Below are 115,343 nucleotides of genomic sequence, written 5' to 3' on the forward strand. Positions count from 1 at the left end.
TATGAGGGAAAACTTTAAAAAACTTTTTGTCGAGCAATTTGGAATTTGCCATCATCAACGCATATCTTACCGATAATAAAGTCGCACTTAGAGCGACGGTCAGAAGATGAAAATGCTTTAATCCTTCGTACATGTTGTTTCTCTTATTTCTTTTTCGGCCACAATCCGATGGTTACTCGGTCGTTGTTACCGTAATCCTTGAATGTTTCCACCTGGTCATAACCAAGCGATGCTAATAGATCTCGAACGGCGATTCCCTGATCATAGCCATGTTCAAACATCAGCCAACCGCCCGGCTGTAAATGAGACCGGGCAACCTCAGAGATGTATTTGATATCGGCTAATCCGTTGTCCTCTGCCACCAGTGCGCTCAACGGTTCGAATCGAACATCACCTTGGGAAAGGTGAGGGTCACTTTTCTCAATATAAGGTGGATTCGATACGATCAAAGCAAACTGCGTACCAGATTCAATCGGGTCAAACCAACTACCTGAACGAAACTCACAGTTTGGAATATTGAGCTTCTTAGCGTTGGATGAGGCAAGCTGCCGAGCGTCTTCTTTTAAATCAACGCCCCACACCCTGCGATTAGGTAACTCAGAAGCCAAAGCTAAAGCTATTGCCCCTGTGCCTGTCCCCAAATCAAGGATGTCCCCTTCACTGTCGGACGCTTTATCCAGCGCAATCTCAACCAGTCTTTCCGTGTCGGGACGCGGAATTAACGTGCTGGGTGCCACATCAAGCGGCAACGACCAAAATTCGCGCTCTCCCACGATATAGGCGACAGGCTCACCGCCAAGACGACGTTCCAACAATGAAGCAAACTGCGCAAGTTGTTCTGCGTCTAGAAGTTTGTCGGGCCAGGTGAGTAAAAAGGAGCGTGGTTTGTCGAGGGCATGGCAAAGTAACACCGCAGCGTCAAGAGAGGGCGAATCACTGCCGCTCTCTTGAAGCCTAACAACGGCGTTTTTTAGTGTGTTTTCAACACTGTTTTCCGTCGACATCGATCAGTTGTTCTCTGCAAGTGCCGCTAGTTGATCCGCTTGGTGCTCTTGGATAACAGGGTCGACCAAACTTGCCAGATCACCTTCCATTACTTCGTTAAGACGGTAGATAGTCAGGTTGATGCGATGGTCTGAAACACGGCCTTGTGGATAGTTATAGGTACGAATACGGTCACTACGGTCACCCGAGCCTAGTAGGTTACGACGCGTGTCCGACTCTTCCGCCGCACGTTTCGCTTCTTCCGCCTGAATGATACGTGCAGCAAGGACCGCCATCGCTTTCGCTTTGTTCTTATGCTGTGAACGCTCGTCCTGACACTCAACCACAGTACCGGTTGGTAAGTGAGTAATGCGGATTGCTGAGTCAGTGGTGTTAACGTGCTGACCACCCGCGCCAGACGCACGGAAGGTGTCGATCTTAAGATCAGCCGCTTTGATTTCTGGAATTTCCGCTTCTGGAATTTCCGCCATCACAGCAACGGTACACGCAGAGGTATGAACACGGCCTTGAGATTCAGTAGCCGGAACACGCTGTACTCGGTGGCCGCCTGACTCAAACTTAAGCACGCCGTAAGCACCATCGCCAGATACTTTTGCGATCATCTCTTTGTAACCGCCGTGTTCTGATTCGTTTGAAGACATCACTTCAACGCGCCAACCTTGTTTTTCAGCGAACTTGCTGTACATGCGGAACAGGTCACCTGCAAAGATGCCCGCTTCATCACCGCCTGCACCCGCACGAATCTCTAGGAAACAGTTGCGGTCATCGTTTGGATCTTTTGGTAGTAGAAGAATTTGAAGTTCGTCGGTCAAGCGTTCGATAGTTTCTTTCGCTTCTTTGATCTCTTCTTGCGCCATTTCGCGCATCTCTTCATCGTCTTCTTTCGCCATCTCTTCAGCGGCAACAAGATCCTCTTGAGCTTGTTGGTAAGCTTGGAAACACTTGGTCACTTCCTCTAGCTGAGAGTACTCTTTTGACAAGGCACGGAATTTATCTTGGTCACCGATAATATCGGGATCACCAAGCAGGTGTTGAACTTCTTCGTAACGTTCAACCAGTGTTTCTAGCTTACTTAGAATCGAGGCTTTCATAGTTTTATTTAACTCAGGTTCGTAATGAATAGTCTTGGGGAGATTAACAATCTTCCAGACCTAAACTTTGTCTAATGATAGCGAGCTTTGCTGGCTCGCCGCGCTCTGCTGCGCTTTGCAACGCACGTGTAGGTGCGTGAATGAGCTTGTTGGTGAGCTTATTGCTCAACTCCAGAAGGACTTTCTCTGGATCAGCTCCGGCAGCAAGAGACTGCATACTTTTGTTTAATAGCTCTGTTCGAATGTCGTTGGCGCTGCGGCGATAATCGCGAATACTATCGACTGCTTGTAATGAACGAAGCCACGACATAAACGCCGCGCTCTCTTCACTAACAATCGCCTCCGCTTGAATGGCTTCGACTTTGCGTTGTTCGATGTTGTTGTCGACGATCGACTGTAGATCATCAACGGTATACAGATAGGCATCGTTTAACTCCCCCACCTGTGACTCGATATCACGTGGGACCGCGATATCGACCAATAACATCGGTTGGTAACGGCGAGATTTAAGCGCGCTCTCCACCATACCTTTACCAATGATAGGCAATGGACTTGCCGTAGAGCTGATCACAATATCAGCTTGCGATAGATAGTCAGGGATTTCCGGTAAACCTATAATCTGCGCACCAAACTCTTCGGCAAGCGGCATAGCGCGCTCCTTGGTTCGGTTGGCGACGATCATTTTCCGACAGCCATTGGCTGACAAATGCTTGGCAACCAGCTCGATCGTCTCACCAGCACCAACAAGCAATACCGTTGAATCTTCTAACGATTCAAAAATGTGTTTTGCTAGCGTACAAGCGGCATAAGCAACTGATACCGCATTGCCGCCGATGTCAGTCTCAGTGCGCACTCGCTTCGCCACGGAGAATGTCTTTTGGAACAACTTCTCCATCGCCGAGTCAACGGCTTTGCCATCGCGCGCGTCGGAATAGGCTTGTTTAACTTGGCCAAGAATCTGCGGTTCACCAAGAACCAGAGAATCCAATCCACATGAGACACGCATCAAATGGCGAATAGCCGCTTGCTCTTCATGCGTATAAATACTCGGCTTCAATGCTTCTGGGCTGACCTCATGGAACTGAGACAGCCAGTCGATGAGCTTACTCTTTCCCGCACCTTTGACATCGCAATAAATCTCAGTGCGGTTACAGGTCGATAAAATGACACTGCCGTTCACAGCAGGGTTATCACTGAGCTGTTTGAGTGCTTCAGGTAACTTCTCCGGCCCAAAAGCAACTTTTTCACGCAGTTCTACCGAGGCCGTGTTGTGATTGATACCTATAGCAAGCAAAGACATGTATCGCGAGTTCTCTGAATCAGATGTGGACAAATAAGGACGGAATTTTACTTGATGGCCCAATTTAATTAAAGGGTATTAGGGATATGTTTTCATTAGTTCGTGATTTCAGTGATATAGTGGCGCCCAACGCAAGGCTTAAATTGGACAAAAGACCCGCATGATGACGAAATTTCGCCCTCTTTGGATTTGTTTGCTGAGCGCTGTCGTATTATCCGGCTGTGCCAGTATTGAAACCAGCAGTACCAATGTTGAATGGCAAACTCACCAGCAACGACTCGCAGCCATCGAACAATACCAATCCAGTGGGAAACTGGGCTATATCTCTCCAGAGCAACGTCAATCGCTCAATTTTCAATGGCAACACGCCGCTCAATCCAGCCAATTGCGATTGACCACCTTCCTTGGTCAAACAGCCTTAAACTTAACAATTACGCCCTCCGGTGCGTTTGTCGAAACCTACGATGATCAGAGTTTTTCCTCTCCGAGTGCAGAAGCCTTGATCTATCAACTGACTGGCTTAACGCTTCCTGTTGAGCAATTAAATGATTGGCTTTTGGGCAAACCCACCGCGGCAGACCACTACCAACTCAGCGACACCAACACCGTGTTATCACTGACGAAAAAAATCAACGGCCAACAATGGCAACTTTCTTACTTAAACTATCGTGATGTACAAGTAGACGGCGTTCCATTGCCACTGCCACAAAAACTCAAACTGACTCAAAATGACACCTCGATCAATATTGTGATATCTAAGTGGAAAATAAACGAATGATCACGGAAACGACACATTGGCCTTCACCGGCTAAATTGAATCTTTTTCTCTACATCACCGGCCGCCGTGAGAATGGCTACCACGAATTGCAGACTCTATTTCAGTTTCTCGACCATGGTGACAGCTTAAGCATCACTGCAAACTCCAGTGGCGAAATCACATTGACACCTGGTATTCCAGGAGTTGCTTTAGAAGATAACCTCATTTGGAAAGCCGCTCGGGCACTGCAAGAAGCTGCCGATTGTACATTTGGCGCGGATATTCAATTAAATAAAATCTTACCGATGGGCGGTGGTATCGGTGGAGGCTCTTCCAACGCAGCAACCGTGCTCGTCGCACTGAACCATTTGTGGCAAACCGGATTGTCCGATGAAGAACTGGCGAGCATCGGACTTCACCTCGGAGCCGATGTCCCTGTATTTGTGCGCGGCTTTGCCGCCTTTGCTGAGGGAGTTGGTGAGCAACTGACTCAAGCCTCTCCGAGCGAGAAATGGTACTTGGTCGTGAAGCCAAATGTGAGCATTGCAACCGTAGACATATTTACTCATCCGAAATTGACTCGAAATACGCCGAAACGAGACCTGACAACGCTTCTTAACCATGATTACGGAAACGATTGCGAAAAAATTGTTCGAATGCTGTACCAAGAGGTTGATAAGCAACTTTCATGGCTGCTACAATACGCGCCGTCAAGATTGACGGGGACCGGATCGTGCGTTTTTGCTGAATTTTCCAGCGAAAACGAAGCGAAAGCCATCTACCAAAGACTTCCTGACAACGTCTCTGCTTTCGTAGCTAAAGGGCGAAACATCTCCCCTCTACATGAGACGCTGGCTAAGTACCGCTTGGCCCACACACAATCTATCTAAAAACTGGACGCAACCCTGAGGTTTCCACCGTGCCTGATATGAAGCTATTTGCTGGTAACGCTACACCTGAACTAGCCCAACGTATTGCTGATCGTCTATACATCTCTCTTGGTGATGCAACTGTTTCTCGTTTTTCTGACGGCGAAGTCGCTGTGCAAATCAACGAAAACGTTCGTGGTAGTGATGTTTTCATCATCCAATCAACGTGTGCACCAACTAACGACAACCTAATGGAACTTGTAGTGATGATTGACGCAATGCGCCGCGCTTCAGCGGGCCGTATTACAGCAGTTATCCCTTATTTTGGTTACGCTCGCCAAGACCGTCGCGTACGCTCTGCTCGTGTACCAATCACTGCTAAAGTTGTTGCAGATTTCCTTTCAAACGTTGGCGTTGACCGCGTTCTAACTATCGACCTTCACGCAGAACAAATCCAAGGCTTCTTCGATGTTCCTGTAGACAACATCTTCGGTACACCTGTACTGCTTGAAGATATGCAGGCTCGCGGCCTAGAGAACCCTGTTGTGGTTTCTCCAGACCTTGGTGGTGTTGTTCGTGCTCGCGCAACAGCAAAAGCACTTGGTGATATCGATATCGCAATCGTTGACAAGCGTCGTCCACGCGCAAACGTCTCTGAAGTTATGAACCTCATCGGTGACGTTGAAGGACGTGATTGTGTCATCGTTGATGACATGATCGATACAGGTGGCACACTATGTAAGGCAGCAGAAGCGCTAAAAGAGCGCGGTGCTAAACGAGTGTTTGCTTACGCGACTCACGCTGTATTCTCAGGCAACGCAGCGCAAAACATTGGCAACTCTGTTCTAGACCAAGTGATCGTAACCGATTCAATCACGCTACCAAAAGAGATGGAAGCAACAGGTAAAGTCACTTGCCTAAGCCTATCTCGCATGCTGGCAGAAGCGATCCGTCGTATCAGCAACGAAGAGTCAATCTCTGCGATGTTCAACTAATTTAGTTCAAGTTAGTCAAACATTTAAAAACACCCCTTTTTGGGGTGTTTTTTATTTGCCGCAATGAAAGTATCCGTATCTCGCCCGTTGAGAGATATCTGTGCTATCATACGGCGCTTTTTGAGATTCCAAGAGAGATCCTAACCTTGAGTCAACAGATCAAACTTCTTGTCGGCCTGGCAAATCCGGGGCCAGAATACGCTAGAACCCGCCATAATGCAGGGGCTTGGGTAGTAGAAGAACTGGCGCGCGTCCACAACATTACTCTAAAGAATGAAGCAAAGTTTTTTGGGCTAACTGGACGCATCATGATGAACGGTCAGGACCTTCGCCTGCTTATCCCAACCACGTTTATGAACCTTTCTGGAAAATCGATCGCAGCCATCGCGAAGTTTTACCAAATCAAACCAGAAGAGATCATGGTTGCCCACGATGAGCTGGATTTACCTCCTGGTGTTGCTAAATTCAAGAAAGGCGGTGGTCACGGTGGTCACAACGGCCTTCGCGATACCATAAGTAAACTTGGCAATTGCAAAGATTTTTATCGTTTAAGGATTGGTATCGGCCATCCTGGACACAAAGATAAAGTAGCAGGTTTTGTGTTAGGTAAAGCACCTGCGAAAGAACAAGAGCTTCTTGATGCGGCCGCTGACGAATCCGTCCGTTGCCTCGACATCCTAATTAAGGATGGCTTATCAAAAGCACAAAATCGTCTACACACGTTCAAAGCTGAATAAGGTTATTATCATGGGTTTTAAATGTGGCATCGTTGGTCTACCAAACGTTGGTAAATCAACTCTGTTCAACGCACTAACTAAAGCGGGCATCGAAGCAGCTAACTTCCCGTTCTGTACTATCGAGCCAAACACTGGCGTTGTGCCTGTGCCAGATCTCCGTCTGGACGCGCTAGCGAAAATCGTTAACCCACAAAAAATTCTACCAACAACAATGGAATTCGTTGACATTGCTGGTCTGGTAGCGGGTGCATCTCGCGGTGAAGGCCTAGGGAACAAGTTCCTAGCAAACATCCGTGAAACAGACGCGATTGGTCACGTTGTTCGTTGTTTTGAAAACGAAAACATCGTCCACGTTGCGGGTAAAGTTTCGCCAATCGAAGACATCGAGGTTATCAACCTTGAGCTTGCAATGGCCGACCTAGACTCTTGTGAGCGTGCCATTCAGCGTAATGCGAAGAAAGCAAAAGGTGGCGATAAAGACGCCAAGTTTGAACTGACTGTGTTGGAGAAACTGCTACCTGTATTAACAGAAGGTGGCATGGCTCGTACGGTTGAACTAGCGAAAGAAGAGCTGGCGGCGATTGGTTACCTAAACTTCCTAACGCTGAAACCAACTATGTACATCGCAAACGTGAATGAAGATGGTTTTGAAAACAACCCTTACCTAGATGCGGTTCGCGAATACGCAGAAAAAGAAAACAACGTGGTTGTAGCAGTTTGTGCTGCAATCGAATCTGAGCTGTCTGAACTCGATGATGAAGACCGCGAAGAATTCTTGGCGGATATGGGGATTGAAGAACCTGGCCTAAACCGAGTAATCCGCTCAGGTTACGATCTGCTTACTCTTCAAACTTACTTCACTGCAGGTGTAAAAGAAGTACGTGCATGGACGATCCCAGTAGGCGCGACAGCACCACAAGCGGCGGGTAAGATCCACACAGACTTTGAAAAAGGCTTCATTCGTGCGGAAGTTGTTGGCTACGATGACTTTATCCAGTTTAACGGTGAAAGCGGCGCGAAAGACGCAGGTAAATGGCGTTTGGAAGGTAAAGAATACATCGTAAAAGACGGTGATGTGATTCACTTCCGTTTCAACGTATAATATTCGCTCAAGTCATTGAGTTTAAAAGCCAGCACTTATGCTGGCTTTTTTTATTCCTTCAGATATTCCATCAATAAAGTGTTCGTTCTGCTGTCATTTTGTTATCAGTTTTCGATGATTAACGCGCCTCTTTGTTTAAAAAGAAATCGAACAGTCCGTTTATCTCGATTTATTCAAAAAAACTATTGACGTGATTGGTTCAACTTCGCATAATGCGCCCCGTTCCCAACAAGACGACTACGGATTGAAAGGAACCACAACATGGTATGGCTACGTAGCTCAGCTGGTTAGAGCACATCACTCATAATGATGGGGTCACAGGTTCGAATCCCGTCGTAGCCACCATTCCTAAACATTTTCACGAAAATGATTAGGAATAGATGCGGAAGTGGCGGAATTGGTAGACGCACCAGATTTAGGTTCTGGCGCCGCAAGGTGTGAGAGTTCAAGTCTCTCCTTCCGCACCATGTTTTATAGTCTCGATGACTATGCTGCAGGTCTATCGCCAAGCGGTAAGGCAGCGGCTTTTGATGCCGCCATTCCCTGGTTCGAATCCAGGTAGACCTGCCATTATTGATAGTGTTAAGCCTATTATAAAAATGGCTTGTCACTACGAGCGCAACAGTTTATATTGTCTCGCTCACGAGTGGCTACGTAGCTCAGCTGGTTAGAGCACATCACTCATAATGATGGGGTCACAGGTTCGAATCCCGTCGTAGCCACCATTTACAATTTCATACTGCTTTTACCAATTAGCACTATGAATACAAATTTGTTGCGGAAGTGGCGGAATTGGTAGACGCACCAGATTTAGGTTCTGGCGCCGCAAGGTGTGAGAGTTCAAGTCTCTCCTTCCGCACCATTATTTTGATTCGTTAGAATCTTGTAGGGCTATCGCCAAGCGGTAAGGCAGCGGCTTTTGATGCCGCCATTCCCTGGTTCGAATCCAGGTAGCCCTGCCATATACAACGTCTTATTGATTTTCCAATTATCAGTAATGACTATAAATTGATGCGGAAGTGGCGGAATTGGTAGACGCACCAGATTTAGGTTCTGGCGCCGCAAGGTGTGAGAGTTCAAGTCTCTCCTTCCGCACCATTATTAAGCCTCTAGAAATAGAGCACTGCAGGTCTATCGCCAAGCGGTAAGGCAGCGGCTTTTGATGCCGCCATTCCCTGGTTCGAATCCAGGTAGACCTGCCATTATTTATAGGTTCAGTGGATAACATCTTTTGATGCCTCCTCCATTGTCCCTGGTTCGGCTCTAAGTAGCCTACCATTACAACTTCATAGCGCTTTTACCAATTAGCGATATGAATACAAATTTGTGCGGAAGTGGCGGAATTGGTAGACGCACCAGATTTAGGTTCTGGCGCCGCAAGGTGTGAGAGTTCAAGTCTCTCCTTCCGCACCATTATTAAGTCTCTAGAAATAGAGCACTGCAGGTCTATCGCCAAGCGGTAAGGCAGCGGCTTTTGATGCCGCCATTCCCTGGTTCGAATCCAGGTAGACCTGCCATATACAACGTCTTATTGATTTTCCAATTATCAGTAATGACTATAAATTGATGCGGAAGTGGCGGAATTGGTAGACGCACCAGATTTAGGTTCTGGCGCCGCAAGGTGTGAGAGTTCAAGTCTCTCCTTCCGCACCATTATTTTGATTCGTTAGAATCTTGTAGGGCTATCGCCAAGCGGTAAGGCAGCGGCTTTTGATGCCGCCATTCCCTGGTTCGAATCCAGGTAGCCCTGCCATATACAACGTCTTATTGATTTTCCAATTATCAGTAATGACTATAAGTTGATGCGGAAGTGGCGGAATTGGTAGACGCACCAGATTTAGGTTCTGGCGCCGCAAGGTGTGAGAGTTCAAGTCTCTCCTTCCGCACCATTATTTTGATTCGTTAGAATCTTGTAGGGCTATCGCCAAGCGGTAAGGCAGCGGCTTTTGATGCCGCCATTCCCTGGTTCGAATCCAGGTAGCCCTGCCATTATTTATAGGTTCAGTGGACAACATCTTTTGATGTCTCCTCCATTGTCCCTGGTTCGGCTCTAAGTAGCCTGCCATTACAACTTCATAGCGCTTTTACCAATTAGCGATATGAATACAAATTGATGCGGAAGTGGCGGAATTGGTAGACGCACCAGATTTAGGTTCTGGCGCCGCAAGGTGTGAGAGTTCAAGTCTCTCCTTCCGCACCATTGGCTACGTAGCTCAGCTGGTTAGAGCACATCACTCATAATGATGGGGTCACAGGTTCGAATCCCGTCGTAGCCACCATTAATTTCGGTTTTTAGCTTTTTGCTGATCACCAAGTAGTTTCAAGATGCGGAAGTGGCGGAATTGGTAGACGCACCAGATTTAGGTTCTGGCGCCGCAAGGTGTGAGAGTTCAAGTCTCTCCTTCCGCACCATCTTGAATACTAATAGACAACTTCATGCTGCTTTTACCAATTAGCATTATGAATACAAATTTGTGCGGAAGTGGCGGAATTGGTAGACGCACCAGATTTAGGTTCTGGCGCCGCAAGGTGTGAGAGTTCAAGTCTCTCCTTCCGCACCATTGGCTACGTAGCTCAGCTGGTTAGAGCACATCACTCATAATGATGGGGTCACAGGTTCGAATCCCGTCGTAGCCACCATTTACAATTTCATACTGCTTTTACCAATTAGCACTATGAATACAAATTTGTTGCGGAAGTGGCGGAATTGGTAGACGCACCAGATTTAGGTTCTGGCGCCGCAAGGTGTGAGAGTTCAAGTCTCTCCTTCCGCACCATTATTCAGAAAACCCAGCTTTTTAGCTGGGTTTTCGCTTATTTGAGCTTTGGGAATTACTCTATATCAAAAAAAACCAGCCGAAGCTGGTTTTTTATTTTAGAGTCATGACTTTAGATTGCTAACGATTATTTCCTTAGCCTAAAAGCCCCAACGCTGAGTTGGGCGCTTGCTTTGCTTGAGCTAACACTGAACTTGATGCTTGAGTCAAGATCTGAGACTTGGTCAGTGCCGTTGTCTCTTTAGCAAAATCGGTATCTTTGATTCGGCTCTTAGACGCGTTCACATTTTCGTTAATGTTATCTAAGTTATTGATCGCATGATTAAATCGGTTTTGGAAAGCACCGAGCTCTGCGCGATGGCTATCAACAAATTTAAGTGCTGCATCAACAATCGCCACAGACTGCTGAGCGCCACCAACGCTTCTCACATCAATGGTATCCACGGTGACTGCCTGTGCCGCACCAATGTCAAGATCGCCCGCTAAGCTGCCTCCAAACGTCGCAGCACCCTCTACTTTGTTGTTATCGGTAAACAACTGCAGTTGGCCATCTTCATCAACAGACGCTTTCACAAAGTCGGTTTGACCGTTGATATAAGTAGCAAGCTCTTCAATATCATCACCCGCTTTTGCATTGATCTCGATATTTTGCTCTTCACCAAATTTGTCCGTTAACGTGATGGTCAAGTCGTTAGCACCACTTTGAACGGCCCAGTCGGCATCTTGTCCATTTGCGGCAACATAACTATTGCCGCCCATCATGGTGTTGTCGCTACGCATGTTTTTCATTGTCAACATCACGGCTTCACCATTGTCCGCACCAATCTGGAACGATTTGGTTGCGAAGGTACCGTTAAGCAATTTATTGCCACCAAACGACGTGGTTTCAGCAATACGATTGAGCTCATCATTCAGAGCAGTGATCTCTTCTTGGATCGCGACACGTTCAGACTTGGAGTTTGAGCCGTTAGCAGATTGAAGTGACAAGTCACGCATACGTTGAAGAATGTTCGTTGTCTCGTTCATCGCACCTTCCGCTGTTTGCGCCATCGAAATACCATCATTAGCATTTCGAACGGCAACATCCAAACCTCGGCTTTGAACGTTCAATCGATTGGAGATCTGTAGACCTGCAGCATCATCTTTTGCGCTGTTGATCTTAAATCCAGAAGATAGTCTTTCCATTGAAGTTTGTTGAGCATTGGACGCGGCATTCAAGTGTCTTTGTGCTGTCATCGCTGCAACGTTGGTATTTACATTAACCGCCATAGTGGTCTCTCCTATTGATTTTCCGTTACCGGAACTTCGGTCAAGCTTTCCGACGTCTCGGAAAACCAATGAGTTCTCTCAAAGTAACTTCTATAGCGACAATTAATTGCTCAACTTTAGAGCAAAAAGCGGATTAAATAGGCAGTTTCGGTCTATATCATTGAAAGTATGATCGAATAAATAAATATGAAATTTGATGCTAAAGTTTTGCCCAAATTGGTCGGGTGACATTATCGAACAAGACTGGATGGAGATGACCGCAACAGATCTCGGTGTTGGTGCGAAAGTGATGGAAACAGCACTAGGAACGTAGATTACAGGTAAAGAAAAGCCCCTTTTCCTTTGAGAGAACCGGGGCTAGAGGGTAGCCATGCAATGTGGAGATCGAGAGAAATGATCATAGCTTGGCTATTTGTCACATAGGCATCACGATTGAGAGACAGGGTGTGAGAGAGAGCCTCTTAAACGCTAACCTATGCTTGCCGCAATTTCCTCACTAGCCCCACGTCTGGGATTACGCTAGTGAAGCATATTGCTACTACTGCAATAGTGACATTGCAGAGTTCGGCAACTGTTTTGCTTGAGCCAATATCGAAGTACCAGCTTGTTGCAGAATTTGTGCTTTGGTCATCGCCGTTGTTTCTTTCGCGAAGTCTGTATCGCGAATTCGGCTGTTTGATGCCTCTACGTTTTCCTGGATGTTAGCCAGGTTGTTGATACTGTGGCTTAGTCGGTTTTGTTTCGCACCCAGGTCAGCACGCTGAGAATCAACATACTGTAGCGCCGAGTCGATAATACCAACCGCATTTTGTGCACCACCCACACTTCTTACATCAATACTCTGAACGGTAGTTTGAACACCAGGACCACCATTGAGACCCAGCTCACCCGCTAGACCACCAGAGATACTTAGGTCACTCTTAAGCTCAGCTTGAGATGCGAAGAGTTGCAGTTTGCCTTCCTCATCGACAGACGCTTTTACCAGATCAGTCTGACCGTTGATGTAAGTGGCCAACTCCTCGATATCGTCACCGTCTTTCGCCAAGATATCGATAGTAACCAGATCACCATCTTTACCTGTGAACTCAAGCTTTAGGTCTCGCGCATTTGCCGGTACGCCCCAGTCTTTGCCTTTCCCTTGCTCAGAGATAAAGCTTTGACCGCCCATACGGAAGTCATCAGCACGGATGCTTGTTAAGCCCATGATGATAGCCTCACCAGAACTCGCACCGATTTGGAATGACGCCTCACCAAACGTACCGTTGAGTAGCTTACGACCACCGAAAGATGTGGTTTCCGCGATACGGTTTAGCTCGTCTTGTAGCGCCGACACCTCTTCATTGATCGCAGTACGTTCAGAATCTGAGTTAGTACCGTTGGCAGATTGTAGCGAAAGGTCACGCATACGTTGCAGAATGGCTGTCGATTCGTTCATCGCACCTTCAGCCGTTTGCGCAATCGAGATACCATCGTTGGCGTTACGCATCGCAACATCCAGACCACGAGACTGTGCTGTTAAGCGGTTGGAGATTTGCAGACCCGCCGCATCATCTTTCGCACTGTTGATCTGTTGGCCTGACGACAAGCGTTCCATTGAAGTATTCAAGTCACCTGTCGCTTTGTTCAAATAACGCTGTGCGGTCATTGCCGATACGTTAGTATTTACTGTTATGGTCATAATTTGCTCTCCTAGTGAGTTCGCAAGTGCTTGCGAAGCGGCCAGCTTAATCTCATTTGGAAGCACTGACCGTAAATGCCTTGCTAAGCAGACAACTGCTTAAAACGTGTTTTTCACTCTACTCAGAACAATTCAAGTTGTGTGCCAAGTTTAGAAAAACATCGATAAATTTATTTAATTACGTTTAATCAACAACTTAAAGCAACTCAAATACGACTAGTTCTTTAGTTTGTTTTTTATCCATTCTGAACGGCAATGGTTTTGCCGCTCACTTGCCACCTGATTGCCGTAGCGAACGCTCCGTACTCCTCAGGGTTGGCTATTGCGCTTAAGGCATTGCACTTAAGGCGCTCAACCACACTAGATGTAGTTGAACAAGGTTAGGTCTTTTGTTTTACCAAACGCTTGTTGTGACGCTTGCAAAGCTCGCGAGTTCTCATTGAACTCGATAATCGCCGCCGCATAGTCCAAGTCTTCAAAGTTACTTTTCGACTTGGCCAGCGTCATTTCAAAGTCCGCGTGTTGCTCTTCTTGAATATCAAGCGTATTCAATCGAGCACCCACATCGGTTCTCGCTTTGTTCAAATGAATGAACGCCGCGTGGAATTCTTGAGTCACTTGATGAAGCTGCGCTGTGTTCGATGAGTCAGAGACCGAACCAGACGACAAGTCCATCGCCTCTTTGAAGGTTTCAAAAATACTGTAGGTACGACGCGGCTCTAACTCGATCGCATCCCCTTTCGTAATCTGACCTTTCACTTGAATCGTGACATCTTCATATTTGATCCCCTTACTCGGGTCAAACGTGTCGGCTTGTACAACCGAGCCATCACGCTCAAGCTGATACCCATACTTGCCATTGGGCATATCAACGAACGTCACTTTGTAACTAGACTGATCATCGGGATTCAAATTAATCGCGCGCTCTAGCAATAGTTCAGAGGCTTCTTGTAAGTCGTACTTTGGAGAGAAATCACCAAAGGGATTATCGATCTCCATGAACAGCTTGCTGCCTGGGTCATTGATTGGCATTTCAAGACTGTTTGAAATCTTCATTTTGCGCTGATAGTCATCACCGGCGTAAACCACTTCCGCATCTTTGTCGCGGAAAAATGGCTGATTCTTTGGCTTAGTCCCGGCAAAAATGTAGTTACCCGACTCATCTTGAACATTCACCAAATTGAGGAAGTTGTTTGCTATCTCTTCAATCTCACGACGTTTAGCAAAGCGGTCTTCCGGAGATAAGGCACCGTTGATCATTTCCATGACCGTACGCTTAGCTTCATCCGCAAACTCTTCTGCGTTAGAGATGATCACTTCATGGTGTTCAAGGCGATTACGAGTTAACACAATGGCGTCACTGTATTGGCGAAGCTGCTCTTTTTGTTGGCCAATATTTTGAATGTAATGCGTCGCAAGCGGATCATCGCTCGCTTTCATTAACTTTTTACCCGATGCTAGCTGCGCTTGATTGTGATGCACCTTACCTTCTTGGCGGCGCAAATCGTTTTGCACGGATTGGTAGTTATGAAAACTGGAAATACGATTCAACATTTACCCCTCCTATCTCAACGCCAAAATGGTATTAAAGGTGTCGTTTGCCGCCTGCATGATGCGTGAAGAAGCCATATAAGCTTGTTGGAACTTCATCATGTTTGCCGCTTCTTCATCTAGGTTTACGCCAGAGATTGATGCGACACGCTCCTGCGCAGCCTCTTTCTCCAAGCGTGATACGTCCGTTAGTCGTGATGCCGTCGACATCTGCAAGCCCACATCGGTATTTAAGTTGTGGTAAATGTCCAGAATGGTCGACTCGCCATCGTTGAGCTTTTTCTCTGTCTGGATATTTTGCATTTTTAGCAAGTTGCCGTTGTCACCCTCAGATGGGACAAGGTTTGCCGTAAACTTATCGTTCGGCAACGCGCCACCGGTGAGTTCAAAGGTGGTGTTTTGAACCGTCACAGGGCCAGAAGGCGGATAGTCTTGCGGCTGCATGAGAATTTTGCCTTTCGTGTCAGTAACGGCAAACTGCTTCCCATCGGGTGAAACGATAACCTCGAACTCACGCAAGTCCCCCACCTCGTCAATACGAAACTTCGCGCTACCTTGAGCGAACGTTGTCGAGGCTTCATAGCTTTGGGCGGCAATATGCGATGGGTCGTTGGTTTCCATTTTGATTTGCGCCGCTGAGTTACGGGTAGGACGAATCAGTACGCGTTCCCCCGCAGCCAGGTCTTGACGAATATCAATCCGAATCCCATCTAAAGTGATGGCATCATCGACGACTGGAACCACAAACTGCTCACCACTTGGTCGAGTTATGTAGTAGTCACCACCGCTGTACTGCAGTGAATATTCACCCGCCACAAGCTGACTGGTATCTTCGATGTACACCGCAAGGTCAGCCTGCGATTTTGACGATGTCACGACACGAGACTCAGCAATAATATCTGAGTTCACATCAGTAAAAATGAGGCCACCAATGTCACCGCGAAGATCTAAACCTTGCGACTGTAGTTTGTTGATGTCGTATGAAAACGCGGCGGCCATCTTGCCGAGCTCATCCATTAGCTGAGGAATTTTTTCATCCCTCATGGTTAGCATCGCGCCCAGTTTTCCATCAATGTCTTTTGAGGTAATGGCCTTGATACCTTTACCTTCAATCATTGCTAGGCGGTGTTCGTGAACATCAGGATAACCATCAATCATGGTTAACTTACTGGCTTCCGTTCCCGAAACGAGCGTGTGACCATTGCCAATGTGGACATTGAACCCCTCTGCATTTTTACGAGGTGTGACCGTGACTTTGGTGTATTCAGAAAGCTCGTTGATGAGCTTTTCATGTTGATCCATAAAGTCGTTATGAGGCCCAGGAGTACGCATCATTAAGCGGTGGATATCACGAATCTCAAGCGCAAGCTGGTTGATTCGCTCAATACCCAAATCAAGCTTTTTATTCGTTACGTCTGATTGGCGGCGAACGGTTTCGTGGAAGTCATTGAGGTTTTGGGTGATCAGCGTTGATTTCTCAAGCACCACTTTACGTGCACCCACATCGTTCGGTGAATCGGCCAATGACTTAACCGCATCAAACCACTCATTGATGTTTTCAGGAATCTTTTTCGAAGAAACGGAAGAGAGCATGTTTGACAGCATCTCTAGATTAGCTTCATCATCCAGTTTGTGGGCATGGTTCGTGGTGGACATATTGAGTTCGTTAACGGCAAACTGATCCCATGAGCGGCGAACTTTTTCCACGTGGACACCCATACCGTAGGTTTCCCCACCGTATTGACGCGGTATATTTGTCCCCTGCACCACAGACTGACGGCTGTAACCCTCTGTATTTGCATTAGAGATGTTATGGCCAGTAGTGTTGAGTTGTCTCTGAGCCGTAAGGACACTTTGTGAACCTAAACTCAGTAGATCAGACGCCATATTGCCCCCAAGAAACCTTTAAAAATCAGTGTTAACTGAACATCTAATGATTTAAAAGCAATATATGTGCCATTTTGAGATTGTAGATAATAGAGATTAAAAAGCTCACCCGAAGGTGAGCTGTTTACATTTGGTCGATTTTCGCTTTTACCCTCAAGACTTTATCTGCGTAGTAAGGGTCTGTGGCGTAGCCAGCTTGATGAATCCCACGAATAAACTGTTCATCATTGCCGCCATGGCGCAAAGCGGTGGTATAGCGTGGGTTTTGATTGAGGAAGCGAACGTAGTCGTTAAAGCTTTCTTCAAAACTGTTGTAAGAACGGAAAGCCGCGTTCTCTTTAACCGGCACACCTTGATGGTATTCCAGCGTCTGAGTGGCCACTTTATCACCGCCCCAACTTTTATCTGCTTTGATATTGAAGAGGTTGTTACTGCTGCCGCGGCTGTTGCTCACTAGCTTCTGTCCCCAACCTGTTTCCAGAGCAGCTTGAGCAAGTAACAGTGACGAATCAACGCCCAATGCACGTGCCGCTTTTTCAGCGTATGGTCGCATTGAATCAACAAACGATTCAGGACTATCAAATGAATGCTTAGGCTGAGCACGTGTAACTGATACGGTTGTCATTGCATCGTTGGCACGTGACTCTCTGACCTGATCCACTTTTTGCATCATAGCTTCAAAATCAACGTGTTTGTTCGCTGCCGTCTGGTTTTCAACACTACCCGACGACAGCTGAGCAACGATCATGTCCGCAAGACCTAGCGAGCCTGATGAGCTCAACTCACTCGACATCTGCTCATCCATCATTTGGCGATAAAACTGCTGATTTTGGCTGTCCATTAGACCAGATTCAAAACTCGCGTTTGCATCACGCATGGATTTGAAGAGCATCGAAGTAAAGATCGCTTCAAACTGTTTCGCCGCGGCGGTCAATGCGGCTTTTTCGCCGCCTTCATCCCCTTCAACCGCTTGTTTACGAAGCTTATCCAGCCCTGCGATGTCGTGAATGAAGCCAATGTCATTGCCGTTATTAATCATGCTCAGCTCCTTAGATAATGATCAGCTGGCCTTCAATGGCTCCGGCTTGCTTAAGTGCTTGCAAAATGGCCATAAGATCCGATGGTGCTGCGCCGACTTCATTAACCGCTCGAACGAGATCATCCAACGTCAGACCTGGCTCAAACTTAAACATTTTGCCTTGCTCTTCCGTCACTTGAATATCGGTATCGGGAACCACGACCGTTTCACCACCGCCGAATGCGTTCGGTTGACTGACGTTTAAGTTTTCTTTGATCGCCACCGTCATTCCACCATGCGTCACTGCAGCAGGCTTTAAACGAACATGCTTACCGACAACGATCGTACCAGTACGCGAGTTAACAATAATTTTTGCGGAACCTTCAGCTGGGTTGAACTCTAGGTTTTCAATTGCCGATAGGAATGCCACTCGTTGCGAGATGTCACGAGGGGCACGGACTTTAACCGAGGTCGCATCCACAGGAGAAGCCATTTGAGGGCCCAAGAAATTGTTGACCGCATCCGCCATGCGTTGGGCCGTAGTAAAGTCCGATTCTAGTAAGTTAAAGGTGATGTAATCGCCACGACCAAAGGGGGTTGGGATTTCTCGCTCAACCATCGCACCATTTGAAATCATCCCCGCGGTTGGGTTGTTACCGACGATTTTCGACCCATCGGCACCCGTTGCGCTAAAGCCACTCACTACAAGGTTACCTTGCGCCACCGCATACACCTGACCATCAAGACCTTTCATCATGGTCTGCATCAGTGTGCCGCCTCTAAGGCTTTTTGCCGAGCCGATAGAAGATACCGTCACATCAATGGTTTGACCTTGCTTCGAGAAAGCCGGCAATTCAGCCGTTACAATCACGGCTGCGACATTTTTGGTTTTAGGCTTTGTGCCAGGTGGCAACTGAATGCCAAAACTTTGCAGCATCGCATTAAAACTTTGATCGGTAAAAGGCGTAGATTCACCTGTACCCGGCAGACCTGTGACTAAGCCATAGCCTACCAATTGGTTGCTTCGAACACCGGCAACTTGCGCGACGTCTTTGATACGCGCTGCATAAGCCTGCGTTGATAGCAACGTTAAGCTGGTGATAAGTAGAATCAACGTCTTCATGGGATACCTTTACCTTAACTCGGGTTACGCTCTTGTCGATGCCAGAAAAGCGTCGTTAAGCGAGATTAAAGTGATACATTGAAGAATCGTGCCAAAAAGCCAGGTTCTTGCATGTCTTGTTGTGTGCCAGTGCCTGAATACTGGATTCTAGCGTTGGAAACACGGTTAGAGGCAATGGTGTTATCAAACGAAATATCATCAGGTCGGATGGTTCCGCTAAGACGAATGTATTCATCACCGGTGTTGAGAGTTAGCCATTTTTCACCACGAATCACCAAGTTACCGTTGCCCAATACTTCAATCACTTCCACCGTAATTGAACCCGATAGGCTATTGCTTTGGTTGGCACTGGCATCACCCGCAAAGGTATTGGTGTTGTTTAGGTCATATGAAAAATTGTAGTCGCCGCCAACTTTCAGCTCCTGGCCACCGACAAATAGAGGCTCCATAGAGGAATCATTCGTTTTCGACATGTCCGCATTGGCACTTTTTGCCGCTTTGGTTTTTTCATCGAGCGTGACGGTAATGATGTCACCTACGCCGCGCGGCTTTGAATCATCATACAAACTGCTTGTACTTGCGGAGTTAAACAGCGAACCTGTCTCTGCAGCGTAATGTTCACGTTTGTGTTTAGGGTGGATTGGTGCCCACGCAGGGTCTCCGGCAACCGGATCATTTCTGCCACGCAGAGTATCCACAATGCCGCTTTGGTCATCACCAGATTTGTCACCCTCAACAGCATCTACGGTCGTTGTACCACCAATCACATCCGGTGTTTCAACAGGTGGCTCTAACATCGTACAACCAGACATCACAGTCACAACGAACAAAGCAAATAAACGGTTCATGCTAATTACCTCTCGCGTCAAAGATTAAAGTTGTTGGTTCACAAAGCTCATCATCTTGTCGACTGCCGAGATAACTTTTGAGTTCATCTCGTAGACACGTTGAGCTTCAATCATGTTGACCAACTCTTCTGTCACATTGACGTTTGATGTTTCAAGCATCGATTGACGAATGTCACCAAATCCATCAAACCCAGGAACGCCTTCTTGTGGATCACCACTTGCACCCGTCGGTAAGTAAAGGTTCTGACCTACTGGCTCAAGGCCGCCTGGGTTAATAAAATCAACCGTGGTAATCTGCCCAACCACCACGTTGTTTTGCTCACCACGAACACGCACTGAGACTTCACCGTCTGTGCCCACCGTAATACTGATGGCATCTTCTGGAATCACAATTTCAGGCTGCAAATTGTAGCCCGAGCCTGAAGTCACGATGGCACCTTCGTCATTGACGGTAAACTGACCATTACGTGTATAACCAATGTTTCCATCAGGCATGAGGATTTGGAAAAAGCCATCCCCTTCGATCATCATGTCTAGGCTGTTATTGGTTGTTTGCGTGTTACCTTGAGTGTGCACTTTTTGTGTCGCGACAACTTTCGAACCTGCGCCTAGCATCAAACCCGATGGCAGTTCGGTATTTTGCGATGACTGGCCACCCGGTTGATTGATGTTTTGGTAGAACAGATCTTCAAACACCGCACGGCTTTTCTTGTAACCAACGGTTGAGGCGTTTGCTAGGTTGTTCGAAATGGTTGAAATGTTGGTTTGCTGAGCATCTAAGCCCGTTTTACTTACCCATAATGCCGGATGCATAATCTTCTCCTAAATCTCTATTAGCTCATACGAAGCAGAGAATCTGACGATTTGTCCATCTCTTCTGCTGTGCTCATCATCTTCACTTGCATTTCGAACTGGCGTTGCAAGTCAATCAGGCTGGTCATTTCACCGATAGCATTCACGTTACTACCTTCAATTGCGCCTGTGAGCAGTTTTACACCGGCATCCGCTTCGTATGCCGCATTAGGATCTTTAGCTCGGAATAAGCCATTAACATCTTTGAATAGTGATTGATTGTCGGTATTTGTCAGCTTGATGCGATCGACAACTTCGATGGCATCCGCTGGTGCACCTTGGGGTACGACCGAAATCGTGCCATCTGTGCCGATCTCAACTTTACTAAGAGGAATAGGCAGGGTGATTGGAGCGCCTGTTTCCCCTAGCACTAAGTTGCCATTACCACTGACAAGTAAGCCGTTCACATCAATCTTTAGGTTGCCATCACGAGTCAGGCCCTCTTTGCCCGTTTTATCGAGCACCGATATCCAGCCATTGCCTTCAATCGTTACATCGAGATCTCGTCCTGTCGTAATAACACTGCCTTGTTGGAAATTATGCCCAGGGCGCTCTGTCATGCTAAATACTCGAGTCGGTAGTCCTTCTCCGTATGCTTGCATCGAACGAGCTTGCGCCAAATCAGCACGGAAACCCGTGGTACTGACGTTTGCCAAGTTGTTTGCTCTAAGCTGCAAAGCCTGCATATTTTGCTTGGCTCCGCTCATAGCAAGATAGAGTGCGCGATCCATAATTTGCTCCAAAAATCACAATTCGGATCAACAAATGCAATTGCAATGCCAACTTTAATTTTAATTTAAAGTCAATAACTTGCATGGACAACAAGGAGGAAGGAGGCAAAAAAAGAGAGGGATGGCGGTATGCGGCAATAATAACAAGCTGATGATTGCCACCAGCTTGCCATTCAGATTATTGCACGATGCAGCCTTGTTAGATTCGCTGAAATTATCGAATCTGCAGGATGTTTTGTTGCGTTTGGTTATGCACTTCAAGTGAACGAGAGTTCGCTTGGAAGTTACGTTGAGCTGTAATGAGATCCACTAGCTCTTGGGTCATATCAATGTTGGATTGCTCCAACGTACCACTGTTGATAGAACCGAAAGAGCCTTTGTTAGACTCACCCCAGATCTTGTCACCAGAGAACTGAGTAGAATCCCACTGAGTGCCACCTTTCTTATCAAGACCTTGCTCATTCGCAACGCGAACCATAGCGACACGACCCAAGGTGATATTTTCACCATTCGAGTATGTGCCAAGGACGCTACCATTTTCATCAAAATCCACTTTGGTTAAGAAACCCGTGGTTGCACCATCTTCATCAAACTTGGTTAGCTCGAAAGGAGCGGCAAATTGTGTCGCACTATCAAGGCCGAAGGACAACGTTTGACTAACATCAGCACCATTTAGGTTAATCGCATTTGGATCATCAGGACCTGTACCTCCTAATGGACCAGAAACGATATTATTGCCGCTGTTAAGGCTGGCTAATGTACCATCGTTGTTGAACTTCATTGTGTGACCCACATGGCCTGTTGGCGTTGTCGCATCACCACCAAGAATGTTAACAGGCTTTTCACCCGCACTGTCGGTCACGGTGTAGTAGGTTTGCCACGTGTTCGCTTGTGTTTGATCCTTCAAGTAGTAGGTTGTCAACTTATACGACTGACCCATAGAGTCGTAAATTGTCGATGAAGTTGAACGGTTGTACGTTTCAGGATCGGAGTAGTCAAACAGAGCTGGATCTTTTAGATCGCCACCCGCTGGCAAGTTTACACCGACTTCAATATTGGACGTTTGCTTTGGTTTGCCGAATTCTTTTGGAATGTTAATAGGCGAAGGCTCATATGAGAGAACGTCACCCGTATCGCCATTAACTTGATAACCTAACAGGTATTCATCGTTCGCTGTTACCATGTAGTTATCTTTGTTCAGGTGAAACGCACCGTTTCGCGTTAACTCATTAGTCGTCGGTGTTAAACGATCTTTTGCTACCGCAAAGAAACCTGTACCGCTGATACGCAAATCCATTGGGTTGTTCGTGTAAACGCTCGACCCTTCGTGGAATTGCTGAGCTACTTTTTGCGCTTGGACACCACCACCTGGTGTTGTTTTAGCGTTTGTAAACAGTGAGTTAGAGTAAACATCACCAAACTCTGCACGCGACTCTTTAAAGCCGAATGTGTTCGCGTTTGCGATGTTGTTACTGGTTGTATTCAAATCTAATTGAGCAGCGGAAATACCGCTTAATGCAACATAAGACATTCCAAATTCTCCTATCTAGCTAGCATAGTCGCTTTTACAAGCGTTACTTACGCTTTACCAACTTCTAGTACTTCAGCAAGTCGAACTGGCGACTCAAAGCCAGCCAGATTGAGCAGTACGTTACCATCACCTTTACCCAGAAGAACGCTGTTGACGTTTGCATAAGTCGAAACTTCAAACTCTTTGCTTTCTCCATCAAGTAAGCCCGCAGCTCTCACTTTGTACTTACCTGCCGGCAATGGATTACCGTTTGAATCTTTGCCGTCCCATTCGACGCGGCTATCACCCGAAGGCTTAGACCCCGCATCAAAGGTACGAACGAGCTGCCCCATTTGGTCTTCTATTCGAACCATCAAGTTATCAACGGCTTGAGGTAGCTTAACCATGGCAGCCATACTGCCGTCATCTTTTTTCACACCAGCAGCACCCGGAATCAACACATCACGTCCAACCAAGGAAGAGGCTTGAAGCGCTTGATTTGAAGTCATCGAAGCATTCAAACTTTCAAACTGGTTATTCATTTTGCCGATGCCGTCTACTGTCGCGAATGACGCCATTTGTGCAATCATCTGGTCATTGCTGACCGGCTTAAACGGATCCTGTTGAGAAAGTTGCTTCGTGAGCAAAGATAAGAAGTCTTCTTGTTTAAGATCCTGCTTACCCGTGGTCTCATTTGGCTTATTCTTGTCCTGAAGCTGTTTAAGCTGGTCGATATAGGACAAGCTGCTTTGACCAACATTGTTAATGCCATCGGCCATATGTTACCCCCTTATCCCTATTGACCCATCTGCAGCGTACGCAGCAGCATTTGTTTACTTGCATCTGCCACTTGCACGTTCGTTTGGTACGAGCGAGAGGCAGAAATCATGTTTGCCATTTCTTCCATCACATTGACATTAGGCTTGTAGATATAGCCTTCATCATTTGCAAGCGGGTGATCTGGGTTGTACTCCGCACTGAGCGGTTTATCGCTTTCCACGATACCCATAACCTTGACTGGCACAGTATGATCGTTGCCATACTTAGCCTTACTTAACTCTGCACCAAATACAGCGTGGCGCGCTTTGTAAGTATCTTTGGCCGAGCTAGACACGCTGTCCGCGTTGGCTAAGTTACTTGAAGTCGTATTTAGACGAACAGACTCAGCGCTCATGGCAGAGCCAGTAACATTGAAGACGTTGAATAAGCTCATCTAGTTACTCCCTTTTAAAGCTTTCGTTAAGTTCTTGAATTTACTTCCTAGGAAGTCAAGTGAGGCTTGGTGTCTTATTTGGTTTTGCATAAATAGATTACGCTCCAAATCAACATCCACAGTATTGCCATCACCAGTGTCAGGTTGGGTTGGAAGACGATACATCACTTCCCCTGTCACGCGAGTAGAGGCAGGAATATGCCGACTATCAGTACGGCTAAGACCAATGCTTGCCTCTGATGTTGCCGCCTGCAAAGCCCTTTGGAAGTCCATTCCTTTCGACTTATACCCAGGCGTATTCGCTTGAGCAATATTGGTTGAAATAACCTCAGCATTGCGCTCACGAAGCCCAACAGTGTGTTGGTGAATACCTAAAGCATTGTCGAATGAAATAGCCATGTTAACCTCTACATAAAGAACTGACCGTTACTAATGAAATACAAAGCAAGTAGCGTACCAACTTTAAGGAACAAGATACTTCACTTCGATCTCGACAAGTAATCCAGCAAAAAATAAGCCAAGTTTAGATTGCTAAAAGATTGGAATGTCATCATTGAGTATACAAGTTATTTATCGACAGCAACAAAAAAGCCCAGCACGTGAGGCTGGGCTTAATAATTTTGCATGTCGGTTTATTTGAGCTTGTAAATGATACCTGGGTTACAGCGAACCATTTCAAAACGATCAGTCAACCCGGTCAATGACTCAGAAGCACCAAGCAACAAGTAACCACCTGGGTTGAGGCTATTAGCCATCTGATTGAGAACCTTAGACTTCATGTCTGGCGAAAAGTAAATCAACACGTTTCGACAAAAGATAATATCGAACTTGCCAAGCAAAGCGTAACTGTCCATCAGGTTTTGAGGACGGAAGTTCACCAAACGCTTGACGTTATCTTTTACTTTCATTCGACCATCGCCTGCGTCTTCAAAGAAGTTGCGACGGCGCTCAGGTGAAAGGCCGCGACCTAGTGCAAGGTTGTCGTAGATCCCCGCTCGACACATGTCCAACATACTGGCAGAGATGTCGGTTGCCGTTATCGACGTGCTCGGCAACATGCCAGGTTTACGCTGTTGGGTCTCCAAAATAGTCATCGCCATTGAGTACGGCTCTTGACCAGAAGAACTTGCCGCTGACCAGATTTTGATTGGGCGCTTATTAGCCGCAACTTCCGGTAATAGCTTATTCGCAAGCACTTCAAAAGGGTAAGTATCACGGAACCAAAGCGTCTCGTTAGTCGTCATTGCGTCAACGGCAGCAACGCGTAACTCTCGATTACGTCCCGTCACGACATCTCGCAACAAATCAGACAATGAGCCCAATTTGAACTTAGTCACTAACGGGCTCAAACGACTTCTCACTAGGTACTGTTTGCTGTCACCTAATACGATGCCACATTGAGACTCTAAAAAACGGCTGAAATCACGATATTCTTGATCGCTTATAGTTATCGCTGTCATTAATTTCTCTTTATTCTGTCAGCGCAGTTTTCACTGCATTACCAAGCTCATCCGGGTTAAATTTGGCGATGAAAGAGTTCGCGCCTACCCGCTCGACCATCGCTTGGTTAAATACACCACTCAATGATGAGTGCAGGATAACATATAGATTTTTTAAATCCGCATGGCGACGAATTTCTGCAGTCAATGTGTAACCATCCATCTCTGGCATCTCAATATCAGAAATCACCAAAGAGATTTGATCGTAAATGCTGCCTTCAGCGGCCATCTCGACCAATTTTTCGTACGCTTCTTTGCCATCTTTCACGGCAACAACTTCAAAACCTAACGAGGTAATAGCACGCTCAACTTGTTTTCTTGCTACCGTTGAGTCATCCGCAATAAGAATACGACGAACAATCTCTTTCTCGGTTTCAACTTGAGCAATTTCTTCGCTGATCGCTGAATCCATGGTCTCGTCAACTGGTGCGATTTCTGCAAGGATTTTTTCAACGTCAAGAATTTCGACAAGTTCGTTGTCAATATTGGTCACTGCCGTTAGGTAGTTGGCTTTACCCGCACCATCAGGCGGTGGAAGAATCGCTTCCCAGTGCATGTTGATGATACGTTCAACAGAGGTCACAAGAAACGCTTGGATGGTACGGTTAAACTCGGCAATAACGACAAATGCTTTGTCTACGTCTGTTGTAGGACGACCGCCAATGGCTAAACTTAAATCAATAACTGATACCGTATGGCCACGTATATGAGCAACACCTTTTACAAGAGGGTGTAAGTTTGGCATTGAAGTAAGCTTAGGGCACTGAAGTACCTCTTTTACTTTAAATACGTTAATACCGTAACGCTGACGCCCCATTAGACGAAACGTTAGCAGTTCCAATCGGTTTTGACCGACGAGTTGTGTACGCTGATTCACGGAATCAAGAATACCCGTCATAAGCTCATCTCCATCTCAAACTTTCATGCTAAAAAAATGGTAGTCTACTGAAGACCATGAAAAAAACCAGAGAAACAGAATGATGTATTCAAAATCACACTTGTGCTCTTTTTCCATAACTAATTGTAGAGCTTTCTATAAAAAGTTTTATAAGTCTATCGGCTTTTTATTCTTTTTCTTGAGTTTTTCAGCGACATCAGCAACAGAAAGTCAAATTTCTCTCATTAAACAAGCCGCCGAGCAACATATCTTGGATAACATAGAGAGCCCGGTTGGCGGCAATCTAAATGCAAAAGCCGCCTCTATAGATAGTAGGATCTTTGCCACAGATTGCCCGACTGGTTTGCAAACCTCTTCTACATCGACAAATCCAAATGCCAGCAATATTACGGTTTTGGTCGAATGCCAAAACGATAACTGGCGAGTCTATGTGCCAGTGCGCCTCACAAGAACTGGGCCGCAAGTAACCTTGACCACGCCACTCTCAAGGGGGCAAATCATTGCTTCCACTGATGTCACTATTAGTATGGTAGACTTGCAACGCTATAGGCGGCAAGGCTTTTCCACTCTAGATGCCGTAATTGGTGCAAAAACAAAAAAAAATCTGCGTAGCGGCGAAGTAATTGAAGAAAATGATATTTGTGTCGTCTGCCGAAATGAAACGGTCACCATCAAAGCGGTCAAGTCAGGAATGGTGATCACGACAAAAGGGGTCGCACTGACAGATGGATCTCATGGCGAACAGATTAGAGTGAAAAACAGCAAATCAAATCGTATAATAGAAGGACGCGTAACCGGAATATCTGAAGTCACTGTTGTATTCTAGCGTTATTTCCCTAACATCCTTAAAAAAACGCTAAAGTTATTTCCCGTAAAGTCGATATGGACGGTACAGGTTTTTAATATTGAAAAGGCTCAAATATGGCAGGCATAGATAATATTCGTTCTGGTCAAACGATGACAACGTCGACAAGTCGAAGTGCAGTACGAAATGACAAACCCACTTCAGATACCGAATCGGCAAAAAAATCCACCGTTGCCCAAGACTCTGTTTCATTAAGTACACAGGGCAAAGCAGTCGGAGAGATGCACTCACAAATGGCCAGCCAGCCTAGCTTTGATAAAGCGAAGGTAGCGGCAATTAAAGAAGCGATTGCAAATGGGTCTTACACAGTTGATCCTGAAAAACTCGCTGACAATATGATGAAGTTCGAAAAAGAACTCGGTGGTTTGTAATCTAGAGATTTTCTTTTATGGCAGCACTGCAAGGATTAGTTGAATTTCAACTCAAAAACGCGGAAGAGCTTTCTCAACTTCTTGGGAAGGAGAAAGTCGCCATTACCAATAGAATCTCTAAAGATATTGAACGGATTGCCAAGCAGAAAATTACTTTGATCGAGCAGCTACGCTCGACTGATGAGCGAATCGCAAAGCACCCAGACGTTGAAAGCCTGTCGACCAATCCAGAGTTGAGCCCTCTGGTAGAAAAAATCCGTCAGACAATCACTGAGTGTCAGCAAGCCAATGCCATTAATGGTGAAGCGCTACAACGAGCGCAGCTTAGCTTCAACAAACTCAATAATTTGATGCAGCAATCGCAGGGAAAACTTGGGATGACGTACACAGCGGAAGGTCAAACGAGAAATGTATCGACGCTGGGTACCAATATTAAAGCCTGATTTCCACACAGCTTCCAAACATTAAAAGTAAAAGCGGCAAAAATTGCCGCTTTTTTGATCGGAGAGGTAGAGAGTTTTAGAACAAGGTTTGCTGCCTTTTTTCTGGAACTTGTTGGACTTCGCCGTAATCGCGCAGTTTATTCATTTTTTGGATATCCAAACGAAGCTCTGTTACATAGCTGTCTCCAACTTTATAGCTTCGCACAACCTCTGCACCACGGATAACGCCATCAACCGCTCCCGAAGTAAGTTCAGTACCTAATCGTTGATCTTTAAGATCAGCACGCCCGCTAACGCGCATTCCATAGACTTGCTCAGCTAACTCTCGGTAAGCATCAATTTTGGATGCCCGCATAGCACGCACTTGCTTCTCTTCTTCGTTACGCCCTTTTTGCTCACTAATGCTGGCATAACCGACCGCCGTAAGCCAATCTTCAGCTCGCATGGTGCCCAACGGCTGGCAACCAACCATCATCATCACAATCGCGAGTAGAAATACCTTCTTCATATTAGCTCCTATGGACGTAGAATTACGGTGTATGGTTGAGTAATGGTTGGATCGGAGCGGATAAGCACCCCATCTTGCGTACGGATGCTATTAAGCGTATCCAAATCGCGACCAATGCGATCAGCAGGTAAGAACCCTTGCGCTGTTGCCACAACCACTCGTGACTGCATTCCCACAACTCGGGCATTCACGAGAACACCACCTTCTTGGCGGAGCATAGTGCCTGTCAAAACATACTGAATGTCTTGCTCTTGAGCCAAATCTTTCCAATCGCGACTAAAGGCAAAATCACCTTGATGAGTCACTTGAATCGACCCTGTCGTTTTAAAATCAACGACTTTGAATCCACGTCTCTGAAACTGATGGATAAAACCTTCGGATACAGAGTTTCCTAGCCAGTTCGTCGCGTCCATATTTTGCAAGTCAACAAATGAGGTGACCGCAATAGGCGTGCGGGCAGACACACTGGTATTCGAAATCATTAAGTCTTCCGTCATACTTTCAATAAAAAAGTCAAGAGTATGACGCGGACTCTCCATCAACATAAACTGGGAACCTGGATAAGGTTCTTTACCGTTGTATATTGGCGCATAGGCACATGCGGTCAAAAACACCACCGGCACTAACATTAACCATCTTTTCATTCTCTAATCTCCGATACATTATGGCTCGAGCGAGTGATCTTTTAGCTCTCTTCTAAAAGTGGAACGCTCTTTGCTTTCCTCAACTGTGCAACGATTAAGAAAAGCGTCACCAAAATTAGCTAAATATTAACAAGCAAAAAATGAACCAACTTGGTACACAGATATGAAAAGAACATTTCTCCTAGCTATAGTTAGCCTATTTATGAGTACTTTCACTCATATTGCCTCTGCTGGCTGGTACGAAGTAACGGGGACGGCAACGGTGGTTTCTTCGGAGGAAGTCGCCCGTGTACACGCTTTAGAAGATGCTCTGTATAAAGCGTTCAAATATTCTGGGGCAGACATTGGCAGCATTTCAAACCTGCGTCCTATGCTGGAAAGCGATCGCAAGGAGTATCAATTTAGCAACAGTGAAGTCCGTTATATCTTGGTCGATGAACAGAAGATTCGACGCGGCGTCATGGTAGTAAAAGCAAGAATCGACATTTATCCTTCGGCAACAGGTTGCCACGTCGATCAATACAAAAAAACCTTCCTGGTCGGCAATATTGATCTTCTTTCTCCTCAACAAGCCGTAATGGGACAGGTCTATAACATCGGTGACGACTTCGCCAATGTGATTAACCGCCAGTTAGACCAAGAATCGGAAAGCTTCGTATCCGTTGGTACCACTGACTATGAGATTGATAAACGTCACCCAGAGCGTTTGAAAATGATTGCCGAGGATACTGGGGCTCAATACATTATTGGCGGAAAGATTTCGGATCTGACAGCGACAATCGAGCAAAACCTATTGAAAGATGATGTCATTAATCGCCAGTTTGCTTTAGAAATGACCATCTTTGACGGTAAGACCGGCAATGAGGTCTATAACCGTAACTATCGTGAAGTCGCCCGTTGGCCGTTCCCGAAAACCAGTCAGGTCGATACCAAGAGCGCGCGCTTTTGGGCATCAACCTACGGCGATATGATGCTAAGAATCAGCCGTAATATCATGCTGGATCTCGAGTCAGAAGTTTCATGCAAAATCACTCTGCCAGAAGTGGTCGCGAAATGGGGGAATACCATTACTATGGATTTAGGGCGTATACACGGCGTTGAGATGGGCGATAAGCTGCAGCTTTGGCATACGGGCTCGTTCATTGATCAACGTGGTTTGCCGCGCAACAAGGTTACAGAAACGGATATTACGCTGACCGTATCACGTGTTTACGAAAATGAAGCTGAGCTTATTGTTGACCAACCAGAAATGGCCACCAGCATACAAATTGGCGATGTCATGCATAAATTACTGTAAATCAAAACCTTATTTGTAAAACGAGCGCATTTTTTATTAGAATGAACGCATGCTCCCGTGGCACAGCTGGATAGCGCGATCCCCTCCTAAGGGATAGGTCACAGGTTCGAATCCTGTCGGGAGCGCCATATTTAGGGCAGAAAGCTATTTTTCTTTCTGCCCTTTTTCATATCTGAACTTCAACAACTCTCTCCTTTCATCTAGAATGACTATTAACAAAGTTATCGATAATAGCAGATGAAAAAGAGCAATCTAATCACCAATACGGGTCACCGCTTTATTTCAAAAGCCAAAACCGCGTTTAAGATTCACATTCATACGCCCGATGATAAAGTGCTCCATCGCTCTGTGGGCTACATTCGAATTGGTGAAAAAAAGGGACTTAAAAAAGCAATCAAGCTTCGCAATGAACTTGGCGCCGAGATGTGGGGCAAGTTTTGGCGAAGAATCCTCAAAGACCCTTATTTGATGACGCGTCTTCCCCACTCATTAGAGCCCAAAATTATTTTTAAGCCGCGCCCAACGAAGGCACATCCAGATGCCAAAGACGAATGCTATATCGCGGCTTGGCGAAACTATGATGAAAACGGCAAATTGATCTATCAGAGTGTTGTTTGCTCCATCAAAAAGCATGGACGTTTGGCGGCATACACTAAAACCAAAAAGGCTTTACTCGAAGCGAACAAAGAGAATCTTGAAATACTGGAATATATGGGACGCTTAAATAGCATTGACTTGAAGTAAAAAAGCCTTGGTGGGTACCAAGGCTTTTTCATTATGAAGAAGAGTTTATTGCTTATTTCTCTTCGTACTCGAAACCTGGAACTGTCATTTCTACACGACGGTTCATCATACGGCCTTCTTTGGTCTCGTTTGAAGCCACAGGATTGTTTTCACCTTGGCCACTAACCGTGATACGTGAAGCATCAATGCCCTGCGCTTCTAGCTCATTAGCGACTGCTTGAGCGCGCTTCTCAGAAAGCTTCTGGTTGTATGCTGCTGCACCTGTTGAGTCAGTGTAACCAACCACCTCTACTGTCGATTGTGGGTATTGGTTCATGAACGCAACAAGCTCGTTCAATTTCTGAGTGCTTTCTGGTTTTAGCTTAGAGCTGTTCAACTCAAAGTTACCTGAGCCTACAAGTTGAGTATTGAATGATTTCATCACAGGCGCTGCGACAACCACTTCTTCTACCACTGTTTCTTCAACAACCATCACCTCTTGTACTGGCTCTGGTGTTGGCTCTGAGCTACCACCAAACTTAGTACGGAAACCAAGAGTGAATGAGTTCGCGTGGAAAGAAGATACATCGATATCGATGTCGTTGATGTGTTGGTACTCTGCTTGAATGTCGATGTTTTCAAACAGGCTGTAGTTCAAACCAACAGCACCAAATAGATTTTCATCATCTTTGTTGCCGTACTTAACGAACGCCGCACCTGCTTTTACAAACAGATCAATGTCTTCGTTCATTGGGAATGAAAGTCGTGGTGCAATCGTGTATGCCGTAAGACCTGCGTCTTTGTAGCCTGCACCCGTTGTTTCACCAAGCGTTTCCAGTCCACCTTCAATGGCAACGTACTCATCCACTTCGTAGCCTAGGAATGAACCTAGTGCCCATGAATCTTCATCACATGAGCTAGAAGAAGAAGTACATAAGTTGTTCAACCAAGACACACCCGCTTTTGCGCCTAGGTAGAATTGAGCATTCGCCGACGCCGAAGCTACAAGAAGAGTTGTTGATATTACCGCTGCTAACTTTTTCATTATTATTTCCTTATTGATACGCAAAATATACATTACGTAATTTATCTCACACTCAATAACAAACTGTTACGGTATGAACAGTTAATAAGATATACCTTATCTCATTATTAGTACAAATCGAATGACAACATAATTAACGTTTATCGACAATCCTGTACACATTCTCACTTTTGAAACACAAAACTAGACCAAGTTGGGAGGTTATTAACTGTTGTATTTTCAATGATGTACTAAATCTGATCTCAACCAAGTAGCCCTTCTCGTTGCTCAACGAAACAATCATGCAAATACGCTGGTGACAGAAACCTCCTTAACACAGCAAATAAAATTGCGCGCAAAAAAAAGCCGCAGTATTTACACTGCGGCTCAACCTTATCGGTGTTGTTATGCGTTTGCTTCACGCTCAGCGATGAATTCAAGCGCCATCTTGATACGAGCAATACAACGCTCTTTACCAATCTGCTCCATAACAGCATCAACAGATGGAGACTGACCACCACCCGTTACTGCTACGCGCAATGGCATACCAATTTTACCCATGCCGATTTCTAGCTCTTCACAAACAGCGGCAATAACCCCTTCTTTAATGTTTGCCGTTGTCCACTCTGCTAACGCTTCCGCTTTAGCAAGAGCAAGCTCTAGAGGCTCTTTAGCAACGCCGCGTAGGTGCTTCTTCGCCGCACCGGCTTCAAACTCAGCAAAATCTTCGTAGAAGTAACGAATTTGCTCAGCCAACTCAACAAGAGTGTTACAACGCTCACCAACCAGTTTGATCACTTCTGTAATTGCAGGACCGTTTTCAATATTTAGGTTCTGATTATCTAAATGCCACTGCAAATGCTCTGCAACATATTCTGGTTCAGAGGTCTTGATGTAGTGGTTGTTCAACCAAAGCAACTTGTCGGTGTTAAACGCCGATGCAGATTTAGAAATAGCATTGAGCGTAAACAGATTGATCATTTCTTCACGAGAGAAGATTTCTTGGTCGCCATGAGACCAACCCAGACGCACCAAGTAGTTATTAAGTGCATTTGGTAGGTAACCTTCATCGCGGTATTGCATCACTGAAACAGCGCCATGGCGCTTAGATAGCTTGGCACCATCATCACCCAAGATCATTGCACAGTGAGCGAAAGTTGGAACCGGAGCACCCAGAGCTTCATAGATGTTGATTTGACGAGGCGTGTTGTTGATGTGGTCTTCACCGCGAACAACATGCGTGATGCCCATATCCCAGTCATCGACAACAACAACAAAGTTGTAAGTTGGCGCACCGTCGGTACGACGAATGATTAAATCGTCCAGCTGGCTGTTAGATATTTCGATACGACCGCGAATTTGATCATCAAACACTACGCTGCCTTCTTTCGGGTTACGGAAACGAACCACAAATGCGTCGCCTTCTTTCGCCGCAGCATTTGCCGCCACGACTTTAGGGTGATTAGCATCGTAACGTGGCATTTCTTTCGCCGCTTCTTGCTCTGCGCGGATTTCTTCAAGCAGCTCTTTAGACGCATAACACTTGTATGCTTTGTCTTCAGCGAGCAGCTTGTCAATCATTTCGTTGTAACGGTCAAAACGCTTTGATTGGAAGTAAGGACCTTCATCCCACTCAAGTCCCATCCACTGCATACCTTCAAGGATCGCATCAACCGCTTCCTGAGAGTTACGTTCTAAGTCAGTGTCTTCGATACGTAGAACGAATTCACCGCCTTGAGCTTTAGCGTATAGCCATGAGTAAAGTGCAGTACGCGCACCACCAACGTGAAGGTAGCCTGTTGGGCTAGGAGCAAAACGAGTTTTAACCGTCATGTATAAATACCTTGATTGTCTAGATGACCGCACGCCCTAACTTATCGAGGGCAGTGCCAAAATTGCGCGTTATTTTAGCACCGATATGCAAATCTACAATCAATCGTTGATATGTTTTACCGCCCAAGCGATAAACTCTTGGCGCTGTTGTGGCGACATGGACAAGAAATCACTTTGAAGCGCGCTGGTGGATGCTAACTTGGTCGAACTCGTGTCTGAGTTTAGCGGTTTATCCAACACCACTTGATTTCGAACCGTATTCTCTTGAATCGCCGCTTTGCCACCAGCTTGATTGTAACCAGCGAGCATTTCGTCATAGTCTTTTATCAGCGCGAAAGTCTGATCAAAAATGATGTCCGTTGTGACATCCACCTGTTGACCGTTACGAGTCACTTTTACACTGGGTTGTTTTTCAAAGTTACGAACCGCTCGCTCATCACGAATCGCAAAGGGCGTTTCAAACTTCAACGTTTCGTCATTGGCAGTAAACTTCACTACCATTGGCAATGAATTGAACTTGCTTTTACCCCCATTGCCATCGACGAGCGCAGTAACTCTTAGTAGTAACTGGTTCTCTCCGCTGGCAATTTTCAAATCACCTTTACCACGATTCGGTATCTGGTTAATGTTCTGATTGACCGCCAAAATCTCAACGCGATTATCCGTTTGAATCGTAACTTGAGCGTTGGCCAAACTGGTTACAAAAGCCATCAATACAACAGCTAAACTCTTCTTCATCATTATTTATCTCTCTAGCACAAACGGAAAAAGGCGGACAACATTGCCCGCCAAGTCTTAATCAAATGATTAGAATGTCCACTCAGTACCCACACGGATCATAAGATCATCGTACTCTTTACCCGCTAGTTCAGTGTCGCTGCGGTATGTGCCGCTATGCTGTGCGATACGAACGAAGGTGTAAACAGAATTCATTGAGTAGCCAACTTCACCCGTTACTGTTGTAAAATCAAGTTCTTTATCAGACTTGCTATCTGTGTCACCAGTTTGGTTTGCGTAACCTAAACGGAAGTTGAAATCACCCATAAAGTAGTTGGTTTGCAAAGAGAATGCGTCGATTTCACGTTCTTCATAAGCGCCACCTTTCTTGTCAGCTTCAAAACCAGCCGTTTTGTATGCACCAGCAACGTTCCAGTTATCCATCAGATTGAATTGGAAGCCACCGAAGAATGCGCTTGTATCACCAATTAGATCAGTATCAAACTCAGTTTCATTTGCCGCTTCGAATGCCGCATGAACTGTGAGTCGGTCGATAGGCGTAACAGAAACAGAGCCACCAACAAACATTGAGTCAGCAGAGTTTGAGCTACCGTTACCACCCGCTAAGCTAAACTTCACCATGTCACCAAACATTGGTGAATCGTAACGTCCCATTTGGCTCTTACGGTCAAAGTTAAAACGCTCGCCAGCTCTCCAACCACGGTCAAATGTTGTCCCCATGTTCGACGCTGAGTACGGCCAATCGACTAGCTCATACATTGGCGTTAACATGCGACCAAAGCGCACTGAACCCCAATCGTCACCACGGAAACCAACGAACGTATCACGGTTACCAAGCTTAGCACCGTCATCCAATACCCAGCCCGATTCAATTTGCATGAATGCTTCTAAATTATCATTCATGGTTTTTGCTGCGCGGAAACCTACTCGAGATTCGTTCTCCAGTACCATTCCGTCGCCATCAACTTCTTTACCGGCAGCGTCGAATTTTTTCGCGTTGTAATCCACTGCTGAAATAGACACTACACCATACACTTCTACGTTTGCGTCGTTTGGATCACCAATCATATATGCATGCGCAGTACCAGCGGCCATGGTAGTTGCTGCAATCACTGCGCCTAGTAGAGTCTTTTTGAAATGAGACATAAGATTTAACCCCTATTTAAAAATTTTAATTTCCTTTCCCTTGTAAAACCGCTAACTCACTGATTTTGCAGGGGGACTATTTATGGACGGGGAGAATGTTGGCAAACTTTTTTCGCGTTAAGAAATCAAAGCAAAAATAGTCTGCTCTAGTTCAAAATCAAAAAAGAACAACAAACAAAAAACCTTTAGATACAGATAGTTAGGATGATTTATTTTTTAAACAAAAACGTCAATTTAGATTACTAGCGATTAAACAAGCACGCAGTCAGACGAATTCGTTATGGCGATCACGCAACTTTTTTGTTGTTTTACGGAACTTTAGAAAACACAGAATAAATCTTTGAAATTGCTCGCATAAAAATAGGTCAACTCTTTCACAGCTTGAAGCAAAATTGACGTTTTTAATGGAGGAACTGAATACTTGACCTTCCCCTTGCGGTAAGGTTTATTCTCAGTAAACGTTGATGGTTTAGAGAATAAAATTATGCTTCGATTTGATATTCCGCTGCATGGGCTCAACTGTATGGGCTGCGCCAGAAAAGTAGAGAAGGCTTTGGTTGAACAACATAAAGCAGTGATCACCGATCTCTCCCCTCATCGAGTCGAGTTTAAAAGTGACAGCTCGTTTGATGAGGTGAATCAATCGATTGAAGCCCTATCCTATCGTTCTGGCTATCACCACCACCTTTCTTTAAGTGGCCTCAACTGCGGTAAGTGTGTTGCCAAGCTTGAGGCAGCGCTCTGTGAACACCCGCTCGTGGCTACATTCTCTGCAAACAAAACGGAGCTGACCCTTCACACCGCCTTGACTCAATCAGATGTCATTGAGTTGGTTAAACAGTTAGGCTATCAGGCACAGCAATGGGAAGAGACTATAGAGGAAGAACAACACGTCGCGATCGATTCCTCTTCTTCTACCTATTCTGAAGAGACCTCACCGGAAGCACAGAACATATTCACAACCCATCTGCTTATCAATGGGATGACCTGCGCTAGTTGTGTCGCATCAGTCGAAAAAGCATTGCTGTCCGTAGACGGTGTGACCAAAGCGCAGATAAACCTCGCAGAGCAAAGTGCTTTGGTAATGGCAACTCGTCGCAGTGAGGAACTGAACGCGCAGTTGATCACCTCAGTGACACTCGCCGGCTATCAAGCCGAAATCATTGAAGACCTAGATGTACAGCAGCAAAAGCAGATAGAACAGCAAGAAGCGTTAAAAACCCACCACAAAAAGAATGCCTGGCATGGCATGCTGATCGGCGCCCCACTGATGCTATGGGGAGTTTTCGGTGGCAATATGATGATCCGCAATAGTCAGGATCAATTCGCTTGGGCAATCGTCGGGGTTGTTTGCCTATGGTTGCTGGCAACGGCAGGACGTAGCTTTTTTACTAACGCTTGGCAAGCACTGACCCACAAGCGCGCAACGATGGACACTCTGGTTGCATTGGGTACTGGAGCAGCTTGGCTATTTTCTATGTTGGTCGTGCTCGTCCCAAGTTGGTTCCCAGCATCATCACGCCATGTCTATTTTGAAGCCAGTGCGATGATCGTTGGTCTCATCTCTCTAGGCCACTATATTGAAGCGAAAGCAAAAGCGAAAACCACGCAGTCATTGCAAGCGCTGATTAACCTTCAACCTAATGAAGCGACAGTCGTCACCGAAAACGGAGATGCTGTCATTTCGATCAAAAATATTACCGCAGGAATGATGTTGCGCATTAAGCCCGGCGAGAAAGTGCCTGTCGATGGCACAGTTGTGTCTGGCGAGTCATACGTTGATGAATCGATGCTGACGGGAGAACCGATTCCTTGCCATAAAGACAAAGGACAGTTTGTCTCTGCGGGAACCATAAACCAAGATGGAACACTACTTATAGAAGCAAACAGTGTCGGTAGTAGCACCATGCTATCTCGAATCATTTCAATGGTGAGAGAAGCACAAAGCAGTAAACCTGCCATCGCTAAGCTCGCAGACCAAATCTCTTCAATCTTTGTGCCTGTCGTCGTTGCCATCGCCTTGATATCAGCGGCCATTTGGTATTTTGTCGGTCCAGATCCGAAAGCCAGCTATATGCTTGTCGTCGCGACAACCGTATTGATCATCGCGTGTCCATGTGCGCTAGGATTGGCAACACCACTGTCGGTGACCGTCGGTGTGGGCAAAGCGGCCGAGCTAGGAATTTTAATCAAAGATGCTGATGTCCTTCAGTCCGCAAGCCAAATCAATACTGTGGTATTCGATAAAACAGGGACATTGACGCAAGGAAAGCCGACGGTTCAACATGTCTTTGCTACCAACAATGACAGTGAGTGGTTACTCTCACTCGCGGGCTCACTGGAAAGACACTCCGAGCACCCTCTTGCGAAAGCGATCGTCCACGAAGCAACGAGTAGAAACCTTCAATTTGAGGAGGTCGATAACTTTCAAAACCTGCGCGGTAAAGGCGTTACGGCTCAACTAAAAGGTCAGAAATTGTCGGCGGTATCTTTGCCGGTGGCACAGCAACAGGGTTGGGATTTAACTCAATGTGAGACATCCATTGTCGAGTGCAACTCGAAAGCCTGGACACCAATCATTGTTTCCCTAGATGAGCAGGTTCTTGGATTGATCGCAATTTCAGATCCAATCAAAGAGGACGCAGCAGCTGCAATCCAAGCATTGAAAAGCATCCAGATAACGCCTGTTATGCTGACAGGCGACAATCACCACGTTGCTTCCGCGATAGCCAACCAGTTAGGGATTGAGCAAGTGATCTCGCAAGTATTACCTGATGAGAAAGCGCAGCATATCGCTGATTTACAAGCACAAGGTAAGCGTGTTGCTATGATCGGCGACGGTGTCAATGATGCACCAGCCTTGGCTTTGGCCGATATCGGTATCGCAATGGGAAGCGGAAGTGACGTCGCCATTGAAAGCGCACAGATGACTCTGCTCAACTCTTCACCATTTGCTGTGGTCAATGCGATTGAATTATCAAAGGCCACGGTGAAAAACATGAAACAAAACTTGTTTGGCGCCTTTGTTTATAACTCCCTTGGCATCCCTGTCGCTGCAGGTGTGCTTTACCCAGCGTTTGGCTTTTTACTTAGCCCCGTTGTCGCTGGAGTGGCCATGGCGATGTCTTCGATTACCGTTGTCAGCAATGCAAATCGTCTAAGATTATTTAAAGCGTCTTCTCGCTTGTAGAGGTTACTATGAAAAGAAAACTAATTGCTCTTACCACTCTTACTCTAATGTCAGGCCACGTTCTCGCGGCCGATGTGCTCAACCATAAGTCCCCGTACTGCGGTTGCTGTACGGAGTGGACAAAACATATGCAAGAAGCTGGGTTTAATGTCGAAGAAAAACTGCATGAAAACATGAACCCTATTAAGCAGAAGTTAGGGGTAAAACCGGAACTGGCGTCTTGCCATACAGCAGAAATTAATGGCTTTGTGTTTGAAGGCCATATTCCAGCAGACGATATCAAAGCTTTCCTCGACAACCCGCCGAAAAATGCAAAAGGCTTGGCGGTACCCGGAATGCCAATGGGATCGCCGGGTATGGAGTACGGAGACAAGAAAGACGAGTACTCTGTCTACGCATTCAATGAAAAAGGCCAAGTCTTTGAGTATCGCCACTACAAAGGGAACTAACAGCAAAGCCCAGCGTGACTGCTGGGCTTTTTGTTAAAGGACAGTATTAAAGTTCTTTAGAAGCCGTATGAAGCACCGAAAACAAAAGCATTGTTCTCATTGTCTGCTTGATTGCGGTACTCAAAATACGGTTGGACACCTTTACGCGTCCATGTTGCGCGAAGCTCGTGGTCCATAACGGACGCATCAATCATGTAAACGTTATTGTAGCTAAGCGCCAGCTCTTCATTCACCGTGTAAGCAATGCGGTTGTCCATGCGGAAATCAGTATCGTTATCCGCATCCGTTGCATCGATATGAGCACGGGTACGGTTGCTGATCGATAGACCGTTGTCAAAGTTGTAGCCAATTTTAACTAGCGGGCGGTATTGAACACTCTCACCTTCAGACAAGAGATGTTGGTAACCTGCTGCGACCCACAAGTTATCGGTAATCTTGTACGACTGCTCACCACCAATGGTGACATATGCACTCGAAGAGCTACCGTTGGTGTAAATTGGGTTGTCGGCTGTGCCCACATTTTCACGTTCAGTTGATAAGTCCCCCAACTGAATGCCATCGAACTCTGTGTAAACCGTAAAGCCACCAATCGAGTTATCAAACGTATGACCTGCTTCTAATGTAGATGTCACATCTGAGCCATGAAGATTATCGGAATGAAATTGTACGTTACCTGTTACATATGAAGAACCCGCGAATGCAGTAGAAGCGAAAGCAAGAGAAAGCGCACTTAAAGTAAATAGTTTTTTCATGAAAATCTGCCTTAATCATTAAAGTTAGCCGCGGTTCTTATTTGGGTAATTCATCACCTCAGACCGCAAAGAAGAGTTGCCTCCCTGGCTTGATGGGTATCTTGGCGGATTAAATTTACGATAAAAAATAAATCAAAACTTTGTGCGATCTGCTTCACTGTCAAAAAGAAAAAACTAATTTAACACCTATAATTCAGTCACTTAAAAACTCCTAAATAAACCTATAGTGATTCGAGTCACGCATTTAGGTGGTTAGTGACCAAAATTCGTTATCTGCGGCACACCGAATTTAGCTTTCACTTAATTTTCAATAATAATAATTCGATCTCGATCACTGAATAATCACGTCTATCAATAGCTGATTTGGCGCGTTAATTTGGACTTGGACAGACATTTCAACGTATCTAGACGGCTCAATAACAAAAAAAAGCTGCCTTTTAGGCAGCTTCTCGTTGATAACAATAGAATTAGCGTGAGACTAAATCTGACATCATCTCAATATGTCGATCATCATCGTTCAGACATGGAATATAAGTAAAGCGCTCACCACCATGTTCGGTAAAAATCTCCAAACATTGTTCCGAAATCTCTTCTAGCGTTTCTAGGCAGTCCGAAGAAAATGCTGGCGCCATGATATCGAGCTTCTTAACACCTTTGGCAGGAAGCTTCTCCAATGTTTTATCGGTATAAGGCTGCAACCACTCTTCTCGCCCAAAACGTGACTGGTAGGTCATACCAATTTGCTCACTGCTTAGACCTAGCTCTTTCCCGAGTAGCTCTGTCGTGCGCTCACAATGCTGAGGGTAAATATCACCGTTGTCAGCATAGCGCTTCGGAATGCCGTGATAAGAGCACAGCAAGTAATCCCCTTGGCCATTTTTCTCCCACGAGCGCTTTACGCTCTCCGCCAGTGCCTTGATGTATAAAGGATGGTCATGATAATCACGAACAAAACGGTATTGAGGCATAACCGGAATGGCCTTGAACGCTTTGGTTAAGCCATCGGAAACCGCAGCCGTGGTTGTTCCAGAATATTGCGGGTAAAGTGGTAATACCGTGATTTCCTCTACGCCGCGCGCAAGCAAAGCTTCAACGCCAGTATGCAAACTTGGACTTCCGTAAGTCATCCCAAGCTCCACTGGCATATCGAGTTGCTTTTCTAGCTTACTAGCCTGACGTTGGGAATAAACCATCAAAGGAGAACCCTCGTCCATCCAAACCGTTTGGTACAGTTTCGCAACTTTTGGCGAGCGTATTGGCAATATCACACCGTGCAGAATCGGACACCACAACCAACGAGTCATATCAACCACACGATGGTCATGCAAAAACTGACTTAAAAAGCGTTTCACTGCAGGAGCTGTAGGTTCATCTGGCGTGCCTAAATTGACCAACAGCACACCTTGTTTTTTATTGTTCTGCATAACTTCCTATCTACACTTAAATGGTTCTTTACGGAAAGAAGATCGTTAAAGATCAACCTAATAAGCAAAAAAAAGCGACCCTATTGGGCCGCCTTCACTATAACAAATTTTCAAAAATCGCGGTTAGCAATTTATGCTAGTGCTTTCTCGATATCTGCACTAACTTCTGCAACTTGCTTAGTACCGTCAAATTTCAAGTACTTGGTGTTGCCTGCTTCTGCTTCTTTACCGTAGTAATTGATAAGTGGTGCAGTTTGCTCGTGGTATACACCTAGACGAGCGCGAACAGTTTCTTCTTTGTCGTCATCACGGACAACAAGGTCTTCGCCAGTCACGTCATCTTTACCTTCCACTTTAGGTGGGTTGTAAACAATGTGGTAAGTACGGCCTGAAGCCAAGTGAGCACGACGACCCGCCATACGCTCAACAATCACGTCATCAGCGACATCGAATTCAATCACGTAGTCTACATCAACGCCCATCTCTTTTAGACCATCAGCCTGAGGGATTGTGCGTGGGAAGCCATCTAGCAAGAAACCTTTTTCACAGTCATCTTGAGCAATACGCTCTTTGATTAGACCAAGGATAATTTCATCAGAAACTAGCTGACCAGCGTCGATTACAGCTTTAGCTTGTTTGCCAAGTTCTGTACCTGCTTTGATAGCAGCACGCAGCATGTCACCAGTAGAGATTTGCGGAATACCGTATTTTTCCATGATGAAATTAGCTTGTGTGCCTTTACCTGCACCTGGAGCACCTAGAAGAATGATGCGCATGTTGAATCCTCTTAAGAAAATGATGATTTATACCGAAGCTCACTATGACTGACTTTGTCACGCTTCAAGGTAAGTTTCGGTATAACGGTTCAAACGTTTAACAATAAAACAGGCGTGCACATTACACGCCCGTTCGCTTCGTTTCAAGATTGCATTCTATCATACAATACTTTGTCGAAGCGTGAATTTAGACTAAAGAATGCTTAAACACTCACACTTAATGGCGATTTATAAGCGTTTTATTCACGATAAGCGCAAATAAATCAAAAAGCCCGCAAGTTGCGAGCTTTTCATTGATTTTAGCGTGTTAGCCCTTAGTCAAAAGCGAGTTAATTGCACCTAAGAACTGAGATGGATCGGCCATCGAGCCACGCTCAGCGAGCATTGCTTGACCAAGCAGCACTTCCACCCAACGACCGAAGGCCTCTTCATCCGCTTCGTCAGCCATTTGCTTAACCAGCGCATGCTCTGGGTTAATCTCGAAAATGTACTTCACTTCTGGAGCAGCTTGACCTGCAGCTTCAAGAAGCTTCGCCATTTGCGTTCCCATTTCAAAGTCATCGGTGACAACCACAGCAGGTGTTGACGCAAGCTTGAACGTCGTACGAACTTCTTTCACGCGATCGCCCAAGTACGCTTTCGTGCGTTCAACCACGGATTTAAACTCTTCTTCCGTCTCTTTCTGCTTTTCTTTTTCCGCTTCGTCTTCGAACTTGCTGAGATCAAGACCCGCTTTCGTGATCGACTGGAACTGCTTGCCGTCAAACTCAGTCAGGTAGTTCATCAACCACTCATCGATGCGATCAAACATTAGAACCACTTCGATGCCTTTGGCTTTGAATTGCTCCAAGTGAGGGCTATTCTTCGCCGCCGCGTAACTGTCTGCTGTGAGGTAGTAGATCTTGTCTTGACCTTCTTTCATGCGCTCAACATAAGATGCAAGGCTCACAGTCTGCTCAGCAGAGTCTACCTCTGTAGAAGCGAAACGCAGTAGACCAGCCACTTTTTCTTTGTTGGCCATGTCTTCTGCTGGACCTTCTTTTAGTACAAGCCCAAACTCTTTCCAGAATGATTGATACTTCTCTTCATCATTCTTCGCCATACGCTCTAGCATCGTCAGTACGCGCTTAGTACACGCGTTACGTAACGACTGTGTGACTTTGTTGTCTTGCAGAATCTCACGCGAAACGTTCAGCGGTAGATCGTTTGAATCAATCAAACCACGAACAAAACGCAAGTATGACGGCATAAACTGCTCAGCGTCGTCCATGATAAACACACGCTGAACGTACAATTTAAGACCCGATTTATGATCGCGGTTCATCATATCCCACGGTGCTTTCGATGGGATGTACAGTAGGCTGGTGTAGTCGTTTTTACCTTCTACGCGGTTGTGACTCCACACTAGCGGATCGGCAAAATCATGGGAAACATGCTTATAAAACTCTTGGTATTCTTCGTCAGTAATGTCTGACTTGTTGCGAGTCCAAAGCGCTTGAGCCTTGTTGATTTGCTCCCACTTTTTCTCACCCGTTTCTTTGCCTTCGTCATCGCGCTCTGCTGTTTGGATGGAAACCGGGATACCAATGTGATCTGAGTATTTGCTGATCACTTCACGTAGGCGCCACTCATTAAGGAACTCTTTGCCCTCTTCACGCATGTGCAAGATGATGTCAGTACCACGAGACGCTTTGGAAATATCTTCGATGGTGTATTCACCTTCACCCGCCGAGTGCCACTGAACACCTTGCTCAGCCTCTAGACCTGCAGCGCGTGTGCGGACAGTTACCGCATCCGCAACGATGAACGCAGAGTAAAAACCAACACCGAATTGACCGATAAGTTGTGAGTCTTTCGATTGGTCTTCAGATAGCTTTGAGAAGAACTCAGCCGTACCAGATTTAGCAATTGTGCCCAAATGTTCAATGACGTCTTCACGGCTCATGCCGATGCCGTTGTCGGAGATGGTTAGCGTGTTGGCATCTTCATCAAAAGACAGCTTTACGCCTAGATCTGCATCACCTTGGTAAAGCTCAGGGTTAGATAAGGCTTGAAAACGCAGCTTGTCGGATGCATCCGATGCGTTTGAAATCAACTCACGTAGGAAAATCTCTTTGTTAGAGTAAAGAGAATGAATCATCAGGTGAAGTAACTGTTTGACTTCAGATTGAAAACCACGAGTTTCTTTGTTTTGTGTTGCTGTTTCGCTCATGTTCGCTCCATTACACCTATACCAATCAACCCTCTCGTTCTTGGAGAGGTTTTGACAAAGTTAATCTGCAAGTTAACATGAGGGTGACAAATGTAAATTCAAGGTCAAAATAGATAAAAACAGTGTTTTTTTACTTCAAACTTGACTATCCTTGTACCCCGAAAAAATCAAAAAAACTAAAAATCAGTCATACTATCGACTTGTACACCGCCCCAACGGTGAAATTACTTACCTGAAACTTCAATAATAATGGCCGAAATTGATGAGCAATATAGGTACTAAGTTCAATTTAGCGAACCGATTCACGTTCGATCCAAATACTAATTCTCTTATCGATAGAGAGTGTGAAGACGAACTCATTCGCTTAGGCAGTAACGAAAGTAGAATTCTGCTTCTACTGTGCGAGAAACCCAATGAAGTGATCTCTCGCAACGACCTGCATGACTTTGTATGGCGCAGACAAGGTTTTGAAGTGGATGACTCGAGCCTAACTCAGGCGATATCCACACTGCGTAAACTGCTAAAAGACTCGACTAAATCTCCCCAGTATGTGAAAACCGTGCCAAAACGCGGCTACCAATTGATCACAAGTGTCGAGCGAACCACTCCGTTGATGAGTGGCGAAAACCAAGCCGAGACTCTACCCCCAGAGTCAACAGACGTTGATTTAGAAGCGGTTGAAGAGTCAGCACTTCATGAGAGTCTAACCGTTACTGAAGAAAACAGTGTCACGCCTCCTGCGGTAACTGCAACTACTGTGACACCGAAAAGCAAACTCATCAGTCGTATTATCATCCTCTTGGCGCTGTTTTTGCCGCTCAGCGTGGTATTACTGACCAACCCAGCAGAGTCCAAATTCCGCCAAATTGCAGTGTTTGACAACACCACGATAAAGACGCCAATTAACCATCCTGACCTAACCAGCTGGTATCCGTCGATTGAGCAATGTGTCAAAAGATACAACGAGACTCATACCGAAGCACTTGCACCGATTGAAGTGATTGCAACTGGCGGTCAAAACAATCAGTTGGTGTTGAATTACATTCACTCACTTGAACATTCAGGTGAAAACATCACGCTGCGTATTTTCGCTGAGCAAAAAGATCTCGGTAAAGTTTGCCAATAGGATATATGACGATGAATCAAAAATTAGCCGCAGGCCTACTGGTTGTTTCCGCTCTTTTTAGCAGTTGGCTTTACTGGGGAAGCGACCTCAAAGTTGAACAAGTTCTGACATCTAAAGAGTGGCAGTCAAAAATGGTTACTGTGATTGCTACCCCGCTTCAAGAGCAACAAGAAGAGTCTGTTGGACCTCTGAGAAAAGCGGATGTGACGTCTAATGTGAAGTACCTGCCTAACCAAACTTACATTCGCGTTTCAACCGTTCGCCTATTTGCAGACGATAGCGACATAGAAGAAAACGACGTCGTGATCAATATTTCTGAAACCGGAGAATGGGATATCAGTGACAACTATTTACTGGTGAATCCGATAGAGTTTAAAGACATTTCTGCCGCTCAAAGCAAAGAATTCACGCCGCAGCAGCTAGAGCTTATTACTCAGCTTTTCAAAATGGACGCCCAGCAAAGCAGACGCATCGACATCGTCAATAATAAAACATTACTATTGACCAGCTTGAGCCACGGCTCCACGGTTCTTTTCTCAAACTAACAACCAACCAAGGGGCAGGACGCCCCTTTTTGCGTAAACCTAATGGACTGGATAAACACCTTTGGCCTTTTTTGGGGCTCTTTTCTCGCCAATACACTTGCCTCACTCTCTGGTGGAGGCGCGGGTTTACTGCAATTTCCTCTACTGATATTTTTGGGTCTCCCATTCTCCGTAGCTTTAGCAACACATAAAGTGGCTAGCGTAGCGCTGGGTATCGGCGCGGCTTTTACCCACATAAGAAACCGAACTTTTGACTACCGTGTCGCCCTGTATGTTGTTGCTGTTGGCAGCATTGGGGCCGTTATCGGAGCAAACATCGTTCTTTTGATTCCCACAGACATCGCCGAGACACTTCTAGGGGTGATGATTTTAGCTATTGGTATTTATTCACGGTTCAAGAAGCAACTTGGCCAGCAAGAAACACCGATTCATCGAACCCGGACAGGTTGGTTTATAGGTGGAATAGGATTAATGATCATTGGCATAATTAATGGCTCGTTAACCGCTGGGTCAGGCTTATTGGTAACCATATTTCTGGTGCGCTGGTTTGGCTACAGCTACAAACAAGCCGTTGCGTTAACCTTGATATGTGTCGGTTTGTTTTGGAATGGGATTGGCGGACTGGCCATTGTTCAGGCTGGTGCACCAATATATTGGCCTTGGCTACCTGTACTGCTGCTCGGCTCTTTAGCCGGCGGTAGCTTGGGGGCCTATTTAACAACTCGCTACAGCAATCAGTTTATTAAAGTTTGCTTCGAGCTGTTGACGTTTGCGATAGGCATCAAATTACTACTTTAGATGGAGAGAGAGGTGGACAAAGCCATTATCGACATATTTTATTGTCGCCAGTGTAACTGGATGTTGAGATCGACATGGCTAACACAGGAGTTGCTGCATACATTCAGTGAAGAGATCGAATCCGTCTCTCTCCATCCCGATACTGGCGGTCGGTTCGAGATCCACTGCAATGGCCAGTTGATTTGGGAGAGGAAACGAGATGGCGGTTTTCCAGAAGCCAAAGTGTTAAAGCAGCGAGTTCGAGACCTTATCGATCCCGAGCGAGATTTAGGTCACTCAGACAGTAAATAAGGCAGCCCAACGCTGCCTTAATCAACATCAACACAACGATACCGATGCGATGGTTTCTCCGCCAAAAGCGACAACAGAGAGCGTGTTGTTCTCCAACACCCCAAAGCTCGCCATATATCCTTCACGAGGAAACGTCACTGAACCTGGATTAAAGATAAATTGCTCGCCATCTCGCATCGCAACAGGAACGTGGCTATGGCCATGGACGATTGCATCACCACTGCGCAATGCTGGGCGTTTAGCGGCGTTATAAAGATGTCCATGAGTCAGAAACAGGCGTTGCCCCGACTCGAGAAGCACCCATGCATAGTCCATCATCATCGGAAACGAGAGTAGCATTTGATCCACTTCACTATCACAGTTACCGCGCACAGCGATAATACGATCTGCAAACTGGTTTAATCGCTGTGCAACTTGTGGTGGATTGTACCCTTCCGGAACAGGGTTCCTTGGGCCATGATTCAATACATCACCCAACAGAACCAAAGTTTGTGCACCAGAACGTTCAAACTCCGCTAACATCTTATCGGTTGCAGGCAAACAGCCATGCAAATCAGAGGCAAAAAACAGCTTCACAACACAGTCTCCTCAAAAATAATGAGGGCATTGTACGTAATTAGCGGTTCTCCGTCATCCTAGCCATGCCGTTAATCACAATGTTGTTGTAGCTGACCATACCGATGACTTCACCGTTATCAATCACTGGCGCGCGGCTAATGCCAAATCGCTCAAACAGCCTTGCACAATACTTCACATTCATGTCCGGAGAAACGCTGAGCGCAGGCTTTGTCATGATTTCGTATAGGTTGGTTCTTTCCGGTGAGCGGTTTTTTGCCAATACTTTTTTCGCAATGTCGTTCATCAATACCAAACCGTATTCGTCATCATCATTTCGCTTATTGACCACCAGCGCCTTAACCCGATGTTCTCTGGCTAAATCAATGCCTTCACTTACCGTCCTGAGGCCGTCAATCATGACATAATTGCTTGCCATTACGTCTCTAACTCGGATCTTCTCATGACTACTCATAACTCATCCTCAACCACTTTTGTTAATTGCTCGACTTGATGTGCGACACCGACCGCGTCTTCTATATCAATCTGGACTGCAATACCTTGCCCTGACTCCTGATCGAACTCCCCCACATCGTTGATTGTTTCAAGAATATGCCGAGACAAATGCTCTTCGACCACAAACAGCAACACATCTCTTTGCACTTCTAGCGTTAAACCAAAGAAGGTGCGCTTCTTATTTAACCCCTCTCCTCTGGCATTATTAATCACCGTTGCTCCTGTCGCTCCGGCATCTCTCGCCGCATCCAAAACCTTGTCGGTTTTACTGTCTTCAACAAAAGCTAGAATCAATTTAAAGCGCATCATCGCTCTCCTCTTTCACCGACTTTAGATCCAGTCGACGAGTTAACTGGGCATAGCCCATCACGGAAATCATTGGAAAAAGGCTGGCAAAGGCAATCAAGCCAAAACCATCAATCATCGGACTTCGCCCCGGAACCGTCGATGCCAATCCCAACCCAAGAGCGGCAACTAAAGGAACCGTGACAGTGGACGTTGTTACGCCGCCAGAATCATAAGCCAGCGGCACGATAAATTTAGGGGCATAGAAGGTTTGAATCACAACCACGATGTAACCAGCAATAATGTAGTAATGGATAGGATCCCCCGCGACAATACGATAACTGCCAAGAGAAATCCCGATGGCCACGCCAAGCGCCACCGCGATCCGCAATCCATTAACACTAATCGCCCCACCAGACACTTGATTCGCCTTGATGGCGACAGCGATAAGTGACGGCTCGGCAATCGTGGTACTAAAACCTATGCAAAAGGCAAACAAGTAGACCCAGTAATAGTCAGGCCAACTAACGCCGCTACTCTCTGATATCTTAAACTGAGACAAAAATTCGGGCGCTGTCAGCTGCACTGCCATGGTTTCGCCAAGTGGAAACAGTGCCATCTCAAGCCCAATCAGAAACAGAGACAAACCCAGAATCACATAGATAAAGCCCAAAAGCACTTTAGCGAGGTTGTTGACGGGCTTGCGCAAAACCACAAATTGAAAACCAAAGATGATGGTGGCGATCGGAAATACATCGCGAACCGTACCGATGAAGGTGTCGATAAACTGGGAAACATCTATCATGCGATCACCATTCCATAGATCATGACAAACATCATCGGTAACAGGGAGGCAAACGCAATCAAGCCAAAGCCGTCAATCATGGGGTTACGCCCTTTGATTGCAGAGGCAAGCCCTACTCCCAATGCCGTCACCAAAGGGACTGTAATAGTCGATGTCGTGACGCCCCCTGAGTCATATGCCACCCCGATAATACTTTCTGGCGCAAACATGGTGAGAATAACGACACCAATGTAGCCGCCGATGATCATGTATTGAATCGACCAACCTTTTAAGATGCGAAGCACGCCGAGCATAATCGCGAAACCCACGGACAACGCCACAGTAAATCGCAAGCCGTCTGCATACTGCTCCATCGCATTGGGGCTGTGCTCTATCATTCCGCCTTCTGCGGCAACTTCAGCCGCTTCGTCGGCGACCGCTGTCAATGCGGGCTCTGCGACAGTTGTGCCAAAGCCAAGGCAAAAGGCGAACAACATAAGCCAAAAAACGCTGCCCTTGCGAGCGAACGACTGAGCCATGGACTCACCAATTGGAAACAACCCCATCTCAAGGCCAAATATAAATAGCGTCAAACCAGAAACAACCAACAGCAGCCCGATCAAAATAGACAACAAGTTTGGCAACGGCTCTTGAAGAACCAGTAGCTGAAAAAAAACAATCACTGCAATTATGGGAAGTAAATCCCTCAAACTTCCAAGAAACGCTTTAATTAGCGCTGTCATTGCTTCCATCGTGCATCCCTATCCCGAATCTTTCATCAATGATGGCAAATGAAACCGTGCTTTGGTGTGACTTACATTACGCGGAAATCAATAAACGTAACAAAATGTTAATTTTGTGATAATCGTTGTGCCGCATCAATTGGTGATCCTATTTCGTGCTAACTCGCTATAATTATTAGCATTAGTAAAAATTGGCTTTCCTATTGGTCAGCATAGGAGGAAAAGGAGAAATGGATGAAAATACTACTAACCGGTGGTACAGGTTTTATTGGCAAAGAGTTACTTAAACACTTCACCACACACGACGTAGTGTTACTCACTCGCTCGCCACAAACTGCAAAATCCATTGTCTATTTCGCTGATATGGGAAATGTCTCTTACATATCGAGCCTCGATGCCTACCACGATTTAAATGAGTTTGATGCCGTCATTAACCTTGCAGGAGAACCGATTGCCGATAAGCGTTGGAGTAAAAAACAGAAGCAAGAGATTTGTGATAGCCGTTGGACGTTAACCGAAAAAATCGTTGATCTTATTCACGCGAGTACAGCTCCACCATCAGTGTTTATCAGCGGTTCTGCGGTCGGCTACTACGGCGATCAACAGGAACACCCATTTGATGAAGCGTTGCATGTCCATAATGACAGTTTTCCTCACCACGTATGCGCCAAATGGGAGACCATCGCAAACCGTGCTCGCTCCGAGTCAACCCGAGTGTGTATCTTACGCACTGGGATCGTACTGGCGCCGGAAGGTGGGGCGTTAAACAAAATGCTGCTGCCTTACAAGTGCGGATTAGGTGGCCCTATTGGTAGTGGCAAGCAGTACATGCCATGGATACACATGTTGGACATGGTGAGAGCCATCGTCTATTTACTGAAAACAGAACACGCAGACGGAGAGTTCAACCTCTGTGCCCCTCACCCTGTCACCAACGCCCAATTTAGTAAAACGCTTGCCAAGTCGTTAAAGCGCCCTCATTTTTTGTTTACGCCGAAATGGGTGCTCAAGCTAGCGATGGGAGAAAGCTCAACGCTTCTGTTTGATAGCCTTAGGGCAAAACCCAAAAAGCTGACAGAACTCGGCTTTCGCTTCAGTTACTCACGAATTGAACCCGCGTTGAAAAACTTGTTACAACATCATGACTAATCTTTTACTCTATCCAAGATCAAGGATAAGTAGAGTAAGAGAAACTAATGAAGACCATTTTAATAACCGGATGTTCGACTGGAATCGGGTACGTCTGTACTCACGCATTACATCAACGTGGATACCAAGTGATTGCGTCATGCCGACAGCTAAAAGATGTACAACGGCTAAAAGAGGAAGGACTCCATTGTGTACAACTCGACCTATCCGACAGCGAGAGCATCTCTAATGGTCTACAAGCGGCGTTAGCGATAACAGGCGGCAAGTTAGACGCTCTATTTAACAATGGCGCATATGGACAACCGGGAGCCCTTGAAGACTTACCCACGCAAGCGCTAAGAACTCAGTTTGAAACGAATTTCTTTGGTTGGCATGAGTTGGTAACTCAAGTACTACCTATCATGCGTAAACAAGGTCACGGACGCATTGTACAAAATAGTTCTGTTCTAGGGTTTGCAGCCATGAAATATCGTGGCGCTTACAATGCTTCCAAGTTTGCTTTAGAAGGTTGGACCGATACCCTGAGATTAGAGCTTTGTGAGACAAATATTCACATTAGTCTGATAGAACCGGGGCCAATTGAAACTCAATTCAGAGCCAATGCGAAGAATGCCTTTCTTAAATGGGTAGATACCGAAAACAGTTACCATAAAGCAGAATATCAATCTCAATTACAAAGGCTTGAAAACGAATCGTCCAACAACGCATTTGTGCTGCCAGCCGAATCTTGTGTTGCTCCGCTCATTCATGCGCTGGAAGCATCAACACCCAAGATACGCTATCGCGTTACGACACCCACAAAAGTCTTCGCCTTGTTAAAGCGTCTACTACCAACCCGAGTGCTCGATCAGATATTGCGACGAGCAGCATAAAAAAATAACGAGTCGATGTAATTTTATCGTAATAATTGGACGTTATCTTAGTCACTGAAGATTGCTCTTCCACATAATTAAAGCGTTACATTCGGTAAAATAACATGACACTTAACCAACTCAACTGGATCGGTGTGGGTGTTGCGCTAACTCTGTTTATCGTTCTATAAACACCTTCGCTTGCTATTTAGTCGCAAAAAACACCGCCAAATTGGCGGTGTTTTTGTATTATTCAGCCCCTTGCCTTGAAGTCTCTCTGCTGCGCCCATATCTTTCTTTGTACGAACAAAGTGCAAGGACTCTTTACATGCAATCACCATTTATTGTCGAGCTTAATGAACAGAACTTCCGCCAAGTGCTTGAAGGCTCAATGCAAACTCCCGTACTGGTGCATTTCTGGGCACCAATGAGCCAAGAAAGTGCTCAAGTGATCCCTGATCTGCAGATGCTTGCTCAGCAATACAACGGTGCTTTTACACTCGCGTTGCTAAACTGCGAGCAAGAGCAAATGATAGCGAGCCAGTTTGGCGTTCAAGCCATTCCAACCATCGCACTGTTCGTTAATGGCCAAGCCGTTGATGGCATGGGCGGCCCTCAAGCTATTGAAACCATTAAAGAGATGCTTACCAAGCATCTACCTAGTCAAGATGAAATGATCCTAAAGCAAGCAAGCGAACTCATCCAAGCCGGTGACCACGCACAAGCTTTACCTTTGCTCGAAGGATTAGATGACACTGTTAAACAAAAAGGTGACGTGAAACTCGCGTTGGCCAGTTGTTATCTAGAAACCCAGAAATTTGATCAAGCGAAAGCGCTACTTGAGCACATCCCACTTGAGTATCAAGACAATTTCTACAAAGGCCTCATCGCTAAACTAGACCTGCATGCTCAAGCGGCGAATAGCCCAGAGATCCAATCGTTAGAAGCGTCTCTTAGTCAAGCGCCTGAGGACGCAGACATCGCAAACAAATTAGCACTCGCCTACCATCAAGTGAACCGTGATGAAGAGGCACTAGAGTTACTTTGGAGTTACCTAAAGACTAACCTCAACGCGCTCGACGGTGAAGTCAAAAAATCATTTATGGATATTCTGGCGGCGCTTGGGCAAGGTAACCCAATTGCGGGGAAATACCGCCGACAGCTCTACTCAATTCTTTACTAGTCGTCCATTAGCACCTTCTAAATCATGCAGTTAAAGCCGGTTTATCCGGCTTTTATTCTATCGAAACTTAGCTTTAGTTCTCATTTCTGTCATTGTTTCAAGTGGTTAAATAGGCAACAATCGACATAGATACTGATATAAGGAACTCAAAATGGCTATTGATTCGTTGATTACCATCGGTGTACTGCTCTTCGTTATCATTGCACTCATCATTGCTGCCGTGAAAACGGTCCCTCAGGGCAACCATTGGACAGTGGAACGCTTCGGGCGCTATACGCATACACTTCGTCCCGGCCTCAATATGATTATCCCCTTCATCGATGGGATTGGTCATAAGGTCAATATGATGGAGCGGGTTCTCGATATTCCAGCACAAGAGGTCATTTCAAAGGACAACGCGAACGTGACCATCGACGCCGTGTGTTTTGTTCAAGTCATTGACGCGCCAAAAGCGGCCTATGAAGTTAATGACTTAGAACATGCCATCCGAAACTTAACACTCACTAACATTCGTACCGTATTGGGCTCTATGGAGCTTGATGAAATGCTCAGCCAGCGTGACCTCATAAACAGTCGCTTATTGACCATTGTTGACGATGCGACAAACCCATGGGGCGTGAAAGTGACTCGAATTGAAATCAAAGATGTTCAGCCCCCAGCAGACCTCACTGCTGCGATGAATGCACAAATGAAAGCAGAGCGTAATAAGCGTGCTGATATTTTGGAAGCTGAAGGCGTTCGACAAGCTGAAATCCTTAAAGCGGAAGGCCACAAACAGTCCGAGATATTAAAAGCGGAAGGGGATAAGCAAGCCGCTATACTTCAAGCAGAAGCTCGTGAACGCGCTGCAGAAGCCGAAGCGAAAGCAACCGCGATGGTTTCTGAGGCAATTTCAAAAGGTGATATGCAAGCAGTGAACTACTTTATCGCACAGGGCTATACCGAAGCACTTAAATCCATTGGGCAAGCTGAAAATGGTAAGATCATCATGCTTCCTCTTGAAGCATCTGGTTTGATGGGCTCAGTGGCCGGTATTGCGGAGATGTTCAAGCATCAGTCTAAACAAGATAAGTAGAGGCGATTTTGTTCGAGTTACTTGATTCAATTAATCATTGGCACTGGTTGGCATTTGGTCTAGCACTTCTCGCAGTTGAACTGCTCGGTACCGCAGGATATTTCCTCTGGCTGGGTTTGTCAGCATTAATTGTTGGTGCTGTTTTAACGGTTGTGCCGATGAGTTGGCAACTTCAATGGACCTCATTCGGCGCTTTCTCTTTAATCACGACTTGGTTATGGTGGCGTAGGCAGTTATCACAGGACAAACGCAGTGATTCCCGACGCCAACTCAACCAAAAAGAAAAGCAGCTAATCGGTGAAGTCGTTACACTCAGTGAAGACTTTCCTTCAGGGAAAGGTCGAATCAAGCTAGGAGATACGACTTGGACTGCCAGATCAGAGACCCCTCTGCAAGCAGGCACCCAAGTTGTAGTTACCGGTGTAGATGGCATCGTGCTTACCATTAAGCAAAAGATTTGAGTTTTTAAACACACGAAACGTAAAAAGCGCGGCAAAATGCCTCGCTTTTTTCTTTTTTACTCTACTAAGAAAAACTTACAACGAAATCAGCACAAATTAAGTACGCTATATTTTCCACCAACTAGAAAGACAGAATACCATCTACCCTTTCCAAACAGATCATTTCATAAACTTAGAGCGCAATTCGCAGCAGAGCTACTAGGTTATTTATTGTCGAAAAAATTGAATTTTTCAATTATTTTTGATCTTAACTGAATTCTCACCATACTTATTGACGAACCTTGCTCTACTAAACTAATTGACTAGAGGTCTGTTATGAAATTCGTATCAATTTTGTTCGCTGCAATATTAGCAATAAGTCCGGTTCTATCTCACGCATCTCAAAATGCCGGGCATGTCTTTGGTGCAGGCATTGATTGCACGTTTAGCGACGGAAGCGTCAAACATCTTCCACGTGAGTTATGTAAAGCATATGGAGGAGAGCCCAATTAACACGCTGGAAACGCTACGAAGCTAAATCCTATGTTGGCTTCGTAGCCTAGGTTGGTTAAAACTTGTAAAAGTCCGCCCCCAAGAAAGCGTCCCATCCTCTTTGCCACTCAGCTTTAATCATCACTTCTTGTGGTTGACCGTCACACTGATTCGTGTATCGCGTTCCTGTAATCCCTTTCTCAAAGGCTTTAAAAGGGTCACAATAGATTTCTTTGCCCGCCTTATATCCGCTTTCATAAGCCACTTGATCGAAAGAGACTTTTTCCTTTAAATCAGCGAGCACATCATTGTCATATTGGAACCCCCGAGAACCGAAACGTTCGCCCTGACCATACCAATACTCTGCAGCTGTTTTTGGTTGGCTAGTACATGCTTGTAATGCGATAAGTACAAAGGGAACAAACCATATTTTTGTCATTTTAGCCTCCAGATTGAAACGAAAAAAGCTGAGCATTACGCTCAGCTTTTAGACAGTAGATTAGATTACTGGTTCAGATACTTATTACTTAACTGCGAAAGGAATAGTTAGCATAAGTTTGAAATCAGTCTCGTCTTGGAACAAGTTAGTGTAACCAGTCCAGTTTGGAGCATCTGTATCATTGAAGTACTCAGTGTAGTAGAACGAGATGTTCGCATCTTTCAGAGCACCAGCTTGGATTGCATAGTTCGCAAAGAAGCTGTACGCGTACTCTTTAAGATCTTTGTAGCCTTCGGCTTCTGCACCGAAACCGAATGCACCACTTACACCTGCGCTAAAGCCTTTACCGCCGATATCAGAGAAGTCACGAGATGCAGATAGGAAACCTGCGAATTCGCCGTCGTGGTTAAAGTCAGAACGGTTGTTCCACCAGATGTCGTATGCACCGTTTGAGCCACCGTAAGCGCTTGTTAGACGGTAAGCCATGTTGCCTGATGCGCCATCAACATTAGACTCAGCTGACGTGTACGTTGCTTCCGCACGGTAAGAGTATTGGCCTGAAGCGAAAGAGGTCAGCATCGCTAACTGGAATGCAGTGCTATCGTACTGCTCTTCATCGTCTACGATGTATAGTTGTGGAGACCAGTAAACGCCGCCATCAGTAGTGCCTTTAACTTTAACGTGGAAGTTCTTACGCTCACCACCAGTCAATGCACCGTAACCAACATCAACAAGGATATCGTTATCGAACGTGTAACGACCACCTAGAGAGTATAATGCACCTGCATCTTCGCCATCAGTCGTTTGGAAAGTGTAAGTACGCTTGAACCAAGGAGCTTTGTACTCTTCAGCAACAACTAGACCAAGGTCGAAACCACCAACTTTCGCGCCGACTTCACCACCTAGGTATGTACCAGGAGCGAATGACCAGTTAACGCCTAGAGAACTTGGTACAGAAGGTTGGAAGTAACCTAGCTTAGCGGTAGCCGTATCACCAAACTTGAATTTCGCTGCTGCAGTCGCGAACGATACACCGTTGCTGTTACAGTTAGAGTTCCACTTAGAGTTGTTGTTTGTTACTTGACCAGGGTTGTCAGGATCTTCCGCAAGTTTCTTACAGTCACCCACTTTACCGTCACCGTAAGGGCTGCTTACGTCCCAGAAGTTCATTTCGTGGTCTGGGCTCGCGTTTTGCCACATATCGAATGTGCTGTAGATAACAAAGTCTGCACCCACAGTGTCAGCAACGTAACCAGAATTAAAACCAAGGTTTGCAAACACAGAACCGTGGTCTAAGTTAGCTGTTTTCTTAGTATCAGAACCATTTGCGTCAACATTGCCGCGAACACGATCACGCATGAAGAAGTTCACGTTACCGCTGATTGCTGACTCACCGAAAAATTCTGAAACCGCACCTGCGTAATCTGGACCCAAGTTATCTTGGTTAGCCATAGCTGGAGCCGCTGCGATTGCTCCTACTAGTGCTGCTGTAATTGCAGATACTTTAAACATTTTGTCCATGGAAAAACTCCTAAAAATGGATATAGCTGTTTTTTCTTTTTTCTCACCTTAAGTTGGCCGCCGAAGGGAGAACTCATTTCCTATGTTGAAAACCGCAAATTAACCTTAATCTTTGATTTTCTATTTCCTGCATACACACTGTGTATCCATGCACTTAGACTAACTTCGCGAAGCAAAACATCAATGAGAACTTTCTTTTCATCTAAAAAAATATGACCCGCTACAAATTTTTATAGCCTTAGTGATCGTGATCTCCATTAAACAGAACGAAAGACCCAATAAAACCAAAAACACTTTAAATACAATGAATTAAAAATAAAAATAACTAAAATCAGATTGAAGTGCATCGCACTTTATTAAGTTAGAAGCTCGAATTTAATTTTATTTGAAGATGATCACTGACGATAAATCTCATTTTTAAAGGACTAAGACGTCAGTTATTTCAAGACAAAAAAAAGCCACCAAATGGTGGCTTTCACGTCATTTTTCATATTTATAACAGGTCAATAAGGTCCTGCTCAGTTCGAATTTCCACGCCCAATTCTTGAGCCTTCGACAGCTTTGAGCCTGCATTTTCGCCTGCGAAAAGAATGTCTGTTTTTTTCGACACACTGCCAGTCACTTTCGCTCCTAAATTTTGTAGAGCCGCTTTGGCATCATTTCGAGACAACTGAGAAAGGCTACCTGTTAATACCACTGTTTTCCCAGCAAGTGGCTGAGGAGCATCCTCGCCTTTCTCTTCAATATCAGGCCAACATATTCCCTGTGCAATTAGATCGTCAATAACACTCTGGTTGTTATCTTGGGCAAAAAAGGCCGTGATGTGACTCGCCACAATATCACCAATATCAGGAACCGCAATCAACTGCTCATGACTTGCCGCTTTAATCGCATCAAGCGTTTTAAAGTGCAGCGCCAAGTTTGCAGCCGTCGCTTCACCAACTTCACGAATACCCAGCGAGTATAAAAAGCGTGCCAATGTGGTTTCTTTCGCTTTTGCTAAGGCATCAACCACATTCTGTGCAGACTTTGGCCCCATACGGTCAAGTACAGTGATAATGCCCGCCGAGAGCTTGAATAAATCAGCAGGTGTCTCGACCATCTCTCGGTCTACCAACTGCTCGATGACTTTGACCCCTAGTCCATCAACATCCAAAGCTTTTCGCGAAACAAAGTGCTTCAACGCTTCTTTACGTTGTGCCTGACAGACAAGACCACCCGAGCATCGCGCAACAGCCTCACCCTCAACGCGCTCTACTTGCGAATCACACACTGGGCAGTGCGAAGGAAACACAATCTCTCTCGCGTCATCAGGACGACGCTCAGCAACAACAGAAACTATCTGTGGGATAACGTCACCCGCTCGGCGTATGACGACACTGTCTCCAATTTTCACGCCTAGGCGAGCAATTTCATCCGCATTGTGCAGCGTGGCATTACTTACCGTCACACCACCAACAAACACAGGCTCCAGTTTCGCCACTGGCGTTATTGCGCCTGTACGGCCGACTTGAAATTCGACATCGTTCAGTAGAGTAATTTCTTCTTGCGCAGGAAATTTATACGCAATGGCCCAGCGAGGCGCTCTCGCAACAAAACCAAGGCGCTCTTGAAGTTCAATCGAATCTACTTTGATAACCACGCCGTCAATTTCGTAGGCGAGTTGGTCACGACGCTGCAATATGTCTTTGTAGTAAGCTTTAACATCATCCAAACTCTCAACCTGACGAGTCTCAGGGCACATTGGTAGCCCCCAAGATTTCAACTGCAAAAAACGCTCATAGTGACTTTCGGACAATGCCGCGCCTTCAACCACGCCCACACTGTACGCATAAAAACTAAGCGGTCGTTTCGCAGTAATTCTGGAATCGAGCTGACGTAAACTGCCCGCAGCGGCGTTACGCGGGTTCACAAACACTTTTTCACCTTTTTTCAAAGCGTGTTCGTTTAGCTTTTCAAATCCTGCCTTAGGCATAAAGACTTCACCACGCACTTCAATACGCGCTGGCCACCCTTCACCACATAGTTTCAAAGGAATCGCTTTAATGGTTCGCACGTTTTCTGTGATGTTTTCACCTGTTGCGCCATCACCTCGAGTCGCCGCTTGGACCAAAACGCCATTTTCATAGAGTAAGCTCACCGCAAGACCATCAAGTTTAGGCTCACAACAAAATGCCTCAACCGCGCTTCCCGCTACGCGGTCCAGCATACGCTTGTGGAAAGCGTTCAATTCATCATCATCAAAAGCATTATCGAGAGACAGCATCGGGATTTCGTGAGCCACAGGGGTAAAACCGTCCAACGGAGCTCCCCCCACTCGCTGACTTGGAGAGTCAACTGAGATCAGATCAGGATTTTGCGCTTCTAGCTCAATCAGTTCTCTCATCAAACGGTCGTATTCCGCGTCGGGGATTTCCGGAGCATCCTCGACGTAGTACTTAATACCGTGATAATGCAGGCTCTCACGTAACTGATTGAGTTTTTCTTGAATCTGTTGCGACATAACTAACTCTGATTAAAAATAGGTTGGAATCACGTACCGCATTGCAAAGCGGTGAAATGTTTGGCCATCTAGTATGGCGAGGCGTGCTAAAGTTATCAATCATCTTGAGCACGCCAGAAATAATAAAGGCCCCGAATCGGAGCCTTTACAGAAAGTAAATAGGTATTCTAAGCAGTGGTTGCCGATTTAAACTTCTGAATTTGCGCTTTGTACCCATCGATACGATTAGGTGTCATTAGGTTACGGGCATCATCAAGCACATTTGCACCTAAATCATCAGCAATCTGTTGCGCTGTTTTCAGCATCAACTTGAAGTTTTGATCCGGCTCACCGTAACAAGGTAGCGTCATAAAGAAAGAGATACCTTTGGTCGTAAACTCAGCGGGATCATCATGCTTCAGCGTTCCAGGCTGCATCATATTGGCGACACTGAATAGCACTTTTCCGGTGCCTGACAAATCAGAATGACGGTGGAAAATATCCATCTCTCCGTAAAGCAACCCATTTTGCTGCATGCTGTCAAAAAGTTTGGTTCCGACAAATGGTTCATCACCAGCGCAATGAACGTTCAGTACAATCACTTCCATTTCTGGTTCACTTTGTGGCTCCGAATCTGCGGGGCTAGGCGTCGATTCGACTTCAGGCTCAACATTCGTCACTGGTTCAAGGCTGTCTTCAACCTCATCAAGTGATTGAGTAGAAATAGAAGGAACGTCCAACTCTGTCTCATCGAGGTGACGGGGTTGGGGTGTCGTATCCACCTCGTCTTGATAGCTATCAATCAATGGGTCAGCCAACACAGGTTCTGGCGCGAACTCAGGCTCTTTGCGTTCCTTGCGGATAATTTCAAAGTCATCTTCAGGTGCAAAGCCTCGCTCAGGCAATATGTCAGACTCTTCATCACCTTCGACATCTAGCTTACGCATTGGCTTATTGCCAAACTTTGTCGACCCTTCTTTTTTGCTTGTCCACAAACCGTGGAACAATAAAGCGGCAATCGCTAAAGCTCCAACAATTATCAGTACGAATCGCAGTTCCTGCATTTTTAGCTCTCAATTCTTCAATAAAAACGCTCTAGGGGCATCAATATTGAATTGGGTTATATCTAAACTTCAGTAACTCTACCAAAACTCCACCCTGTTTTAGAACAACTTAATGTTAGAAGTTCCGAGAATGTTGTGATTTTGAACACGCTTTTTTCTTGTTAAGATAGCCAACGTTCGTTTTTAAAACAGTAAGTGACACTCAACTATGGATTACTCTCAACACCAACGCAGTGGATTTGGTTACTTTTTTTATGGCCTCAATCTCGCCATGCGACCTGGCATTCGACAGTTCGTGCTACTGCCACTTTTGGCCAACGTTATTCTAGTAGGCGGTGCGCTTTTTTATCTTTTTTCGCATTTAGACGTTTGGATCGAATACCTCATTGGTCAGCTTCCTGAGTTTCTGTCTTGGCTTAGCTACTTATTATGGCCGTTATTGGTTCTCACCATACTGGCGACGTTCTCTTATTTCTTCAGCACCCTCGCAAACTTTGTTGCGGCACCGTTTAACGGTTTGCTGGCTGAAAAAGTTGAAGAGCACTTAACTCAACAAAAAGTGAACGAGGATGGCTTGCTCTCCACTATAAAGGACACACCAAGAATCCTCGCTCGTGAATGGCGAAAGCTCGTCTACGTATTGCCAAAAGCAATCGGGCTTTTTTTACTGCTGCTAATCCCTGCGCTCGGTCAAACTATTGGCCCCTTTCTTTGGTTTGCTTTTACGGCTTGGATATTGGCCATTCAGTATTGTGATTACCCGTTCGATAATCACAAGATAAGCTTCAACGACATGCGTAACAATTTGAAACAAAAACAAGGCAAAGCGTATTCATTTGGCGCCTTGGTTAGTATTTTTACGACGGTCCCTATTCTAAATCTTATTGTGATGCCTGTTGCCGTCTGTGGTGCTACCGCAATGTGGATTGCAGAGTTCAAAAAGTAATAAACTCAAGGGGGCGAATACGCATCATTTGCCCCGTTATTCTCTTTTTGCTCAGTACAAGTTCATATCATATAACTTTTTAATCCTTTTCTAGTTTTTTCAGCTGTCCTAATCTCTACCCAGTCAAATTACAAAGAACAACATGGCTTTGCTTAACGTCATCGGGCAGAGCTTCTAAATAGATGAAGGATCACATCATGAGCAAAATCTACGAAGATAACTCGCAAACAATCGGTAACACGCCTCTTGTACGCCTAAACAAAGTCAGCAACGGTAAAGTTCTGGCTAAAGTTGAAGCACGCAACCCAAGCTTCAGCGTGAAGTGTCGTATTGGCGCAAACATGATTTGGGAAGCGGAAAAAGCTGGCACTTTGAAACCGGGCGTAGAACTTGTCGAGCCAACAAGTGGTAACACCGGTGTTGCGCTTGCGTTCGTTGCAGCTGCTCGTGGTTACAAACTGACTCTTACCATGCCTGAATCAATGAGCTTAGAGCGCCGTAAACTGCTTAAAGCCCTTGGTGCTAACCTAGAGCTAACAGAAGCTGCGAAAGGTATGAAAGGCGCAATTGCTAAGGCTGAAGAAATCGTTGCTAGCAACCCAGAAAAATACCTATTGCTACAACAGTTCAATAACCCAGCTAACCCACAGATTCACGAGAAAACCACTGGTCCTGAAATTTGGGAAGCGACTGACGGTGAAGTGGATGTATTCGTTGCTGGTGTAGGTACGGGTGGTACATTGACGGGAACAAGCCGCTTTATTAAAGGCGAGAAAGGCAAAAACATTGTTTCTGTTGCGGTTGAGCCAGCTGAATCACCGGTTATTGCACAAGCGCTAGCAGGCGAAGAAATCCAACCAGCTCCTCACAAAATCCAAGGTATTGGTGCAGGCTTCATCCCTGGCAACCTAGATTTAGAGCTTATTGACCGAGTTGAAGCAGTGACTTCTGAAGAAGCCATTGCTATGGCAAGACGCCTAATGGAAGAGGAAGGTATTCTTGCTGGTATTTCTTCTGGCGCTGCTGTCGTTGCGGCTAACCGCCTAGCGGAACTACCTGAATTTGAAGGAAAAACAATTGTTACCGTTCTACCAAGCTCTGGTGAACGTTACCTAAGTACAGCACTGTTTGCAGGTATCTTTACCGAGAAAGAAAACCAGCAGTAATATGTTGTCAAATCAATTTTTCGTCCAAAAAAGCCCCATTTAGGGGCTTTTTTGTTGATCCTCGCCACACCTTTGGTAATATCAGGGCAGTTTTATTTTTAGCTTCAAAATAAAAAAGCTAACTACGTATTTATGTCGTTCGTGAGATTGAACACAGATTCAAATCACAAGCGGAAAATTTACAACCAGTATCAGTTCTGACACGAAATGAACGTTGTGCGCCTAGCAGAATAGGACATTTACGGTTAAGCTAGTCTGGTTAAGAAACTATCAAAATATAAATCAATTGGGGTATATAACATGTACGAGAAGCAAGTAGAAATCACTGCAGAAAACGGTCTTCACACTCGTCCAGCTGCACAGTTCGTTAAAGAAGCTAAAGCATTCGACGCGGACATCACTGTGACTTCTAACGGCAAAAGCGCTAGCGCAAAGAGCCTATTCAAACTACAAACTCTAGGCCTAGTTAAAGGTACAGTAGTTTCTATCTCAGCTGAGGGCCCACAAGCTCAGCAAGCTGTAGACCACCTAGTTGCTCTAATGGACCAACTACACTAATCCGGTCTTCTATTTTCAAAGCCATTTTGTGAAAGCAAAATGGCTTTGTTGGAAATAGAGCAAAATTTGAGCTACAAATTATCGTTAGCGCACCCATTATTTCTCCCGTTTTTAAAGTTGACCAACTTAAGGTAAGGCTATGATTTCAGGCATCCTAGCATCTCCTGGTATTGCAATTGGTAAAGCACTACTACTTCAAGAAGATGAAATTGTCCTAAACACAAACACCATTTCTGATGATCAAGTTGAAGCAGAAGTTCAGCGTTTCTTTGACGCACGCAACAAATCTGCTGCACAGCTAGAAACTGTTAAACAGAAAGCACTTGAAACCTTCGGTGAAGAAAAAGAAGCGATCTTTGAAGGTCACATCATGCTTCTTGAAGACGAAGAGCTAGAGGAAGAAATCCTAGCACTAATCAAAAACGACAAGATGACCGCTGATCACGCGATTCACACAGTGATCGAAGAGCAAGCGTCTGCTCTTGAGTCTCTTGACGACGAATACCTAAAAGAACGTGCAACAGATATCCGCGATATCGGCACGCGCTTTGTTAAAAACGCACTAGGCATCAACATTGTTTCTCTAAGCGATATCAATGAAGAAGTTATCCTAGTGGCTTACGACCTAACGCCATCTGAAACTGCACAGATCAACCTAGACTACGTTCTTGGTTTTGCTTGTGACATCGGCGGTCGTACTTCTCACACTTCAATCATGGCTCGCTCTCTTGAGCTTCCAGCTATCGTTGGTACTAACGACATCACTAAGCAAGTTAAGAATGGCGATATGCTGATTCTTGATGCGATGAACAACAAGATCGTTATCAACCCATCTGAAGCTGAGCTAGAAGAAGCGAAAGCAGTTAAAGCAGCGTTCGTTGCTGAAAAAGAAGAGCTAGCTAAGCTGAAAGATCTTCACGCTGAAACTCTAGACGGTCACCGTGTAGAAGTTTGCGGTAACATCGGTACAGTAAAAGACTGTGACGGTATCATCCGTAACGGCGGTGAAGGCGTTGGTCTGTACCGTACTGAATTCCTATTCATGGACCGTGATGCTCTACCTACTGAAGACGAGCAGTACCAAGCGTACAAAGAAGTTGCAGAAGCAATGAACGGTGAATCAGTAATCATCCGTACTATGGACATCGGTGGTGACAAAGATCTTCCATACATGGATCTTCCACAAGAGATGAACCCATTCCTAGGCTGGCGCGCAGTACGTATCAGCTTAGATCGTCGTGAAATTCTTCGCGACCAGCTACGCGGTATCCTACGTGCATCAGCACACGGAAAGCTTCGCATCATGTTCCCAATGATCATCTCTGTTGAGGAAATCCGTGAACTGAAGAAAGCGATCGAAGAGTACAAAGCTGAACTTCGTGCTGAAGGCCACGCATTCGACGAGAACATCGAAATCGGTGTAATGGTTGAGACTCCAGCAGCTGCTGCAATTGCACACCACCTAGCGAAAGAAGTAGCCTTCTTCTCTATCGGTACTAACGACCTGACTCAGTACACGCTGGCAGTAGACCGTGGTAACGAGATGATTTCTCACCTATACAACCCACTATCTCCAGCAGTGCTGACGGTAATCAAGCAGGTTATCGATGCATCTCACGCGGAAGGCAAATGGACAGGTATGTGTGGTGAGCTAGCGGGCGACGAGCGCGCAACGCTTCTACTTCTAGGTATGGGTCTAGATGAGTTCTCTATGAGCGGTATCTCTATCCCTAAAGTGAAGAAAGTTATCCGCAACTCAAACTTCGCAGAAGTGAAAGCGATGGCTGAAGAAGCACTTTCTCTACCAACAGCGGCAGAAATCGAAGCTGTTGTAGAAAAATTCATCGCTGAGAAAACTCAATAATCGACGAATTCCAATGAGATAGACGGTAAAAAAAGTCGTCTATCTCGTAAGATTGGTATACTATAATTCGACAGAATTAAATAAAAACGTTAGGAGCATGACACAATGGGTCTGTTTGACAAACTTAAGAAGCTAGTATCTGACGACAGCGCTGACGCGGGTGCAATCGAAATTATCGCACCTCTATCTGGTGAAATCGTAAACATCGAAGATGTGCCAGATGTTGTTTTCGCTGAGAAAATCGTTGGTGATGGTATTGCTATCAAACCTGCTGGTAACAAAATGGTAGCTCCTGTAAACGGTACTATCGGTAAGATCTTCGAGACTAACCACGCGTTTTCTATCGAATCTGACGACGGCGTTGAGCTATTCGTTCACTTCGGTATCGACACAGTTGAGCTAAAAGGCGAAGGCTTCAAGCGTATCGCTGAAGAAGGTCAAACTGTTAAAGCTGGCGACACTATCATCGAATTCGATCTAGCTCTTCTAGAAGAGAAAGCGAAATCGACTCTTACTCCAGTTGTTATCTCTAACATGGACGAAATCAAAGAGCTGAACAAGCTTTCTGGTTCTGTAACTGTTGGTGAAACTCCAGTTCTACGTGTAACTAAGTAATTATAACTTAGCCAAACACCAAAAAACGCAGCTCATGGCTGCGTTTTTTATTGGCTGTGATTCAGGCAAAAGTCACTTTAGCCCTAGAGCGTACCTCAACACTTGCGCTTTAAGTGGTCCTGTATTTTCAGCAATCTTTAAAGCCGCATTGCGAACCAATTTTAGTGGCGTAATGTCGTTACTAAAGCTTTTGTAGAAGAAATCCATTCCAGATTGCATCAGCAAGTTATCTGGTCGACGCTTTCGTTCATACAAGCGAAGTAGCTCATCTGACAAAGCCCCTTTCCCTTGCGTCACCTCAAGCAGCACTTCCACATCTTTGAAGCCAAGGTTTACGCCCTGCCCCGCTAGTGGGTTGATGGTATGAGCCGAATCACCAACCAGCACACATCGATTCGACGAGTAACATTGAGCATGACGACGAGTTAACGGAAATGAACCAGATTGAAGCACTTTGATATCACCAAGCTCTTGTGGGAAGTGAGCCAATACTTCTTCGCGCAATTTTGCCGGAGACATTGCCGCCAAACGCTTAATCCGGCTTGGTGAGTCATACCAAACAAGCGACCCTTGAGGTGTTTCTCCTCTTTCACTCTTCAACGAGGCAAGAGGCAAAAAAGAGCGAGGCCCTGATGGAGTAAACTGCTGCCAAGTAATGTCTTGCTGTGGTAATTGCGTCTCCACATTAATGAGCATGCAATGCTGACGATAATCCCAAGCAGTCACACCAATGCCCGCAAGCTGACGCACTTTTGAGTTCGCGCCATCGGCACCCACCGTCAAATCAGCACTCAACTCGGTGCCAGATGCCAGTTTGATCCGATTCGTATCACCAAACTCAATATCATCGAGCCTATCAGGGCAATACAACGTAATGTTCTGGTACTGTTCCAATTGCTGCCAAAGGCCAAGTTGAATCAATCTATTCTCGATGATAAACCCTAGCTGATCCATCTCTAATGAGTCTGCATGGAAACGCGTGCGGCACTCTGGGTGCTCCCACGTTTCCAGTCGGCGATAAGGGCAAACGCGCATCTGTTTGATCGCATCCCACGCTCCAAGCTGCTCCAATATGGCAACAGAATGCTCGGAAATTGCCGAGACGCGTATATCAAGCGGCTGCTCAGGAGAAAATGACTTGGGCGCAGCACCTTCCACTACGGCCACTTGTCTGCCCTGCTTAGCAAAACCAATAGCGATAGCGGCACCCACCATGCCTCCGCCGATAACGGCAACATCAAACTTGCTCATATTTCGCACTTCAATTGATTGATTCATTGACTGTTTTTCATTGTACGTTTTCATTACTAAAATGTAACTAAAAACCTCACCCTCTATCTGGGTAAACCCCTTGTACAATATAGGGTTTAACTGATTTCAAGCCAGCACTAGTCAGGTGGTTTTGAAAGCAGTACAATACGCCGCTTACCGCCGTGAGGGCGGCTAAAAAACAGTCACAAAACCGACCATGTTTTGATGATTTACTGGAAACATTGGGCGATTTGCTCCCTTAATTTAAACTAACGATCGAGCGAACAACATGAGTAAAAAACTGCTAATTAAAACCTGGGGTTGCCAGATGAACGAATACGATTCATCGAAAATGGCAGATCTAATGAACGCGGCTAATGGCTACGAGCTTACAGAAGAACCAGAAGAAGCAGACGTACTACTACTGAATACCTGTTCTATCCGCGAAAAAGCACAAGAGAAGGTATTCCATCAGCTAGGTCGTTGGAAAACTCTTAAAGATAAAAAGCCAGGCGTTGTTATCGGCGTTGGTGGTTGTGTTGCCACCCAAGAAGGCGATCACATTCGTGAACGTGCACCGTTTGTCGACGTAATCTTCGGCCCACAAACTCTGCACCGTCTTCCTGAGATGATAAAACAGTCTCAATCAGACGAAGCGCCTGTAATGGACATCTCTTTCCCAGAGATCGAAAAGTTTGACCGCCTGCCAGAGCCTCGTGCTGAAGGCGCTACCGCATTCGTTTCTATCATGGAAGGCTGTTCCAAATACTGTACTTATTGCGTGGTACCTTACACTCGCGGTGAAGAAGTTAGCCGTCCAATGGATGACGTACTGTTCGAGATTGCTCAACTAGCAGAGCAAGGCGTACGTGAAGTTAACCTACTAGGTCAAAACGTAAACGCATACCGTGGTCCTATGCATGATGGTGACATCTGTAGCTTTGCTGAACTGCTTCGCTTAGTAGCGTCTATCGATGGTATTGACCGTATTCGCTTCACAACTAGCCACCCGCTTGAGTTTACTGACGACATCATTGCCGTCTACGAAGATACGCCTGAACTAGTAAGCTTCCTGCACCTACCAGTACAAAGTGGTAGTGACCGTATTCTTACGATGATGAAGCGTCCACACACAGCCATCGAATACAAATCGATCATTCGCAAGCTGCGTAAAGCGCGCCCTGATATTCAAATCAGCTCTGACTTCATTGTGGGCTTCCCAGGTGAAACAGCAAAAGATCACCAAGACACAATGAAGCTAATCAAAGACGTTGATTTCGATATGAGCTTCAGCTTTATCTTCTCACCACGTCCAGGTACGCCAGCGGCAGACTACCCATGTGACGTACCAGAGCAAGAGAAAAAAGAGCGCCTATACGAGCTTCAACAAACCATCAACGCACAAGCAATGCGCTACTCTCGCCTAATGTTAGGCACAGAACAGCGCGTACTGGTCGAAGGTCCATCGAAAAAGAATCTAATGGAGCTTCGCGCTCGTACAGAGAACAACCGCGTGGTTAACTTCGAAGGCAGCGCTGACCTCATCGGTCAATTTGTTGATGTGAAAATCACAGACGTGTTTGCCAACTCATTACGTGGCGAATTGGTTCGTACAGAGAAAGACATGGATCTGCGCAGCATCATTTCACCAACGCAAATGATGGCGAAAACCAAGCGAGAAGACGAGCTAGGTGTAGCAACCTTTACGCCTTAGGCTTGAAAATGCCTTTCTAAGTGACCATCTTAGATAGGTATACATGATCATTGGCAGTCCGGTCTCAATCGGGCTGCCATAAATGAGAGGCAACTTTGAGCAATAAAATTGTTACTTTAGAAATTAATCTAGAACCTTCTGATAACCGTCGCCTAGCCAGTCTTTGCGGCCCATTCGACGACAACATCAAACATCTTGAGCGCCGTCTCGGTGTTGAAATTAGCTATCGCGGTAACTTCTTTACCATCGTGGGTAAACCGCATACTTCTGCTGCTGCACTCGAAATCATCAAAACGCTTTACGTCAATACGGCGCCTGTTCGCGGTAATATTCCTGATATCGAACCCGATGAAATCCATCTAGCGATCAAAGAAACAGGCGTATTAGAACAAAACACCGAATCTGAGTTTGAACACGGTAAAGAAGTGTTCATCAAAACAAAGAAAGGCGTCATTAAGCCACGGACACCGAACCAAGGTCAGTACCTGATGAACATGGTCACTCATGACATCTCTTTCGGTATTGGTCCTGCCGGTACAGGTAAAACCTACCTTGCTGTCGCAGCAGCCGTTGACGCATTAGAGCGACAAGAAATTCGCCGAATCCTCTTGACTCGCCCAGCGGTTGAGGCCGGTGAAAAACTCGGTTTCCTGCCCGGTGATTTGAGCCAAAAGGTAGACCCATACCTTCGTCCACTATACGACGCCTTATTTGAAATGCTAGGCTTCGAAAAAGTAGAGAAACTGATTGAACGTAACGTGATTGAAGTGGCACCGCTCGCCTACATGCGCGGTCGAACTCTTAACGATGCCTTTATCATCTTGGACGAGAGCCAGAACACCACTGTTGAACAGATGAAGATGTTCTTAACGCGTATCGGCTTTAACTCACGTGCGGTCATTACTGGTGACATCACTCAGATCGATTTACCGCGAGGCGCAAAATCAGGTCTTCGTCACGCTATCGAAGTATTAAGTGAAGTGGATGATATAAGCTTCAACTTCTTCCAAGCTGACGATGTCGTGCGTCACCCTGTTGTGGCACGAATTGTAAACGCCTACGAAAAGTGGGAAGCGCAAGACCAAAAAGAACGTAAAGAGTTCGAGAAAAAGCGTCGTGAAGAGCGAGAAGCGAAGCTACTAGAAACCGCAAAAGCGGAGCTCTCGAAGCAAGTTCAAGCCGAAGTATCGGAAGGTAAATAATGACTATTGAACTCGACTTACAATTTGCAGTCGAAAGCAATGAAGGCCTCCCAACAGAGCAGGACTTTCAAACCTGGCTAGACAAGACCATCATCCCATTTCAACAGGATGCAGAGCTTACGATCAGGATTGTAGACGAAGAAGAAAGCCATCAACTTAACCACGAGTATCGTGGAAAAGATAAACCAACCAATGTGCTCTCTTTTCCTTTCGAAGTGCCACCAGGCATTGAGATAAATCTGTTGGGTGACCTGATTATTTGTAAGCAAGTCGTCGAGCGTGAAGCACAAGAGCAAAATAAACCTCTGCTTGCTCACTGGGCGCATATGGTTGTACATGGCAGTCTGCATCTGCTAGGTTATGATCATATCGAGGATGACGAAGCCGAAGAGATGGAGTCACTCGAAACCGAAATCATGCAAGAGATGGGCTTTGAAGACCCATACTTAGCTGAGAAACAGTAACATAGCGCCACTTCAACATCGCTCTATGTTACGAACGTGTGCTATCACACTTCTGATAGCGTTACTTAAATGAGAAACAATGAACGAAGATAATTCGCCCTCTTCTCTAGAAGGTAAGAAAGAAAAATCTGAAGGTCCGAGTAGAAAGTCCTTCTTCGGACGCCTAGGTCAACTTTTCCAAGGTGAACCAAAAGATCGCCAAGAGCTCGTGGAAGTGTTCCGCGACTCTGAAGAGAATGACCTAATCGACCATGACACTCGCGATATGCTCGAAGGTGTGATGGAGATTTCTGAAATGCGAGTGCGTGACATCATGATCCCACGCTCGCAAATGGTCACCGTTGACCGAAGCGACGATTTAGACGCTCTAGTTAACCTGATTACTGATGCGCAACACTCGCGCTACCCAGTCATCAGCGAAGACAAAGACCATGTAGAAGGTATTCTGTTAGCGAAGGACTTACTTAAATATTTAGGCTCTCAAAGTGCGCCGTTTGATATCGAACAAGTTATCCGCCCTGCGGTGGTTGTTCCTGAAAGTAAGCGTGTCGATCGTTTGCTCAAGGAGTTCCGAGAGGAACGCTATCATATGGCGATTGTGGTCGATGAGTTTGGCGGTGTATCTGGTCTTGTCACTATCGAAGATATCCTCGAAGAAATCGTTGGTGATATCGAAGATGAATTTGATGATGAAGAACAACTAGACATTCGCAAGCTCAGCAAACATACGTTTGCCGTGAAAGCGCTCACGACCATTGAAGAGTTCAACGAAACCTTCAATACGTCGTTCAGCGATGACGAAGTCGATACGGTAGGTGGCATGGTCATGACTGCGTTTGGTCATCTACCTTCGCGTGGGGAAGTGGTCGAGATTGAGCAGTACAGCTTCAAAGTCACCTCTGCAGACAACCGTCGAGTGCTACAACTTCAAGTCACCATTCCTGACGAAGAGTCTCTTCCGGAACCAACCGAAGAGTAACGCTAATTTCCCTCAGGGGATATTCAGAAAAGATAACGATGTTAAATCCTATTTTGCATCGCCTAAAACGGCCGTTCGCGGCCGTTTTTGTTGGCGCGATAACCACACTAGCCTTTGCTCCCTATCAACTTTGGCCGCTAGCCATTATTTCTCCCGCGATTCTTTTGCTCTTAATCCACCAGCAAAGTGCCAAGCGTGCCTTGTGGATTGGCTACGCATGGGGTTTAGGTCAGTTTGCTACTGGCATCAGCTGGGTCCATATCAGTATCGATAATTTTGGTGGCATGCCAAAGATTGCCAGTGTGTTCCTAATGACACTGCTCATTGGCTATCTGGCGATGTATAGCGCCTTGTTTACATGGACACTCAATCGCTTTTTCCCGCAATCCAACCGAATTCGTCTTCTGCTGATCGCTCCCGTACTATGGCTCATCGCCGATTGGTTACGCGGCTGGGTAATGACAGGCTTCCCTTGGCTGTGGATCGGCTACAGCCAGATAGAGAGTCCACTCGCGCACTTTGCACCTCTTGGTGGTGTTGAACTGCTCACCTTTCTAAGCATTGTAAGCTCGGGTGCGATTGCATATGCGTTGCTTCACCGCCAATGGCTCCAACTGCTCATTCCAGCAATTATCTTATCGGCAGGGTTTGGGCTCAAATCGGCGAACTGGGTCACGCCTAATCCAGACAGCACGACTAAACTGGCTCTGATTCAAGGCAATATCGCTCAAGAGCTCAAATGGCTGCCTAGCGAGCGTTGGCCTACCATTATGAAGTACACCGATCTAACGCGAGAAAACTGGGATGCCGATATTATTATTTGGCCAGAAGCCGCCATCCCAGCTTTTGAGTTCGAAATCTCCTCCTTTCTAAGCAATCTCGACTCAGCTGCTAAACTCAACCACAGCGCGGTCATCACAGGGGTTGTCAACCAAGGGGAAAACAGGAAGTTCTACAACAGTATTCTGACTGTCGGTAAGACCGCATACGGCGACTACCGCTTCGATATGAGTCAGCGCTATCACAAACATCATCTATTACCTTTTGGTGAGTTCGTCCCGTTTGAAACCATACTAAGGCCCCTGGCGCCGTTCTTTAATTTGCCGATGTCCTCTTTCAGTCGAGGTGAGTTTGTGCAAGCCAATATTGATGCAAATGGTAAACAGATGGCGCCAGCACTGTGCTACGAAATCATCTTTAATGAGCAAGTGCGCCAAAACGTTACCGAAGAGACAGATTTTATTCTCACCTTGTCTAACGACGCTTGGTTTGGCCGTTCAATTGGCCCGTTGCAGCATATGGAAATTGCACGAATGCGTGCTTTAGAGCTTGGTAAACCTGTGATTCGTTCTACCAATAATGGCGTCACTGCGGTGACCGATTATCAAGGCCATATCGTTGCTCAGTTGCCGCAATTTGAAACTGGCGTTTTAAGAGCAGAAATCGTCTCGACAGAGGGCCAGACACCCTACCGCCAACTTGGGACTTGGCCACTCTATCTGTGGACGATACTGAGCTTAGCGATAGGCTGGCGTTGGAGAACCAAACAGTCTAATGACTAAATAGAAAAAGGGCTGACGCCAATGCGTCAGCCCTTTTCATTTTGCTTCAAGGCGGTGTTTCGATTAGGGTTTCAGCGCTTGGCGGCTAAAGCCTTTGCCGCCACACTTGGTGCATGGAATGATAATCGTCGGATGATTGTACTCAGTTTTGTGGCCACATTTATCACACACTAAAGCGCCAAGGCCGATCACCTCTCCTGCTTCATACAAGCCCTGATGTTCTAGATCCTCGAACAGTTCAACCCATTCGACTTTCGTTCGATCAGTGATCTCCAGTAGACCTTGCCAAATGGAATCGGCAATCATCAAATAAAACGGACCGTTTTTGGAGTCTTCATAGTTGTCAGCAAACTCTTTCAAATCTGACTTAACGTAAGCAGAAACCAAAGCCAGCTCATCTTTGGTTAAATCATTGGCGGCATCAACCACTTTACCCGAGGTTTCTAAAACGTGGTTAACTTCGTCAGGACTATGCTTGAGTGCTTCGACCACATCTTCAAACATCTCCTCATAACCTGTTTTGCGTTTTGGCATCGCTAACCTCCTTTTCGATTCACTGATGCACATTCATAAAGCCTGTTAAAGGCAATAAACATCACCATCTTTACGTGCTTTGAGTGGGTATTGGCTATTGTTGTGCCCCTCTCCTTTAGGTATTCTATGACGATCTATTAATGTCTGTTCTAACCGAACTCACAAATTCCAAGATAACCGGATATCATCGATGCAAGAACAATATAACCCGCAAGATATTGAACAAAAGGTTCAACAGCACTGGGATAACAACAAGACCTTTGTTGTAAGTGAAGACCCAAACAAAGAAAAATTCTACTGTCTCTCTATGTTCCCATACCCAAGTGGCCGACTGCACATGGGTCACGTGCGTAACTACACTATCGGTGATGTGGTATCTCGTTTCCAACGTCTACAAGGCAAAAACGTCATGCAGCCAATCGGTTGGGATGCGTTTGGTCTTCCTGCAGAAAACGCAGCGGTGAAGAACAACACTGCACCTGCACCATGGACTTACGAAAACATTGAGTACATGAAGAACCAGCTTAAGCTGCTAGGCTTTGGTTACGACTGGAACCGTGAGTTCGCAACGTGTACGCCTGAGTACTACCGTTGGGAGCAAGCGTTCTTCACTAAGCTTTACAACAAAGGCCTAGTGTACAAGAAGACTTCATCAGTTAACTGGTGTCCAAACGACCAAACGGTACTGGCAAACGAGCAGGTTGAAGATGGTTGCTGCTGGCGTTGTGACACGCCGGTAGAGCAAAAAGAAATTCCACAGTGGTTCATTAAGATCACTGAATACGCTCAAGAGCTACTAGACGATCTAGATAACCTAGACGGCTGGCCTGAAATGGTTAAGACCATGCAGCGCAACTGGATCGGCCGCTCTGAAGGCGTAGAGCTTAAGTTTGAAGTGAAAGGTCAACAAGACCTAGAAGTTTACACAACACGTCCAGACACACTAATGGGTGTGACTTACGTGGGTATCGCAGCAGGTCACCCTCTAGCGGCTATCGCAGCTGAGAACAACCCTGAGCTTGCAGCCTTCATTGACGAGTGTAAGAACAACAAAGTAGCGGAAGCGGAACTGGCGACAATGGAGAAGAAAGGTATGGCTACTGGCCTTACTGCGATTCACCCATTGAACGGTCGTGAAGTGCCAGTTTACGTGGCTAACTTCGTACTGATGGACTACGGTACAGGCGCTGTTATGGCAGTACCTGCGCACGACCAACGTGACTACGAGTTCGCGACTAAGTACGATCTAGACATCATCCCTGTAATCAAGCCTGCTGACGGCAGCGAGCTAGACGTTTCTGAAGCGGCATACACAGAAAAAGGTGTACTGTTCGATTCAGGTGAATTCGACGGCCTTGAATTCCAAGCGGCATTCGACGCAATCGCAGCAAAACTAGAAGCAGAAGGCAAAGGCACGAAGACTGTTAATTTCCGTCTACGTGACTGGGGCGTATCTCGTCAGCGTTACTGGGGTGCGCCAATCCCTATGGTAACCACTGAAGACGGTGAAGTTCACCCTGTACCAGCTGACCAACTACCAGTAATCCTTCCAGAAGACGTGGTAATGGACGGCGTAACTAGCCCCATCAAAGCTGACAAAGAGTGGGCGAAGACAACGTTCAACGGCGAACCTGCTCTACGTGAGACAGATACGTTCGATACGTTCATGGAATCTTCTTGGTACTACGCACGTTACTGCAGCCCGCAAGCTGACGACATCCTAGATCCAGAAAAAGCGAACTACTGGCTACCAGTAGATCAGTACATCGGTGGTATCGAGCACGCTTGTATGCACCTACTGTACTCTCGTTTCTTCCACAAATTGCTACGTGACGCTGGTTACGTAACGTCTGACGAACCGTTCAAGCAACTACTGTGTCAAGGCATGGTACTAGCAGACGCGTTCTACTTCGAGAACGAGAAAGGCGGTAAAGAGTGGGTTGCACCAACTGACGTTGCTGTTGAGCGTGACGGTAAAGGCCGCATTACTTCTGCGAAAGATACGGAAGGCCGCGATGTTACCCACTCAGGCATGATCAAAATGTCTAAGTCGAAGAACAACGGTATCGACCCACAAGAGATGGTAGACAAGTACGGTGCTGACACAGTACGTCTATTCATGATGTTCGCATCTCCTGCAGACATGACACTTGAGTGGCAAGAGTCAGGCGTTGAAGGTGCTAACCGCTTCCTGAAACGTGTATGGAAACTGGTTAAAGAGCACACATCAAAAGGTGCAGCAGAAGCAGTCGATACATCTGCACTTTCTGGTGACCAAAAAGCACTTCGCCGCGACGTTCACAAAACTATCGCGAAAGTGACGGACGATATCGCTCGTCGTCAAACGTTCAACACAGCAATCGCTGCGATCATGGAACTGATGAACAAGCTAGCGAAAGCGCCTCAAGAATCTGCACAAGATCGTGCAATCCTTGATGAAGCGCTAAAAGCGGTAGTTGCAATGCTTTACCCAATCACTCCGCACATCTCATACGAGCTATGGGCTGCGCTAGGTGAAGCCGACATCGACAATGCTGTATGGCCAACGTTCGACGAGAAAGCACTGGTTGAAGATGAGAAGCTAATCATCGTTCAAGTAAACGGTAAGCTACGTGCGAAACTCACCGTACCAGCAGATATCTCTAAAGAAGATATCGAAGCGCTAGGTCTAAACGATGAGAACGTCACTAAGTTCACCGAAGGCAAAACAGTACGTAAAGTTATCTACGTACCAGGTAAACTTCTGAACATCGTTGCGAACTAAGAAAGTGTTGCGAACTAATCGCAGATAAATAAGTCTTAAGCAGGGTAACTTTAGTTTATTGAACTAGAGTGTCGCCCTGCTTTATTTATCTTAAAGCTCTACCCCGTTTGGGTTAAATAGAGCCGTAAGATAAGTAAATCCATAAACGAGAGCCATTAATCTATGTTTCGCCGTGTATCGCGCCTGTTATCTGATTCAACTGTAAAGCTCACTTCTGCTGTACTCATGGCAAGCCTACTGGCTGGTTGTGGTTTCCACCTGCGTGGAGATTACTCGGTACCTGACGAATTAAACACCTTATCTCTTACCAGTTATGACCCATACAGCACCTTTACTCGCATGATGAAAGGCCAATTACGCTTGAGTGAGGTGGATATTGTGCCACCCGCTGCTAACGTGCCAAATCTACACCTTGTTAGTGAAGGCGTTGGCGAGCGTACACTATCTTTGTACCAGAACACCCGTGCGGCGGAAAAAGAGATCACCTTCCGCGCCTCTTACCGAGTAACGGTTCCCGATGTGGGCACGAAAACCTATTCGACAAGCGTGACTCGAAGCTACCTTGATAACCCTCTCAGCGCGCTGGCAAAATCGGTCGAACGAGACATGATTGAAGATGAAATGCGCAAACTGGCCGCCACTCAAATTGTTCGTCAAATGGCGCGTTTACGAGCAGACATCGCACACGATGAACTCAATGACGATGCTGAAGAAATATCACTCAAAGACGACGATGAGCAATATCGCATTAAAACTTACTCTACGGATAAATCAGGTCAGTAAGAGGTTTTCATGCGCATTTTTGCCGACCGACTGTTAGAGCAAGTCAACAAGCAGCTCCACCCTACGTACCTTCTCTTTGGCAATGAACCGTTGCTACTACAGGAGTCACGTCAGGCAATACAAAAAGCGGCGCTAAGCCAAGGGTTCGAAGAACGACATCGCTTTGCAATAGACAGCAGCTTCGATTGGAACCTTGTCTACGACTGTTGCCAAGCCATGAGCTTATTCTCAGCTCGACAAATCATCGAATTGGAACTGCCAGAATCCGGCGTTAATGCGGCCATCGCGAAGGAGCTTTTAGCCCTTGCTGACATGCTGCATCAAGACGTGCTCCTTGTCGTTATCGGCACCAAACTGACGAAAGCGCAAGAAAATGCCAAGTGGTTTAAAGCCCTCTCAACGAATGGCTGCTGGGTAAATTGCCTAACACCTGATATTCAGCGTCTACCTCAGTTCGTTCAAGCTCGCTGTCGTGCGCTTAACCTAAAGCCGGATCCAGAAGCAATCCAAATGCTGGCACAGTGGCATGAAGGCAACGTATTTGCCTTAACACAAAGTTTGGAAAAGCTCGCGCTTCTCTACCCTGACGGCCAATTGAACTTGATTCGATTGGAAGAGTCACTCAGCCGACACAACCACTTCACCGCTTTCCACTGGATTGATGCACTGCTGGCGGGAAAAGCCAATCGCGCTCAACGAATCATGCGCCAACTTGAAGCGGAAGGCGTGGAAATGGTGATACTGGCACGCACCATTCAAAAAGAGCTTCAACAACTACTGGCCATGTTGCAAATGATGCAGACCGAGCCCATTGGCCGAGTGTTTGAGTCGTATCGAATCTGGCAATCCAAGCGGCCACTATATTCAGCCGCGCTAACTAGGCTCTCTATTGCCAATGTAAAAACACTGCTGCAGCTTTTGGCAAAAATCGAGATCCTAACCAAAACTCAGTACGACCAATCCAGTTGGCCACTATTACACCAGTTAAGTACGCAGATGTGCCTGCCTCAGGTGAAGCTTTAAAAAAGCGTGATATACTGCGCCGCCCTTTGGGCACCCACTTGTGAACAGAATTGACATAACGAGGACAACACCTTGCAACTTGAAGAACTGAATGATTTCTTAGTAGATAAAGCCGATGATATGAAAGCCCAAGATATCAAAACTATTGATGTCCAAGGTAAATCTAGCATTACGGACTACATGATTATCTGTACTGGCACTTCAAAACGTCACGTTGCATCGATTGCCGATCACGTTGCTAAAGAATCCAAACTGGCCGGCCTTACCCCTCTGGGTATTGATGGCGAAGCGGAAGGCGAATGGGTTGTACTGGATATGGGCACAACTATCGTACACGTCATGCAAGAAGAGCAACGCGAACTTTACCAACTCGAGAAGCTTTGGGGCTAACCATGAAATTACAATTGATTGCCGTTGGTACCAAAATGCCGAAATGGGTCGAAGAAGGGTTTCAGGAGTATAAACGCCGTTTTCCTCACGACATGCCACTAGAGCTGATTGAAATTCCAGCTGGCAAACGCGGTAAAAACGCCGACATTGCAAGAATTCTGCAAAAAGAAGGCGAAGCCATGCTTGCTGCCGTGCCAAAAGGCAATCGAATTGTTACGCTAGATATTCCTGGTAAAAAATGGGATACGCCTCAGTTGGCCGAGCAGCTTGAGAGCTGGAAGTTAGATGGTCGAGATGTATCCATTTTGATTGGTGGTCCAGAAGGACTCGCCCCCGCTTGTAAAGCAGCCGCGGATCAAAGTTGGTCTCTATCAGCACTAACCTTGCCTCATCCACTCGTCCGCATCGTCATGGCGGAAAGTTTGTACCGAGCGTGGAGCATTACCGCAAACCACCCTTACCACCGAGAATAATCGATTCATGTTACGAAAGCGCTCCCAAATAAGGGACTATCAAGAAGAAGCACGACTGTTTAAAAATCGTGCTATTGTCGCTTTTATAGGCATCGTTGCCATGATGGGACTTTTGGTGACGAACTTGTACAACATACAAGTTAATCAGTTTCAAGATTACAAAACCCGCTCAAACGACAACCGAATCAAGGTCGTCCCAATCGCACCAAACCGTGGGCTTATTTATGATCGTAACGGTAAATTACTGGCTGAAAACCGTCCAGTATTTAGCCTTGAGATCACGCCAGAGAAAATCGAGGATATGGAGGCAACCATTGCCAGCCTTCAACAAATCCTTACCATAACCCCTGACCAGATTGAACGCTTTCAAAAAGAGCGCCGCCAGACACGTCGCTTTAAGTCCGTGCCTATTTTGACTCAATTAACACCTGAGCAGGTGGCGAAATTTTCGGTCAATCAGCACAAATTTCCTGGGGTATCCGTCAACGCGGCTCTGAAACGCCATTACCCTTATGGCGAGGTGTTAACCCATGTGATTGGCTACGTTTCGCGAATCAATGACCGTGATATGCAGCGCCTCGTCCGCGAAGAGAAAGACGCAAACTATCAAGCCACTCGCGACATCGGTAAGTTGGGTATCGAACGCTACTACGAAGATTTGCTGCACGGAACAGCAGGTTACCAAGAGGTTGAAGTCAATAGCCGTGGTCGCATCATACGCACGCTAAAATACGTTCCACCTGAGCCGGGTAAAGATATTGTCTTAAACCTCGATATCGACTTACAACTCTATATCCATGATCTCTTAGCAGACCGACGCGGTAGTGCCGTGGTACTCGATCCTAAAGACAATGGTGTATTGGCAATGGTGTCAAGCCCAAGCTACGACCCGAATGCCTTCGTACATGGTATTTCTGGCAAAGACTATCGAGCACTACTTAATGACAAAAATCGCCCGCTGGTGAACCGAGCCACGTTAGGCATCTATCCTCCAGCGTCGACGATTAAACCCTTTATGGCGGTGGCTGCGCTTCAAGAAGGTGTCATAACACCAAATACTACTCGTAACGATCCTGGCTACTGGCGAATTCCAAACTCGAAAACTCGACCATTCCGAGATTGGCTCCCGTGGGGGCATGGCAAGGTAGATATCGTCAAATCAATTGAAGAATCCGTAGATACCTTCTTCTACCAAGTCGCGTATGACATGGGGATTGATCGTATATCCAATTGGATGATGATGTTTGGCTTTGGTGATTACACTGGGCTAGATATTCGTGAAGAGAGCAAAGCGAATATGCCAACCCGTGACTGGAAAATGGCTCGTCATCGCGTGCCTTGGTATCAAGGGGACACCATTCCTGTTGGCATCGGCCAAGGTTACTGGACAGCAACGCCAATGCAAATTGCCAAAGCGACCTCGGTGCTGGTTAACCGAGGCAAACGTATTGCTCCACACCTGTTAAGAGCGACCATCGTTAACGGTGAGCGTTTTGAGAAACAGGAGCTTTCAGAGCTTGAGACTTATACCTACCCTCCAATCGAAGGGGTCAAAGAGAAGTACTGGGACCTTGCGATAGAGGGAATGCGTCTTGTAAACCACGGAAAAAAAGGAACGGCTCGGAGAGCCTTCTACAACACCGAGTATGTCAGCGCCGGTAAATCAGGTACAGCTCAGGTATTTGGCTTAGGCGAAGATGAAAAATACAACGCAGACGAAATTGCCGAGCACCTGCGCGACCATGCGCTCTTTACTGGCTTCGCCCCCATTGACGATCCTGAAATCGTCGTGACAATTGTCCTTGAAAACGCAGGCGGTGGCTCAAGCAACGGTGGTCCTGTGGTACGCCAAGTGTTTGATCACGTGCTCGTAGAGAAAAAAGAGGCTGAAAAATAATGGATTTTGATCCTTCAACTGGCCAAAACCGCGCTCTGTTCGAGCGTTTCCATATCGATTTACCATTGCTACTAGGCATATTGGTACTTATGGGCTTTGGCCTAATCGTTATGTACAGTGCAAGTGGCCAAAGCCTTGCGATGATGGATCGCCAAGCAATGCGTATGGGCTTAGCCCTTGGCGTGATGCTTATTTTGGCTCAGATACCACCTAGAACCTATGAAACCTTGGCGCCACTCATGTTTGCTGGCGGTATTCTTTTACTACTCGGGGTACTCTTTTTTGGCGAAGCTTCCAAAGGGGCGCAGCGCTGGCTGAACCTAGGTTTTGTTCGTTTTCAACCGTCGGAGCTACTGAAGCTCGCGGTTCCGCTCATGATCGCCCGCTACATTGGTAAACGAGCCCTGCCGCCGACATTCCAAACCCTAGTGATTTCTTTGGTGATGGTGTTTGTCCCGACCATATTAATCGCCAAGCAACCCGACTTAGGCACTTCAATTTTGATTGCAGCCTCGGGCATCTTCGTGATTTTCCTTGCGGGTATCAGTTGGAGAATCATCTTCGCTGCTGCGTGTGGTCTTGGCGCCTTCTTACCCATTTTGTGGTTCTTCTTGATGCGCGAATACCAAAAAGTCCGTGTAAGAACGCTGTTTAACCCAGAATCAGATCCTTTGGGGGCGGGCTACCACATTATCCAAAGTAAAATCGCGATTGGCTCAGGGGGTATCTCCGGTAAAGGTTGGATGCAGGGAACTCAATCCCAATTGGAATTTCTCCCAGAGCGCCACACCGACTTTATTTTTGCCGTAATCGCAGAAGAATGGGGACTGATCGGTATTCTTGCGTTGCTCAGTATCTACCTCTACATCATCGGACGCGGACTCTACCTCGCGAGCAAGGCCCAAACCGCCTTTGGCCGCATGATGGCTGGCAGTATCGTGCTAAGTTTCTTTGTTTACGTTTTTGTAAACATTGGCATGGTAAGCGGGATTTTACCAGTTGTGGGCGTTCCTCTTCCTCTGATCAGTTATGGTGGCACCTCAATGGTGACGCTCATGGCAGGCTTTGGTATTTTGATGTCGATTCACACACACAGAAAAGCGTTTTCGAAGGCAACATAGTATGACAAACAAAACACTGCTGGCATTGGCTTGCGCGAGCATTCTATTGGTAGGCTGTTCTTCTGCACCGTCTAAACGCTACTCCCTGGATGATGACGTCGCACCTGAGAAACCTATCTCTGTTGATCATATTGAAGACGCTGTCCCGCAATATGAACCTTACAGTTTAGGCGGGAACAAAGATTACACGCTGCGCGGAAACCACTACACCATCATCAAAGACAGCACAGGCTTTACCGAGCAAGGCATATCTTCTTGGTACGGAAAAAAATTCCATGGCCACCTGACTTCGAATGGTGAGATCTATGACATGTATTCCATGACAGCGGCACATAAGACCTTACCTTTGCCAAGCTATGTGGAAGTGACCAATCAAGACAATGGCAAAAAAGCCATCGTCCGTGTCAATGACAGAGGTCCTTTTCACCCTGGACGCATCATAGATTTAAGCTACGCCGCCGCCACTAAACTCGATGTCATCAAAACGGGGACAGCGAATGTGTCGATTCGAGTCATCAAGGTCGACAAACCAACCGAAGCCCACAAACAACAAGCGTTGCCAAAGTTTGTTGTGCAAGTTGCTTCATCACAGCATTCACAGCGCGTCCAAACTTTGGCACAAGAGCTGGGGCAAAAACTTGCGGTTGAGAGTTATGTAGGGTCTGAAAATGACGTCCATCGAGTACTTTTAGGACCATTTAATGACTATATGCAAACTCAAAAAACCTTAGAACAAGTAAAAACACTTGGTTATTCGAGTGCATTTATTAAATCCTTGTAGAGTTAATTCTCCAAGCCACTAGACGACACTAGCTTGAGAGAGTGATTCTGTTAAGATATGGACAGTTAAAGATAAACCTGTAGTCAATATGAAAAAAACAACGCTAATTAAATCCGTTTTTGCGTCTTCTATTGCGCTTTCTGCAACCTTCGCAACTTCTGCCATCGCAACACCTATTGTTGTGCCAGACGCCCCTCAGATCGCCGCTAAAGGCTACGTGCTAATGGACTTCCATTCAGGCAAAGTCTTGGCTGAGAAAGAGATGAACACCAAGCTATCTCCGGCTAGCTTAACCAAAATGATGACCAGTTACGTCATCGGCCAAGAGCTTGAGCGCGGTAACATCTCACTGCAAGACGATGTGACTATCAGCAAAAATGCTTGGGCGAAAAACTTCCCAGATTCTTCGAAAATGTTCATTGAAGTCGGTACCACAGTCAAGGTTGAAGACCTGAACCGTGGCATCATCATTCAATCGGGGAACGATGCTTGTGTGGCAATGGCTGAGCACATTGCTGGCTCTGAAGATGCCTTTGTTGATTTGATGAACGCATGGGCAGACACCATCGGCATGAAAGACACCCACTTTGCCAACGTGCATGGTCTAGACAACCCAGATCTTTACTCAACGCCTTACGACATGGCGTTACTTGGTAGCGCGCTTATCCGCGACGTGCCAGACGAGTACCGCATCTACTCAGAAAAGAAATACACCTACAACGGCATCACCCAATATAACCGCAATGGTCTGCTTTGGGATAAGAGCATGAACGTTGACGGCATTAAAACTGGCCACACAAGTAATGCCGGTTACAGCCTAGTGAGCTCAGCAACGGAAGGCAAAATGCGTCTTGTTGCGGTTGTGATGGGCACAAAGAATGCGAATGCTCGTAAATCAGAAAGCAAAAAGCTACTGAGTTACGGCTTCCGCTTCTTTGAAACAGTGGCACCACACAAAGCAGGCGAAACCTTCGTCGAAGAAAAAATCTGGATGGGTGACAAAGACATGGTTGCCTTAGGCCTTGATCAAAACACCTATGTCACGCTACCTCGCGGCCAGGCGAAAAACCTAAAAGCCAGCTTCGTACTTGAAAAAGAGCTACAAGCCCCAATTAGTAAGGGAGATGTTGTTGGTAAGCTATACTATCAACTAGAAGGCAATGATGTTGCTGAGTACCCGCTTCTTGCACTTGAAGATGTAGAAGAAGGTAGTCTATTTAGCCGTCTTTGGGATTACATTGTTATGCTATTCAAGAGCTTCTTGTAATTCTTGATGAATTCATCGAAAAAGCCGCTCAATGCGGCTTTTTTTATCATATTAGCCTCATGGCTGATGTATTGAGATTTAACGTTATTAGCAGTACTATTCCGCGCTGCGAAGAAACTTGTTCAACTTGGAGTGTCCTATGCTGACTATTAACTCAGACGCAAAACTGAAAGACCTGCTCGAGTTCCCATGCTCATTCACCTACAAGGTTATGGGCTATGCAAAACCAGAACTGCCAGAAAAGGTTCTTGAAGTGATCCAACGCCATGCTCCAGGTGATTACAGCCCAGTTGTAAAACCAAGCGCAAAAGGCAATTACCATTCCGTGTCAGTAAACATCACTGCCACGTCGATCGAGCAAGTTGAAACCCTTTACAAAGAACTGGGTGAAATCGATATTGTTCGCATGGTTCTATAATTTTTTGAGAACTTCAATTTTTTTTGAAAGCAGCGAAAGCTGCTTTCTTTTTAGATATCAAGTAGATAATAATCCTGCAAAATCTCTAGGGTTAAAAATGTGTTACTGGTATATAGTTGATTCTGTTGATCCAGTTTATAATCTCCCCCACTTTATGAATCGACGATAGGATCAGCGATGCAAAACCAGCTTGTAGTCAAGTATCTCGGCCGACAAGATTATCAACCAATCTGGCAAGCCATGCATGATTTCACTGATACTCGCACTGACGAAACGCCTGATGAAGTTTGGCTTGTAGAGCACAACCCAGTCTTCACTCAAGGCCAAGCAGGTAAAGCAGAGCACCTTTTGAATACAGGTGATATTCCGGTCGTTCAAAGTGACCGCGGTGGTCAAGTGACCTACCATGGTCCAGGCCAACTTGTGGCCTATTTTTTGATAAACCTTCGTCGTAAAAAATTAGGGGTTCGAGATTTGGTTACTCATATAGAGAACCTAGTGATCAACACCCTAAAACACTACAATATTGAATCAGCAGCACGACCTGACGCCCCAGGCGTCTACGTTGACGGTAAGAAAATCTGCTCTTTGGGTTTACGAATCCGTAAAGGCTGCTCATTCCATGGTCTCGCTCTAAACGTCAATATGGATTTGAGCCCATTTCTGCGCATCAACCCATGTGGTTATGCCGGAATGGAAATGGTTCAAGTCAGCCAATTGGGTGGACCAGAAGATATAGAGCACGTTGAAAGAACCTTAGTCGATGAACTGGTAACTTTGCTAGGTTACGAGCAAGTTGAATTCAGCACAGAAGCTCCTTCTGTACGATAAGAAGTAAAGAGAAGCAAAGAAGCATGAGTAAACCAATCCAAATGGAAAAAGGCGTCAAGTACCGCGACGCTGATAAGATGGCATTAATTCCTGTAAAAAATATGCCTACCGAGCAGAAAGAAGTTCTGCGCAAACCCGACTGGATGAAGATCAAGCTACCAGCAGATAGTCAGCGCATTCAAGATATTAAGTCCGCAATGCGTAAAAACAACCTGCACTCAGTTTGTGAAGAAGCCTCATGCCCTAACCTTGCTGAATGTTTCAACCACGGTACTGCTACCTTTATGATTTTAGGTGCGATCTGTACTCGTCGCTGTCCTTTCTGTGACGTTGCCCACGGTCGCCCACTGGCACCAGAAGCGGAAGAGCCGAAGAAACTGGCGAAAACCATTCAAGACATGAAGTTGAAATACGTGGTAATCACTTCTGTTGACCGCGACGACCTTCGTGATGGCGGTGCGCAGCACTTTGCTGACTGTAACCGTGAAATCCGTAAGCTAAACCCGAACATTAAGATCGAGACGCTGGTTCCTGATTTCCGTGGTCGTATGGATGTGGCGCTAGAGCTACTAAAAGACAATCCACCAGATGTCTTTAACCACAACCTAGAAACTGCTCCTCGTCTGTACCGCAAAGCTCGACCTGGTGCGAACTACAAATGGTCTTTGGATCTACTGAAGAAGTTTAAAGAGCAACACCCTGATATTCCGACTAAGTCTGGCATCATGATGGGTCTTGGTGAGACCAAAGAAGAGATCATTGACGTACTGAAAGATCTTCGCGAACATGGCGTTACTATGCTGACACTAGGTCAGTACCTTGCACCAAGTCGCCACCACCTACCGGTTGAGCGCTACGTGCCGCCTTCAGAGTTTGATGAGCTAAAAGAGATCGCACTCGAACTTGGCTTTACTCACGCCGCTTGTGGTCCATTTGTCCGCTCCTCTTACCACGCTGATCTTCAAGCGCAAGGTGTAGAAATTAGCTAATCTAGAAGCTAGATTGATTGAAAAGCTGACTGAATAGGTCAGCTTTTTTTTATCGTCCCTTGAATGAGACAGCGCACTTCTATAGGCTTACTCTACAAACATGATAAACCTGTCTCAGGTAACTTCGCCAAGGATCTAATATGAAAAAAATGGGATTAGCTGCTGCTATCGTACTAGCGGCATTAACCGCTGGCTGTGCTTCAAATACTAAGCAAGACAATTTCCGTGAAGCCTCTTTCGAACTTTGTAATACAGAAGTTGATATCTATTCAGTAAGTGATGATGGCCGCGTAAGAATTGTCTGTTCAGACGGTTCGAAGTTCGCTTTAAACAGTGAAGAGACGCTAGAAACCATGCGCGATATTAATATCGACTACTGTGACGGCGAAGGTCTCGGTAAGTTTAACGAAAGCAGAAAATACTACTCGTTCAAGTGTAAATCAGGAACATTACTGAGTATTTCAAAATAAGCTCGGAACACCGATACTGAAAGGGTTGATGTAAAAACATCAGCCCTTTTTGTTTTATGTATCATCTTCAAGAGATTCCCTACTCGCTCCTTCGTCACTCTATGGAATGACAAAAACCCAAGATCAAAAAAGGGCTCAATGAGCCCTTTCAACATAGTTTTCAAAGTAGATGGACGAAATTCAAGGAGCTCACACGGAGTTTGCGCTAGCAAATGAGTATGTGCGACACAGAAGTTCGTTCACTCTACGAAGAAAAATTAAGCGTAAACTGGTAGACGCTTACAGATTTCGAGTACTTTAGCTTTCGTTGCTTCGATAACTTCCTCGTTGCCGATGTTATCTAGAACGTCACACATCCAGTTTGCTAGTTCAGTTGCGTCTGCTTCAGTGAAACCACGGCGAGTGATTGCTGGAGAACCTACGCGGATACCTGAAGTCACGAATGGGCTACGTGGATCGTTTGGTACTGAGTTCTTGTTTACTGTGATGTTTGCCGCGCCTAGTGCTGCGTCTGCATCTTTACCAGTGATGTCTTTGTCGATTAGGTCAACTAGAAACAGGTGGTTTTCAGTACCGTTAGAAACGATTTTGTAACCACGCTCTTGGAACTGAGCCACCATCGCTTTTGCGTTCTTCACTACGCGAGCTTGGTACTCTTTGAACTCAGGTTCCATTGCTTCTTTGAACGCTACCGCTTTACCAGCGATTACGTGCATTAGTGGACCACCTTGACCGCCAGGGAATACTGCTGAGTTCAGCTTCTTGTACATCTCTTCGCCAGCGTTAGACAGGATTAGACCACCACGTGGACCCGCTAGTGTTTTGTGCGTTGTTGTAGTCACAACGTGCGCGTGTGGTACTGGCGTTGGGTAAACACCTGCAGCGATAAGGCCAGCAACGTGCGCCATATCTACAAATAGCCAAGCACCTGCTTTGTCTGCGATTTCACGCATGCGAGCCCAATCTACGATTTGAGAGTAAGCTGAGAAACCACCGATGATCATCTTTGGTTTGTGCTCTAGAGCAAGTTGCTCCATTTCATCGTAGTTGATTTGGCCAGCTTCATCGATACCGTAAGGAATAACGTTGTAGTGCTTACCAGAGAAGTTTACTGGTGAACCGTGAGTCAGGTGACCACCGTGCGCTAGGCTCATACCTAGAACTGTATCGCCTGGATTCAGAAGAGCCATGTAAACAGCGCTGTTTGCTTGAGAGCCAGAGTGTGGCTGTACGTTTGCGTATTCACAACCGAAAAGCTCACATGCACGATCGATAGCAAGAGCTTCTGCTTTATCAACGTACTCACAACCACCATAGTAGCGCTTGCCTGGGTAACCTTCAGCGTACTTGTTTGTTAGCTGAGAACCTTGAGCTTCCATTACACGTGGGCTGGTGTAGTTTTCTGAAGCGATAAGTTCAATGTGTTCTTCCTGGCGAAGAGTTTCTTCTTGGATTGCTGCGAACAGTTCCGCATCGTAATCTGCGATGTTCATATCACGCTTTAGCATCTGTATCTCCTGACTCAGATTAAGACTTTAAAATTGCAAAAAAACTGATTTCTGACCTAAATACCGACGTTTTTACCTGACGCAAACGTTTGCATTAAGCTAATGACGCGCATTCTACATAATTTGATCTAGGTCATAAAGAGAAAATTCAAATTTTTCTCATGCAGTTTTTTCATAATGATTTACGAGAATCGTCATGTTGGCACTTTTTACGGCTCGTACTGAGCTAAGTGTCAAATCTATCCTTTACACCCCGTAAAACGATGATTACATAGGTTTACCTTAAATTTCCCTCTCAAGCTACCGAAATCCTTATTTTTTAAATAGTATGCACGCCATTATTTACTGGTTAAATTTCAAATTGATGGAAAAACACTCAAGAAAGGAAGACTGGGTCGCAATTTTAACTGGCACGTTTTTAGTTGCTCAGGGCGTCTTCTTCCTGCAATCCGCTTCGTTACTGACTGGCGGAACCACTGGCTTAGCGTTATTGGTTAGCCAATTTGTATCGATTTCATTTGGTACGCTCTATTTTATTGCTAACTGCCCATTCTACTTATTGGCGTGGAAACGATTTGGCGCTCGATTCGCCTTCAACAGTGCTATTTCTGGCGCTTTGGTTTCGATTTTTGCTGACCACCTCTACTTGGTGATTAGCTTAGACACGATCAATGAGGTGTACTGCGCGGTCGCGGGTGGACTGTTGATGGGATTAGGCATGTTGATTTTGTTCCGTCATCGCTCAAGCCTTGGGGGATTCAATGTCTTGTGTCTCTTCATTCAAGATAAGTTTGGCATCTCGGTGGGTAAGTCTCAGCTTGCTATCGACTTTTGTATCTTAATTGCCTCTTGCTTCTTTGTGTCAATCGAAGTCATTGGCCTCTCGATTCTTGGCGCTATTGCTCTAAACCTTGTATTAGCGATGAATCACAAGCCAACTCGCTACTCTGTGAATTACGGCTAATAACCACAGTTCATAAAATTAAGGGTTGATGCATCGGCATCAACCCTTTTTCTTTTTTAGTTCAACTCACCATGGGAGCTTCGAGCTTTCACATCATGGCTAAGCTCTCGGTTAAGCTCTGCCTCTACGTGTCCCGGAGCCTGTGTACTTGCCGAAATCAATCGGTACATCGCAGGAATAACAAACAAGGTTACGAGCGTCGCAAAAGCCATGCCGAAGAAAATAACCGTACCGACAGCCACTCGGCTTTCATAGCCCGCGCCCGTCGAAACAATCAGAGGAATCGCTCCAGCAAGCGTCGTAAACGCAGTCATCATGATTGGACGTAAACGACGAGCCGACGCATCCAAAATGGCTTTTTCAAACTCGATCCCTCTATCTCGAAGCTGGTTAGCAAACTCAACGATTAAGATACCGTTTTTGGTCACCATACCGATCAGCATGATCATACCGATTTGGCTATAGATGTTGAGCCCCTGCCCCATCAAGAATAATCCAAGGAATCCACCAAACACGCCCATAGGCACCGTAAACATTACCACCAGCGGATTAATAAAGCTCTCAAATTGAGCAGCAAGAACCAAGTACGCCACCAGCAAAGCCAAGGCAAAGACCACTAAGATGCTCGATTGATTCTCTTTGTAATCTTTCGACTCTCCCGAGTAACTGACGGAAATATCCCCCGGAAGTAACTCAATCGCTTGCTGATCTAAAAAATCGAGCGCTTCGCCCAGCGTGTAGCCATCAGATAGGTTGGCCGTAATCGTAATCGCCTTTTGCTTGTTGTAGTGCGACAGGCGAATCGATGAAGCCACCTCTTCAATTTTGGTCACGGCATCAAGAGTGACTAATTCGCCAGAAGCAGTGCGCATGTAGATTTGGCTTAAATCCGCAGCGTTGTTAAAGCTGTCTTCGTCGCCTCGCAAGTAAACATCGTACTCTTCACCTCGTTCGACAAACGTAGTTTCACTCTTACCACCAAGCATAATCTCAAGCGTGTCAGAAATATCCGAGACTCGAATACCAAGCTCCGCTGCACGCTGCTTATCCACTGTGACAACTAACTCAGGCGTTTTTTCGGAGTAATTGATGTCTGCGCCTTCCATGTAAGGCGACTCTTCCGCTAAACGCTCTAATTTTTCCGCCCACTGTTTTAACTCTGGGTAATCACTGCCGCCTAGTACAAATTGAACCGGCTCACTCGATCCACCTCGGAATCCAGGCATAAATGGGAAGACGCGCACATCTGGGATACCAGTCAACGCCTTCCGGACTTGGCCAAGCGCCTGCTGCGCGGTGACATCACGCTCATTCCAGTCTTCTAAGATCATGATCACGAAGCCCGTTTGGTCACCAGCGTTCCCCCCAAAGGCAGGCGATTGAATACTGAACGACTTCAAGAAACCTTGACCAAGCAAAGGCATTAAGCGCTCTTCAACAATATCCATATTGGCCGACATGCGGTTATAACTGGTGGCATCGGCACCACGAACAAAAGCAAAAATTACCCCGCGGTCTTCAGATGGTGTGAGCTGTGCTGGCACTTGCTGCATTAACCCCCAACTGCCGCCAATACAAGCGAGGATGACAAGCGGTGCTGCCCATTTCCAATTTAGTGCCGATCGAAGAACCTTACGATAACCAGATTCCAGATGACCAAACATACGGTCGATAAATAGGTTGAAGCGGTTCGGTTTTGCGTTAGCTTTTAGAAGCTTGCTACCCAGAACAGGAGTTAGCGTCAAGGCAATCAAAGATGAGAAGATCACCGACATTGCCAGCAATACGGAAAACTCAGTAAATAGCAGACCGACCATGCCATCCATAAAGGAGATAGGCAGGAACACCATGACAAGTACCAAGGTGGTTGCGATTACAGCAAAGCCTACCTCACGGGTACCTTTGTACGCAGCGAGTAGCGGCTTTTCACCATTTTCGATGTGGTGGAAAATGTTCTCGACCACAACGATTGCGTCATCGACAACCAGACCAATCGACAGAATCAACGCCATCAGGGTGATAAGGTTGATGGAAAAGCCAAAGTAATACGCGGCGATAAAGGAAGAAATCAAGGATACTGGCACAGTCACCGCAGGAATCAGGGTTGCCCTTGCTTGGCCAATAAAGATGTACAGAACAAGGATTACCAATCCGCCGGTAATAAAGAGCGTGCTGTATACTTCAGCAATCGAGCGCTCAATGAATACGGTTGAGTCGTAATCAATGGCTAAACGCGTTCCTTCCGGCAAAAATTGCTGAATATTCTCAACTTCGGTATGGACTCGGTCAGCAACTTCCAGTGGGTTGGCATCGGATTGAGGCACAATACCCATGCTCACATTGACCACACCGTCGCTTTTGAAAGTGGAGTTTTCGTTTTCTGCACCGATGTAAACGTCTGCGACATCTCTTAAATAGATTGGCGAGTTATCACTGGCACGCTTAACCACCAAGTATTCAAAATCTTCAGCTTGGTTATAGCTGCGCGCTGTACGTACCGACATCACAATCTGGTCGTTGCGTACTTCACCGCCTGGGCTTTCAATGTTTTCGCTGCGCAGCGCTGAAGTTATGTCAGAGGTAGTGACGCCGCGACCAGCCATTTGTTCAGGCTTGAGCTTAACGTACATCACTTTGTACAAACCGCCCGAAATGTCCACCGAGCTCACACCTGAGATCAAGCTAAAGCGATCCATCAAGACACGCTCAACATAATCGGTAAGCTGAGTGCGGTCCATTTCAGAAGAGCTTAAGTTGATATAGAGCGAAGCCTCACCCGAACCATTATTCTTAAACACAACGGGATCGTCAGCTTCATCAGGTAACGATCGCTGGGCACGAGCAACGGCATCACGGACATCACTGACACCGGTATTTAAGTCGTAACCTAAATCGAAGGTGATGGTAATCCGAGACATGCTGTTGCGGGTGGTCGAGGAGATTTCATCAATACCGCTTATCCCCGATAACTGATCTTCCAGCACCGAGGTGATTTGGCTTTCGATGATGGTGGCAGATGCCCCTTCATAGCGGGTGCTGATCGAGACGACTGGGCTTTCAATGTCAGGCATCTCACGTACAGCCAACTTACTGAACGAAACAATACCAAACACGCACAGCAGTAAACTAAGCACCAGTGCAGCGACTGGTCTTTTCACAGACACATCAGAGAGCAACATGACTATTTGCCCTCTTGATTATTTGGCTCGCCTTTAGGATGTCCATCACTGCCTAGCTCGGCGACCGTCACACCGTTTCGCATGTTTACAATGCCTTGAACAACAATCTTGTCACCGATAGATAATCCGTCTTCAATCACAACTAGGTTATCAACGCGAGCGCCCAAAACGACTTGGGTTCGAATTGCTTTGTTGTCTTCACCAACGACGTAGACGTAACGCTTGGTTCCAGAGTACTCAAGCGCCTGAACAGGAATAATAGGCGCTTCAATCGCAGGGAAATCCATATCCGCAGACACTAACATCCCCGGCTTTAGCTTTTGCACAACGTTTTCGAAGTGAATACGAACGCGCAAGTTAAGCGTTTCTTGATTGATGCGAGAGTCAATCCCTACCACTTCACCTTCAAAAACCTGACCTGGCCATGCTGCTGTGGTGGCTTTTACTTGCATCCCTTTGCTCAACTGAGACAAATAACGCTCTGGCACTTGAAGATCGAGCTGCATCACAGACAAATCATCAAGCGACAGCAGCTCAGAGCCAGCGCTAACAAGCTTTCCGCGGCTAAAATCAATAAAACCCACCGTTCCGGCGAAAGGTGCGCTGATGTGAAGATCTTTCAAACTGGCGTTGGCGGCATCCAATCTTGCTTTGGCGATGTCCACACTCGCTTTTTGCGCATCAATTTCGGTTTGGGTAATGGCGTTACGCTTCACCAGACGCTCAAATTCTTTCAGTTTACGTTGCTCATCTTTGAGATACGCTTGCGCCTCTGCGACAGCCGCTCGCGCTTTATCATCATCAAGTTGAATCAATAGCTGACCTTTTTGGACATTTTGATTCGCTTTAACGGCAATCACATCAACCTTTCCGGAAGTTTCCGGCGCAATAATCACCGACTGATCCGCGGCTAATTTGCCGACAAGAGAAAGAGATTGAGAAACTTGATGCGTTTTCACTTGCTCAGTCACTACGGTGACACTCGATGGTCCTTGTCTGTTGGCCATCACAGAAGGAGAGGCGGCGATAATCGACAAGGATAATAGACTCAGAACAATTTTGTTTTTCATGTTGATATTCTGCATAAATTAACTCTGCTTATTGTATCCCTTTATACGCAACTGGAACGTCAAGTAATGTAAAGAGGAATAAATATTATGTAAGCAAAGCCGTTGATTGTTTGAGCTTAATGGTCATTTCCTACCACCTTTGCCCAAAAAGGCACCATTCGATTCAAAATTATAAGAAAACGCTTTACAGCTTGAGCGAGTTTGCTATGATTCGCTCCGCACTTGAGAGTTGTGTTGGGAAAACAAAACTTAAGTATAAAAATACCCTGGAGGGGTTCCCGAGTGGCCAAAGGGATCAGACTGTAAATCTGCTGGCACTGCCTTCGATGGTTCGAATCCGTCCCCCTCCACCATATTTATTCTTGTGACTTTTTAGGTGAATAACCTTTTAATAAGTTGTGAGAAACACTTGATTAACGTGTTGGGAAAACATTAGTCAAGCTATTCTGTAAAAAGAATAGAAAACACCCTGGAGGGGTTCCCGAGTGGCCAAAGGGATCAGACTGTAAATCTGCTGGCACTGCCTTCGATGGTTCGAATCCGTCCCCCTCCACCATATTTTCTCTATGATAGAGAACAGCTTGATTGACGTGTTGGGAAAACATCAATTAAGGATAAAAATACCCTGGAGGGGTTCCCGAGTGGCCAAAGGGATCAGACTGTAAATCTGCTGGCACTGCCTTCGATGGTTCGAATCCGTCCCCCTCCACCATATTTTCTCTAAGATAGAGAGCAGCTTGATTGACGTGTTGGGAAAACATCAATTAAGGATAAAAATACCCTGGAGGGGTTCCCGAGTGGCCAAAGGGATCAGACTGTAAATCTGCTGGCACTGCCTTCGATGGTTCGAATCCGTCCCCCTCCACCATATTCAAGAAACCAGCTCATTGAGCTGGTTTTTTTGTATCTATTGTTTCTCAACGTGCTTTTCCTCCAGACATAAAAAAGCCCCAACATTGCGGGGCAAATACTAGAACTTTTCAGTTCTAACGAAGCAAACACTATAGGGGGTGTTAGCTTTGGAAAAGAATAATGCGCGTTTCATAGGGTTTAAGTACCTGACGCTGAGAAACCTCGCCTTGCAACGGGTAGTTGCCAAGTAAATACGTTGCTGTCGATAAATCTAAATCGCTAGGCAACATGCACTCCGACTCATCACCATAGTAGTTATTCAAGCAGATCAAGGTTTGATGCTGCGACTGGCGCTGATAACCGAAGATAGCCGTATGTGAAGGATAGAGATCGGTATAGTCCCCAGTCGTAATCACTTCCACTTCTTTACGTAACTTGATCAGTTGCTGGTAGAAGTAGAACACAGAGTTAGTGTCTGCAACGGCTTGTTCTGCGTTGATTTCCTTATAATTGTTCGCGACTTGCAACCAAGGCTGGCCTTTGGAGAAACCTGCGAACTCCTCATGATTCCATTGCATCGGGGTACGTGAATTGTCACGAGACTTCTGCGCAAGGATCGCCATCATCTCGTCATGAGGAACACCTTGTTCATTGACCATGATGTCGTACATATTGGTACTTTCCACATCACGATATTGCTCTATCGATGTGTAGCCCGGATTGGTCATGCCGATTTCTTCACCCTGATAGATATACGGCGTACCTTGCATCATGTGTACCGAAGCTCCGAGCATTTTCGCCGACTCGACACGGAAGTGTTTATCATCTCCCAATCGACTCACCACACGTGGCTGATCATGGTTACACCAGAACAGAGCTCCCCATCCTTTGCCATTTAAACCGGTTTGCCAGTGGTTGAAAATCTGCTTGAGTTGGATGAAATCAAATGGCGCTTTGGTCCACTTTTCACCATTTGGATAATCCACTTTTAAATGGTGGAAATTAAACACCATTGAGAGCTCTTTGTTATCCAGTGAAGAGTACTGCTGGCAATGCTCCAGCGTCGTCGAAGACATCTCTCCCACCGTCACGCTGCCATATTGTTGAAATACCGCTTCACTGATCTCTTGTAGGTATTCATGCACACGAGGTCCATCAGTGTAAAATCGGCGACCATCTCCCTGATCATCATTGGGAAAGTCTTGCTGTTTAGAGATGAGATTAATCACGTCTAAGCGGAAACCATCAACGCCCTTCTCCGCCCAAAAGCTGATCACCTCTTTCACTTCTGCACGGACTTGAGGGTTTTCCCAGTTTAAGTCTGCTTGCTCTTTGGCGAATAAGTGAAGAAAGTATTGACCCGTTTTCTCATCAAGCTCCCACGCACTGCCACCAAATTTGGATTGCCAGTTGTTCGGGAGCCCGCCATCTACAGGATCTTTCCAGATGTAGTAATCTCGGTATGGGCTATTTTTATCCCCCAAAGCCGATTGAAACCAATGATGTTGCGTCGACGTATGGTTGACCACGATATCCATAATAATGCGAATCCCACGCTGATGCGCCTCTGCAAGCAGTTGGTCAAAATCGTCCATGCTGCCAAAGTCTGGGTTAATCGCGTAATAATCAGAAATGTCGTAGCCATTATCGATCATTGGCGACTGGTAAACCGGAGTTAACCAAATTGCGTCAATTCCCAATCGCTGCAAATAGTCCAACTTAGAGATAATGCCTTGGATATCACCTGTCCCTTTACTGCCACTATCACAAAAACTCTTTGGGTAAATTTGATATATCGAGGCGGTTTTCCACCAGTTTGCATCATTTGTGATTACAGACATCATTGAGCTCACTTACCAAAAATAGAAATCGTTGAAGATGGAGCAGCGACGGCCGCTCCATAAAGAAATGCTTATGCGCTTACAGGCTCTAACTCGCCTTTCATTTGTGCGCGCTTGTAGAAGAAGAGTGTCAGTGCCGCAGGAACCGCAATCGCAACAAGCATCGCAATTCCGTAGATGCCCCAGAATTGTGGCTGGATTGACAAGATACCAGGCAGACCACCAACACCGATGCCGTTTGCCATCACACCTGCGCTACCACAAATCGCAGCGGCAATCGCACTACCGATCATTGCGCTCAACATAGGGAATTTGTACTTAAGGTTGATACCGTACATCGCAGGCTCTGTTACACCAAGGTAGGCAGAGATTGCCGCAGGAACCGAGATATCGCGTTCGCCATGCTTCTTGCTGATGATGATAATACCCACAACAGCCGATGCTTGAGCAATGTTAGAAAGTGCAATCAGAGGCCAGATTGGCGTGCCACCTAGGTCTTGCATTAGCTGTAGGTCAACCGCGTTAGTCGTGTGGTGGATACCTGTAATCACAAGAGGTGCGTACAAGAAGCCAAATACCATTGAACCAATCATCGCGAAGTCACCTGTCATCGCCGCTTTCGCCGCAAACGCAACACCGTCGCCAAGCACTCGACCGAATGGGCCAATCAATGAGTGAGCAAGCACAACAGAAAGGATGATAGAAACAAACGGCACAACGACTAGGTACAAATACGATGGAACGATGCGCTTTAGATTCGTCTCAATAAAGGCTAAGGCAACACCTGCCAGCATTGCTGGAATGACCTGCGCTTGGTAACCAACTTTCTCTATGACAAACAGACCAAAGTCCCAAGCCTCCGGCACCTGCTTACCAATCAAGTAAGCGTTCATAAGCTGTGGGGAGACCAAGGTAACACCTAGCGTGATACCTAGAATTGGTGTGCCACCCAGTTTTTTCACCGTTGACCAACACACACCAACCGGTAGGAAGAAGAATATCGCTTCGCCAATCAACCACAAGAAGCTATGGACTGTTGCCCAGAATTGGCTGATTTCCGTTAAAGATTGACCATCAAACATCTTAATGTCGCCAATAACGTTACGGAAACCTAGAATCAAACCACCGGTGATAATGGCTGGCAGCAGCGGGACAAAAATTTCGGCTAAATGGGAGATCCCGCGCTCTAAAATATTCATGTTTTGACGAGCAGCAAGCTTGGCTTCATCCTTCGATGCTGCCGTTTGCCCTGTCAGTTCAATCAGCACTTTATAGACTTCATCAACTTCAGTGCCAATAACGACTTGGAACTGACCTGCGTTGGTAAAACAACCTTTCACCATTGGCAGAGCTTCTAGCTCTTTTTCTTTTGCTTTCTCGGTATCGTTTAGTACAAAGCGAAGGCGCGTTAAGCAGTGGCTCACACTCGCGATGTTATCGCTGCCACCAACTAACTCAATCAGACGCTCCACTTCGTGTTTCGCAATCTTACTCATATCCATGTCCACCCTAATTGGATTCTCATTCATGTCTGAATCAACATCAGACTATTAACTGACCTATTTTTTGTTATTTTGGGAATGTTCCCATTTGTGCTCATTATATTGTCAGATCTGATAAAAGATAAAAATGGGAACAGTCCCATTAATTGAATGAGATCACAGTATAATTTTAAATCACTTTGAAAATAATGGCTTAGAGAGTCAGAGGCTGTTGAGTGAGATGAACCGTCCCCACATCGCCATTTATTTGAGATATCAGTAGGTTAGCTGCTTTTTCACCCGCTAATGAATAACCGGGGTCGATGCTAAATACTTTAGGAAAGAGGAATGAAAGCAATTCATTGCCGCCGACACCGGTCACCACAACGTCTTCACGGTCGAGTTCTTGGAGGCGCTTGATGACACCTAGCGCCAGAGTATCACTGGCACAGACGATGGCTTGTGTCTCGGGTTTGAGGACTTTATCGACAAGTAGGTAGGCACTTTCATGATTCAACTGACCAGTTTGGTAGCAAGCCTCTAGTGCATGAGCGCGACACCAAGTTAAGTAAGCATCCAGACGCAACTTACCCGTTGTTTTGTCACTCGGGTCCACTCCGATAAAGGCAATACGGCTGAGCGATTTTTGCTGAAGATACTCGAGCGCTTTGATGATCACTTGCTCGTTATCGTAATTGATTGAAGAGACTTGATCCGTATCCATGGCAATCACCACGGTACGGTTTTGCCAACTGCCCAGTTTGGTCACATCAAAATCACTAAAGCCAAACACGATAACTCCGTCGACATTACGCTTTTTCAGCACATCAAGGTGGGCATTAGTTTTGTCGCGATCAAACTGGCTTTCCATAATCACCACGTCATACCCCGCGGCATAAAGCGTGTTGAGCATGCTCCCTACCGCTTTGTTCTCTGATGGAGAGTCCAAACGTGAAATGATCACCCCAACGACTTTTTGACTTCCACCGCGCATGGTTTGCGCAGACTTGGAAGGTACGTAACCGGATTCTTGAATCACTTGTTCGACTTTCGCCCGCGTCGCAGGCTTTACTTTCGGATCATTGGTCAATACTCGAGATACGGTCGACTTACCGACGCCCGATAACTTAGCAATATCAAGAATGGTTAGTTTTTTACTCATAGGGGGATAGTTAGCTTCCTAGTCTCATGGTTAACGAATCGCGAAGTCTGTGTTACTCGTCGAACTGACAATTTTTGTATATGGAGCGTGCAAATTCCAATCGTGCATTCGTACCTTTGGTATGCAACACAATAGGGTTAGCGGTTGCGGCAGTACCATCATCCAGTATGTATTTGGTTCCAGAGCCTGACGGGACTTGTATCAAAGGGAACTCTTGCTGATCCACTTTCAGCCAAGCTTTTTCTTGCCCTGGTAGATAACCAACCTCAAATGCCTGACCCGCGTCACATTGGTACTGAATCCAGTCCCCTTGAAAGGTGTTGTCTGATTGTGACGCTGATTGGGAGCAACCTGCTAAGGCTACGCCCATCATCACGATAAATCGTCCTTTTTTCATCATGACCTCCAAACAAACAAGGGCCGCCAAAGCGACCCTTTCATGCTATTTAGTGAGATAAGCTGGCACGTCTTTAATACTGTCTAGCACAACAGAGGCAAGCGCCTCACCTTTGTCAGTGACTGGCTTACCTGTACGAACGAGAATTTTGGTTCCTACGCCAGCAGCATCCGCTGCCATCATATCTTCCGCTTTGTCACCAACCATGACAGAGTTTGCCATGTCAATTTTCAAAAAGTCTCGTGCTGAGATAAACATACCAGGCTTGGGTTTACGGCAATTACACTCTTCTTTGTATTTACCTTGTCCATGTTCAGCATGGTGAGGACAGTAGTAAAAACCATCAAACTCAACGCCATTATCGACAAAGTTCCAGTCCATCCACTGTGTTAAGTCCAGGAAGCGATCTTCACTAAACTTACCACGAGCAATACCAGACTGGTTAGTCACCAAGACAAGCAAGTAGCCCATCTCTTTCAGTTTCTTCGTCGCTTCAAACACGCCTTCGATAAATTCAAAATCATGCTCATCATGTACGTAACCATGGTCGACGTTAATCACGCCATCACGATCTAAAAAGACTGCTGGTTTAGCCAAAATATGCTTCTCTATCCGTTACTTTCTTTGGGGTGAATTACCCAGTTATAGTAAGAATTATTGCACGCTTTATTTCTTTCATCACTATCTAATTACCAAACGATTGAGCAAAATAACCATTTAGACGTCTAGACGTAAAAATATCTATTGACAGAAAACACGCGAGACCATAGCATCGTCTACTAAATGAGATGTAGTTCAAAATTATCTACTGCTCCCAAGGTAATCGGATTAGCGAGTTTCTCGATGATTGAAATTAATCAAGTTAATAAGGTGTTTTATCAGGGCAAAAAGGAAATCAATGCCCTTAAAGACATCAATCTACACATTCCTCAAGGAACGATTTTCGGTGTAATCGGCTCATCTGGAGCAGGGAAAAGTACGCTTATTCGCTGTGTAAACATGCTGGAAGCCCCAACAAGTGGCTCTATCATTGTTGACGGCGTGGACCTCACTAAATTATCAAAGTCTGAACTGAGCAAAACACGCCGCAACATCGGCATGATTTTTCAGCACTTTAATCTGCTTTCTTCTCGCACTGTATTCGATAATGTCGCGCTTCCACTTGAGCTGGCTGGCGCCGAAAAAGAAAAAATCAGCACCAAGGTGACAGAGTTATTGAAACTGGTTGGCCTTGCAGACAAGCATGAAAGCTACCCATCCAATCTAAGTGGCGGCCAGAAACAGCGTGTTGCGATTGCTCGTGCACTGGCATCGGATCCAAAAGTGCTGCTGTGTGACGAAGCCACCAGCGCCCTCGATCCTGCGACCACTCAATCTATTCTTGAGCTACTTAAAGAGATCAATCGCAAGCTGAATATCACAATGCTGCTGATCACTCACGAAATGGACGTAGTGAAAAGCATCTGTCACGAGGTGGCCATTATTGGTGGTGGCGAGCTCGTTGAAAAAGGCACGGTCGGCGAAATCTTTGCCCACCCGAAAACGGAATTGGCCCATGAGTTCATTCGCTCGACGCTGGATCTCTCCATCCCAGAGGATTACCAAGTTCGCTTGCAAGAAACTCGAGTTGAAGGCAGCTACCCACTGGTTCGCTTAGAGTTTACGGGGGCAACAGTAGACGCACCACTGATGACGCAAATTGCACGCAAGTTCAATATAGACGTCAGCATTTTGAGCTCTGATCTTGATTACGCAGGTGGTGTGAAGTTCGGCATGATGGTCGCTGAACTGTTTGGTAATGAGCAGGATGACAATGCTGCTATCGAATTCCTCCGTGAACATAACGTAAAAGTAGAGGTATTGGGTTATGTCCTTTAATACAGTATCAGAATGGCTAAACCTCAATGGCAACTTGCTGATTGGCGCCACTTGGGAAACCCTTTACATGGTCGCGGTTGCCGGAATTGTTGGATTTGCCGTGGGCATTCCACTTGGTGTTATTCTCCATACCACGAAAAAAGGTGGTCTACTCGAAAACACCAAGCTTAATAGCATACTTGGTGCCATCGTGAACATCGGTCGCTCTGTTCCATTCTTGGTATTGATGGTTGCCATAATCCCTGTGACAAAAATTTTAGTCGGCACCTTTATCGGTACTACAGCCGCTATCGTACCGCTTACCATCGGCGCAATTCCATTTGTCGCTCGTTTGATCGAAGGTGCCTTGCTTGAAGTACCAACAGGTCTGGTAGAAGCAGCACAATCGATGGGCGCAACACCGGTACAAATCATTTCTAAGGTATTGCTTCCTGAAGCGCTACCGACCATCGTCAACTCAGTCACCATTACATTGGTTACGCTAGTCAGCTACTCAGCAATGGCCGGTACGGTAGGTGGTGGTGGCCTAGGTGACGTCGCCATCCGTTACGGCTTCCATCGCTATGATGTGGTCATAATGGCAGTAACGGTCGTGATGCTGATTATTTTAGTGCAAATTATTCAATCTATCGGCGATGCCATTGTGCGCCGCGTCGATCACAGATAAAAATTATTCGATTTATTACAAGGAGATAGTCATGAAATTCAATCTTAAAGGTCTTTTGGCAATTGCCGCTGCTGCATCAGCATTAGTGTTATCTGGCTGTGGCGAAAAAGCCGCTGACAACAGCAAAATCAAAGTAGGTGTTATGGCAGGTGCTGAAGCACAAGTTGCTGAAGTTGCTGCAAAAGTAGCAAAAGAGCAATACGGCCTAGACGTTGAGCTTGTTACTTTCACTGACTACGTAACGCCTAACGCTGCATTGGATGACGGTTCAATCGATATCAACGCATTCCAACACAAGCCATACCTAGATCAGCAAGTGGCAGATCGTGGTTACAAACTGACTATCGCAGGTAACACGTTCGTTTACCCAATCGCTGGCTACTCTAAGCAAGTAAAATCTGTGGATGAGATCCAAGAAGGCGCGCGCATCGCTGTTCCAAACGATCCAACTAACCTAGGTCGTTCACTACTACTTCTTGAGCAGCAAGGTCTGATCGAACTTCGTGAAGGTGCAGGTCTACTAGCAACGGTTCGTGACATCACGGCAAACCCGAAAAACATCTCAATCGTTGAGCTAGATGCTGCGCAACTTCCTCGCTCTCTAGACGACGTAGCGCTGTCTATCATCAACACAACTTACGCAAGCTCTATCAACCTAACTCCACAAAAAGATGGCGTGTTTGTTGAAGACAAAGAGTCTCCATACGTAAACCTAATCGTTTCTCGTGAAGAGAACCTAAATGCTGAAAACGTTCAGAACTTCGTGAAGTCTTACCAGACAGAAGAAGTTTACGCAGCAGCATCAGAAATCTTCCAAGGTGGCGTGGTTAAAGGCTGGTAATCACCACTTTATCTAGCTAAGCAAAATGAATAGGGCTGACGTGAATGCGTCAGCCCTTTTTTATTCTCCACTCGGCTCAACTCTCAAGCTATCAAAGTACCGTTCAATCAGCGCTTGATATCGACCGTCACGCTTCATAGCAGCGAGCTCGGCATCAAACTCATTCTTTAAATCGTGATGCTGGCGAAGCTTAGAAAAAGCAATATAGCTTGGCGTTGCTTCTAATGAAGGCACCAGAATCTTCAGCGATTGGTCGAGTCCACTTCGCGCCATAATACTGCGCGCACCAAACTCATTATTGACCCACACATCAGCGCGCTTTGCTCTGACAAGATAAGCACAGTCCTCAGTTTTATTGCGTTTAAAAATCACTTTAAACACGCCAGTCTCCAGCAAATCGTCCATTCGTTTGCCATAACTCACTCTGTTGACCACACATATAGAGAGTGAGCTCAAGTCACGTTGGAAAAAATCGATACTGCTTAACTCACTATCAATCAAGGTAATCAAGCTAATATTCTGGGTAAACAAAACTTGTTGGCTATAGTCCGCAAACTGTTCCCGTTCTTGATTTTTGAATGCGGTAAAGATCGCATCTGAGCGACCATGTTGAATGTTATTTAGTGCCCTCGCCCATGGTAGAACTTGGATACTGATGGGTTGTTTGAGTTCAGCAAAGACCTCCTTGACCAACTCAACCGCCACGCCAGAGATCTTATCGTTACGGTGTTCAATATACGGTGGGTACTCCAAAGTCACTAGCTGTAGCGTCGAGCTCGCACTGAGATAAAAACTGCTGAAGTAGACCAGGGAAATTAGGATATGAGTCAATCGCTTCATACTTACACGAACAGGCATTCGTTACACAGTCTCTGTGTTTAATCGCTCCAAATACTGCAAGCCTGCCCTCCTAAATAAGTATTCTATAAGTAAAGTTCACAACCCTATCTTGTCAAACCGATTTGGCTACAAAAAAGCCGGAGTAAAAACTCCGGCTCAACGTGTAATCAATTATCTGGCTTAAGGTGTGTAGTACGTTGCAGCACCCGGACCAACAGGTAGACCGAAAACGAATACCCATAGGTAGAACAGTAGACTCCAACCAACAATGAAGACGATTGAGTAAGGCAGCATGGTCGCGATCAGCGTACCAATACCCAGATTCTTCATGTAACGTGTCGCTACCGCAAGGATTAGACCGAAGTAGCTCATCATTGGTGTGATGATGTTAGTCGTTGAGTCACCGATACGGTAAGCCGCCTGAATCGTTTCTGGCGCGTAACCAACCAACATTAGCATTGGTACAAAGATTGGCGCTGTTACCGCCCATTGAGCAGAAGCTGAACCGATCATTAGGTTAATGAAGCCACACATCAGGATGAATGCGAAGAACAGCATTGGGCCAGTTAGACCAATTTCCTGTAGGAAGCTTGCACCCGCAACAGCGAATACCTGACCAAAGTTAGTCCACTTGAAGAAGGCAACAAACTGAGCTGCAAAGAACACAAGTACGATGTACATACCCATTGACGACATCGACTTCGCCATGGCATCAATCACGTCACGGTCAGTCTTCATTGAGCCTGTTACTTTACCGTAAACAAAACCTGGGATAGCAAAGAAGACGAAGATAAACGCGACGATACTTTTCAGGAATGGCGAACCTGCCACTGTACCTGTCGCTGAACGTAGAACGCCATCTTCAGGCACGATTGTCCAAGCAAGAAGTGCTGATACCGCAACAACCGCCAGACCTGCCAGTTTCAGACCTTTCTTCTCAATATCGGTAAGCCTACCCATTGAGTCGTTAGATAAGTCTTCAGACGCTTCTTCATCGTTGTATTTGCCAAGTTTTGGCTCAACGATTTTCTCTGTTACGAACGCACCTGTAATGGCAATGAAGAAGGTAGACACAAACATGAAGTACCAGTTAACTTCTGGGCCAACTGTGTAAGATGGATCAATCATTTGCGCGGCGGTTTCTGTGATACCAGAAAGCAGCGGGTCAACCGTACCGATAAGAAGGTTTGCTGAGTAGCCACCTGATACACCGGCAAATGCCGCAGCAAGACCAGCAAGTGGGTGACGACCTAAAGAATGGAACAACATCGCCGCTAGTGGAATAAGAACCACGTAACCTAGCTCAGACGCTGTATTTGAAATGATACCAGCAAACACGACGGTAACCGTCACCATACGCTGAGACGCTCCCATTACCATGCCACGCATCGCAGCAGATAAGAGACCGGAATGTTCAGCAATCGCAACACCTAGCATAGCCACAAGTACCGTGCCTAGCGGGGCAAAACCAACAAAGTTCTTCACTAAGTTAGTGACGATCAGCTGTAAGCCTTCTGCATTTAACAAGCTCACGACATGGATCATGCCATCAGCTGCGCGACCTTTCGCACCTTCAGGGCGAGGGTCCATAACAGAGACTTCAAAGTAACCTGCGATTCCAGATGTCACTAAGATAGCAACACAGAAAAGTGCAAATAGAGTGATTGGGTGGGGTAATAGGTTCCCCAAATATTCAACTGTATCTAAAAAGCGCGTGAACAGCGGCTTTTTTGGCGAGTTTTGTTTAATCGAAGCAGATGAACTCATCTGTTCCCTCCTTGTAGTTATTCCTGCGCTTTTTTGTGACAAAGATGTCAACAAAGCCCGCGCAGGTTACTAGACAAGGTGTACGATATAAAATCTAAAATGTTACAAATTGTGTTGTAATGCACAATATTTAACGCATTTCAAACAAAATATTAGCAATTAACACCAAATTAAAAACATAAAGCAGCATTATAATTCATATAAATGCATGCATTCTGTTTATTTTTCGTACGCTATTTTTGTACTGCTTTAAATCGAGGGTTCGTTTTACAGATCACATAGAGACGCCCTCTTCGTTTAACGATTTGACAATCAGGATGACGGCTTTTTGCACTTTTTAAAGACTTTACCACTTTCATTGATTACTCCTTCTCTTTTGTAAATTGACCAAAGCGACGTTTGAAGTTCGCCACGCGCCCTTCCTGATGAATGACTCGCTGCTTGCCGGTGTAAAACGGGTGAGATTTAGAGGACACTTCAATCGTAAAGTATGGGTAGGTTTTGCCATCTTCCCACTCGATGGTGCGATCGGTTTTTAGCGTCGAGCCTATCAAGAAGTATTCATCGATACTCGTGTCATGAAAGACGACCGTTCTATATTCAGGGTGGATGTTAGGTTGCATAAATACTCTCACTTTAATTGTTATGTTATAACATTATAAATGATAATTATTATCAACCCGTTTTGCTAGCCATTTTTGTGATATTTTTTGCTCGTTCACCATTTAGAGAGAGACACATGTACTCTGTAACGCCCATTGGCTACATCGAAAGCCCATATAAAGAGAAATTTGCGGTTCCTCGCCAACCTCGTTTAGTAAGCGGTGCGGCGTCTCGCTTAAGATTAATTGGTGAGGCAAACACACCTGAAGCGGTAAGAGGGTTGGAGCAATTTTCCCACGTCTGGCTATTATTCTTATTTGACCAAAATTTAGCCGCAGGATGGAAGCCAACGGTGAGACCTCCACGGCTTGGTGGAAACGAACGTATTGGTGTATTTGCTTCTCGCTCAACCTTTAGACCCAACGGGATTGGAATGTCTGCTGTCGAAGTAAAGGGAATCGATAAGCACGGTGACCAAATGTATTTGAACCTTGGTAATGTCGACTTGGTCGATGGTACGCCTATTCTTGATATTAAGCCTTACATTCCCTACTCGGATTCGATCCCAGATGCGACGGGAGGCTACGCAGAGCAAGCCCCTCAAACTATGGATGTTATCTTTAGTGAATCTGCGCAAGCCACGCTCATCAAGCGCACGCAGGGAGCAATGGAAAGTGAGGTGATCAAACAAGTTCTGGCGCAAGACCCTCGCCCTGCGTACAAAAAGAACAAACCCGACAGTAAAGAATATGCGGTAAATTTGTTCGATTTGAACGTTAAGTTTACAGCTAACGACAACTTAATAACGGTTACCGTCATTGAGTGCTTTTGACGAAGGCAATTGGCTGATATTATAAGCGGCTAACCATTTTCCCCTCTGGGGACTTCCATACTCCTGTCCATTCCGGCTTGAGTATCTAACTTTAATAAACGGATAAGTTAAATGCGTACCAGTAATTATCTTCTTTCTACTCTGAAGGAGACTCCAAACGACGCAGAAGTAGTGAGCCACCAGCTCATGCTACGTGCAGGTATGATCCGTAAGCTGGCTTCAGGTCTTTACACCTGGCTACCTACTGGTCTACGTGTACTGCGTAAAGTCGAAAACATCGTTCGTCAAGAGATCGACAATGCAGGCGCAGTCGAAACATTGATGCCCGTTGTTCAGCCGTTTGAACTATGGGAAGAGACAGGCCGCAGCGAGAAGATGGGTCCTGAGCTACTTCGCTTTACTGACCGTCACACTCGTCCGTTTGTTCTTAGCCCAACCGCTGAAGAAGTGATCACTAGCCTAGTGCGTAACGAAGTGAGCTCTTACAAACAGCTTCCGCTAAACCTGTACCAAATCCAGACTAAGTTCCGTGATGAGCGTCGCCCACGTTTTGGCGTAATGCGTGCACGTGAATTCTGCATGATGGATGCATACAGCTTCGACATCGATAAAGAAGGTCTAGAGAAATCTTACCAAGCGATGCACGATGCGTACTGTAAAGCGTTCGACCGCATGGGTCTTGAGTACCGCCCTGTACTAGCTGACTCTGGCGCTATTGGTGGTAGTGGCTCTCAAGAGTTCCACGTACTTGCTGAAAGCGGCGAAGATCTAATTGCCTTCTCGACTGAGTCTGATTACGCAGCGAACATTGAAAAAGCAGAAGCAGCAGCGCCTGCAGGTGAGCGTGCAGCGCCAACGCAAGAGATGACTCTTGTTGATACGCCAAACGCAAAAACCATCGCTGAGCTTGTTGAACAGTTCGACATGCCTATCGAGAAGACAGTGAAAACGCTTTTCGTAAAAGCATCTGATGAAGTAGACGCAGATATCATCGCGCTAATCATCCGTGGCGACCACGAACTAAACGAAGTGAAAGCGGAAAACCTTCCTCAAGTTGCTGCTCCTCTAGAGATGGCAACGGAAGAAGAGATTCGCGCACTGATCGGCGCAGGCCCTGGTTCTCTTGGCCCTGTTGGTCTTAAACTGCCATTCATTGTTGACCGCACTGTTGCTGTAATGAGCGATTTTGGCGCTGGCGCTAACATTGATGACAAGCACTACTTCGGTATCAACTGGGGTCGTGACGTTGAGCTAGGCCAAGTTGAAGATCTACGTAACGTCGTTGAAGGCGATCCAAGCCCATGTGGTAAAGGTACCCTAATGCTTAAGCGTGGTATCGAAGTGGGTCACATCTTCCAGCTTGGTAACACTTACTCTGAAGCAATGAACTGTGGTGTTCTTGGTCCTGACGGTAAGAACGTCATCCTAGAGATGGGTTGTTACGGTATTGGTGTTTCACGTGTTGTGGCTTCTGCAATCGAGCAAAACCACGACAAATACGGCATCATCTGGCCAGACGCACTCGCACCTTTCCAAGTGGCTATCGTGCCAATGAACATGCACAAGTCAGAAGAAGTGAAAGAAGCGGCTGAGAAGCTGTACGCGGAACTGACGGCTATGGGTATCGAAGTTCTATTCGATGACCGTAAAGAGCGCCCAGGCGTAATGTTCTCTGATATGGAGCTTATCGGCATTCCTCACACTATCGTGATCGGTGATCGTTCTATGAAAGAAGGCAACTTCGAATACAAGAACCGCCGCTCAGGTGAGAAGACAGCTGTAGCGATGGCTGATATCGTTGAGCATGTTAAAGCGCAGCTTGCTTAAGTTGATTGACGCTTAGAAATACAAAAGGCCGATGGAAACATCGGCCTTTTTTACAACTGATAAGAGTGAACCACTATTCCAGCGGCTCTGTCGGTGCTTGACTGGCTACTTTCTTAGGCGCAAAAGGAACATGGCTCAGCTCATCAGCATTGCCATCAATCAGCTCGCCAAAGTGCAAGATACCAAACTCTCCGGGCTTCATGCGGTGCCAAGTCTCATTGCCGGTCAGTGGCTGAGTAGCAATGACTGACACAATGTCATTGGGTGTCGTCTCTTCTTGAAAGTTGATCTCAACATCTTCATCGATCAGTGCTGCCTTGCCAAAGGGCGCGCGACGCGTAATCCAATAAAGATGATTGGTACAGTAAGTCATTACGTACTCACCATCAGAGAGCAGCATGTTAAAGACACCTTTCTCGCGCAATCTATCGCAGCACTCGGCTACAAACCGGAAGACACCGACCATATCTTGTGGCGGCTCTGGGTATCGATCTTCCATTTGCTTTAATAGCCAACAGAAAGAGAGCTCACTGTCAGTTTGTCCAACAGGGCGATGGCGACCGGTCTGCAGATCTTGGTAATCACTCAGTTGACCGTTATGCGCAAAGGTCCAATAGCGCCCCCATAGCTCACGAGTAAATGGGTGGGTATTTTCGAGGTTTACTCCCCCACGATTCGCCTGCCTAATATGGCTGACAACCGCGCAGCTTTTAATTGGGTAGTTCTGGACTAGCTCAGCAATTTTGGATTTGCAGCTAGGGTTGGGATCTTTGAATGTGCGGAACCCCTTTCCTTCGTAAAACGTGATCCCCCACCCATCTCGGTGCGGACCCGTGTTCCCTCCACGCTGCATCAATCCGGTAAAACTAAAACAGATATCTGTTGGTACGTTGGCGCTCATGCCGAGCAATTCACACATGGCCTACTAAACTCCCTTCATCCTTGCGTGCAGTTGGTAACTTAACGACATCAGCGAGAGAAAATGCAAACACTGATGCCGGTTAAATGATGAATGGTCACGCCGTTACACGTTCTCCATTTCCTTTTCGATAAGCTGGATCACAATGTGAATGATCTTAATGTGGATTTCTTGAATACGGTCTGCGTAGCCAAAATGCGGTACACGAATTTCGATATCCGCTAAGCCAGCCATCTTGCCGCCATCTTTACCGGTCAACGCGATGGTCTTCATACCCTTTGCTTGGGCCGCTTCAATCGCCTTTAAGATATTTGCAGAATTACCGGAAGTCGAAAGGCCAAATAAGACATCCCCTTTTGAACCAACAGCTTCTACATAGCGAGAGAAGACGTGGTCATAACCAAAATCATTGCTGACACAAGACAGATGGCTAGGATCAGAGATAGCAATACCTGGCAAACCTGGGCGATTTTCACGGTAACGACCTGTCAGCTCTTCAGCAAAGTGCATGGAATCACAATGTGAACCGCCGTTACCACACGACAATACCTTGCCACCTTGCTTAAACGAATCCGCAATCATTTTGGCCGCCGATTCGATTTGAGCAATATTGCTCTCATCACTCAAAAACTTGTTTAGTACGTCAGCAGCTTCTAGCAACTCGCTCTTGATCAGATCATGGTACATAGGGCTATCTCTAATTATTGTTCGTGGATAGGCGAGCTTAGCGCATCACCCAACTTATTTGATGAGTTTACTCAAACATCGCATAGTGTCGATAGCTCTCGGTTAACAAATCCACCTTTATTGCAATTCATTGCTCATAAAAACAGCACAAGACAGCATTTTTAGAATTTTCACTCTACTTAGATCACTTTTTGAGCATTAGTACGTTTTACATTTCATTAATCTTTTGTTTACACTTTACTGGTATGACCTCTTACTAGTTTAAGACGTATAACTGTTGAGATACGTCAAAAAGGAAAACGAAACATGGACATCTTGCTCTCTATACTCGGATTTACGGTTGTATTGGCCACCTGCCTATACCGCCGAAGCTCGTTGATCGCTTCAGTTGCCGCACTGACAGCGACTATGGTTCTCTTATCTTGGGTTGGTACGGCCGGTTCTATCAGTTGGTTACTGTATGTATCCGCGGTCGTGATAATGGGCATCCCTGCAGTAAGACAATCTCTCATCAGTAAAAAAGCACTTAAGCTTTTCAAACAAGTACTCCCAGCCATGTCGCAAACGGAAAAAGAAGCGTTAGATGCAGGGACAGTTTGGTGGGAAGCTGAGCTGTTTAAGGGTAAACCTGATTGGAACAAGCTGCATGCCATCAAAGCGCCAAGCTTGAGCCAAGAAGAACAAGCCTTTCTGGATGGCCCAGTGGAAGAAGTGTGTGCCATGGTCAACGACTATCAAGTGACCCACGAACTGGCGGACCTTCCACCAGAAGTATGGCAATACCTCAAAGACAACAAGTTCTTTGCCATGATCATCAAGAAAAAATATGGTGGCTTGGAATTTTCTGCCTACGCTCAATCTTTGGTTCTGCAAAAGCTGACGGGTGTCTCTGGCGTGCTGTCATCGACCGTTGGTGTACCCAACTCATTGGGGCCAGGTGAGCTTCTGCAACATTATGGTACAGAGGAGCAAAAGGATTACTACTTACCTCGCCTAGCGGAAGGCAAAGAGATTCCATGTTTTGCCCTAACTAGCCCAGAAGCAGGCTCGGACGCGGGGTCAATTCCAGATTATGGCGTTGTGTGTAAGGGCGAGTGGGAAGGCAAAGAAGTCCTTGGTATGCGTCTAACTTGGAACAAACGCTACATTACCCTTGCCCCAGTCGCAACGGTGCTTGGTCTTGCCTTTAAACTGCGCGATCCCGAAGGACTATTGGGTGATAAAGAAGATCTCGGTATCACTTGTGCTCTGATTCCAACCCATCTTAAAGGTGTGGAGATCGGTAATCGCCACTTCCCACTCAATGTACCTTTCCAAAATGGCCCAACGCGCGGTAATGACCTGTTCGTTCCTATCGACTTCATCATCGGTGGTCAGAAAATGGCAGGCCAAGGTTGGCGCATGCTGGTTGAATGTCTGTCAGTCGGTCGTGGTATTACGCTCCCATCTAACTCGACAGGTGGCATCAAAACAGCCGCACTGGCAACGGGTGCCTACTCACGCATTCGTCGCCAGTTCAAGCAACCTATTGGCCACATGGAAGGGGTTGAGGAACCATTGGCTCGCCTAGGGGGCAATGCCTATGTGATGGATGCTGCGAGCAACTTGACGGTTGCCGGCATTGATTTAGGAGAAAAACCATCGGTGATCTCGGCCATCGTGAAGTACCACTGTACTCACCGTGGCCAGCAGAGCATCATCGACGCGATGGACATTGTCGGTGGTAAAGGTATCTGTTTGGGCCCCTCTAACTTCTTAGCACGTGGTTACCAAGGTGCGCCAATTGCGGTAACGGTTGAAGGTGCGAACATTCTGACACGTTCAATGATCATCTTTGGTCAGGGTGCGATTCGCTGCCATCCATACGTATTGGAAGAGATGGACGCCGCTTACTCTGAAGCAGGCGACGCTGTTGAGAAATTTGATAAAGCGCTTGCGGGACATGTTAGCTTTACCATGAGCAACCTAGTACGTAGCTTCTGGCTTGGTCTAACTGACGGACGCGGCTCTGAGGCACCGACGCAAGACGCAACCACGCGCTACTACCAGCAATTGAACCGCTACAGTGCAAACATTGCCTTCCTTGCGGACATTTCAATGGCGGTACTGGGTGGTTCACTCAAACGTAAAGAGCGTTTGTCTGCTCGACTTGGCGATATTCTCAGTCAGCTATATCTGAGCTCAGCCACGCTGAAACGCTATGAAAGTGATGGTCGAATCGCGGACGATTTACCGCTGGTTCACTGGGGATTGCAAGACAGCATGAAACAGACTGAACTAGCGATCGATGAGTTCTTAGCCAACTTCCCGAACAAGTGGCTAGGCAAAGCACTACGTGTCGTAATCTTGCCTTTTGGTCGTGTACGCAAAGCGCCAAGTGACAAACTGGACAGCCAAGTAGCACGCATTCTTCAAACACCATCAGAAACCCGATCTCGTATTGGTCGCAACCAGTACTTGACGGCGAGTGAGTTCAACCCAGCAGGGAAAATTGAACACGCGCTATCGGTGATTCTTGAGGCAGAGCCGTTGTTCGACAAAGTGTGTAAAGCGATTAGCGAACGTCGTCCGTTCTTGCGCCTAGATGCAATCGCCGAAATAGGCTTAGAGAAAGGCATTCTTGACAAAGCGGAGGCAAACTTGCTGATTGAAGCAGAGCAGCAACGCCTATACGTGATCAATGTCGATGACTTTGAACCGCAAGAACTAGCAGCAAAGCCACTTGAGGTAACGCCACCGACCATGGTTGAAGTTGCCTAGTCAACAGGAACAGAAAGGGCCGCTTGTTGCGGCCCTTTTTATCTCTCTAGTCATCTAGTTAAATGGCTTGACCAAGCGGACAAACATCTCCCCGCTTGCGTTGACCGTTTTTTCCTGCCCCTCAGTAAAGTCGATAACCAACCCAGAATAAGCCGTGTTGATATCTGAAACATCAGGGGTATTTGTCCAGTAAGGAACATTGGTCGTCGTCGGAAAATAGGTCAAGTTGATGGCTGGCTTCGCACAGCGATAGTCCACTATCGCCCCTAACTCTTTAATATTAGGGAGACGAAAGCCGTCGACGCCAACTTGAGAATTCTGTAGGGCCAAATCCCACGAAGCGAAACTGGTTGGCGTCCCGTCGCAGCCATTCGTCGTGCTATTGTAAGTTTCGCCCACGTTACACTTTTGCCACAGCAGGTTGGTTTTCACATCCAAGATGGTGCCATCTTGACGATCGATAAACTGACCTTCCAGTTGTGATAGTGGCTGATTCTCAACACAAGTCTGTGCAAAGCTTGCAGTAGAAACCATCAAAGCCGCGATAGTCATAAGTTTCAGCTTCATTATTCTACCCCTTCACTAACGGCAATCACACCGTGGTAGGTACCCTTGTTACAGAGCTCGACTTGCCCAGTTTGAGTCTGCATACACCAAGCGCTGGCTCCGCCCCCTGTTACACGACTTGCACTGGTGAAGATCGTGTCTGCTGAGCTGCCCATACTGGCCCCCTTCATATACGGAAAGTAGTTTTCTGTTGTTGGGTCGGTAGGGCCTACGCCGAAACCGTAATTAACTATCGAACGCGCTTCACTTGGAGAAGGCAAGCGCCAATTGGACACGCCACATACGCCATAGCGATTTAGGGTCGCGAGGTAGACTTCAGCATTACAACGATATTCTATTCCCTCTTCTTCGGGGAAAGCGCATTGGCTTGATATTGGGCCCTCTGAGGGTAACAAATCGTTAACTGCCCCTAGATTTCCACCGTTGGTGCTGCTGTCAGAGTTGTACCAAGTATAACGGTAGGCAGCACTGCGCCACTGTCCAGACTCGCTTGCCCATGGGTATGGGTTGGCGTCTGGATCATTCTTGAATGCCTCTAGCCACGTCTCAATCTCACCTTGTGACGGCAAAGTTCTTGGAGCCTGCTTCGCTTCAATATAGACACCCGTTCGCTCGTCACGAACACATGACCACGAAGAGGCATCATTCGCCAACACATTACCGCTGAAATCTAACTTGGTCAGCTTGAAGCCATGTTGGCCATCACTGTGGAGGCCTCCATCCTCTTTATCAAGCCCGTAATCAGCATCTTGCCCAGGGTATCCCGCAGGCTCTGCGGTTAGATCATGAGAGGCGCCATTAGAGTAGGTGGCAAATCCTGTGTCATTAATTTCTCGGTCACCAGGTATATAAAACGCCAATGAGCTGTGGTCAGAATCAATAGTGGTGTTACCACTACTTTCCATGGTGTAAATGAGTGATTCACCACCTTCAATCAAACCATCTTTTTTCGCCGACACAGTCACGACGTGGCGTAAGCTTTCCGCAGGAATCGTTACCGTCATTGAGCTTAGTGAACTCGTCACGTCGTCACTGGAAGCGATACCACTTTGCGCTAAATTCACAGTGACCTCTTTGGCGTGATAGTGGCTCAACTCAATGTGACTCTGTGCGCTGTCACCTTCCAAAACGGTTTTGCTGGCATCGGTAAAGCGTATGGTTGGCTCAGAATCGCTGTCGGTAAGGGTCACGTTAG

107 protein-coding genes and 25 tRNA genes (2 of these 132 only partly in view) are annotated in these 115,343 nt (G+C 46.1%); 76 read left to right on the forward strand and 56 right to left on the reverse strand.

All coding sequences use genetic code 11. The features are described 5' to 3' along the window. The 4 genes in view from ACUALS_RS10030 to hemA are tightly spaced (at most 43 nt apart) and all read right to left on the reverse strand, a layout consistent with a single transcriptional unit that may run on beyond the window. Positions 1-133, reverse strand: partial view of a SirB2 family protein gene (locus ACUALS_RS10030; RefSeq protein WP_038133797.1) — the 5' end (the start) only. Its footprint begins 251 nt before the window's first position; 133 of the gene's 384 nt are visible here — the first part of the coding sequence; it begins with the start codon at positions 131-133; its stop codon lies beyond the left edge, outside the window. A gap of 10 nt (positions 134-143) precedes the next feature. Then, entirely contained in the window at positions 144-1,004 is an 861-nt protein-coding gene (gene prmC / locus ACUALS_RS10035) for a peptide chain release factor N(5)-glutamine methyltransferase (RefSeq protein WP_454448299.1), read from the reverse strand. Between the two features lie 3 nt (positions 1,005-1,007). Then, the gene (gene prfA, locus ACUALS_RS10040) at positions 1,008-2,096 is read right to left on the reverse strand and encodes a peptide chain release factor 1 (RefSeq protein WP_454448300.1); all 1,089 of its coding nucleotides are present in this window, start codon (positions 2,094-2,096) and stop codon (positions 1,008-1,010) included. A gap of 43 nt (positions 2,097-2,139) precedes the next feature. Continuing rightward, entirely contained in the window at positions 2,140-3,396 is a 1,257-nt protein-coding gene (hemA, locus tag ACUALS_RS10045) for a glutamyl-tRNA reductase (protein ID WP_454448301.1), read from the reverse strand. Between the two features lie 160 nt (positions 3,397-3,556). Here hemA and lolB point away from each other — a divergent pair, with 160 nt between their 5' ends. The 25 genes from lolB (at position 3,557) to ACUALS_RS10170 (ending at position 10,633) form a co-directional block, all read left to right on the forward strand. Continuing rightward, complete coding sequence (gene lolB / locus ACUALS_RS10050; RefSeq protein WP_454448302.1) at positions 3,557-4,174, forward strand: lipoprotein insertase outer membrane protein LolB; 618 nt, start codon at positions 3,557-3,559, stop codon at positions 4,172-4,174. Continuing rightward, a complete protein-coding gene (ispE, locus tag ACUALS_RS10055; protein ID WP_454449247.1) occupies positions 4,171-5,043 on the forward strand; it encodes a 4-(cytidine 5'-diphospho)-2-C-methyl-D-erythritol kinase in 873 nt (290 codons plus the stop codon). Before lolB ends, ispE begins: the two co-directional genes overlap by 4 nt. 29 nt (positions 5,044-5,072) lie before the next feature. Continuing rightward, positions 5,073-6,017, forward strand: a complete 945-nt coding sequence (locus ACUALS_RS10060; RefSeq protein ID WP_038133791.1) for a ribose-phosphate pyrophosphokinase — start codon at positions 5,073-5,075, stop codon at positions 6,015-6,017. Positions 6,018-6,163: 146 nt separating this feature from the next. Next, on the forward strand, positions 6,164-6,754 hold the full coding sequence (gene pth, locus ACUALS_RS10065; RefSeq protein ID WP_038133790.1) for an aminoacyl-tRNA hydrolase: 591 nt from the start codon (positions 6,164-6,166) through the stop codon (positions 6,752-6,754). Positions 6,755-6,764: 10 nt separating this feature from the next. Then, a complete protein-coding gene (ychF, locus tag ACUALS_RS10070) occupies positions 6,765-7,856 on the forward strand; it encodes a redox-regulated ATPase YchF (RefSeq protein WP_038133789.1) in 1,092 nt (363 codons plus the stop codon). A 268-nt stretch (positions 7,857-8,124) separates the two neighbouring features. After that, positions 8,125-8,201 (forward strand) — tRNA-Met (locus ACUALS_RS10075). Positions 8,202-8,238: 37 nt separating this feature from the next. Continuing rightward, a tRNA-Leu gene (locus ACUALS_RS10080) sits at positions 8,239-8,323 on the forward strand. A 28-nt stretch (positions 8,324-8,351) separates the two neighbouring features. Further along, a tRNA-Gln gene (locus tag ACUALS_RS10085) sits at positions 8,352-8,426 on the forward strand. Between the two features lie 78 nt (positions 8,427-8,504). After that, a tRNA-Met gene (locus tag ACUALS_RS10090) sits at positions 8,505-8,581 on the forward strand. 52 nt (positions 8,582-8,633) lie between these two features. Further along, positions 8,634-8,718 (forward strand) — tRNA-Leu (locus ACUALS_RS10095). 25 nt (positions 8,719-8,743) lie between these two features. Continuing rightward, positions 8,744-8,818, forward strand: a tRNA-Gln gene (locus ACUALS_RS10100). Positions 8,819-8,869: 51 nt separating this feature from the next. Next, positions 8,870-8,954 (forward strand) — tRNA-Leu (locus ACUALS_RS10105). 29 nt (positions 8,955-8,983) lie between these two features. Further along, positions 8,984-9,058 (forward strand) — tRNA-Gln (locus tag ACUALS_RS10110). Positions 9,059-9,184: 126 nt separating this feature from the next. Beyond that, positions 9,185-9,269, forward strand: a tRNA-Leu gene (locus ACUALS_RS10115). Between the two features lie 29 nt (positions 9,270-9,298). Beyond that, a tRNA-Gln gene (locus ACUALS_RS10120) sits at positions 9,299-9,373 on the forward strand. A 51-nt stretch (positions 9,374-9,424) separates the two neighbouring features. Beyond that, a tRNA-Leu gene (locus tag ACUALS_RS10125) sits at positions 9,425-9,509 on the forward strand. A 25-nt stretch (positions 9,510-9,534) separates the two neighbouring features. Next, positions 9,535-9,609 (forward strand) — tRNA-Gln (locus tag ACUALS_RS10130). A 51-nt stretch (positions 9,610-9,660) separates the two neighbouring features. Then, a tRNA-Leu gene (locus ACUALS_RS10135) sits at positions 9,661-9,745 on the forward strand. Between the two features lie 25 nt (positions 9,746-9,770). Beyond that, a tRNA-Gln gene (locus ACUALS_RS10140) sits at positions 9,771-9,845 on the forward strand. A gap of 126 nt (positions 9,846-9,971) precedes the next feature. Next, positions 9,972-10,056 (forward strand) — tRNA-Leu (locus tag ACUALS_RS10145). 2 nt (positions 10,057-10,058) lie between these two features. Beyond that, positions 10,059-10,135 (forward strand) — tRNA-Met (locus ACUALS_RS10150). 48 nt (positions 10,136-10,183) lie between these two features. After that, a tRNA-Leu gene (locus ACUALS_RS10155) sits at positions 10,184-10,268 on the forward strand. Between the two features lie 64 nt (positions 10,269-10,332). Further along, positions 10,333-10,417, forward strand: a tRNA-Leu gene (locus ACUALS_RS10160). A gap of 2 nt (positions 10,418-10,419) precedes the next feature. Continuing rightward, positions 10,420-10,496 (forward strand) — tRNA-Met (locus ACUALS_RS10165). A 52-nt stretch (positions 10,497-10,548) separates the two neighbouring features. Further along, a tRNA-Leu gene (locus ACUALS_RS10170) sits at positions 10,549-10,633 on the forward strand. 135 nt (positions 10,634-10,768) lie between these two features. Here the strand turns inward: ACUALS_RS10170 and ACUALS_RS10175 are convergent. From ACUALS_RS10175 to ACUALS_RS10245, 15 genes are all read right to left on the reverse strand, one after another. Beyond that, complete coding sequence (locus ACUALS_RS10175; protein WP_005474783.1) at positions 10,769-11,902, reverse strand: flagellin; 1,134 nt, start codon at positions 11,900-11,902, stop codon at positions 10,769-10,771. A gap of 538 nt (positions 11,903-12,440) precedes the next feature. Continuing rightward, positions 12,441-13,580, reverse strand: a complete 1,140-nt coding sequence (locus ACUALS_RS10180; protein WP_038139742.1) for a flagellin — start codon at positions 13,578-13,580, stop codon at positions 12,441-12,443. A 360-nt stretch (positions 13,581-13,940) separates the two neighbouring features. After that, positions 13,941-15,134, reverse strand: coding sequence for a flagellar hook-associated protein FlgL (gene flgL / locus ACUALS_RS10185; RefSeq protein ID WP_334474990.1), 1,194 nt, complete (start codon positions 15,132-15,134; stop codon positions 13,941-13,943). Between the two features lie 9 nt (positions 15,135-15,143). Then, positions 15,144-17,018 (reverse strand): flagellar hook-associated protein FlgK, encoded by a 1,875-nt coding sequence (gene flgK, locus ACUALS_RS10190; RefSeq protein WP_454448303.1) that lies wholly within the window; start codon positions 17,016-17,018, stop codon positions 15,144-15,146. A gap of 124 nt (positions 17,019-17,142) precedes the next feature. After that, a complete protein-coding gene (flgJ, locus tag ACUALS_RS10195) occupies positions 17,143-18,057 on the reverse strand; it encodes a flagellar assembly peptidoglycan hydrolase FlgJ (protein WP_005474787.1) in 915 nt (304 codons plus the stop codon). Between the two features lie 10 nt (positions 18,058-18,067). Further along, on the reverse strand, positions 18,068-19,159 hold the full coding sequence (locus ACUALS_RS10200; protein WP_005474791.1) for a flagellar basal body P-ring protein FlgI: 1,092 nt from the start codon (positions 19,157-19,159) through the stop codon (positions 18,068-18,070). Positions 19,160-19,224: 65 nt separating this feature from the next. After that, entirely contained in the window at positions 19,225-20,007 is a 783-nt protein-coding gene (gene flgH, locus ACUALS_RS10205; protein ID WP_269977174.1) for a flagellar basal body L-ring protein FlgH, read from the reverse strand. Between the two features lie 24 nt (positions 20,008-20,031). Then, entirely contained in the window at positions 20,032-20,820 is a 789-nt protein-coding gene (flgG, locus tag ACUALS_RS10210; RefSeq protein ID WP_005474814.1) for a flagellar basal-body rod protein FlgG, read from the reverse strand. A gap of 20 nt (positions 20,821-20,840) precedes the next feature. Then, complete coding sequence (flgF, locus tag ACUALS_RS10215) at positions 20,841-21,590, reverse strand: flagellar basal-body rod protein FlgF (RefSeq protein ID WP_005474764.1); 750 nt, start codon at positions 21,588-21,590, stop codon at positions 20,841-20,843. Between the two features lie 214 nt (positions 21,591-21,804). After that, the gene (gene flgE / locus ACUALS_RS10220; RefSeq protein ID WP_005474735.1) at positions 21,805-23,121 is read right to left on the reverse strand and encodes a flagellar hook protein FlgE; all 1,317 of its coding nucleotides are present in this window, start codon (positions 23,119-23,121) and stop codon (positions 21,805-21,807) included. A 47-nt stretch (positions 23,122-23,168) separates the two neighbouring features. Then, positions 23,169-23,879, reverse strand: a complete 711-nt coding sequence (gene flgD / locus ACUALS_RS10225; RefSeq protein ID WP_005474714.1) for a flagellar hook assembly protein FlgD — start codon at positions 23,877-23,879, stop codon at positions 23,169-23,171. 17 nt (positions 23,880-23,896) lie between these two features. Further along, positions 23,897-24,313, reverse strand: a complete 417-nt coding sequence (gene flgC / locus ACUALS_RS10230) for a flagellar basal body rod protein FlgC (protein ID WP_005474748.1) — start codon at positions 24,311-24,313, stop codon at positions 23,897-23,899. Continuing rightward, the gene (flgB, locus tag ACUALS_RS10235; RefSeq protein WP_038139379.1) at positions 24,314-24,712 is read right to left on the reverse strand and encodes a flagellar basal body rod protein FlgB; all 399 of its coding nucleotides are present in this window, start codon (positions 24,710-24,712) and stop codon (positions 24,314-24,316) included. It abuts the gene before it with no gap. Between the two features lie 233 nt (positions 24,713-24,945). After that, positions 24,946-25,773 (reverse strand): protein-glutamate O-methyltransferase, encoded by an 828-nt coding sequence (locus tag ACUALS_RS10240; RefSeq protein ID WP_005474806.1) that lies wholly within the window; start codon positions 25,771-25,773, stop codon positions 24,946-24,948. A 10-nt stretch (positions 25,774-25,783) separates the two neighbouring features. Then, the gene (locus ACUALS_RS10245) at positions 25,784-26,710 is read right to left on the reverse strand and encodes a chemotaxis protein CheV (RefSeq protein ID WP_005474824.1); all 927 of its coding nucleotides are present in this window, start codon (positions 26,708-26,710) and stop codon (positions 25,784-25,786) included. Between the two features lie 79 nt (positions 26,711-26,789). Between ACUALS_RS10245 and flgA the strand changes: the two genes are divergently transcribed. The 3 genes from flgA (at position 26,790) to ACUALS_RS10260 (ending at position 28,389) form a co-directional block, all read left to right on the forward strand. Then, complete coding sequence (flgA, locus tag ACUALS_RS10250) at positions 26,790-27,536, forward strand: flagellar basal body P-ring formation chaperone FlgA (RefSeq protein WP_454448304.1); 747 nt, start codon at positions 26,790-26,792, stop codon at positions 27,534-27,536. Between the two features lie 95 nt (positions 27,537-27,631). Further along, positions 27,632-27,946, forward strand: a complete 315-nt coding sequence (flgM, locus tag ACUALS_RS10255; protein WP_005474802.1) for a flagellar biosynthesis anti-sigma factor FlgM — start codon at positions 27,632-27,634, stop codon at positions 27,944-27,946. A 17-nt stretch (positions 27,947-27,963) separates the two neighbouring features. Beyond that, entirely contained in the window at positions 27,964-28,389 is a 426-nt protein-coding gene (locus ACUALS_RS10260; protein ID WP_005474767.1) for a flagella synthesis protein FlgN, read from the forward strand. A gap of 76 nt (positions 28,390-28,465) precedes the next feature. Here ACUALS_RS10260 and flgP read toward each other — a convergent pair whose 3' ends face one another. Together flgP and ACUALS_RS10270 are read right to left on the reverse strand one after the other, a co-directional pair. After that, entirely contained in the window at positions 28,466-28,897 is a 432-nt protein-coding gene (gene flgP / locus ACUALS_RS10265; RefSeq protein ID WP_005474707.1) for a flagellar assembly lipoprotein FlgP, read from the reverse strand. 8 nt (positions 28,898-28,905) lie between these two features. After that, on the reverse strand, positions 28,906-29,541 hold the full coding sequence (locus tag ACUALS_RS10270) for a FlgO family outer membrane protein (protein ID WP_038139387.1): 636 nt from the start codon (positions 29,539-29,541) through the stop codon (positions 28,906-28,908). A 202-nt stretch (positions 29,542-29,743) separates the two neighbouring features. Here ACUALS_RS10270 and ACUALS_RS10275 point away from each other — a divergent pair, with 202 nt between their 5' ends. From ACUALS_RS10275 to ACUALS_RS10285, 3 genes are all read left to right on the forward strand, one after another. After that, positions 29,744-30,838 carry a flagellar assembly protein FlgT gene (locus ACUALS_RS10275; protein ID WP_005474712.1) on the forward strand — a complete coding sequence of 365 codons (1,095 nt, stop codon included), beginning with the start codon at positions 29,744-29,746 and terminating at the stop codon, positions 30,836-30,838. Positions 30,839-30,889: 51 nt separating this feature from the next. Beyond that, a tRNA-Arg gene (locus ACUALS_RS10280) sits at positions 30,890-30,966 on the forward strand. Between the two features lie 109 nt (positions 30,967-31,075). After that, positions 31,076-31,582 carry a Fe3+-citrate ABC transporter substrate-binding protein gene (locus ACUALS_RS10285; RefSeq protein ID WP_038139392.1) on the forward strand — a complete coding sequence of 169 codons (507 nt, stop codon included), beginning with the start codon at positions 31,076-31,078 and terminating at the stop codon, positions 31,580-31,582. Between the two features lie 52 nt (positions 31,583-31,634). Here the strand turns inward: ACUALS_RS10285 and ACUALS_RS10290 are convergent, their stop codons facing one another. The 4 genes from ACUALS_RS10290 to ACUALS_RS10305 form a co-directional block, all read right to left on the reverse strand. After that, positions 31,635-32,606, reverse strand: coding sequence for an OmpA family protein (locus ACUALS_RS10290; protein WP_005474775.1), 972 nt, complete (start codon positions 32,604-32,606; stop codon positions 31,635-31,637). 384 nt (positions 32,607-32,990) lie between these two features. After that, positions 32,991-34,418: a glutamate--tRNA ligase gene (gene gltX, locus ACUALS_RS10295; RefSeq protein ID WP_454448305.1), complete on the reverse strand. Its 1,428-nt coding sequence runs from the start codon at positions 34,416-34,418 to the stop codon at positions 32,991-32,993. A 99-nt stretch (positions 34,419-34,517) separates the two neighbouring features. Further along, positions 34,518-35,159, reverse strand: a complete 642-nt coding sequence (locus ACUALS_RS10300) for a DUF2057 family protein (RefSeq protein WP_454448306.1) — start codon at positions 35,157-35,159, stop codon at positions 34,518-34,520. Positions 35,160-35,225: 66 nt separating this feature from the next. Continuing rightward, entirely contained in the window at positions 35,226-36,302 is a 1,077-nt protein-coding gene (locus ACUALS_RS10305) for a porin (RefSeq protein WP_454448307.1), read from the reverse strand. Positions 36,303-36,786: 484 nt separating this feature from the next. On the opposite strand from ACUALS_RS10305, the gene ACUALS_RS10310 reads away from it, so the two are divergent. Together ACUALS_RS10310 and ACUALS_RS10315 are read left to right on the forward strand one after the other, a co-directional pair. After that, on the forward strand, positions 36,787-39,492 hold the full coding sequence (locus ACUALS_RS10310) for a copper-translocating P-type ATPase (RefSeq protein WP_454448308.1): 2,706 nt from the start codon (positions 36,787-36,789) through the stop codon (positions 39,490-39,492). Between the two features lie 8 nt (positions 39,493-39,500). Then, the gene (locus tag ACUALS_RS10315; RefSeq protein WP_038139404.1) at positions 39,501-39,941 is read left to right on the forward strand and encodes a DUF411 domain-containing protein; all 441 of its coding nucleotides are present in this window, start codon (positions 39,501-39,503) and stop codon (positions 39,939-39,941) included. A 56-nt stretch (positions 39,942-39,997) separates the two neighbouring features. Here ACUALS_RS10315 and ACUALS_RS10320 read toward each other — a convergent pair whose 3' ends face one another. The 4 genes from ACUALS_RS10320 to htpG all read right to left on the reverse strand — a co-directional run bounded on the left by ACUALS_RS10320 (position 39,998) and on the right by htpG (position 45,105). Then, positions 39,998-40,693, reverse strand: coding sequence for an oligogalacturonate-specific porin KdgM family protein (locus ACUALS_RS10320; protein WP_454448309.1), 696 nt, complete (start codon positions 40,691-40,693; stop codon positions 39,998-40,000). Between the two features lie 467 nt (positions 40,694-41,160). After that, on the reverse strand, positions 41,161-42,117 hold the full coding sequence (gene hemH, locus ACUALS_RS10325; RefSeq protein ID WP_454448310.1) for a ferrochelatase: 957 nt from the start codon (positions 42,115-42,117) through the stop codon (positions 41,161-41,163). Between the two features lie 131 nt (positions 42,118-42,248). Further along, positions 42,249-42,893: an adenylate kinase gene (gene adk / locus ACUALS_RS10330; RefSeq protein ID WP_005474729.1), complete on the reverse strand. Its 645-nt coding sequence runs from the start codon at positions 42,891-42,893 to the stop codon at positions 42,249-42,251. A 307-nt stretch (positions 42,894-43,200) separates the two neighbouring features. After that, on the reverse strand, positions 43,201-45,105 hold the full coding sequence (gene htpG / locus ACUALS_RS10335; RefSeq protein ID WP_038139412.1) for a molecular chaperone HtpG: 1,905 nt from the start codon (positions 45,103-45,105) through the stop codon (positions 43,201-43,203). Positions 45,106-45,367: 262 nt separating this feature from the next. Between htpG and ACUALS_RS10340 the strand changes: the two genes are divergently transcribed. The 4 genes from ACUALS_RS10340 to ACUALS_RS10355 are packed head-to-tail and all read left to right on the forward strand — an operon-like array spanning position 45,368 to position 47,865. Further along, complete coding sequence (locus ACUALS_RS10340) at positions 45,368-46,231, forward strand: winged helix-turn-helix domain-containing protein (protein ID WP_454448311.1); 864 nt, start codon at positions 45,368-45,370, stop codon at positions 46,229-46,231. A gap of 11 nt (positions 46,232-46,242) precedes the next feature. Beyond that, complete coding sequence (locus tag ACUALS_RS10345) at positions 46,243-46,776, forward strand: regulatory protein ToxS (protein WP_005474725.1); 534 nt, start codon at positions 46,243-46,245, stop codon at positions 46,774-46,776. Between the two features lie 42 nt (positions 46,777-46,818). Continuing rightward, positions 46,819-47,574: a sulfite exporter TauE/SafE family protein gene (locus ACUALS_RS10350; protein ID WP_039483346.1), complete on the forward strand. Its 756-nt coding sequence runs from the start codon at positions 46,819-46,821 to the stop codon at positions 47,572-47,574. Positions 47,575-47,586: 12 nt separating this feature from the next. Further along, complete coding sequence (locus tag ACUALS_RS10355; protein ID WP_038190346.1) at positions 47,587-47,865, forward strand: SelT/SelW/SelH family protein; 279 nt, start codon at positions 47,587-47,589, stop codon at positions 47,863-47,865. Between the two features lie 27 nt (positions 47,866-47,892). Here the strand turns inward: ACUALS_RS10355 and yfcE are convergent, their stop codons facing one another. From yfcE to ACUALS_RS10380, 5 genes are read right to left on the reverse strand one after another with little or no spacing between them, the layout of a single operon-like run. Continuing rightward, on the reverse strand, positions 47,893-48,441 hold the full coding sequence (gene yfcE / locus ACUALS_RS10360; RefSeq protein ID WP_454448312.1) for a phosphodiesterase: 549 nt from the start codon (positions 48,439-48,441) through the stop codon (positions 47,893-47,895). Between the two features lie 40 nt (positions 48,442-48,481). Next, positions 48,482-48,895 carry a CBS domain-containing protein gene (locus tag ACUALS_RS10365; protein WP_269977189.1) on the reverse strand — a complete coding sequence of 138 codons (414 nt, stop codon included), beginning with the start codon at positions 48,893-48,895 and terminating at the stop codon, positions 48,482-48,484. Next, complete coding sequence (locus ACUALS_RS10370) at positions 48,892-49,242, reverse strand: P-II family nitrogen regulator (protein ID WP_005474733.1); 351 nt, start codon at positions 49,240-49,242, stop codon at positions 48,892-48,894. Before ACUALS_RS10370 ends, ACUALS_RS10365 begins: the two co-directional genes overlap by 4 nt. Continuing rightward, positions 49,232-50,026, reverse strand: coding sequence for a DUF1538 domain-containing protein (locus tag ACUALS_RS10375; protein ID WP_454448313.1), 795 nt, complete (start codon positions 50,024-50,026; stop codon positions 49,232-49,234). Before ACUALS_RS10375 ends, ACUALS_RS10370 begins: the two co-directional genes overlap by 11 nt. Further along, positions 50,023-50,757, reverse strand: a complete 735-nt coding sequence (locus ACUALS_RS10380) for a DUF1538 family protein (RefSeq protein WP_454448314.1) — start codon at positions 50,755-50,757, stop codon at positions 50,023-50,025. Before ACUALS_RS10380 ends, ACUALS_RS10375 begins: the two co-directional genes overlap by 4 nt. 225 nt (positions 50,758-50,982) lie before the next feature. Between ACUALS_RS10380 and ACUALS_RS10385 the strand changes: the two genes are divergently transcribed. The 5 genes from ACUALS_RS10385 (at position 50,983) to ACUALS_RS10405 (ending at position 55,467) form a co-directional block, all read left to right on the forward strand. After that, a complete protein-coding gene (locus tag ACUALS_RS10385; protein WP_454448315.1) occupies positions 50,983-51,897 on the forward strand; it encodes a TIGR01777 family oxidoreductase in 915 nt (304 codons plus the stop codon). A 47-nt stretch (positions 51,898-51,944) separates the two neighbouring features. Then, complete coding sequence (locus ACUALS_RS10390) at positions 51,945-52,769, forward strand: SDR family oxidoreductase (RefSeq protein WP_454448316.1); 825 nt, start codon at positions 51,945-51,947, stop codon at positions 52,767-52,769. A 307-nt stretch (positions 52,770-53,076) separates the two neighbouring features. Beyond that, positions 53,077-53,931: a co-chaperone YbbN gene (locus ACUALS_RS10395; RefSeq protein ID WP_454448317.1), complete on the forward strand. Its 855-nt coding sequence runs from the start codon at positions 53,077-53,079 to the stop codon at positions 53,929-53,931. A 151-nt stretch (positions 53,932-54,082) separates the two neighbouring features. Beyond that, positions 54,083-55,006, forward strand: a complete 924-nt coding sequence (locus ACUALS_RS10400; RefSeq protein ID WP_454448318.1) for an SPFH domain-containing protein — start codon at positions 54,083-54,085, stop codon at positions 55,004-55,006. Positions 55,007-55,014: 8 nt separating this feature from the next. Next, positions 55,015-55,467: an NfeD family protein gene (locus ACUALS_RS10405; RefSeq protein ID WP_454448319.1), complete on the forward strand. Its 453-nt coding sequence runs from the start codon at positions 55,015-55,017 to the stop codon at positions 55,465-55,467. Between the two features lie 547 nt (positions 55,468-56,014). Here ACUALS_RS10405 and ACUALS_RS10410 read toward each other — a convergent pair. From ACUALS_RS10410 to zipA, 4 genes are all read right to left on the reverse strand, one after another. Further along, on the reverse strand, positions 56,015-56,377 hold the full coding sequence (locus ACUALS_RS10410) for a DUF2799 domain-containing protein (protein ID WP_334475005.1): 363 nt from the start codon (positions 56,375-56,377) through the stop codon (positions 56,015-56,017). Positions 56,378-56,461: 84 nt separating this feature from the next. Continuing rightward, the gene (locus tag ACUALS_RS10415) at positions 56,462-57,898 is read right to left on the reverse strand and encodes a hypothetical protein (RefSeq protein WP_005474812.1); all 1,437 of its coding nucleotides are present in this window, start codon (positions 57,896-57,898) and stop codon (positions 56,462-56,464) included. 493 nt (positions 57,899-58,391) lie between these two features. Beyond that, positions 58,392-60,401, reverse strand: coding sequence for an NAD-dependent DNA ligase LigA (gene ligA / locus ACUALS_RS10420; protein ID WP_454448320.1), 2,010 nt, complete (start codon positions 60,399-60,401; stop codon positions 58,392-58,394). A 167-nt stretch (positions 60,402-60,568) separates the two neighbouring features. Next, positions 60,569-61,444 (reverse strand): cell division protein ZipA, encoded by an 876-nt coding sequence (gene zipA / locus ACUALS_RS10425; RefSeq protein ID WP_454448321.1) that lies wholly within the window; start codon positions 61,442-61,444, stop codon positions 60,569-60,571. A gap of 208 nt (positions 61,445-61,652) precedes the next feature. Between zipA and cysZ the strand changes: the two genes are divergently transcribed. From cysZ to crr, 5 genes are all read left to right on the forward strand, one after another. Next, positions 61,653-62,390 carry a sulfate transporter CysZ gene (gene cysZ / locus ACUALS_RS10430; RefSeq protein ID WP_454448322.1) on the forward strand — a complete coding sequence of 246 codons (738 nt, stop codon included), beginning with the start codon at positions 61,653-61,655 and terminating at the stop codon, positions 62,388-62,390. A gap of 197 nt (positions 62,391-62,587) precedes the next feature. Continuing rightward, positions 62,588-63,556 carry a cysteine synthase A gene (gene cysK / locus ACUALS_RS10435; RefSeq protein WP_038190388.1) on the forward strand — a complete coding sequence of 323 codons (969 nt, stop codon included), beginning with the start codon at positions 62,588-62,590 and terminating at the stop codon, positions 63,554-63,556. Positions 63,557-63,856: 300 nt separating this feature from the next. After that, positions 63,857-64,114 (forward strand): HPr family phosphocarrier protein, encoded by a 258-nt coding sequence (locus ACUALS_RS10440; protein ID WP_004415108.1) that lies wholly within the window; start codon positions 63,857-63,859, stop codon positions 64,112-64,114. A gap of 139 nt (positions 64,115-64,253) precedes the next feature. After that, positions 64,254-65,978, forward strand: coding sequence for a phosphoenolpyruvate-protein phosphotransferase PtsI (gene ptsI / locus ACUALS_RS10445; RefSeq protein ID WP_038139454.1), 1,725 nt, complete (start codon positions 64,254-64,256; stop codon positions 65,976-65,978). 105 nt (positions 65,979-66,083) lie between these two features. After that, the gene (gene crr / locus ACUALS_RS10450) at positions 66,084-66,593 is read left to right on the forward strand and encodes a PTS glucose transporter subunit IIA (RefSeq protein ID WP_038139456.1); all 510 of its coding nucleotides are present in this window, start codon (positions 66,084-66,086) and stop codon (positions 66,591-66,593) included. Between the two features lie 72 nt (positions 66,594-66,665). Here crr and ACUALS_RS10455 read toward each other — a convergent pair whose 3' ends face one another. Beyond that, a complete protein-coding gene (locus ACUALS_RS10455; protein WP_454449248.1) occupies positions 66,666-67,844 on the reverse strand; it encodes a 2-octaprenyl-3-methyl-6-methoxy-1,4-benzoquinol hydroxylase in 1,179 nt (392 codons plus the stop codon). Between the two features lie 289 nt (positions 67,845-68,133). On the opposite strand from ACUALS_RS10455, the gene miaB reads away from it, so the two are divergent. From miaB to lnt, 5 genes are all read left to right on the forward strand, one after another. Continuing rightward, complete coding sequence (gene miaB, locus ACUALS_RS10460) at positions 68,134-69,558, forward strand: tRNA (N6-isopentenyl adenosine(37)-C2)-methylthiotransferase MiaB (RefSeq protein WP_038215519.1); 1,425 nt, start codon at positions 68,134-68,136, stop codon at positions 69,556-69,558. Positions 69,559-69,653: 95 nt separating this feature from the next. After that, the gene (locus tag ACUALS_RS10465; RefSeq protein WP_039626082.1) at positions 69,654-70,760 is read left to right on the forward strand and encodes a PhoH family protein; all 1,107 of its coding nucleotides are present in this window, start codon (positions 69,654-69,656) and stop codon (positions 70,758-70,760) included. Then, positions 70,760-71,224, forward strand: coding sequence for an rRNA maturation RNase YbeY (ybeY, locus tag ACUALS_RS10470; RefSeq protein ID WP_005476689.1), 465 nt, complete (start codon positions 70,760-70,762; stop codon positions 71,222-71,224). Before ACUALS_RS10465 ends, ybeY begins: the two co-directional genes overlap by 1 nt. A 79-nt stretch (positions 71,225-71,303) precedes the next feature. Next, positions 71,304-72,203, forward strand: coding sequence for a CNNM family magnesium/cobalt transport protein CorC (gene corC / locus ACUALS_RS10475; RefSeq protein WP_005476694.1), 900 nt, complete (start codon positions 71,304-71,306; stop codon positions 72,201-72,203). Between the two features lie 38 nt (positions 72,204-72,241). Then, positions 72,242-73,765: an apolipoprotein N-acyltransferase gene (lnt, locus tag ACUALS_RS10480; RefSeq protein ID WP_454448323.1), complete on the forward strand. Its 1,524-nt coding sequence runs from the start codon at positions 72,242-72,244 to the stop codon at positions 73,763-73,765. A gap of 63 nt (positions 73,766-73,828) precedes the next feature. Here the strand turns inward: lnt and ACUALS_RS10485 are convergent, their stop codons facing one another. Beyond that, on the reverse strand, positions 73,829-74,299 hold the full coding sequence (locus tag ACUALS_RS10485) for a zinc ribbon-containing protein (RefSeq protein WP_454448324.1): 471 nt from the start codon (positions 74,297-74,299) through the stop codon (positions 73,829-73,831). A gap of 190 nt (positions 74,300-74,489) precedes the next feature. Here ACUALS_RS10485 and leuS point away from each other — a divergent pair, with 190 nt between their 5' ends. The 13 genes from leuS (at position 74,490) to ACUALS_RS10550 (ending at position 87,506) form a co-directional block, all read left to right on the forward strand. Continuing rightward, entirely contained in the window at positions 74,490-77,063 is a 2,574-nt protein-coding gene (gene leuS, locus ACUALS_RS10490) for a leucine--tRNA ligase (protein ID WP_454448325.1), read from the forward strand. A 162-nt stretch (positions 77,064-77,225) separates the two neighbouring features. After that, the gene (locus ACUALS_RS10495; protein ID WP_005476696.1) at positions 77,226-77,846 is read left to right on the forward strand and encodes an LPS-assembly lipoprotein LptE; all 621 of its coding nucleotides are present in this window, start codon (positions 77,226-77,228) and stop codon (positions 77,844-77,846) included. A 9-nt stretch (positions 77,847-77,855) separates the two neighbouring features. Further along, positions 77,856-78,869 carry a DNA polymerase III subunit delta gene (holA, locus tag ACUALS_RS10500; RefSeq protein WP_454448326.1) on the forward strand — a complete coding sequence of 338 codons (1,014 nt, stop codon included), beginning with the start codon at positions 77,856-77,858 and terminating at the stop codon, positions 78,867-78,869. Positions 78,870-78,941: 72 nt separating this feature from the next. Continuing rightward, the gene (gene rsfS, locus ACUALS_RS10505; RefSeq protein ID WP_005476693.1) at positions 78,942-79,259 is read left to right on the forward strand and encodes a ribosome silencing factor; all 318 of its coding nucleotides are present in this window, start codon (positions 78,942-78,944) and stop codon (positions 79,257-79,259) included. A gap of 2 nt (positions 79,260-79,261) precedes the next feature. Further along, a complete protein-coding gene (gene rlmH, locus ACUALS_RS10510) occupies positions 79,262-79,732 on the forward strand; it encodes a 23S rRNA (pseudouridine(1915)-N(3))-methyltransferase RlmH (RefSeq protein ID WP_005476695.1) in 471 nt (156 codons plus the stop codon). 7 nt (positions 79,733-79,739) lie between these two features. Further along, positions 79,740-81,629, forward strand: a complete 1,890-nt coding sequence (mrdA, locus tag ACUALS_RS10515; protein WP_454448327.1) for a penicillin-binding protein 2 — start codon at positions 79,740-79,742, stop codon at positions 81,627-81,629. Continuing rightward, positions 81,629-82,750: a rod shape-determining protein RodA gene (gene rodA / locus ACUALS_RS10520; RefSeq protein ID WP_005476702.1), complete on the forward strand. Its 1,122-nt coding sequence runs from the start codon at positions 81,629-81,631 to the stop codon at positions 82,748-82,750. Before mrdA ends, rodA begins: the two co-directional genes overlap by 1 nt. A 1-nt stretch (position 82,751) precedes the next feature. Then, a complete protein-coding gene (locus ACUALS_RS10525; protein WP_454448328.1) occupies positions 82,752-83,531 on the forward strand; it encodes a septal ring lytic transglycosylase RlpA family protein in 780 nt (259 codons plus the stop codon). A gap of 88 nt (positions 83,532-83,619) precedes the next feature. Further along, the gene (locus tag ACUALS_RS10530; protein ID WP_454448329.1) at positions 83,620-84,798 is read left to right on the forward strand and encodes a serine hydrolase; all 1,179 of its coding nucleotides are present in this window, start codon (positions 83,620-83,622) and stop codon (positions 84,796-84,798) included. Between the two features lie 139 nt (positions 84,799-84,937). Further along, positions 84,938-85,216, forward strand: coding sequence for a DUF493 family protein YbeD (gene ybeD / locus ACUALS_RS10535; RefSeq protein WP_008081427.1), 279 nt, complete (start codon positions 84,938-84,940; stop codon positions 85,214-85,216). Between the two features lie 177 nt (positions 85,217-85,393). Continuing rightward, positions 85,394-86,047 carry a lipoyl(octanoyl) transferase LipB gene (gene lipB / locus ACUALS_RS10540; RefSeq protein WP_038215536.1) on the forward strand — a complete coding sequence of 218 codons (654 nt, stop codon included), beginning with the start codon at positions 85,394-85,396 and terminating at the stop codon, positions 86,045-86,047. A 23-nt stretch (positions 86,048-86,070) separates the two neighbouring features. Continuing rightward, a complete protein-coding gene (gene lipA / locus ACUALS_RS10545) occupies positions 86,071-87,036 on the forward strand; it encodes a lipoyl synthase (RefSeq protein WP_454448330.1) in 966 nt (321 codons plus the stop codon). Between the two features lie 140 nt (positions 87,037-87,176). Further along, positions 87,177-87,506, forward strand: coding sequence for a hypothetical protein (locus ACUALS_RS10550; protein WP_454448331.1), 330 nt, complete (start codon positions 87,177-87,179; stop codon positions 87,504-87,506). Positions 87,507-87,763: 257 nt separating this feature from the next. On the opposite strand, the gene glyA is transcribed toward ACUALS_RS10550, so the two are convergent. After that, entirely contained in the window at positions 87,764-89,014 is a 1,251-nt protein-coding gene (glyA, locus tag ACUALS_RS10555; RefSeq protein ID WP_038139480.1) for a serine hydroxymethyltransferase, read from the reverse strand. Between the two features lie 364 nt (positions 89,015-89,378). On the opposite strand from glyA, the gene ACUALS_RS10560 reads away from it, so the two are divergent. After that, complete coding sequence (locus ACUALS_RS10560; protein ID WP_039483603.1) at positions 89,379-89,978, forward strand: YitT family protein; 600 nt, start codon at positions 89,379-89,381, stop codon at positions 89,976-89,978. A 56-nt stretch (positions 89,979-90,034) separates the two neighbouring features. Here ACUALS_RS10560 and vexH read toward each other — a convergent pair whose 3' ends face one another. Both vexH and ACUALS_RS10570 read right to left on the reverse strand, forming a co-directional pair. Continuing rightward, positions 90,035-93,157: a vibriobactin export RND transporter permease subunit VexH gene (vexH, locus tag ACUALS_RS10565; RefSeq protein ID WP_454448332.1), complete on the reverse strand. Its 3,123-nt coding sequence runs from the start codon at positions 93,155-93,157 to the stop codon at positions 90,035-90,037. Positions 93,158-93,159: 2 nt separating this feature from the next. Continuing rightward, entirely contained in the window at positions 93,160-94,227 is a 1,068-nt protein-coding gene (locus tag ACUALS_RS10570; protein ID WP_454448333.1) for an efflux RND transporter periplasmic adaptor subunit, read from the reverse strand. Positions 94,228-94,495: 268 nt separating this feature from the next. Between ACUALS_RS10570 and ACUALS_RS10575 the strand changes: the two genes are divergently transcribed. The 4 genes from ACUALS_RS10575 to ACUALS_RS10590 all read left to right on the forward strand — a co-directional run bounded on the left by ACUALS_RS10575 (position 94,496) and on the right by ACUALS_RS10590 (position 95,095). Further along, positions 94,496-94,580: transfer RNA gene (locus ACUALS_RS10575), tRNA-Tyr, on the forward strand. Between the two features lie 118 nt (positions 94,581-94,698). Next, positions 94,699-94,783: transfer RNA gene (locus ACUALS_RS10580), tRNA-Tyr, on the forward strand. A gap of 71 nt (positions 94,784-94,854) precedes the next feature. Next, positions 94,855-94,939: transfer RNA gene (locus ACUALS_RS10585), tRNA-Tyr, on the forward strand. A gap of 71 nt (positions 94,940-95,010) precedes the next feature. Further along, a tRNA-Tyr gene (locus ACUALS_RS10590) sits at positions 95,011-95,095 on the forward strand. Between the two features lie 145 nt (positions 95,096-95,240). Here ACUALS_RS10590 and treC read toward each other — a convergent pair. The 5 genes from treC to gmhB all read right to left on the reverse strand — a co-directional run bounded on the left by treC (position 95,241) and on the right by gmhB (position 100,557). Further along, entirely contained in the window at positions 95,241-96,920 is a 1,680-nt protein-coding gene (gene treC / locus ACUALS_RS10595; RefSeq protein WP_454449249.1) for an alpha,alpha-phosphotrehalase, read from the reverse strand. Positions 96,921-96,991: 71 nt separating this feature from the next. Continuing rightward, complete coding sequence (gene treB, locus ACUALS_RS10600) at positions 96,992-98,416, reverse strand: PTS trehalose transporter subunit IIBC (protein ID WP_454448334.1); 1,425 nt, start codon at positions 98,414-98,416, stop codon at positions 96,992-96,994. 199 nt (positions 98,417-98,615) lie between these two features. Beyond that, entirely contained in the window at positions 98,616-99,563 is a 948-nt protein-coding gene (treR, locus tag ACUALS_RS10605) for a trehalose operon repressor TreR (protein WP_039476483.1), read from the reverse strand. Between the two features lie 52 nt (positions 99,564-99,615). After that, complete coding sequence (locus tag ACUALS_RS10610) at positions 99,616-99,963, reverse strand: MliC family protein (RefSeq protein WP_454448335.1); 348 nt, start codon at positions 99,961-99,963, stop codon at positions 99,616-99,618. A 42-nt stretch (positions 99,964-100,005) separates the two neighbouring features. Beyond that, positions 100,006-100,557 (reverse strand): D-glycero-beta-D-manno-heptose 1,7-bisphosphate 7-phosphatase, encoded by a 552-nt coding sequence (gene gmhB, locus ACUALS_RS10615; protein ID WP_005475291.1) that lies wholly within the window; start codon positions 100,555-100,557, stop codon positions 100,006-100,008. A gap of 246 nt (positions 100,558-100,803) precedes the next feature. Here gmhB and metN point away from each other — a divergent pair, with 246 nt between their 5' ends. The 3 genes from metN to ACUALS_RS10630 are packed head-to-tail and all read left to right on the forward strand — an operon-like array spanning position 100,804 to position 103,346. Continuing rightward, positions 100,804-101,838: a methionine ABC transporter ATP-binding protein MetN gene (metN, locus tag ACUALS_RS10620; protein ID WP_005475303.1), complete on the forward strand. Its 1,035-nt coding sequence runs from the start codon at positions 100,804-100,806 to the stop codon at positions 101,836-101,838. Continuing rightward, entirely contained in the window at positions 101,828-102,505 is a 678-nt protein-coding gene (locus ACUALS_RS10625) for a methionine ABC transporter permease (protein WP_005475331.1), read from the forward strand. The genes metN and ACUALS_RS10625 overlap by 11 nt, the downstream gene beginning before the upstream one ends. A 31-nt stretch (positions 102,506-102,536) precedes the next feature. Next, a complete protein-coding gene (locus ACUALS_RS10630; RefSeq protein WP_005475289.1) occupies positions 102,537-103,346 on the forward strand; it encodes a MetQ/NlpA family lipoprotein in 810 nt (269 codons plus the stop codon). Between the two features lie 60 nt (positions 103,347-103,406). On the opposite strand, the gene ACUALS_RS10635 is transcribed toward ACUALS_RS10630, so the two are convergent. The 4 genes from ACUALS_RS10635 to ACUALS_RS10650 form a co-directional block, all read right to left on the reverse strand. Next, positions 103,407-104,204 (reverse strand): substrate-binding periplasmic protein, encoded by a 798-nt coding sequence (locus ACUALS_RS10635; RefSeq protein ID WP_443088996.1) that lies wholly within the window; start codon positions 104,202-104,204, stop codon positions 103,407-103,409. A gap of 162 nt (positions 104,205-104,366) precedes the next feature. Next, a complete protein-coding gene (locus ACUALS_RS10640; protein WP_454448336.1) occupies positions 104,367-105,953 on the reverse strand; it encodes an AbgT family transporter in 1,587 nt (528 codons plus the stop codon). A 233-nt stretch (positions 105,954-106,186) separates the two neighbouring features. Further along, a complete protein-coding gene (gene ykgO / locus ACUALS_RS10645) occupies positions 106,187-106,312 on the reverse strand; it encodes a type B 50S ribosomal protein L36 (RefSeq protein ID WP_005380299.1) in 126 nt (41 codons plus the stop codon). 3 nt (positions 106,313-106,315) lie between these two features. Beyond that, on the reverse strand, positions 106,316-106,576 hold the full coding sequence (locus tag ACUALS_RS10650) for a type B 50S ribosomal protein L31 (RefSeq protein WP_005475290.1): 261 nt from the start codon (positions 106,574-106,576) through the stop codon (positions 106,316-106,318). A 116-nt stretch (positions 106,577-106,692) separates the two neighbouring features. Between ACUALS_RS10650 and tsaA the strand changes: the two genes are divergently transcribed. Together tsaA and ACUALS_RS10660 are read left to right on the forward strand one after the other, a co-directional pair. After that, on the forward strand, positions 106,693-107,388 hold the full coding sequence (tsaA, locus tag ACUALS_RS10655; RefSeq protein ID WP_454448337.1) for a tRNA (N6-threonylcarbamoyladenosine(37)-N6)-methyltransferase TrmO: 696 nt from the start codon (positions 106,693-106,695) through the stop codon (positions 107,386-107,388). Positions 107,389-107,499: 111 nt separating this feature from the next. Beyond that, a complete protein-coding gene (locus ACUALS_RS10660) occupies positions 107,500-109,215 on the forward strand; it encodes a proline--tRNA ligase (RefSeq protein ID WP_038190690.1) in 1,716 nt (571 codons plus the stop codon). A gap of 73 nt (positions 109,216-109,288) precedes the next feature. On the opposite strand, the gene ACUALS_RS10665 is transcribed toward ACUALS_RS10660, so the two are convergent. Both ACUALS_RS10665 and lpcA read right to left on the reverse strand, forming a co-directional pair. Then, positions 109,289-110,134 carry a class II glutamine amidotransferase gene (locus tag ACUALS_RS10665; RefSeq protein ID WP_038215560.1) on the reverse strand — a complete coding sequence of 282 codons (846 nt, stop codon included), beginning with the start codon at positions 110,132-110,134 and terminating at the stop codon, positions 109,289-109,291. A 105-nt stretch (positions 110,135-110,239) separates the two neighbouring features. After that, positions 110,240-110,821, reverse strand: a complete 582-nt coding sequence (gene lpcA / locus ACUALS_RS10670; RefSeq protein ID WP_454448338.1) for a D-sedoheptulose 7-phosphate isomerase — start codon at positions 110,819-110,821, stop codon at positions 110,240-110,242. A gap of 306 nt (positions 110,822-111,127) precedes the next feature. Here lpcA and fadE point away from each other — a divergent pair, with 306 nt between their 5' ends. Beyond that, the gene (gene fadE / locus ACUALS_RS10675; RefSeq protein WP_454448339.1) at positions 111,128-113,581 is read left to right on the forward strand and encodes an acyl-CoA dehydrogenase FadE; all 2,454 of its coding nucleotides are present in this window, start codon (positions 111,128-111,130) and stop codon (positions 113,579-113,581) included. A 54-nt stretch (positions 113,582-113,635) separates the two neighbouring features. Here fadE and ACUALS_RS10680 read toward each other — a convergent pair whose 3' ends face one another. Beyond that, positions 113,636-114,148 carry an Lcl C-terminal domain-containing protein gene (locus tag ACUALS_RS10680; RefSeq protein WP_454448340.1) on the reverse strand — a complete coding sequence of 171 codons (513 nt, stop codon included), beginning with the start codon at positions 114,146-114,148 and terminating at the stop codon, positions 113,636-113,638. Next, a protein-coding gene (locus ACUALS_RS10685; protein ID WP_454448341.1) for an Lcl domain-containing protein crosses the window boundary here: on the reverse strand, positions 114,148-115,343 show its 3' portion. It continues 475 nt past the right edge of the window; only the last 1,196 of its 1,671 coding nucleotides appear in the window; the start codon falls outside the window, past its right edge; its stop codon occupies positions 114,148-114,150. The genes ACUALS_RS10680 and ACUALS_RS10685 overlap by 1 nt, the downstream gene beginning before the upstream one ends.

Source organism: Vibrio sp. NH-7 (genome assembly GCF_053643215.1).

What these genes read in the sequence shown, in the direction of transcription:
- ACUALS_RS10365 (WP_269977189.1), bottom strand. Translation starts at nt 48,895, where the DNA reads ATGAGTAGTCATGAGAAGATCCGAGTTAGAGACGTAATGGCAAGCAAT.
- lipB (WP_038215536.1), top strand. Translation starts at nt 85,394, where the DNA reads ATGCAAAACCAGCTTGTAGTCAAGTATCTCGGCCGACAAGATTATCAA.
- lolB (WP_454448302.1), top strand. Translation starts at nt 3,557, where the DNA reads ATGATGACGAAATTTCGCCCTCTTTGGATTTGTTTGCTGAGCGCTGTC.
- metN (WP_005475303.1), top strand. Translation starts at nt 100,804, where the DNA reads ATGATTGAAATTAATCAAGTTAATAAGGTGTTTTATCAGGGCAAAAAG.
- flgL (WP_334474990.1), bottom strand. Translation starts at nt 15,134, where the DNA reads ATGTTGAATCGTATTTCCAGTTTTCATAACTACCAATCCGTGCAAAAC.
- glyA (WP_038139480.1), bottom strand. Translation starts at nt 89,014, where the DNA reads ATGCTAAAGCGTGATATGAACATCGCAGATTACGATGCGGAACTGTTC.
- ACUALS_RS10375 (WP_454448313.1), bottom strand. Translation starts at nt 50,026, where the DNA reads ATGATAGATGTTTCCCAGTTTATCGACACCTTCATCGGTACGGTTCGC.
- lpcA (WP_454448338.1), bottom strand. Translation starts at nt 110,821, where the DNA reads ATGTACCATGATCTGATCAAGAGCGAGTTGCTAGAAGCTGCTGACGTA.
- ACUALS_RS10310 (WP_454448308.1), top strand. Translation starts at nt 36,787, where the DNA reads ATGCTTCGATTTGATATTCCGCTGCATGGGCTCAACTGTATGGGCTGC.
- fadE (WP_454448339.1), top strand. Translation starts at nt 111,128, where the DNA reads ATGGACATCTTGCTCTCTATACTCGGATTTACGGTTGTATTGGCCACC.
- ACUALS_RS10495 (WP_005476696.1), top strand. Translation starts at nt 77,226, where the DNA reads ATGTTTCGCCGTGTATCGCGCCTGTTATCTGATTCAACTGTAAAGCTC.
- ACUALS_RS10525 (WP_454448328.1), top strand. Translation starts at nt 82,752, where the DNA reads ATGACAAACAAAACACTGCTGGCATTGGCTTGCGCGAGCATTCTATTG.
- ACUALS_RS10560 (WP_039483603.1), top strand. Translation starts at nt 89,379, where the DNA reads ATGGAAAAACACTCAAGAAAGGAAGACTGGGTCGCAATTTTAACTGGC.
- ACUALS_RS10350 (WP_039483346.1), top strand. Translation starts at nt 46,819, where the DNA reads ATGGACTGGATAAACACCTTTGGCCTTTTTTGGGGCTCTTTTCTCGCC.
- ACUALS_RS10275 (WP_005474712.1), top strand. Translation starts at nt 29,744, where the DNA reads ATGAGTACTTTCACTCATATTGCCTCTGCTGGCTGGTACGAAGTAACG.
- ACUALS_RS10340 (WP_454448311.1), top strand. Translation starts at nt 45,368, where the DNA reads ATGAGCAATATAGGTACTAAGTTCAATTTAGCGAACCGATTCACGTTC.
- flgC (WP_005474748.1), bottom strand. Translation starts at nt 24,313, where the DNA reads ATGAGCTTATTCAACGTCTTCAATGTTACTGGCTCTGCCATGAGCGCT.
- miaB (WP_038215519.1), top strand. Translation starts at nt 68,134, where the DNA reads ATGAGTAAAAAACTGCTAATTAAAACCTGGGGTTGCCAGATGAACGAA.
- ACUALS_RS10415 (WP_005474812.1), bottom strand. Translation starts at nt 57,898, where the DNA reads ATGGACAAAATGTTTAAAGTATCTGCAATTACAGCAGCACTAGTAGGA.
- ACUALS_RS10625 (WP_005475331.1), top strand. Translation starts at nt 101,828, where the DNA reads ATGTCCTTTAATACAGTATCAGAATGGCTAAACCTCAATGGCAACTTG.
- flgJ (WP_005474787.1), bottom strand. Translation starts at nt 18,057, where the DNA reads ATGATTAATAACGGCAATGACATTGGCTTCATTCACGACATCGCAGGG.
- ACUALS_RS10345 (WP_005474725.1), top strand. Translation starts at nt 46,243, where the DNA reads ATGAATCAAAAATTAGCCGCAGGCCTACTGGTTGTTTCCGCTCTTTTT.
- ACUALS_RS10285 (WP_038139392.1), top strand. Translation starts at nt 31,076, where the DNA reads ATGAAAAAGAGCAATCTAATCACCAATACGGGTCACCGCTTTATTTCA.
- ACUALS_RS10385 (WP_454448315.1), top strand. Translation starts at nt 50,983, where the DNA reads ATGAAAATACTACTAACCGGTGGTACAGGTTTTATTGGCAAAGAGTTA.
- ACUALS_RS10180 (WP_038139742.1), bottom strand. Translation starts at nt 13,580, where the DNA reads ATGACCATAACAGTAAATACTAACGTATCGGCAATGACCGCACAGCGT.
- ACUALS_RS10660 (WP_038190690.1), top strand. Translation starts at nt 107,500, where the DNA reads ATGCGTACCAGTAATTATCTTCTTTCTACTCTGAAGGAGACTCCAAAC.
- lipA (WP_454448330.1), top strand. Translation starts at nt 86,071, where the DNA reads ATGAGTAAACCAATCCAAATGGAAAAAGGCGTCAAGTACCGCGACGCT.
- ACUALS_RS10290 (WP_005474775.1), bottom strand. Translation starts at nt 32,606, where the DNA reads ATGAAAAAGTTAGCAGCGGTAATATCAACAACTCTTCTTGTAGCTTCG.
- ACUALS_RS10260 (WP_005474767.1), top strand. Translation starts at nt 27,964, where the DNA reads ATGGCAGCACTGCAAGGATTAGTTGAATTTCAACTCAAAAACGCGGAA.
- ACUALS_RS10175 (WP_005474783.1), bottom strand. Translation starts at nt 11,902, where the DNA reads ATGGCGGTTAATGTAAATACCAACGTTGCAGCGATGACAGCACAAAGA.
- ACUALS_RS10370 (WP_005474733.1), bottom strand. Translation starts at nt 49,242, where the DNA reads ATGCGCTTTAAATTGATTCTAGCTTTTGTTGAAGACAGTAAAACCGAC.
- ACUALS_RS10485 (WP_454448324.1), bottom strand. Translation starts at nt 74,299, where the DNA reads ATGCCAAAACGCAAAACAGGTTATGAGGAGATGTTTGAAGATGTGGTC.
- leuS (WP_454448325.1), top strand. Translation starts at nt 74,490, where the DNA reads ATGCAAGAACAATATAACCCGCAAGATATTGAACAAAAGGTTCAACAG.
- ACUALS_RS10640 (WP_454448336.1), bottom strand. Translation starts at nt 105,953, where the DNA reads ATGAGTTCATCTGCTTCGATTAAACAAAACTCGCCAAAAAAGCCGCTG.
- htpG (WP_038139412.1), bottom strand. Translation starts at nt 45,105, where the DNA reads ATGAGCGAAACAGCAACACAAAACAAAGAAACTCGTGGTTTTCAATCT.
- holA (WP_454448326.1), top strand. Translation starts at nt 77,856, where the DNA reads ATGCGCATTTTTGCCGACCGACTGTTAGAGCAAGTCAACAAGCAGCTC.
- flgB (WP_038139379.1), bottom strand. Translation starts at nt 24,712, where the DNA reads ATGGCTATTTCATTCGACAATGCTTTAGGTATTCACCAACACACTGTT.
- ACUALS_RS10395 (WP_454448317.1), top strand. Translation starts at nt 53,077, where the DNA reads ATGCAATCACCATTTATTGTCGAGCTTAATGAACAGAACTTCCGCCAA.
- vexH (WP_454448332.1), bottom strand. Translation starts at nt 93,157, where the DNA reads ATGTTGCTCTCTGATGTGTCTGTGAAAAGACCAGTCGCTGCACTGGTG.
- tsaA (WP_454448337.1), top strand. Translation starts at nt 106,693, where the DNA reads ATGTACTCTGTAACGCCCATTGGCTACATCGAAAGCCCATATAAAGAG.
- ACUALS_RS10390 (WP_454448316.1), top strand. Translation starts at nt 51,945, where the DNA reads ATGAAGACCATTTTAATAACCGGATGTTCGACTGGAATCGGGTACGTC.
- ACUALS_RS10455 (WP_454449248.1), bottom strand. Translation starts at nt 67,844, where the DNA reads ATGAGCAAGTTTGATGTTGCCGTTATCGGCGGAGGCATGGTGGGTGCC.
- zipA (WP_454448321.1), bottom strand. Translation starts at nt 61,444, where the DNA reads ATGCAGGAACTGCGATTCGTACTGATAATTGTTGGAGCTTTAGCGATT.
- hemA (WP_454448301.1), bottom strand. Translation starts at nt 3,396, where the DNA reads ATGTCTTTGCTTGCTATAGGTATCAATCACAACACGGCCTCGGTAGAA.
- flgA (WP_454448304.1), top strand. Translation starts at nt 26,790, where the DNA reads ATGATGTATTCAAAATCACACTTGTGCTCTTTTTCCATAACTAATTGT.
- rlmH (WP_005476695.1), top strand. Translation starts at nt 79,262, where the DNA reads ATGAAATTACAATTGATTGCCGTTGGTACCAAAATGCCGAAATGGGTC.
- prmC (WP_454448299.1), bottom strand. Translation starts at nt 1,004, where the DNA reads ATGTCGACGGAAAACAGTGTTGAAAACACACTAAAAAACGCCGTTGTT.
- flgF (WP_005474764.1), bottom strand. Translation starts at nt 21,590, where the DNA reads ATGGATCGCGCACTCTATCTTGCTATGAGCGGAGCCAAGCAAAATATG.
- flgK (WP_454448303.1), bottom strand. Translation starts at nt 17,018, where the DNA reads ATGGCGTCTGATCTACTGAGTTTAGGTTCACAAAGTGTCCTTACGGCT.
- ACUALS_RS10570 (WP_454448333.1), bottom strand. Translation starts at nt 94,227, where the DNA reads ATGAAAAACAAAATTGTTCTGAGTCTATTATCCTTGTCGATTATCGCC.
- ybeD (WP_008081427.1), top strand. Translation starts at nt 84,938, where the DNA reads ATGCTGACTATTAACTCAGACGCAAAACTGAAAGACCTGCTCGAGTTC.
- ychF (WP_038133789.1), top strand. Translation starts at nt 6,765, where the DNA reads ATGGGTTTTAAATGTGGCATCGTTGGTCTACCAAACGTTGGTAAATCA.
- flgM (WP_005474802.1), top strand. Translation starts at nt 27,632, where the DNA reads ATGGCAGGCATAGATAATATTCGTTCTGGTCAAACGATGACAACGTCG.
- treB (WP_454448334.1), bottom strand. Translation starts at nt 98,416, where the DNA reads ATGAGTAAGATTGCGAAACACGAAGTGGAGCGTCTGATTGAGTTAGTT.
- ACUALS_RS10200 (WP_005474791.1), bottom strand. Translation starts at nt 19,159, where the DNA reads ATGAAGACGTTGATTCTACTTATCACCAGCTTAACGTTGCTATCAACG.
- flgG (WP_005474814.1), bottom strand. Translation starts at nt 20,820, where the DNA reads ATGCATCCGGCATTATGGGTAAGTAAAACGGGCTTAGATGCTCAGCAA.
- ligA (WP_454448320.1), bottom strand. Translation starts at nt 60,401, where the DNA reads ATGTCGCAACAGATTCAAGAAAAACTCAATCAGTTACGTGAGAGCCTG.
- treR (WP_039476483.1), bottom strand. Translation starts at nt 99,563, where the DNA reads ATGAGTAAAAAACTAACCATTCTTGATATTGCTAAGTTATCGGGCGTC.
- ptsI (WP_038139454.1), top strand. Translation starts at nt 64,254, where the DNA reads ATGATTTCAGGCATCCTAGCATCTCCTGGTATTGCAATTGGTAAAGCA.
- ACUALS_RS10410 (WP_334475005.1), bottom strand. Translation starts at nt 56,377, where the DNA reads ATGACAAAAATATGGTTTGTTCCCTTTGTACTTATCGCATTACAAGCA.
- treC (WP_454449249.1), bottom strand. Translation starts at nt 96,920, where the DNA reads ATGTCTGTAATCACAAATGATGCAAACTGGTGGAAAACCGCCTCGATA.
- ACUALS_RS10245 (WP_005474824.1), bottom strand. Translation starts at nt 26,710, where the DNA reads ATGACGGGTATTCTTGATTCCGTGAATCAGCGTACACAACTCGTCGGT.
- lnt (WP_454448323.1), top strand. Translation starts at nt 72,242, where the DNA reads ATGTTAAATCCTATTTTGCATCGCCTAAAACGGCCGTTCGCGGCCGTT.
- prfA (WP_454448300.1), bottom strand. Translation starts at nt 2,096, where the DNA reads ATGAAAGCCTCGATTCTAAGTAAGCTAGAAACACTGGTTGAACGTTAC.
- ACUALS_RS10315 (WP_038139404.1), top strand. Translation starts at nt 39,501, where the DNA reads ATGAAAAGAAAACTAATTGCTCTTACCACTCTTACTCTAATGTCAGGC.
- flgD (WP_005474714.1), bottom strand. Translation starts at nt 23,879, where the DNA reads ATGGCCGATGGCATTAACAATGTTGGTCAAAGCAGCTTGTCCTATATC.
- ACUALS_RS10270 (WP_038139387.1), bottom strand. Translation starts at nt 29,541, where the DNA reads ATGAAAAGATGGTTAATGTTAGTGCCGGTGGTGTTTTTGACCGCATGT.
- rodA (WP_005476702.1), top strand. Translation starts at nt 81,629, where the DNA reads ATGGATTTTGATCCTTCAACTGGCCAAAACCGCGCTCTGTTCGAGCGT.
- hemH (WP_454448310.1), bottom strand. Translation starts at nt 42,117, where the DNA reads ATGCAGAACAATAAAAAACAAGGTGTGCTGTTGGTCAATTTAGGCACG.
- flgP (WP_005474707.1), bottom strand. Translation starts at nt 28,897, where the DNA reads ATGAAGAAGGTATTTCTACTCGCGATTGTGATGATGATGGTTGGTTGC.
- ACUALS_RS10630 (WP_005475289.1), top strand. Translation starts at nt 102,537, where the DNA reads ATGAAATTCAATCTTAAAGGTCTTTTGGCAATTGCCGCTGCTGCATCA.
- flgE (WP_005474735.1), bottom strand. Translation starts at nt 23,121, where the DNA reads ATGTCTTATGTTGCATTAAGCGGTATTTCCGCTGCTCAATTAGATTTG.
- flgH (WP_269977174.1), bottom strand. Translation starts at nt 20,007, where the DNA reads ATGAACCGTTTATTTGCTTTGTTCGTTGTGACTGTGATGTCTGGTTGT.
- ACUALS_RS10650 (WP_005475290.1), bottom strand. Translation starts at nt 106,576, where the DNA reads ATGCAACCTAACATCCACCCTGAATATAGAACGGTCGTCTTTCATGAC.
- adk (WP_005474729.1), bottom strand. Translation starts at nt 42,893, where the DNA reads ATGCGCATCATTCTTCTAGGTGCTCCAGGTGCAGGTAAAGGCACACAA.
- crr (WP_038139456.1), top strand. Translation starts at nt 66,084, where the DNA reads ATGGGTCTGTTTGACAAACTTAAGAAGCTAGTATCTGACGACAGCGCT.
- gltX (WP_454448305.1), bottom strand. Translation starts at nt 34,418, where the DNA reads ATGACGGTTAAAACTCGTTTTGCTCCTAGCCCAACAGGCTACCTTCAC.
- ACUALS_RS10635 (WP_443088996.1), bottom strand. Translation starts at nt 104,204, where the DNA reads ATGCCTGTTCGTGTAAGTATGAAGCGATTGACTCATATCCTAATTTCC.
- ACUALS_RS10440 (WP_004415108.1), top strand. Translation starts at nt 63,857, where the DNA reads ATGTACGAGAAGCAAGTAGAAATCACTGCAGAAAACGGTCTTCACACT.
- ACUALS_RS10300 (WP_454448306.1), bottom strand. Translation starts at nt 35,159, where the DNA reads ATGATGAAGAAGAGTTTAGCTGTTGTATTGATGGCTTTTGTAACCAGT.
- ACUALS_RS10305 (WP_454448307.1), bottom strand. Translation starts at nt 36,302, where the DNA reads ATGTCTCATTTCAAAAAGACTCTACTAGGCGCAGTGATTGCAGCAACT.
- ACUALS_RS10320 (WP_454448309.1), bottom strand. Translation starts at nt 40,693, where the DNA reads ATGAAAAAACTATTTACTTTAAGTGCGCTTTCTCTTGCTTTCGCTTCT.
- ACUALS_RS10240 (WP_005474806.1), bottom strand. Translation starts at nt 25,773, where the DNA reads ATGACAGCGATAACTATAAGCGATCAAGAATATCGTGATTTCAGCCGT.
- ykgO (WP_005380299.1), bottom strand. Translation starts at nt 106,312, where the DNA reads ATGAAAGTGGTAAAGTCTTTAAAAAGTGCAAAAAGCCGTCATCCTGAT.
- ispE (WP_454449247.1), top strand. Translation starts at nt 4,171, where the DNA reads ATGATCACGGAAACGACACATTGGCCTTCACCGGCTAAATTGAATCTT.
- corC (WP_005476694.1), top strand. Translation starts at nt 71,304, where the DNA reads ATGAACGAAGATAATTCGCCCTCTTCTCTAGAAGGTAAGAAAGAAAAA.
- cysZ (WP_454448322.1), top strand. Translation starts at nt 61,653, where the DNA reads ATGGATTACTCTCAACACCAACGCAGTGGATTTGGTTACTTTTTTTAT.
- ACUALS_RS10380 (WP_454448314.1), bottom strand. Translation starts at nt 50,757, where the DNA reads ATGGAAGCAATGACAGCGCTAATTAAAGCGTTTCTTGGAAGTTTGAGG.
- ybeY (WP_005476689.1), top strand. Translation starts at nt 70,760, where the DNA reads ATGACTATTGAACTCGACTTACAATTTGCAGTCGAAAGCAATGAAGGC.
- cysK (WP_038190388.1), top strand. Translation starts at nt 62,588, where the DNA reads ATGAGCAAAATCTACGAAGATAACTCGCAAACAATCGGTAACACGCCT.
- mrdA (WP_454448327.1), top strand. Translation starts at nt 79,740, where the DNA reads ATGTTACGAAAGCGCTCCCAAATAAGGGACTATCAAGAAGAAGCACGA.
- ACUALS_RS10610 (WP_454448335.1), bottom strand. Translation starts at nt 99,963, where the DNA reads ATGATGAAAAAAGGACGATTTATCGTGATGATGGGCGTAGCCTTAGCA.
- ACUALS_RS10665 (WP_038215560.1), bottom strand. Translation starts at nt 110,134, where the DNA reads ATGTGTGAATTGCTCGGCATGAGCGCCAACGTACCAACAGATATCTGT.
- ACUALS_RS10550 (WP_454448331.1), top strand. Translation starts at nt 87,177, where the DNA reads ATGAAAAAAATGGGATTAGCTGCTGCTATCGTACTAGCGGCATTAACC.
- ACUALS_RS10400 (WP_454448318.1), top strand. Translation starts at nt 54,083, where the DNA reads ATGGCTATTGATTCGTTGATTACCATCGGTGTACTGCTCTTCGTTATC.
- ACUALS_RS10530 (WP_454448329.1), top strand. Translation starts at nt 83,620, where the DNA reads ATGAAAAAAACAACGCTAATTAAATCCGTTTTTGCGTCTTCTATTGCG.
- ACUALS_RS10680 (WP_454448340.1), bottom strand. Translation starts at nt 114,148, where the DNA reads ATGAAGCTGAAACTTATGACTATCGCGGCTTTGATGGTTTCTACTGCA.